Genomic DNA, 89,265 nt, shown 5'->3' on the forward strand with positions numbered 1-89,265 from the left:
GGACTTGCCGCGCACCGTCGAGGCGCTGCACCCCGTGCTGCGCCGCCGCCCGCTGTTCGCGATGCTCAAGGGCCGCTCCAACTACCTGTGCCTGCACCGGGCCAACGAGGGCACCCCGAGCGACGAGGGCGAGGGCCTGTTCGACCCGGTGGACGCGCTCGGCGGGCCCACCGGGAAGCTCGGGCAGGACGTGCTGCGGCTGCGCGACTGGGCCGAGGAGACCGACACCGGGGACCGCGACGACCTCAGCCCCGGCGTCTCCGACAAGGCCTGGGCCCAGCTGTCGGTCACCTCCAAGGAGTGCCTGGGCGCCACCCGCTGCCCGTACGGGCAGGAGTGCTTCGCGGAGAAGGCGCGGGAGCGGGCCAAGCTGGCGGACGTCGTGGTCACCAACCACGCGATGCTCGCGATCGACGCGATCGAGGGCGCGCCGGTGCTGCCCGAGCACGGGCTGCTGATCGTGGACGAGGCGCACGAGCTGGTCAACCGGGTCACCGGCGCGGCCACCGCCGAGCTGACCGTCGGCGCGGTCAACCGGGCGGTGAAGCGGGCCGCGCGGCTGGCCAACGAGAAGGCGGTGGACGCGCTCCAGGCCGCCGCCGAGAACTACCACGGCCTGATGGAGACGGCCCAGCCCGGCCGGGTCGAGGAGCTGCCCGAGTACCTGGCGTACGCGGTCACCGCGATCCGGGACGCCGCCCGCCAGGTAATCACCTCGCTGGGCGAGACCAGGGACAAGGGGCTCAGCGACGAGGACGCCGTCCGCAAGCAGGCGATGGCCTCGGCCGAGGCGCTGCACGAGACCGCCGAGCGGCTGCTGGAGGACTCCGAGTACGACGTGGTCTGGATCGAGCGCAGCGACCGCTACGGGCTGGGCACCGCCTCGCTGCGGGTCGCCCCGCTGAGCGTCTCCGGGCTGTTGCGCGAGGGCCTGTACAAGGAGCGTTCGGTCGTTCTCACCTCGGCCACGCTGAAGCTCGGCGGGGACTTCAACGGCGTCGCCGCCTCCGTCGGCCTGCCCTCCGAGACGCGGCTGCCGGACGTCCGCACCGCCGGGGACACCCCGGAGGCCGGCCCGGCCTTCGGCGAGGACGCGGTGCCGTACTGGCGCGGGATCGACGTCGGCTCGCCGTTCAAGTACCCCAAGCAGGGCATCCTGTACGTCGCCAAACACCTGGCCGACCCCGGGCGCGATCCCGAACGGCCGGACATGCTGGACGAGTTGGCCGAGCTGATCGGCGCGGCCGGCGGGCGGACGCTGGGCCTGTTCTCCTCGATGCGCGGCGCCCAGACGGCCGCCGAGGCGATGCGCGAGCGGCTGGACCAACGCGTCCTGCTCCAGGGAGAGGACACCCTGGGCGAGTTGATCCGGGAGTTCGCCTCGGACGCGACCACCTGCCTGTTCGGCACGCTCTCGCTCTGGCAGGGCGTGGACGTGCCCGGCTCGGCCTGCCAGCTGGTCGTGATGGACCGGATCCCGTTCCCCCGGCCGGACGACCCGCTGATGAGCGCCCGCCAGAAGGACGTCGAACAGCGCGGCGGGAACGGCTTCATGGCCGTCGCGGCGACGCACGCGGCGCTGCTGATGGCGCAGGGCGCGGGCCGGCTGGTGCGCGCGGCCGACGACCGGGGCGTGGTCGCGGTGCTGGACCCGCGGGTGGAGACCAAGCGGTACGGGGGCTTCTTCCGCTCCTCGATGCCGGAGTTCTGGTACACCACGGACCGCAACCAGGTGCGCCGCTCGCTGGCGGCGATCGACGCCTCGGCGGCGCCGGTGCGGCCGGTGGTGAAGCGGGGCTGAGCGCCCCGGCCCCGGGGTGCTCAGCCCCGGGGCCGAAGACGCCGGAGGGGCTCCCCGCATGCGCGGTGGAGCCCCTTCCCGGTGCGCGGGTGTCCGCCGAGTACTCGGAGCGGCCCAGGACCGCGACCGAGTGCCCAGAGGCGGCGCAGAAGTGCTCAGAGCCTGCGCAGGACCGCGACGACCTTGCCCAGGATGGTCGCGTTGTCGCCGTTGATCGGCTCGTACGCCGGGTTGTGCGGCATCAGCCAGATCCGGCCGTCCTCGCGCTTGAGCCGCTTGACGGTGGCCTCGCCGTCGATCATCGCGGCCACGATGTCGCCGTTCTCGGCGACCGGCTGGCGGCGCACGGTGACCCAGTCGCCGTCGCAGATGGCCGCCTCGATCATCGAGTCGCCGCGCACGGTGAGCGCGAACAGCTCGCCCTCGCCGACCAGCTGGCGGGGCAGCGGGAAGACGTCCTCGACCGTCTGCTCGGCCAGGATCGGCCCGCCGGCGGCGATCCGGCCGACCAGCGGGACGTAGGAGGTGGACGGGCGGCCGGCCGTCTCGGCGGTGTTCGGACGGGCCACCTCGACGCCGCGGACCTCGTAGGCGCGCGGGCGGTGCGGATCCCGGCGCAGGAAGCCCTTGCGCTCCAGGGCCATCAGCTGGTGGGCGACCGAGGAGGTGCTGGACAGGCCGACGGCCTGGCCGATCTCGCGCATGGACGGCGGGTAGCCGCGGCGCTGGACGGAATCCCGGATGACCTCGATCACCCGGCGCTGGCGCTCGGTGAGACCGGCCTCGTCGGTGCGGATGCCGGGGGGGCGGCCGGGCATCGCGCGGGCGGGGGAGGGGTGGGCGTCGTCCAGGGCGGCGGAGTGTTCGATCGGCTGGTCGGGAACGCGGGTCGCCCCGGAAAGGGCCGCTCCGGAGAGACGGTGGTCTTCGCTACGGTCCATGCTGATGTCCACACCCTGCTGATTCGTGGTGCGCTGCCCCACCTTGAACTGGGAGTGTTCCTGCACCGGGATGGTGTTGCTTTCGATCGTGTTCACGGCGGCCCCTCTCGACGGCTGTCCTCTCCCTTTTCCAGCCCAACGCGCCTCCTATCGAAAGGTTGCGCCAAACACACGTTCGAGTGAATTATTCGGGAGTTGACTGACTCGATCAAGGCTTTGTTGTACATCGAGTAAATGTTCGAGCGGAACTCGACTCCGGCAGTCTAATCGGCACCGACACGCCAAGCCCCTCACCTCCCCCAGGGGCCTAGATGTAGTGGCTACAGTCCTCTCCGTGCCCAGTACTAGTGGTCGCCCCGCATGATCAGCTTGCCGAGGCCGGGGGCGCATCGCATAGACTCGACTGGTCCGAACGTTCTGCCAGGGAGGGATCCCGAGGTGCACTGCCCCTTCTGCCGGCACTCCGACAGCCGTGTTGTCGACAGCCGGACCACCGAGGACGGCAGCTGCATCCGCCGTCGTCGGCAGTGCCCGGACTGCGGCCGCCGCTTCACCACGGTGGAGACGGCCGCGCTGATGGTCATCAAGCGCAGCGGCGTCACCGAGCCGTTCTCCCGGCAGAAGGTCATCACCGGCGTCCGCAAGGCCTGCCAGGGCCGCCCGGTCACCGAGGACGCGCTGGCCCAGCTCGGCCAGCGGGTCGAGGAGTGCGTGCGCGCCAGCGGCAACGCCGAGCTGACCACCCACGACGTGGGGCTCGCCATACTCGGCCCGCTCAAGGAGCTCGACGTGGTCGCGTACCTGCGCTTCGCCAGCGTGTACCAGGCGTACGACGGACTGGAAGACTTCGAGGCCGCCATCGCGGAACTCCGCGCCGAGCAGCCCCGCACCCCCGAGGCGGACGACACCTGCGTGTCCGTCTCCGCCGCCGCGCCCTAGAAGGGTCCGGCACCGGGCCCCGGGCGGGCCCCGTCGCACCACCATGGCCCCGCGGGGCCCACGCGTGCCCGAAAACGGGGCACAGAACACTACAAACCGTGCGTAAGCAGGCAAGGTCTCCGCCTGCCCGCACACCGGAAGAACGAACCAGCAGTGCCCGGACTTTTCGGGGCACTTCGGGCGTTTGCCCAGGAGGAGGAGCGAGAAGTGACAGACACCACGAGCGGTTCCGCACGCGGGTCGAAGTCCGAGAAGGCCGCGGCCAAGGGCGCCAAGGCCCCGAAGGGCGGTCTTCGGATGGAGCGCATCTACACCACTCCTGGCGTGCACCCGTACGACGCGGTCCGCTGGGAGCGGCGCGACGTCGTGATGACCAACTGGCGCGACGGGTCGATCAACTTCGAGCAGCGCGGTGTCGAGTTCCCCGACTTCTGGTCGGTCAACGCCGTCAACATCGTCACGTCCAAGTACTTCCGCGGCGCCGTCGGCACCCCGCAGCGCGAGTGGAGCCTCAAGCAGATCATCGACCGCGTGGTGCTCACCTACCGCGCCGCCGGCGAGAAGCACGGCTACTTCGCCGGCAAGGACGACGCCGAGATCTTCGAGCACGAGCTGACGCACGCCCTCCTCCACCAGGTGTTCAGCTTCAACTCGCCGGTCTGGTTCAACGTCGGCACCAAGCAGCCCCAGCAGGTCAGCGCCTGCTTCATCCTGTCCGTCGACGACTCCATGGATTCGATCCTCGACTGGTACAAGGAAGAGGGCATGATCTTCAAGGGCGGCTCCGGCGCCGGCCTCAACCTCTCCCGGATCCGCTCCTCCAAGGAGCTGCTCTCCTCCGGCGGCAACGCCTCCGGCCCGGTCTCCTTCATGCGCGGCGCCGACGCCTCGGCCGGCACCATCAAGTCCGGTGGCGCCACCCGCCGCGCGGCCAAGATGGTCGTGCTCGACGTGGACCACCCGGACGTCGAGGCCTTCATCGAGACCAAGGTGAAGGAGGAGGAGAAGATCCGCGCCCTGCGCGACGCGGGCTTCGACATGGACCTCGGCGGGGACGACATCACCTCCGTCCAGTACCAGAACGCCAACAACTCGGTCCGCGTCAACGACGAATTCATGACCGCCGTCGAGAACGGCACCGAATTCGGCCTGCGCGCCCGGATGACCGGCGAGGTCATCGAGACCGTCGACGCGAAGAAGCTGTTCCGCAAGATGGCCGAGGCCGCCTGGGCCTGCGCCGACCCCGGTATCCAGTACGACACCACCATCAACCACTGGCACACCTGCCCGGAGTCCGGCCGCATCAACGCGTCCAACCCCTGCTCCGAGTACATGCACCTGGACAACTCCAGCTGCAACCTCGCCTCGCTGAACCTGATGAAGTTCCTGCGTGACGACGACTCGTTCGACGCGGCGACCTTCGCCAAGGTCGTCGAGCTGGTCATCACCGCGATGGACATCTCCATCTGCTTCGCCGACTTCCCCACCGAGAAGATCGGCGAGACCACCCGCGCCTTCCGCCAGCTCGGCATCGGCTACGCCAACCTCGGCGCCCTGCTGATGGCCACCGGCCACGCCTACGACAGCGAGGGCGGCCGCGCCCTGGCCGGCGCCATCACCTCGCTGATGACCGGCACCGCCTACCGCCGCGGCGCCGAACTCGCCGGCGTGGTCGGCCCGTACGACGGCTACGCCCGCAACGCGGCCCCGCACCAGCAGGTCATGAAGCAGCACGCGGACGCCTCGCTGGACGCCGTCTCCCACGACGACCTGGACGCCCCGGTCTGGCTGGCCGCCAACAAGACCTGGCAGGACGTGCTGCGCATCGGCGCGCAGAACGGTTTCCGCAACGCCCAGGCCTCGGTGCTCGCCCCGACCGGCACCATCGGCCTGATGATGGACTGCGACACCACCGGCGTCGAGCCCGACCTGGCCCTGGTCAAGTTCAAGAAGCTGGTCGGCGGCGGCTCGATGCAGATCGTCAACGGCACCGTCCCGCGCGCCCTCAAGCGCCTCGGCTACCAGGACGAGCAGATCGAGGCGATCGTCGCCCACATCGCCGAGCACGGCAACGTGGTGGACGCCCCGGGTCTGAAGCCCGAGCACTACGAGGTGTTCGACTGCGCGATGGGCGAGCGCGTCATCTCGGCCATGGGCCACGTGCGGATGATGGCCGCGATCCAGCCGTGGATCTCCGGTGCCATCTCCAAGACCGTGAACATGCCCGAGTCCGCCACGGTCGAGGAGATCGAGGAGATCTACTTCGAGGCGTGGAAGATGGGCGTCAAGGCACTCGCCATCTATCGCGACAACTGCAAGGTCGGCCAGCCGCTCTCGGCCAAGAAGAAGGACTCCGAGAAGAAGGCCGAGCAGGCCGAGGCTCCCGCCGCGGTCGAGAAGGTGGTCGAGTACCGCCCGGTGCGCAAGCGCCTCCCCAAGGGCCGTCCGGGCATCACCACCTCCTTCACGGTCGGTGGCGCCGAGGGCTACATGACGGCGAACTCCTACCCGGACGACGGCCTGGGCGAGGTCTTCCTGAAGATGTCCAAGCAGGGCTCGACCCTCGCGGGCATGATGGACGCCTTCTCCATCGCCGTCTCGGTCGGCCTCCAGTACGGCGTGCCGCTGGAGACCTACGTCGCGAAGTTCACCAACATGCGCTTCGAGCCGGCCGGTCTGACCGACGACCCGGACGTGCGGATGGCGCAGTCGATCGTCGACTACATCTTCCGCCGCCTGGCGCTCGACTTCCTGCCGTTCGAGACCCGCTCGGCGCTCGGCATCCACTCCGTCGAGGAGCGCCAGCGCCACCTGGAGACGGGCTCGTACGAGCCGCTGGAGGCCGAGGAGCTCGACACCGAGTCGCTCGCCCAGTCCGCCCCGGTCGCCGCCAAGCCGGCCGCGGCCCCGGCTCCGGCCGTCGAGGCACCCAAGGCGGCCCCGAAGCAGGCTCACAACTCCACGGAGCTGATGGAGATCCAGCTCGGCCTCAACGCCGACGCCCCGCTCTGCTTCTCCTGCGGCACCAAGATGCGCCGCGCCGGCAGCTGCTACCTCTGCGAGGGCTGCGGCTCCACCAGCGGCTGCAGCTGATCGCACCCGACCCCGGTGGTCGCCTCCTGAGGTGAACCCCTGAAGCGGGGCGAGGACCTTCACGGTCCTCGCCCCGCTTTTTCGCGTTCCCGGGGATGCCGATGTCACGTCCGGGGGCGGTGTCCGGTCGGTAGGGGCGACGGGTTCTTCCGAGAAGGGGCGGTGCGGTGATGGGAACGGTGCTGGTGACCGGGGCGACGGGGACGCTGGGGCGGGAGGTGGTGCGGCTGCTGGTGGCGCGAGGGGTGGTGGTGCGGGGGTTGAGCCGGCGGGTGCGGGACGGGGGTGACGGGGTCGAGTGGGTGGTCGGGGACCTGGTGAGCGGGGCCGGGATCGCGGAGGCGATGGCCGGGGCCGAGGTGGTGGTGGACTGCGCGACCACCCAGCGGAAGGCGGACCTCGCCGGGGTCCGGACGCTGGTGGCGCGGGCCCGGGAGGCCGGGGTGCGGCACCTGGTGTACGTGTCGATCGTCGGGATCGACCGGGTGCCGATCGCGTACTACCGGACGAAGCTCGCCTGTGAGCGGGTGGTGCGGGAGTCGGGGCTGGGCTGGACGGTGCTGCGGGCGACGCAGTTCCACGACCTGGTGCTGAAGTTCTTCGACGCCTCCACCCGGCTGCCGCTCTTCCCGGTGCTGAGCGGGTCGGCGTTCCAGTCGGTGGAGGTGCGGGAGGTGGCCGCGGCGGTCGCGGACCTGGCGGGGGAGGAGCCGGCCGGCTTCGCGCCGGAGGTGGGCGGCCCACAGGTGCGCTCGTACCGGGAGCTGGCCGAGGCCTACCTGCGGGCGGCGGGCAAGCGCCGACTGCTGCTGCCGCTGCGCATGCCGGGAGCGGCCGGCCGGGGCCTGCGGGCGGGCGGCAACCTGACACCGGATCGGGCGGTGGGCCGGGGGACCTTCGAGGAGGCGTTGGAGCGGCGGTTCGGCGACCGCTGAGGTCCGCGGGTGTCAACCAGGGTTGACATCTGTCGCAAGTGTCAACCAGAGTTGACGGCATGAGTGAGAGCGGAGAACTCGCGGCTGCGGCGAGCAGCCGTGACCCCGCCGTGGGGCTCCGGGCGGTCCGCGCGCTGCGCGATCTGGCGGACCGCCTGGAGGGCCTGCAGGTGGGCAACGCCCGGTCGCAGGGCTGGTCCTGGCAGGACATCGCGGTCTGCCTCGGGGTGACCAGGCAGGCGGTGCACAAGAAGTACGCCCGACGCGGGGCCGGCAAGGACGAGGACGGAGGCTGAGCGATGTTCGAGCGTTTCACCGGCACGGCGCGGCAGGTTGTGGTCACGGCCCAGCAGGAGGCGAGGGAACTGCAGCACGAGCGCGTCGGGACGGAGCACCTGCTGCTGGCGATCGTCGGCGTGCCCGGCGACCCGGCGGCCGCCGTCCTGGTCGAGGCTGGCCTGGACCGGGAGACGGTGCGGCGGGCGGTCGTCCGGGCGCGCGGGCCGGAGGAGGACGCGGTCGCGCTCGCCTCGATCGGGGTGGACCTGGGTGCGGTGCGCGAGGCCGTCGAGTCGGTGTTCGGCAAGGGGGCGCTGGATGCGCCCACCGAGGAGAAGCCGAGGCAGCGCGGCTGGTTCCGGTCGGAGGCGAAGCCGGGGCGGAGTCCGTTCACGGCCCGGGCGAAGAAGGCGCTGGAGCTGTCGCTGCGCGAGTCGCTGCGGCTGAAGTCGGGCGAGATCGCGGTGGGCCACCTGCTGCTCGGGGTGCTGCGCGAGGGCGAGGGGCTCGGGGCGCGGGTGATCTCCGAGCACGGGCTGGACCCGGATGCCGTGCGACGGGCGGTCGAAGGGAAGCTGGGACGGGTGCCCCGGGCGTGAAGCATGGCACTCGGGTGGGCGTCGTCGGCGTCGCCGAGTGGTGTGGGCGGCGTGAAAGAAGGAGATTTGCCGTCAACTGGCCGCTTGAGGCCTATGTCTGAATCGATATGATCGGCCGAAAGCGTGAACCGATCAACCGCCCGGAGACGTTTCGCTGCGTCGCCGGGCGGTCTGGTATGCGCCCGACCGGCTGTCGGCGGCCGCAACCGTCGCCGACCCGCCGCCCGCGCCGCCGCCCGCCGACGTTGCCGAGGACCGCACCGATGAGAGAAGCCACCAGCCCCGACGGCCGATCGCGCAGACGGCCCGCGCCGCGCACCGTCGCCCTGACCGCGGCCGCCGTCCTGCTGGCGCTGGTCGCCGCGCCGGTCGGCATCACCCGGGCGTTCGGCGCGCACCAGCCGCTCACCGCCCTCGCCGTCGGCGCCGTCACGGTGCTCTGGCTGATCGCCGTCGGCCTCGCGGCGACCGGCGCCGAGCGCACCCGCGGGCTGACCGAGGATGTGGCCGCGCAGCACGAGGAGACCCGGGCCGCACTGGTCGCCGCGGGCACGGCCCGGCAGGCCGAGACGGCCGCCGCCGACCGCGCCGCCGCGGCGCTCTCCGAGCGGGACGCCGCCCGCGCCGAGCGGGCCCGGGCCGAGGCGGACGTCACCGCCGCGCACGCCGAGCTGGCCCGGCTGCGGGCCGAACTCGACGCCGAGCGGGCCGGGGCGGAGACGGAGCGGACCCGGGCCGAGGCCGAACGCGCCGAGCTGGCCCGGATCGCCGAGGGCGTGCTGCCCGAGGTGGTGAAGAAGCTGCGGGCCGGCGCGGCCGTGGACAGCGCGCTGGCCGTCCACCGCAAGCACCCCCAGTACGCGCTGCTGCGCGCCGTCGGGGAGGAGATCGGCCGTGGCGAGCGGCTGCGGGCCGCCGCGCTCGCGGTCTGCGCGACCGCCGCCGGACGGGTGCAGGCGCTGGCCACGAGCATGCACGCCGAGCTGCGGGAGATGCAGCACCGGCACGACGAGGAGGCCCTCGGAGACCTGCTGAGCCTGGACCACTCGACCGCCCAGGCGGGCCGGATGGCCGACAGCATCGCGGTGCTCACCGGTGCCCGCTCGGGCCGCCGCTGGGCCAAGCCGATCGCGGTGGAGTCGGTGCTGCGCGGCGCGCTCGGCCGGATCGGCGCCTACCAGCGGGTGCGGCTGCACAACGCCAGCAACGCCGCGGTCGCCGGGTACGCGGCCGAGGGCGTGATGCACGCGCTGGCCGAACTGCTGGACAACGCCACCAACTTCTCCGCCCCGCCGGCCGAGGTGCACGTCTACGTCGAGGAGGTGCCCGCCGGGCTGGTGGTCACCGTCGAGGACAGCGGGCTGGGCCTGAGCGACAGCTGGCTGCGCCGGGCCGAGCGGGCCGTCTCCGCCGAGCCGTTGGACCTCACCACGCTCTCCGCCGGTACCCGGCTGGGGCTCGCGGTGGTCGGCGTGCTGGCGCGCAAGCACGGGCTGCAGATCTCCTTCCGGCCGTCGGCGCGCGGCGGCACCGGGGTGGTGATGCTGATTCCGCAGCAGCTGGTCACGCACCCGGTACCGACCGCCACCCCGGCGCCGGTCCGGGTGTCCGTCCCGGCGCAGGCGTCTCCCGCGGAGACCGCGCGCCCCGTGCTCACCCCGGCGCGCTCCGCACCCGCCCCCCTGCCTCCGGCACCCTCCGCGCAGCGGACCCCCTCCGGGGCGCAGCCTGCCACCGCGCCCGCCCTGCCGGCCGCGCCGGCCCGGATGACCGACAGCGGCCTGCCGCAGCGCCGCCGAGGACAGACACTGGCCACCACCGTCCCCGCGACGGACCGGACCGCGAAGCCCGTCCGCAGCGACGCGGTGAGCGCGGCCGCCCGGTTCGGCGCGTTCCGCCGGGCCGCCGCCCTTCCCGTGGCGGCCGAGCAGCCCACTGCCGGGGCGCCGACCACGGAACCCGACACCATGACCGACGCTTCCCCCGTCACCGAGAAGGACACCTGATGAGCAGTGCCACCGACCGTGACCTCGACTGGCTGTTGGAGAACCTGCTGGCGGCGACCCCCGGCACCCGGCACGCCCTGGTTCTCTCCGCCGACGGCCTCAAGCTCTGCCACACCGCCGGACTGAGCACCGACCAGGCCGATCAGCTGGCCGCCATCGCCTCCGGCCTCCAGAGCCTGGCGCACGGGGCCTCGATCGAGTTCGGCGACGGCAGCGGCGGCGTGCGTCAGTCGATGACCGAGTTCCACGGCGGCATCCTGTGCATCGTGGCGGCCGGCGAGGGCGCTCACCTGGCGGTGGTCACGGACGACGAAGCGGACGTCGGCGTGGTCGGCCACAACATGCACGGCCTGATCGAGCAGATCGGGGTCCACCTCAGCGCGCCCGCCCGGGGCGGGGAAGGCGAGGCCGCCGCGCAAGAGAGCGCGACGATATGAACGCCGGGCCGGTGCTGCCGGGCCGCGATGACGATCCGGACCGCCTCTACACCATCACCCGGGGCCGCAGCCGGGCTCCGGAGAACGCCTTCGACCTGGTCACCCTGATCGTCGCCGAGCGGGAGCCGGCGCCCGGGATGCAGTCGGAGCACGCCCGGATCCTGCGGATGTGCGAGGCCCCGACCGCGGTCGTGGAGGTGGCGGCGGAGCTGGCGCTGCCCGTCTCGGTGGTGAAGATCCTGCTCGGCGACCTGCTGGAGTCCGGGGCGGTCACCGCCCGTCACCCCCGGTTCGCGCCGAACAAGGCCCGGCTGCCCGACCTCGACACGCTGAAGCAGGTGCTGCATGGCCTCCAACAGCTCTGACGTCCGGCCCGCCGGCGCGCGCACCCCGCTGCGGTCGACCGCCGACAACGCGCTGAAGATCGTCGTGGTCGGCGGCTTCGGCGTCGGCAAGACCACGCTGGTCGGCTCGGTCAGCGAGATCCGCCCGCTGAACACCGAAGAGGTGATGACCAGGGCGGGCGAGGGCATCGACCCGGCCGGCGCCTGGGGCAAGCGCTCCACCACGGTCGCCTTCGACTTCGGCCGGATCACCCTCTCCGAGCGCCAGGTGCTGTACCTGTTCGGCGCGCCCGGGCAGGAGCGCTTCTGGTTCCTCTGGGACCGGCTGTTCAGCGGCGCCCTGGGCGCGGTCGTCCTGGTGGACACCCGGCGGCTGGAGGACTCCTGGTACGCGATCGACCGGCTGGAGCACCACGGCACGCCGTTCATCGTGGCCCGCAACAACTTCGGCGAGCCGAGCCACACCCTGGAGCAGGTCCGCGAGGCGCTGGACCTGCCGGCCGAGGTACCGCTGGTGGACTGCGACGCGCGCGACCGCGAGTCCGGCAAGCGGGTGCTGATCGCCCTGGTCCACCACCTGGCGGCCCTGGCCGGGGTCGACGAGGCCGCCCTGGCCGACGGGGTCGCCCCGGTCGGCGAGGCCGCCTCGGTCACCGTTGCCGGTGAGGCTGTCCCGGCCACCGTTGCCGGGGACGAAGAGGCAGCCCCGGCCGGGGAGCCCGCCCCGGCGGGGCCCCGCACCGCGATCTACGAGGAGAGCACCCCGTGACCGAGCCCGCCGCCACCCCGCCCCCGGGCTGCCCGGCGCACGCCGGCGCCACACCGCTGTACGGGCCGCGCTTCCAGACCGACCCGTCCCAGCTCTACCGTGAGCTGCGCGCCGCGCACGGCCCGGTCGCCCCGGTCGAGCTGGCCGGCGGGGTGCCCGCCTGGCTGGTCATCGGTTACCGCGAACTCCAGCAGGTGACCGGCCAGCCGCAGCTGTTCGGCCGAGACTCCAGCCGCTGGCACGCCTGGGCGACGCTGCCCGCCGACTGGCCGCTGAAGCCGATGATGGCGCCCGTCCCCTCCATCCTCTACGCGGAGGGCGAGGAGCACGTCCGGCGCTCGCGCGCGGTCACCGACGCGCTGGCCGGGATCGACCCGTACGAGCTGCGCAAGCACGCCGAGGAGATCGCCGACGGACTGATCGACGCGTTCGCCGGGCGCGGCGAGGCCGATCTGGTGGCCGAGTACGCGCACCGGATGCCGCTGCTGGTGTTGTGCCGGGTGCTCGGCCTGGACGAGGAGCAGGCGCCGCAGCTGGTCGCGGCACTGCTGGCGATGGTGGACGGCGGCCCGGACGCGCCGACCGGTGCCCAGCGGCTGCTGGAGCTGATGTCCGCGCTGGTCGAGGAGAAGGCCGAGCACCCGGGCGCCGACGTCGCCTCGCGGATGCTGGCGCACCCGGCCGGGCTGACCCACGACGAGGTGATGCGCGACCTGCGGGTGCTGCTGATCGCCGGCCAGCAGCCGACCTCGTACTGGATCTCCAACGCGCTGCGGCTGATGCTCACCGACGAGCGGTTCGCCGCCTCGCTGGCCGGCGGCCGGCGCAGCATCAGCCAGGCGCTGAACGAGGCGCTCTGGGAGGACACCCCGACCCAGATCTTCGCCGGCCGCTGGGCGGTCCGCGACACCCAGCTGGGCGGCCAGCGGATCGGCGAGGGCGACATGGTCCTGCTCGGCTTCGCCGGGGCCAACGCCGACCCGTCGGTGCGGCAGGCGGACGGCCGCCCGGCGGAGGGGAACCGGGCGCACATGAGCTACTCGTACGGCGAGCACGGCTGCCCGTTCCCGGCCCAGGAGGCGGCCGAGGTGATCGCCACCACCGCGATCGAGGTGCTGCTCGACCGGCTGCCGGACCTGCGGCTGGCGGTGGCCGAGCACGCACTGGTGTGGCGGCCGTCGGCCTGGGTGCGCGGGCTGGTGGCACTGCCGGTCTCGTTCACCCCGGGCCATTCGGCCTGATCCACCAACACCCGCCGTTCGAAAGAGAGTTGTCGATGACTGCTGCCCCGGCCCGAATCGTCCTCGACCCGCTGGCCCGCGACAACGCGGCCGAGGGTGCGCTGCTGCGGGCCGCCGGCCCGGTGGTGCCGGTCGAGCTGCCCGGCGGGGTCGCCGCCTGGGCGGTGACGCAGCACGCCGCCGCGCGCGACCTGCTGACGGACGCCCGGCTGGTGAAGGACGCCGCGCACTGGGCGGCCTACCAGCGCGGTGAGGTGCCGAAGACCTGGCCGCTGATCGGCCTGGCGGTGCCCGGCCCGAGCATGGTGACCACCGACGGCGCCGAGCACCGCCGGCTGCGGGCGCTGGTCGCGCAGGCCTTCACCCCACGCCGGGTGGAGCTGATGCGCCCACGGGTCGAGGAGATCACCCACGCGCTGCTGGATTCCCTGGCGGCGGGCGAGCCGGTGGTGGACCTCAAGACGGACTTCGCCTTCCCGCTGCCGATGACGGTGATCTGCTCGCTGCTGGGCGTGCCGGAGTCGGACCACGGCCTGCTGCGCGACCTGTACGAGCGGTTCTTCGGCATCAAGCCGAACCCGGAGGGCATCCAGGCGACCGTCGCCGGGCTGAACGCCTTCGTCAACAGCCTGGTCGCGCAGCGTCGTTCGGCTCCCGGTGAGGACCTGGCGAGCGTGCTGCTGGCGGCCGACACCGAGGGCGGGGCGCTGACCGACGCGGAGGCGGCGGCCACCCTGCGGGTGATCATCGCGGCCGGCCACGAGACCACGGTGAACCTGATCGGCAACGCGGTGCGGGCCCTGCTGACCCACCCGGACCAGCTGGAGCTGGTGCGCTCGGGCCAGGTGTCCTGGGACGCGGTGGTGGAGGAGTCGCTCCGCTGGACGCCGCCGACCAGCAACTTCCTGTTCCGCTTCGCCGCCGAGTCCGTTCCGGTCGGCGACGTGGTGATCCCGGCCGGCGAGCCGGTGCTGGTCTCGTACAACGCGATCGGCCGTGACCCGCTCCAGCACGGGGTGACGGCCGAGGTCTTCGACATCACCCGGGACCCGACCCGCCACCTGTCCTTCGGCCACGGCCCGCACGTCTGCCCGGGCTCCCCGCTGGCCAGGCTGGAGGCGGGGATCGCGCTGCCCGCACTGTTCGAGCGATTCCCGGGGCTGTCGCTCGCGGTGTCGGACGCCGAGCTGCGGCCGAGCCCCTCGCTGGTGGTGAACAGTCTGCTGGAGCTGCCGATCCGGCTGTTCTGATCATCAACCATGTCGTGGGGCCCCGGCCGGGTTTCCGGTCGGGGCCTTCGACTTCTGGTGGCGGAGGTCCGCAGGCCGCCTGGTCGCGGGTCACGGTCGGGACACCGGCTTGTGAAGGTCGAACGTGGACCTTGGCGGGGGGCGGCGGCTGCGTTAACGTCTTCGATCAGTCCGGCCGCCGTCCGCCCGTGATTCCGTCCGCGATCCCTCGTAGGTCCATCTCTGGTACAGCGCAATGTCGTTCAGCCAACCGTCGGCAGCACGCCCTGGCGAGGAGAACCGCATTGACCCTCAACCCGACCGCTCCGCATCCGAGTTCCCGCCGCCGTCTGGCCGCCGTGCCCGCCCTGGTGGCGGCGCTGGCTTTGACCGCGGCCTGCTCCAACAGCTCCGGCGGTTCGGGTGGCGGCGACGGAGGATCGGCCGCTCCGCTGTCCGGTGACTGCGCCAAGTACCAGCCGTACGCCGGACATTCGGGCACCACCGTGACGATGTTCGCCTCGATCCTGAGCCCGGAGTCGGACAACCTGGAGAAGTCCTGGGCCGAGTTCGGCAAGTGCACCGGGATCAAGATCAGTTACGAGGGCTCGAACGACTTCGAGTCCCAGCTGCCGGTCCGGGTCTCCGGCGGCAACGCCCCGGACTTCGCGATCATCCCGCAGCCGGGCCTGCTGGCGCAGATGGTGAAGAGCGGCAAGGTGGTGAAGCCGCCCGCCCAGACCGTTGCCAACCAGGACAAGTGGAGCCCGATCTGGAAGACCTACGGCTCGGTCAACGGCACCTTCTACGCGGCCCCGATGAGCGCCAACATGAAGTCCCTGGTCTGGTACTCGCCGAAGGCCTTCAAGACGGCCGGCTACGAGGTGCCCAAGACCTGGGCCGACCTGATGGCGCTCAGCGACCGGATCGCCAAGGCGGGCGGCGCCAAGCCGTGGTGCGGCGGCATCGCCTCCGGGACGGCCACCGGCTGGCCGGCCACCGACTGGCTGGAGGAGGTGGTGCTGGGCTCGTACGGCGGCGAGGTGTACGACCAGTGGGTCGGCCACCAGGTGAAGTTCTCCGACCAGAAGATCACCACCGCGATGAAGACGGTCGCCGACTGGATGCAGAATCCGGCCTGGGTCAACGCGGGCTTCGGTGACGTGAAGTCGATCGCCACCACCACCTTCCAGGACGCGGGCACGCCGATCCTGAGCGGCAAGTGCCTGATGCTCCAGCAGGCCTCCTTCTACGAGGCGCAGTGGCCCAAGGGCACCAAGGTCGGCCCGGACGGGGACGTCTTCGCCTTCCACCTGCCCGCGGTGAACCCGTCGATCGCCAACCCGGTCGAGGGCGGCGGCGAGTTCCTGGCGGCGTTCTCCGGCCGGCCCGAGGTGCAGGCGGTGCAGAACTACCTGTCCAGCTCGGACTGGGCGAGCAACCGGGTGAAGACCGCGAGCGGCTGGGTCTCGGCCAACCAGGGCGTGGACAGGAGCCTCTACACCGACCCGATCGACAAGCTGTCGGCGGAGGCCCTGACCGACCCGTCGGCGACCTTCCGCTTCGACGGCTCCGACCTGATGCCGGCTGCCGTGGGCGCCGGGCAGGAGTGGAAGTCGCTGACCGCCTGGTTCGCCGAGGGACAGTCGATCCAGAAGACCGCCGCCGACATCGACGCCGCCTGGCCGCAGTAGAGCCGGGCCGTCGCCCGGCCCGGCCTCGCTCCGGTTCTGGCTACGGCTCCGGCCCCGGTTCTGGTTTCGGTTCCGGTGCTGGTTCCGGCTTCGGTTCCGCGGCGGGGCCGGGCGCACCGAGGACCACCTGTCGAGGGGGGGGGGGGGGGCCCCCCCCCCCCCCCCCCCCCCGCCCCCTTCCCACCACGCCCGAAGGGACGCGCAGCCATGTCCGTACCCGGATTCCCGTCACCTGCCGCCGAGTTGGCCGCCGGGAGGCTGGTCACCGAGAGATTGGCGGCCGGCGCCTGGAGCGACGCGGCGGTCAAGTTCGGCAACACCTTCGGCGCCGTCGCGGGCTTCCTGGGCATCCTGCTGGTGGTCTTCCTGGCCGCCGGACGGGCCCGGGGCCGCCTGGCCCGTCCGCTGGCGGTCGCGCTCTTCCTCGGCCCCGCGGTGCTGCTGCTGGCCGTCGGCCTGGTCGTACCGCTGGTCCGCACGGTCTACCTCAGTCTCCAGAACGACGACGGCACCCGGTTCGTCGGTGGCGAGAACTTCGGCTGGGCCCTCACCTCCGACTCGGTGCGGGAGGTGCTGGTCAACACGCTGCTCTGGCTGGTGGTCGTGCCGCTGGTGGCGACCGGGCTGGGGCTGGTGCTGGCACTGCTGGTGGACCGGATGCGCGGCCAGTCGGTGTACAAGTCGCTGATCTTCATGCCGATGGCGATCTCGCTGGTCGGCGCGTCGATCATCTTCAAGTTCGTCTACGAGTCGCGCGGGCCGGGCCAGTCGCAGATCGGCCTGCTCAGCCGACTCGCCGTCGCGGTGGGCTGGGACGATCCGCCGAACTGGCTGCTCTCGCAGCCGCTGAACACCTTCCTGCTGATGGCGGTGATGGTCTGGGTGCAGACCGGTTTCGCGATGGTGGTGCTGTCGGCGGCGATCAAGGCGATCCCGGACGAGGTGGTGGAGGCGGCCCGGCTGGACGGTGCGAGCGGGGTGCGGTTGTTCTGGTACGTCACCGTGCCGATGATCCGCACCACGGTGATGGTCGTGCTGACCACCGTCATGCTCATCACCCTGAAGTGCTTCGACATCGTCCGCACCATGACCGGCGGCAACTTCGGCACCCAGGTGCTGGCCAACGAGATGTACTCGCAGTCCTTCGTCCAGTTCAACGCCGGGCGGGGCAGCGCCCTCGCGGTGCTCCTCTTCCTCGCGGTGCTGCCGCTGGTGGCCTACAACATCGTCCAGTTGCGGAAGGAGCGTGAGGTCCGGTGATCGGGACGGACGGTCGGGAGAGGCCGGTGCGGAAGGCCTTCAGCAGCCCGTTGGCCTCGGTGTTCGTGATCGCGATGACGGTGCTCTGGACGATCCCGACGCTGGGCCTGCTGGTGACGTCGCTGCGGCCCAAGCAGGACGTGACCGCCAGCGGCTGGTGGACCACCTTCCTCCACCCGGACCTCGGCCTCGGGAACTACCACTCGGTGCTGTTCGAGGGCGGCTCCGGCGTCTCCACCGGCCTGATGCCGTTCCTGGTCAACTCGCTGGCGATCGCCGTCCCGGCGACGGTCTTCCCGCTGGTGCTGGCCGCGATGGCGGCGTACGCGCTGGCCTGGGTGAGGTTCCGGGGGAGCGACGCGGTCTTCTTCACGGTGTTCGCGCTCCAGGTGGTGCCGCTCCAGATGGCGCTGATCCCGCTGCTGCGGCTGTTCGCCGGCGGTGCGCACCTGGGCCCGCTGACGCTGATCCCGGCGGTGGACCTGAAGGGCAGCTACGCGCCGGTCTGGCTGGCGCACACCATGTTCGCGCTGCCGTTGGCGGTGTTCCTGCTGCACAACTTCATCGCCCAGCTGCCGCGCGACCTGATGGAGGCCGCGGTGGTGGACGGCGCCTCGCACTTCAAGATCTTCCGTTCGATCGTGCTGCCGCTCAGCACCCCGGCGCTGGCCTCGTTCGCGATCTTCCAGTTCCTGTGGGTCTGGAACGACCTGCTGGTGGCGCTGACCTTCGCGGGCGGCACGCCGGAGGTGGCGCCGATGACGGTGCGCCTGGCACAGCTGTCCGGCTCGCTCGGCGGGCGCTGGGAGCTGCTCACGGCCGGGGCGTTCCTGTCGATCATCGTGCCGCTGATCGTCTTCTTCAGCCTCCAGCGGTACTTCGTCCGGGGGCTGCTGGCCGGGTCGGTGAAGGGGTAGCCGGGGAGTCCTTGGTGGCGAAGGCATTCTGAACGCGTTCAGAACCAGTTTTTGAACCTGTTCAGAATAGTCTACAGTCGGCAGCGGCCGCGGCGCCGAGCGCGCCCGCCGGCGGACCGCCCGATGGGTGGCTTCCGCATGCCCGCCGACCACTGAGGGGGACTCATGTCAGGTCCGTCCACGCCTGCCTCGTCCGATTCGCCGGGTTCGACCGAGTCGCCCGGTCCCATGGAGTCGCCCGGAGCGACCGAGACGCCAGGCCTGACCGGGACGCCAGGCCTGACTGGGGCGCCCGGTCCGACCGCGCCGGAGAACCCGTACGACCCGTACGGTCCGTACCGTGCGGCGGGCCCTGGCCCGCGGGGCGCGCCGGGCACCGGCGCGCCGGTGCCCGGCGCGCCGGTGCCCCCGGTCGGCACGTGGCTGCGCCGCAGCGACCCCGAGCGCCGGGCGGCGGCCACCCCCAGGGTCCTGCTGGCTGCCCTGCTCACCGGCCTGCTGGCGGCCTGGCTGCTCTACGACGGCCTGGGGCCCAACCTGCTGCTGCTCGGCGCCGCCACCGCCGTCGGGGCCGGGATCGCCGCCCGCGCGGCCGGACGCCGGATCCGGCCCTGGGCGGCGGTGTGGAGCCTGCTCGCCCTCGCCCTGCTCGCCGTCCCGGCCTGGTGGGACGCCGACTGGCCCGCGGCGCTGGCCGTCGTCGGCGCGCTCGCGCTGGCCTCGCTGGCCCTGCACGGTGGCCGCCGCTGGCCGGGCGTGCTGTTCCCGCTGCCCGGCATCCTGTGGCAGCTGGTGCCCTCGGCGGTCTGGGTCTGGGAGAGCATGGACCGGCGGCCGATGCCCGGCCGCGGCCGGATCGTCCCGGTGCTCAAGGCGCTCGCGGTCGCCGCCGTCCTGCTGACCGTCTTCGGCCTGCTGTTCGCCGGCGCCGACGCCGCCATGGCGGACCTGCTGGGCAACCTCAGCCCGGACCTCGGCCTCGACCAACTCCCGGGGCGCGGAGCGCTGTTCGTGCTCGGGGCGGTGACCGTGCTGGGCTTCGCGCACATGGCCGCCGGCCCGCGCCGCTGGGACCGTACGGAGATCCGGCCGGGCCGGGAGCGGCGCCGGCTTGAGTGGGCGCTTCCGCTGGTCGCGCTCAACCTGATGTTCGGAGCCTTCACGGTGATCCAGGCCGTGGTGGTGCTCGGCGGCGCGGACGCCGTGCTGAGCAACACCGGGATGAGCCGCTCCGAGTACGCCCGGCAGGGCTTCTGGCAGCTGAGCGTGATCACCGTGCTGACCCTGGTCGTGGTGACCTTCGCCAAGCGCTGGGCCCCGCGCACCACCCCCGCCGACCGCCGGGTGGCGCGGGTCCTGCTCGGCCTGCTCTGCGTGCTGGCGCTGGCCGTGGTCGCCTCGGCGCTCGGCCGGATGTGGTTCTACGTGGACGCCTCCGGGCTCACCCGGCTGCGGCTCTGGGTACTGGTGGTCGAGATCTGGCTGGGCGCCGTCTTCCTGCTGCTGATCGCCGCCGGACTGGCCCGCCGTACCGGTTGGCTGCCGCGCGTCGTCGTGCTCGGCGGAATGCTCGCCGTCGCGGTCTACGGCCTGATGGGCCCGGATGCGATCGTCGCCGAGCAGAACGTCACCCGGTACGAGCGGGCCCTGCGGACCGACCCGCTCACCGCGGTCATCGACCTGCGCAACGTCCGTCGGCTCTCGGCGGACGCGGTGCCCGCCCTGGACCGGCTCCCCGAGCCGCAGCGCAGCTGTGCGCTGCAGCTGATCGGGCAGGACCTGGACGGGGAGTCGGGGCCCTGGTACGCGACCAACCTCGCGGCAGCCCGGGCCCGGGAGATCCTGGCGGAGCGGCCGCCGGTCGACTCGACGGCGCCCGGCCGCACGGCCTGCGACCGGGCGGGGCTGGCGTACGACGCCTGGTAGGCCGACCGGGGTGGGGCCGCGGACAGCGGCAGGGCCGGCCGGGAGCGTGCTGCTCCCGGCCGGCCCTGGGCGTCGTTGCGGCGTCAGTGCCTGGCGGCTGCGCCAGTGCCTGGCGGCGGTAGTGCCGAGCGACCGGGCCAGTGCCGAGCGGTGGCGTCAGTGCATCGCGATGGCGTCAGTGCATCGCGATGGCGGAGGAGTCGCTCGGCAGGTCGCTGGCCTTGGCCTTGATCACGAAGACCGCGACCAGCAGGGCGAGCGCCGCGAGCGCGGCGCCCACGATGAAGCCGTGCGAAATGCCCTGGGTGAGCACCGTGTTGGCGGCGTCCGTGCCCTGCGGGAACTCGTGGTGCTGCTGGAGGTAGGCCAGCTGCTCCGGCGTCGCGCTCTCCATGAACTTCGGCAGCTGCGCGGTGGCCTCGGCCGTGGCGTAGTGCGCGAAGACCGTGGTCAGGATCGACAGGCCGAGCGAACCACCGATCTGCTGCATCGAGTTGAGCAGGCCGGAGGCGGCGCCGGTCTCCTCGCCCGGGACGCCCGCGACGGAGAGCAGCATCACCGGGACGAAGATCAGACCCATGCCGAGGCCGAACACCACCGTGGGGCCGAGCACCCCGTCCAGGTAGCCGCTGTCCTTGTTCATCTGGGTCAGCCAGGTGAGGCCGACGGTGACCAGCAGCGCGCCGCCCGCCATGAAGGGCTTCGGGCCGTACTTGGCCTGGAAGTTGGAGGCGATCTGTGCGGAGATGACGATCGCGACGCTGATCGGGAGGAAGGAGACGCCGGCCTTCAGCGGGCTGTAGCCGAGCGGACCCTGCACGAACAGCACGACGTAGAAGAAGATGCCGAACATGGCCGCGGCCAGGCAGAGCATCATCACCAGGCCGCCGGTGCGGTTGCGGTCGGCGAACAGGTGCATCGGGGTGATCGGCTGGTCGGTGCGGCTCTCGACCACGAGGAAGGCGGCGAGCAGGATCGCGCCGGCCGCGAAGGAGCCGAGTGTGATGCCGTCCGACCAGCCGTCCGAGGCGGCCCGGATGAACCCGTAGACCAGGCCGATCAGGCCGAGCGTCGAGGTGAGCGCACCGGGCAGGTCGAAGCGGCCCGGGTGGCGCTCGGACTCGGCGATGTAGCGCGGCGCGGCGATCGCGATCAGGACCGCGATCGGCACGTTGACGAAGAACACCCAGCGCCAGTTCAGGTACTCGGTGAGCAGACCGCCGGCCAGCAGGCCGATCGCGGCGCCCGAACCGGCCACCGCCGAGAACACGCCGAACGCCCGGTTGCGTTCCGGCCCCTCCTCGAAGTTGGTGGCGATCAGGGCGAAGGCGGTCGGGGAACAGATCGCGCCACCGATGCCCTGGAGGGCGCGGGCGGCCAGCAGCAGGCCGCTGTCCTGTGCGAAGCCACCGAGCAGCGAGGCCAGGCCGAACAGCAGGGTGCCGAAGATGAACACCCGGCGGCGGCCGAGGATGTCACCCGCGCGACCGCCGAGCAGCAGCAGCCCGCCGAAGGTCAGGGTGTAGGCGTTGATGACCCACGACAGGTCGGTGGTCGAGAAGCCCAGGGCGTCCTTGATGTGCGGCAGCGCGATGTTCACGATGGTCGCGTCGAGGACCACCATGAGCTGGGTGGCCGCGATGACGGTCAGGGTGATGCCCTTGCCCCGTCCCTGGCTCGTCTGCGGTGGTGAGTTCTTGCTGAGCGTGTCGGATATAGCCACGAATGTGCCGCCTGCTGGCTATGTGCTCGGTGGTGCGGGTTCGGCGGAGTCGCCGGTCCGGGTTCGGCGCTGCGCCCTTGCGCAGGCCGAGAAGGAACGGGATCGTTCACTAATCGGGACGATATCCTGGCCATGATTGTGAACGCAAGCGTTCCTTAAGGATGGTGGCGATGGAACGGTTGGTGCGGCGCCTGGTGGCTGACCGGTCCGGTCGGTCGCCGGCCGGTTCGGCGGGCCCGGCGTCCGGGGAGGCGGCTGTTCGGCCTGCCGGGACTCGGCCTGAGGCTGTTCGGCCGGTGGAGGTGGGCGCCGGGCCGGTGGTCGCGGAGCCGGGCGCCGGTGCGGGCGTGGAGCCGGGTGCCCGGGTGGGGGCGGAGCCGGCCGTCGAACCGGGCTTCTGTCCGGTGCGGGCCGCCCGTCAGGTGCTGACGCGGCCGGCACGGCGCAGGGGCAAGGAGTTGGAGAACGCGATCTTCGAGGCCGCGCTCGACCAGCTCACCTCCGGCGGATACGCGCGACTGACCATGGAAGGGGTCGCCAGTGCGGCGCGGACCGGGAAGGCCGCGCTCTACCGGCGCTGGGCGTCCAAGGACGAGCTCGTCATCGACGCCCTGGACGCCACTCTCCCACGCCCGTCCGACACTCCCGACCTCGGGTCCGCACGTGACGAACTCCTGCAGCTCGTCGAGGGGTTCACGCAGGCGATGACCTCCCGGGTGGGCTCCGCGCTCAACGCACTGATGGGCGAGATCGACCACGAGCGGGCCGAGGTCTTCAAGGCCTTCATCACCGACCGGGTCATCGAACCGACCGCGCGGACCATCCTGGAGATCCTGCGCCGCGGCGCCGAGCGCGGCGACGTCCGGCCCGGCGCGGCCACCCCGTTGGTGGCGGACGTCATCCCGGCGGTGATGCTCTACCAGGTCAAGATCCGCGGGCTGGAGGGCGTGGGGCCGGGCTTCGCCGGCCGGCTGCTGGACGAGGTGCTGGAGCCGATGATCCGGGCCTGAGGGGTGGTGCCGGTCCCGGGGTGGTGCCGGCCTTCGGGGGGCATGGTGCCGGTCCCGGGGTGGTGCCGGTCCCGGGGTGGTGCCGGGCTCGCGTGGCGGTGACGGGGCCGCGTGCCCGGGCCCCGGCCCGCGTGCTCGGCTGTCGGGGGCCCTTCCCGTCCGGGGAGGCGGATTCGGCGGTCGCGAGGCGGGATTAGGCTAGAGCTGCCCCAGTCGAACGGAATTCGCCATGCCCATCGTCCCCCCGACGCACTCCGTCGAACGCTCGCTCCGCCGGGCCGGCGCCAAGATCGTCGTCGGTCTCGACGAGGTCGGGCGCGGCGCCTGGGCCGGGCCGGTCACCGTGGGCGCGGCCGTCACCGGCCTGCGCAGGGCGCCGGAGGGGCTGACCGACTCCAAGCTGCTCACCGAGCTGCGCCGCCGCGCGCTCGCCCCCGTCCTCGCCGACTGGGTCACCGCGTACGCGCTCGGGCAGGCCTCCCCGCAGGAGTGCGACGAGCTCGGCATGACGGCGGCGCTGCGGCTGGCCGCCGTTCGGGCACTGGAGGCGCTGCCGGTCGAGCCCGACGCGGTGATCCTGGACGGCAAGCACGACTACCTCGGCGGCCCCTGGCGGGTACGCACGGTGATCAAGGGTGACCAGTCCTGCATCTGCGTCTCCGCCGCCTCGGTGCTCGCCAAGGTCCACCGTGACGGCCTGATGGCCGAACTGGGCGAGGGGTGCCCGGAGTACGGCTTCGCCGATAACGCCGGCTACCCGTCGCCGGTGCACCGGGCCGCGCTGGAGGAACTCGGCCCCACCGAGCACCACCGGCTCTCCTGGGCCTACCTGGACGCACTGCCGAAGTGGCGTCATCTCAAGCGCGCTCGGGAGGACGCGGGCGCCGGCCGGGGGTCCGGCGACGAACAGTTGACACTCGGTTTCTGACGGTCCGTCTGGAATTGCCCGGGAGGGGGCGGCAGGAGACCGGTGCCCAATGGGTGGGGTGCCCGTGCGCGTCCGATCGGCATTTGATAGATATCCGGGTATGCCTGTCTTCCCCGAGGAGCCGGAGATTCACGAGAGCCTCCCGGGCCCCGGCGTTCCCTTCCCTCGCGAGTCGGACGCACAAGCCCCCGCCACCGCACCCACCACCGTCGCCGCCCCGGCTCCGGTGCCCGGCCCCCGTCCGGCGCCCCCGCGCCCGGCCCCGCCGCGCGCCGTCCGTCCGGGCCCGCCGCGGCTGACCCCCAAGCCCGGGCCGGCACCGCGCCGCCCGGCCCCCGCCGCGCCGCAGGTGGAGGTCCAGCGGATCGCCGCCACCCCGGCACAGGCGGTGGAGCGCGCCGACGACGCGATCGACCGGCTGCTGGAGTCCGGCCGCAACCCGGGCGATGTCCTGGTGCTGACGGTCGGCGAGGCGCACCCCTGGCAGCAGCACGAGCTCTCCTTCGGCGAGGAGCGCTACTGGGCACAGCTCGCCGACGGTGGGGACGTGTTCTACGCGGACGCCGCGCTGACCCGTCCGGTCCGCCGCGAGGTGGTCGTCCTGGTGGTCAACGGCGGACCGTCCGCCAAGGCCGCCGAGGCGTACGCCAAGGCGCTCGGCCACGCGACCGCGCTGCTGGTGGTCTGCGGCGACGCCGGCCCGGCTGCCGTGGGCGCGGCCGGTGCCGCGCCGGGCCGCCCGGTCAAGGCCTGACCGCAGTCGTCCACTTCGGGCCCGGTGCCGCCGTACGGTGCCGGGCCCGAAGTCCGTCCCTCGGTCCTTCGAGGTCGGTGGGCGGCGGCTGACCGCCCCGGGGGGCCGGTCGCCGCTGACTCAGCGGGTGCCGGTGCGGCGGGTCGGTTCGGCCGCTGCGACCCGCGCCGGGACCCACGGGGCCTCGGACTGCGGGGAGCGGGCCGCGTCCTCTGCGCGCTTGGCCGGGTCGGCCGCCAGTTGGCGGGTGCGCTGGCTGCGCGGGGCGTTCAGCGCCGAGCGCGGAGGCAGTTCCGTCACGGTGTGCACCGGCCCGTCGGCCCACGAGCCCGCGTGCGGGTTGCGTCCACCCCGCCCGTCGCCGAGGACCTGCCAGCCCGCCGGGGTGAGTCCGATGTACGCGCCGCAACGCAGCCCGTGCAGCACGGACGCGTCCCGCAGTGCCCACATCCAGGCGCCGTCCTGCTCCGTCCAGCCGGGTGCGCCGTCGCGGCAGCGCAGCAGCACGGCCGTCCGGGTCGGCTCGGGCAGTCGCAGGTCGTGCGGGATGATCCGGCGCAGGTGCGTCAGCAGGGCGTTGCGGTGCTGCCAGCCGTCCGTGTCGTGCGGCCAGGGGGTGAACGAGGCCGAGGCGACGAGGCGGTGGAGCGCGTCCAGGACGGCGACCGCGACGGTGCCCGGCTGGGGCAGGTGGCGCTGGTGCAGTCCCAGGACGAACTCGCGGGGGTCGCGCAGCAACGGGATCCCCGAGGCGGTCCAGGCCTCCAGATCCAGCACCCGTCTGGGTTCCGGGCTCCCGGAGAAGGGATTCTGACCTCGGCCGATACCGTTGATCACGATCCTCCTTCCTGGCCCGTGGGCAGGCGGGTGCCTGGGTACGCCGAAGGGCGGATCCAGCGGACCGGGTCTCGGGTACCTCCCAATTCTCGGGGCATCGAGGGCAGAGCGGCAACGATGAAATGATGAACGCCATCCGATAGTCCATGGTCTGCCGGATATGTTCCACGGCGGGTCGAACGCTGCGGAGGCGCCTCCAGGCCTTGATCCACAGCGCCCGGAGGGCGGGACGAACCACCACTGGCATGGTGGCCACTCCTTTCCCGGGCCGGTCCACCGGTGTGATCGAAATCGCTTCGCTTGATCCTTTCTATTAGGCCGTTCGGGTGAACGAGAAGGCTCCTTCGGCGGCTTTCCGCCGCCCCCTCACCCCTGCACGGCCAGCACCAGCGGCAGCACCGCGCTCGCCCCCGCCCGGCGCAGCAGCCGGGCGGCCACGGTGACCGTCCACCCCGAGTCGACGAGGTCGTCCACCAGCAGTACCGGCCCCCCGGCGGCGGCCACCGCCTGCTCCACCTCCGGCGGCAGGACCAGAGAGCCGGCCAGCGAGTGCAGCCGCTGGGCGCTGTTGCTGCGGGCACCGTGCGGGGGCAGCCCCCCGGCGTACCCGATCCGGCCGAGCAGCGGCAGCCGCCCGATCTCGGCGATCCGCGTGCCCAGGCTGCCGACCAGTTGGGGCCTGGTCGAGGAGGCCATCGTCACCACGCCGACCGGCCGCTCCAGCCGGGCGCCCTCCGTCGTCGCGGGCCCGGCCCAGCCGCCCGGGCCGCGGGCCCAATCGGCGAGCACCGCCACCAGCGCGTCCACCGCCTCGCCGGGCACCGGCACGTCCGGCGCCTGCTCGGCGAGCAGGGTGCGCAGCCGGTTGCCCCAGCCGATGTCGGACAGCCGCCCCAGCGCCCGGCCGGTCTCCGCCTGCTCGCCCGCCGGGATCCGGCCCTTGAGCGGCACCCCGAGCGCGTCCATCCCGGTCGGCCAGAGCCGACGCGGCTCGAAGCTCACGCCCGGGCGGCCGAGCGCGGCCCGGGCGGCCGCCAGCGTCTCGGCGGAGACGTCCGGAGTGTGCAGCGGACCCGCGCAGTTGTCGCACCGCCCGCACGGCGCGGCCTGCTCGTCGTCCAGCTGCCGGCGCAGGAACTCCATCCGGCACCCCATGCCCGCCGCATACTCGCGCATCGCACGCTGTTCCGCCTCCCGGGAGGCGGCGACCTTGGCGTAACGGGCGGTGTCGTACTCCCAGCTCTGGCCGGTGGCCGTCCAGCCGCCCTTGACCCGGCGGACGGCGCCGTCCACGTCGAGAACCTTGAGCATGGTCTCCAGCCGGGCCCGGCGCAGGTCCACCCGGGGTTCCAGAGCGGCGGTGGAGAGCGGCCGGCCGGCCGCGGCCAGTGCGTCGATGGTGCGGCGCACCTGCTCCTCCGGCGGGAAGGCCAGCGACGCGAAGTAGCGCCAGATCGCCTCGTCCTCGCGCCCGGGCAGCAGCAGCACCTCGGCCCGGTCCACCCCGCGCCCGGCCCGGCCGACCTGCTGGTAGTAGGCGATCGGCGAGCTGGGCGAGCCGAGGTGCACCACGAAGCCGAGGTCGGGCTTGTCGAATCCCATGCCGAGCGCGGAGGTGGCGACCAGTGCCTTGACCCGGTTGGCCAGCAGGTCGGCCTCGGCGGTGCGGCGCTCGGCGTCCTCGGTGCGGCCGGAGTAGGAGGCCACCGGGAAACCGCGCTCGCGCAGGAAGGCCGTCACCTCCTCGGCCGCGGCCACCGTCAGGGCGTAGACGATGCCCGAGCCGGGCAGGCGGTCGAGGTGGTCGGCCAGCCAGGCGAGGCGGTGGGCCGGGTCGGGCAGGGAGAGCACGCCCAGGGTGAGGCTCTCCCGGTCGAGCGGCCCGCGCAGCACCAGGGCGTGCTCGTCGGTGGCGCCGGTGCCGAGCTGCTCGGCGACGTCCGCGGTGACCCGGGCGTTGGCGGTGGCGGTGGTGGCCAGCACCGGGACGCCGGGCGGCAGGTCCGCGAGCATGGTGCGCAGCCGGCGGTAGTCGGGGCGGAAGTCGTGCCCCCAGTCCGAGATGCAGTGGGCCTCGTCGACCACCAGCAGGCCGGTGGAGGCGGCGAGCTCGGGCAGCACCTGGTCGCGGAAGTCCGGGTTGTTCAGCCGCTCGGGGCTGACCAGCAGGATGTCGACCTTCCCGGCGGCGACCTCGTCCTGGATCCCGGCCCACTCGTCGGTGTTGGCCGAGTTGATGGTGCGGGCGTGGATGCCGGCCCGGCCGGCCGACTCGACCTGGTTGCGCATCAGGGCGAGCAGCGGCGAGACGATCACCGTCGGCCCGGCGCCGCGGGCCCGGAGCAGGGCGGTGGCGATGAAGTAGACCGCGGACTTCCCCCAGCCCGTGCGCTGGACGACCAGGGCACGGCGGCGGTCGACCACGAGGGCCTCGATGGCCGTCCACTGGTCCTCGCGCAGGACGGCTCCGGGGCCGGCGAGCTCGCGCAGGACGGCCTCGGCCCGCGCCCGGACCTCGGCGCGGTCGGCGGTGGCGGTGGTGTGGGTGTCGGGCTGCTGCATGGCGTCCATGTAACCCCGTACCGCCGACAAGCGGCGAATGCGGGGGAGGGGAGACGGGGGAAGGCGGGGTGTATTTCATCCGCTGGTCCGCTGAACGGCAGTCAAAATCCACTCGCGGGAGGGAGTGTCGGCTGCTCCGAATGAGCGAAGGGGAATTCGGAGGCGGAGTTATCCACAGGAAAAAAGTCGGTTCCGACCTCGTCCGCGGATTGCGTCCACTCTTGCGGCCATGAACGCGATGAACAACGAACACGTCATTCTGTCCCTCGGCCCGGCCTCCGGCTACGGGCCGGTCGTCATGCGCGGTCCGGCCGACATGGCCGAGCTGCTTCCGTACTTCCTGGGTTTCCACCCGGACGACTCCATCGTCGCGGTCGGGCTCCACGGGCCCGGCCTCCACCAGGGCGGGGTGATCCGGGCGGACCTGCCGCGGTCGCCCGCGCAGTGGCCGGCCGCCGCGGAGGAGACGGCCGCGCTGCTGGTCGCGCTCTCCGAGCGGCACGGCGCCCGGCCGCTCCAGGTGCTCCTCTACCTCTGCCAGGATCCCGGCACGCCCCACGCACCGCCGGTGGTGGACGGGCTGCGGCCGCTGGCCGAGGCCCTCCGGGCGGCCTTCGGGCGCCGGGGCGTGGCGGTCAAGGAGTCGCTGTGCGTCTCGGACGGCCGCTGGTGGTCCTTCCTCTGCCGCGGCGACGGGTGCTGCGAGCCGGCGGGCAATCCGGTGCGGCGCAGCCCCGATCCCGGTCCGGCGGCCGCCGCCGCGACGGTCGCCGGCCTGGTGCCGCGCGGCAGCCGGAAGGCGATCATCGGCGGGCTGGACCCGATCGGCCCGCCGGAGGACGCCGCCCAGCGCGAGGCGCTCGTCCGGGCCGAGGCCGTGGACGCCCTTGCCCGGGAGCAGCGCATCGCCCTGCTCGACCAAGCCGTCGCCGAGTTCCGGGCCGGAGCCACGGAGCTCGACGCGGACCGGACGGCCCAGCTGCTGCTCGCCCTGCGGGACCGGCTGGTGCGGGACCGCGGCGTCGAGTACGCCCGGCCCGCCGAGCTGGCCCCGGCCGAGCGGCTCTGGCGCTTCCTCGCCCGGCGGGCCGTGCCGCCGTACGAGGGCTGTGCGGTGGCCCCGCTCACCCTGCTGGCCTGGACGTCCTGGGTCGCCGGGGACACGGCGACGGCCCGGGTCGTGCTCGGCCACGTCCTGCGGCTCGCCCCGGGCTACCTGCTGGCCGAGCTGCTCTACGAGTCGCTCAACGACGGCATGACGCCCCAGGGCCTGCTGGCCGCGGTCGAGGCCCAGCGGCGGCGGCGCGAGGAGCCCGCGGCCCCGGGGGCCCCGGCTGGCGAACCGCTGCCTCCGGCGGGCGGGGCACCGAACACCGAGGCACCGCCGCCTGCCGAAGAGGCGCCGTCCCGTGGCGAGGAGGCCTCCGGGCCCGCTGCTCCGGGGGCGAGCGGGGCCCCCGGTGAGCGGCCCGCACGGTCCGCCGGTGGTCGGCGGCACCGGCGGGGCGGCCGCCGGAAGGGCTCGTCCACGGTGTCGGTACCGGCCGATCCGGGCCCGGGCGCCACCGACGGCTCCGAAGGCCCGGAGTGGGACGGCGGCGGTGCCGGGGCGGTCGCCCTGCTGTCGGCGCCCGGACGGGCCGCGATGCCCGGGCACGCCCGGGCGGCCGGGGAGCGGTCCGTCCGGGGTCTGCGGCTCGGCCGGGCTGCGGCGTGTGCGCCGGCCGCAGCCCGCACCGGCCTCCACCGCTGCCGGGGCGTCCGGCGGGCGAGGGGAGGAGGGCACCGTGCGCGCTGAGCCGAGCCGCGTCGCGGCGCCGGCCCGCAGGCCGCTACGCCTCGCCGTGCGCCATCTTGATCAGGCGGTCCAGCACCTTGCCGCCGCTCACCCGAAGGCCGTCGTGCTCCCACTCGTTGGTGATCCAGGCCCGCAGGCCGCGCACCGCGCGGGCGGTCTCCAGCGAGTCGGCGGTGTCCACGTACATGTCGTCGTGGTACACCGCCGCCACGACCGGCACGGTGTTGTCGGCCAGCCGCGCCCGGTCGTACAGGTCGGCCCAGTCGGTGCGGGCGGCGAGCAGGTCCGCGGTCTCCTTCAGCGGGCGCAGCGCCGGGTCGGTGTCGAACATCCAGGGGTAGATCATCTCCCCGGTGAACAGCACCGGCGCGTCGGACTCCAGCGCGGCCCGGGCATCGAACTGCGGGAACTCCTTGCGGACCCGCTCGGCCGCCCAGGCGGTGCCACCCTGGTCCACCGACCGCTGGCCGTAGATCGACTCGTGCAGTACCGCGTACAGCGGGCCGCCCGCGAAGGAGAGCTGGGCCTGGGCACCGGCCAGGAAGGTGTCGGAGAGTTCGGGCCCGGCCGCGCCCTCCACCCAGGCCTCCTCCAGCAGGTAGTGCAGCGTGCCGGAGCCGCTGCCGCCGCCGAGCAGCAGGCCGAGCGCCTGGAACGCCTCGACGGTGAGCAGCCCGCCGTCCGGCAGGGTCGCGGGGGCGTCGGCGAGGTGGGCCGCGATCCGGCGCACCGCCTGGACGTCCTGCGGGAACCGGGCGTAGTGGTCCTCGTTCTTGCGGACCACCCGCGGGTAGGCGGCGCGGTAGACGTCGTCGGCCGAGCTGCCGAGGCCGGCCAGGCCACCGGTGATGAAGGCCTCGGTCAGGCCCTCGGGGGCGATGGAGAGGTAGGTGAGGGTGCAGAAGCCGCCGAAGCTCTGGCCGAGCACGCTCCAGCGCCGGTCGGCGCCGAGCAGCCGCTCGCGGATCAGCTCGGCGTCCCGGACGATCGAGTCCGCCCGGAAGTGGGCCAGGTAGTCCGCCTGCTCCTGCGGGCCGCCGCGCCGGGCGAGGGTCTGCCGGGTCGCGGGGGTGGACCGCCCGGTGCCGCGCTGGTCGAGCAGGAGCACCCGGTAGTCGTCCAGGGCGCGCTCCAACCAGGAGTCCCGGCCGAGCGGCCGGGCGGCCTTGCCGCCCGGGCCACCCTGGAGGAAGACCAGCCAGGGCAGGTCGTCCCGCTCGCGGCCTGCGGCCACCACCTCGCGGGCGTACACGTCGATCTGCTCGCCCTGCGGGGCGGCGTGGTCGAGCGGCAGCCGGAAGACGTGGTCGGTCGTGACAATCCCGGGCAGCCGGCTGATGGTGGACATGCAACTCCTCGGTCTCTGCTGGTCACAGCGGTCGCGTCGCGGTTCACGGGGTCACCGGGTGCGGGGGCCGCGACCCCCGCACCGTATCCTGGCGGCGGTCGAGCACCGGTTCGACCGCCCCGTCCGTCCGACCGGACGGCCGAGCCCGGCGGACGTCCGGCCCGAGCCGGTCCGGCGGAGGCCCGAAAGGCGGGTGCCGGCTCCGGACCGTGGACGGTGACGCGCCCCCTGCCAGGCTCCGGTGACGTTGCGACGGACGCGGTACGACCGTCCGGCAGGGCCGCCCGGACCAGCGGCGCAGCGGCGGGGCGTGACCTGGTGGCGGTGCGCGGCGTTCACCCCCGGGGGCCCGCGCCCGGTTCGGGCGGGCCGATCGCCGGGCGGTGCGGACCCGACCGCCCGGGCACGGGCAGCGGTCGGCGGCCGCGCGCGGTACCGCGACCGGTCGCCACCACGGGCCGGACGACCCGGCGGCTGCGGGCCGCGGGGGGATGGGTCACCGGCAGGCCGGGGCGCCGGACCTGACGGCGTGCCGGGCGCGGTGAGGGCCCCGGAACGAAGGCGCGGCGCGCCGGTACCGGCCCGGTACCGAGCACCGCATGGCACGACCCGCCACCGGGTACGGCCAGACACGGCACACCCGCCGACGGGACGGCCCCGCCGGCCCGGCACCATCAGCACGCGATCGAGCACGCTCGCGGCCCACCGGCCTGACCAGGCCACCGGACCGCCGAGGGGAGGAGAGTCCGGTGACCGCCATGAGGCCATCACAGGCCATGCCGGCCGAGAGCGTGGTCGGCGCGCCGCCCAGGGCGGTGGGCCGACCCGACCAGGCCCCGACGGCCGGGCCCGCGGCCCCGCCGCGCCCGCAGCCGCCCGCCGTCCACCACGCGGTGATCTGCGTCAACGCCCCGGCGATGGCCGCCTCCGGCCCCGACGGACAGCTGCGCGGCCACGGCCTGCACGGCTTCTACCGCAACGGTGTCCGGGTGCTCGCCCGGATGGAGCTGCGGCTGGGCGGCATGGAGCCGTTGCCGCTCCAGGGCACCCTGACCAGCACCGCCCAGGCCCGCTTCCTCGGTGCCGTCCGCCTCCCCGGCGACCTCGACCCGGACCCTGCGCTCACCGTCGAGCGGCTGCGCCACGCGGGCGGCGTGGAGACGGTGGTCGTGCGCAACACCGGTCCGCGGCTCGCCCGGCTGCCGTTGGAGATAGCCCTCGGCACCGACCTCGGCCCGGTCGCCGAGATCGCCGTCGGGCACCGCCAGCCCGACCTGCCGGGCCAGGTGCAGTCCGCCGGGCTGCGCTGGACGGGCCCGGTGCACAGCGCCGTGGTCAGCGCCAAGCCCTCCCCGCACGCCGTCCTGGCCGGCGCCGGGGTGCTCCGCTGGGATCTGGAGGTCCAGCCCGGCGCCCGCTGGTCGGTCGAGCTGCACACCGAGCTGGAGAGTGCCGCCGGCGGCCCGCGCCCGCCGGGCGGCCGCGGCACCGGTGTCCCGCTGCCCTGGTCCGAGCCGGAGGTCCGCAGCGACGACGCCCGGGCCGCCCTGCTGGTCTCCCGCTCGCTGGACGCCCTCGGCGGGCTGCTGTTCGCCGACCCGGACCGCCCGACCGACCTCTACCCGGCCTCCGGAGCGCCCTGGCGCTTCGGCCTCGCCCCGGCCGACGCGCTCTGGGCCGCCCGGCTGACCCTGCCGCTCGGCACCCGGCTGGCGGCCGGCACCCTCCGGGCGCTGGCCCGCCGTCAGCTGCCGGCCCCCGCCCCGGGCCGCACCGAGGGGCTGCTGCCCGGCGCCCTGCGCCACGGCGGTCCCGAGCTGCCGCCCACCTGCACCGCCACCGAGGCCACCCTGCTGTTCGTCACCGTGTTGGCCGAGGCCTGGCGCTGGGGCCTGCCCCCGGCGGAGGTCGCCGAACTGCTCCCGGCCGCCGAGCGGGCCCTGGCCGCCCTGCGCGAAGGTCTGGTCGACGGCTTCGTCACTGACCTGAGCCGCCCGTCCGAGGAGCGCTCCGCCCACCCGGTCGCCGTCCGCGCGGAGGTCCAGGCGCAGGCCCACCGCGCCGCCCTGCACGGGGCCGAGCTGTTGGAGGCCTTCGGCCGACCGGGCGCCGAGGACTGGCGCGGCTGGGCGGCCGCGCTGCGCGGGCGCTTCCGCGAGCGGTTTTGGGTCGACGACCTGTCCGGTGGCCGCCCCGCGGCCGGGCTGGCCCCGGGCGGCCAGCCGCTGCCCGCCATCGCCTCCTCCCTGGTGCACCTGCTGGACACCGGGCTCGCCGACGACGGCGGCCGGCACGAGAGCCTGCTGGACCGCGAGCAGACCCGGCTGCTCGCCCAGCGCCTGGTCTCGCCGGAGCTGGACAGCGGCTGGGGCCTGCGCACCCTGAGCGCCAAGTCACCCCGCTTCAACCCGCTGGGCCACCGAGGCGGCGCGGTGCGGGTCCACGAGACGGCGCTGGCGGTCGCCGGACTGGCCGGGGCCGGTCACGAGAACGAGGCCGGCACCCTGCTGGAGGGCCTGCTCGCCGCGAGCGCCCACTTCGAGGGACGGCTGCCGGAGATGTACTCGGGGGAGCAGCGCGCCCCCGGCTGCCCGCCGGTGCCGCACCCGGCAGCCTGCCGCCCGGCGGCGGTCTCCGCGGCCGGCGCCGTGCACGCGGTGTTCGCCCTCGCCGGGGTCCGGCCCGACGTTCCGGGCTGCCGGGTGCTGGTCCGCCCGGCCAGCACCGCACCGCTCGGCGAGTTGGAGCTGACCGGACTGCGGGTGGCGGGCGAGCCCTTCTCCGTCCGGGTGAGCCGGATCGGCGTGGCGATGGTGGAGGAGGCATCCGCGGACCTGCAACTCGTCGCCCGCTGAGCCCGCCGCCACGCGCCCGTGCCTGCGCCCGTGCCCGTGGCGCCGGTGACGCCGGTCACCGACGCCGCGTCCGGCCTGCGTCCGCCCTGCGTCCGGCCTGCGCAGACCGGACGCGAGCCGCGCCGGGCCGGGCGGGGGCACCGGCCCCGCGCGGCCCACGCACGGGCCTGTGCTTATCGTCAGAGAGACGACTATGATCGTCGCCATGTCGCGTTACGATCCGTCGGCCTTCCCGCCGTTCGCTGTCACGGTTGACCTGGTGGTGCTGACGGTGCGCGACCACTCGCTCTGCGCCCTGTTGGTCAGACGAGGCGAGCCGCCGTTCCAGGGGTACTGGGCGCTGCCCGGCGGCTTCGTCCGCCCCGACGAGGGCCTGGCCGAGGCCGCTTCCCGCGAGCTGGCCGAGGAAACCGGTCTGCGTGCCCACACCGCCCCCGGCCACGATGCCGTCGGCCCCGGCGCGGCCGGCGCCCACCTGGAGCAGCTCGCCACCTACGGCCACCCGCAGCGCGACCCCCGGATGCGCGTTGTCAGCGTCGCCTACCTGGTGCTCGCCCCCGACCTGCCGACGCCCCGGGCCGGCGGCGACGCCAGCAGCGCCCGCTGGGCCCCGGTCGGTGAACTCCTCGGAGAGAACCCGGTCGACGGCGTTCCGCTCGCCTTCGACCACGGCCTGATCCTCGCCGACGGCGTGGAGCGCGCCCGCTCCAAGATCGAGTACTCCTCCCTCGCCACCGCCTTCTGTCCGACCGAGTTCACCGTCGGCGAGCTGCGCCGGGTCTACGAGGCGGTCTGGGGCGTGGCACTGGACCCGCGGAACTTCCACCGCAAGGTCACCGGCACCCCCGGCTTCCTGCTGCCCTCGGGCGGCACGACGACCCGTCAGGGCGGACGGCCGGCCCAGCTGTTCACTGCCGGCGGGGCGACCGTTCTCAACCCGCCCATGCTCCGCCCGGAGTCCTGAGCCCCCGGGGTCCGTGCCCGGCCCGCCCGGACCCGGATCCCGGACCCGTCCCACCGCGGCGTGGCCTCGGGCAGCCGAATGGCCTGGCCTGGCTGCGGACCCGGGGACGGCGGCGCAGAGTGTCGGTGGACGCTCCGGCCGCCGGGCCGGAGGTCTTCCGGCCCAGGGAGCCCCGCGATGGCCATCAAGGACTGCGTCAACCAGCGAACCCTCATCGAGGGGCTGGTGGCGGACTACCGGAGCCTCGACGAGACCACCACCGACACGGAGAAGGAACTGGCCGCGCTGCAGGCCGAACAGGCGGCGCCCGAGGCGATCGCCGCGGTGCAGGAACGGCTGGCCGCCGAGCGGGAGAGGCTGGGCGAGATCGCGGTCGAGGGCCAGGCCGCCGTCGACGAGTTCCACGCGGTGTGCGGCGGCGAGCAGCTTCCGCCCCCGCCCTGGCCCCCTCGGTAGGAGCCGCGCCCCTTCGCCGAGCGCTGCGCTCCGCCCGGCCGAAGCCGCCGGAGCCCTCGGAACGGACCGGCCGCCCGTGAATCGCAGGATCGGATTGTCCCCTGATCGGGTGAGGCGGGCAGTCGGCGGGCCCGTGCCGTTCCCGTAATGCCCGGAATAGCCGTTGCCGCCCCCTAATGTGCTGGCGCGGAGCCGCGCGGGTGCATGCCCGCCGTCAGGGGCGCTCCGCGTCGAGCAGGTGGGCCGAGGGCATGGGAGCAGCCAGCGATGATCCAGATCACCGGACTGACCAAGGTCTATCGCAAGGGCGTTCCGCCCGCGGTGCTCGATCTGACCTTCGACGCCAGGCCCGGCACGGTGACCGCGCTGCTCGGCGCCGAGGGGGCGGGCAAGTCCACCGCGCTGCGGCTGATGCTCGAACTCGAACGTGGCCAGGGCGTCACGCTCTTCGACGGCCGCCCCTACCGCCGGCTGCGCCACCCCGAGCGCGAGGTCGGGGTGCTGCTGCCCGGCACCGGGGAAGCCGCGGTGGCAGGACACCCGGGCCGCAAGGCGCGCAGCCACTTGCGGATGCTAGCCGCGGCCGCCGGCGTCCCGGCCCGGCGGGCCGACGAACTGCTGGAGCAGACCCGGCTGGCCGCCGTCGCCGGGCAGCGGCTGCGCACCTTCTCGCCTGGCATGCACCGCCGCCTGGCCCTGGCCGCAGCCCTGCTCGGCGACCCCGGTGCGCTGCTGCTGGACGAGCCCGCCGACGGCCTGTCGCCGCGCAACGTTGAGTGGTTCTACTCCTTCCTGCGCTCCTTCGGCGCCGCCGGCGGAACGGTCCTGGTGACCACTCGCACCCCGCAGGAGGCCTCCCAGCTCGCGGACCGGGTGGTCACCCTGGACCGTGGCCGCCTGGTGGCCGACCAGCCGGTCGCGGAGTTCCGGCAGACCAGGCTCAGCCCCGAAGTGGCCGTCCGGGGGCCGCAGATGGCGCGGCTGGCGGACCTGTTGGTCAATCAGGGCGCGGACGTCCGCCGGGACGGCAGCGTGGGTCTCGCGGTGGCCGGCATCGACCGCACCGAGATCGGCGAACTCGCCTACCGCCACGGGATCCTGCTGCACGAGCTGGCCGACCGGGTGGTCGAACAGCCGGCGCAGCGGGTCGTCCTGTCGGCCGGCTCGGGTCGCTCCCGCCACCTCCGCCTCGACCCGGGACCCGAAGCCGATCCGGGCGTGGACGCGGACCAGGAGCGGACCTCGCAGCCAGCGGTCGGGAGGCTCCCCGGAACGGCCGCCGTGCCGGCCCCGGCCGAAGCCGTGAGGCGCCCGGTCGAGCCTGCGACGACCCCGGCTTTCCCCTCCGTCACCGAAGCTGCCGCCTCCGCTGCCAAAGCCGGCGCCGAGGCCGCCAAAGCCGGCACCGAGGCCATCACCGCCCCGAAGAGCAGCGCCCGCCACCGACCCCGGGAGGACGGCTCCCTGCCCACCCGCGCCCTGCCCGCCGTGGCCGTCGCTGCGGCACTCCCCGCCGCCGCGCTCCCCGTTCTCGGCTCGGCCGGCCACCGCCCCGAGCCCGCCGGCCGCCGCCCCGAGCCCGCCGTGGAGAACGGGTCCGGCGCCATCGCCGAACCCGCCCCCACCGTGGCCGTCGGCCGGCTCTTCCGCGAAGACCCGGACCCGGCCTCGGTTCTGGCCCCGGCTTCGCCGCAGGCGCCCGCCCGGGTCCGGCCCCCCGGCAGCCGGGTGAGCACCGACGACCTGCTCACCGACGACACCGTCCGCCTTCGCCGCCCCGACTCGGACGCGACCGCCGCCCGGACCCCTGCCACTCCCGCAGCCCCCGCCATCCCCGACGACCACCGGAGCGAGTGAACCGTGCGTGCCCTGGCCTACGAACTGCGCCGCCTGCGCGGCCTGCGTTCCACCTGGTTGCTGCTCGCCACCGTGCTGCTCGGCGACGCCGTCGTGGCCGCCGTCCTGGCGAGCCAGGCCCCGGACGGCCCCCTGGCGGCCCCGGCCGGAGTGCGACTGCTGACCGCAGCCCTCCCGCTGACCCCGCTGCCCTTCGCCGCGCTCGGCGCCGGGCTGCTGGGCGCGCTCTCGTACGGCCACGAGGTGCGCCACCCGGGGCTGCCGGCCTCACAGGTGTCGTACCCGCGCCGGGTGCGGCTGCTGCTGGCCAAGCTGCTGGTGATCGGCCCGACGGCGGGGCTGCTGGCGCTGGCCACCCTGCTGCTCGACACGGTGGTCGCGCACCTCGCGCTGCCGGACGGCGTCACGGTGTCGGCCTGGGCGGATCCGGCCGCGCTGTCGGACCGGGTGTCCGAGGCGCTGACCGGCGCCGGGATGTCCGGGCTGTCCGACCTGCCTGATGTGTTCGCCCCGCTGGGGCTGGCGGCCGGCCACGGGGTGCCCGCCGCGCTGCTGGCCTTCGTCCTGCTCACCGTGCTGGCGGGCTGGACCGGGGTGCTGACCGCCTCGCTGACCCGCAGCGCCGGGTCCGGGGTGCTGCTGCTCTGCGCGCTGCCGACGCTGCTGGAGTCCGCCGTTGCCCTGCTGCCGCGCCACACCGGCAGGCCGTGGCCGACCCGGGCGGCCGAGCTGCCGTTCCAGTCCGGGATCGAGTGGGCCTACGGCTGGGTGTACGGCGGCCCCCACGAGGCGGCGGCCGGGAGTGCGGCGCTGACCGATCCGGCGCTGCTCGCCGCGGTCGCGACGCCTGTGACGGTCCTGCTGTTCGCCGCCCTGCTGGCCCAGGCCCGCCGTCGCGCCCTGTAGCACCACATCGCGCGGAGCCGCCCGGGTGGGGCCCACGAGGGCCTCGTGGCTGCTCCGCGAGCACGGTCCTGCCCGGGACTACCAAGATCGACCAGCAGTGACCGTAATGCGCGTTTCTTCCTGATAAGAAGTCAATTATCCAGTCACGGTCGATCACCCTTTCGTGTGCTTTTCACGAGAATTCTCAAGCCGCGCCAGCCGATCGCCGACAAAGGAGGCGTGAGTACCCTTGCGCACCCCACCATGACCCCCGCCCGTTCCGCCGAAGGGCCCATCTCCGCCCCCGGCGACCTGGACCGCTTCTCGTACGCCGACCGGCCGACCCCGCCGGCGCCCCGCTGGGAGGGCGCCGAGTCCGACATCGCCCGGGTCGGCCGCAAGACCACCAGCAGCCGCGGCCGCGGTCTGCACGGCCAGCTGGTCCAGCAGCTCGGCCAGATGATCGTCTCCGGTGACCTCGGTGCCGACCGCCCGCTGGTGCCCGAGGAGATCGGCCAGCGGTTCGAGGTCTCCCGGACCGTCGTCCGCGAGTCTCTGCGGGTGCTGGAGGCCAAGGGCCTGGTCAGTGCCCGGCCGAACGTCGGCACCCGGGTCCGCCCGGTCGGTGACTGGAACCTGCTGGACCCGGACATCATCGAGTGGCGAGCCTTCGGCCCGCAGCGGGACGAGCAGCGCCGGGAGCTGTCCGAGCTCCGCTGGGCGATCGAGCCGCTGGCCGCCCGGCTCGCCGCCGGTCACGGCCGGGAGGACGTCCAGCAGCGTCTGGTCGAGCTGGTCGAGATCATGGGCCACGCAGCCTCCCAGGCCGACCTGTCCACCTACACCCGGGCCGACGCCGAGCTGCACAGCCTGGTCCTCCAGATGGCCGGCAACCGGATGCTGGAGCACCTGTCCGGGATCGTCGCCTGCGCCCTGCAGGTCTCGGGCGGTCCGGCGATCTCCTGCGAGCGGCCCTCCGAGTCCTCGGTCGGCCTGCACGCCCGGCTGGTGGACGCGCTGGGCGCCGGCGACGGCACCGCGGGCGAGGCCGCGATGCGGGCGCTGCTCACGGTCCATCCCGAGATCGAGCCGTCCGTTCCCGCGCCCAGGGAGCACTGAACGGGCTGTTTCCACGAGCGGAGGCGCCGGACGGCGGCGGTCCGCTCCGCCAGGGCCCTCCGGTCGCACCGCGCGGCGCCGCCGGAGGGCCTTCGCATGTCGTCGCCCGCCGGGCCCGGACGAGGCGGCCGGACCCCGAAAAGGAGGCCGGCCCCGGAGTGGGCAGCCGCCCCCGGAATGCGAACCGGTGAAGGCGGGACCGCTTCAGGGCTTGTCCATGACAATGATTCGTTCCGGGAGTGCGCGATGATGGAAGCGGCCCCGGGTTGCGGACGCCGGGTGGTGTGACCCGCGACACGAAGGCCATGCGTAACACTTGACGAGTAGCAGCGATGTGTCCTGAGCGGAAGCAGCTCCGGAATACTCCAACATGTCAGAATGCTGTGTTGGTCCGCGGCGCTGCTGCCGTCCTGCAAACCCAGTCCTCAAGCCCGAGTCGGTCGGAATCGACACCGCGCGCCCGACGCGCGATCTCCTTCCCCGCCCGCTCGGGCGGCCGGTACGGGTTCGAGTCCACTCATCGTCCGAGAGGTTGTTCGTGTCGGCCAGCACATCCCGTTCGCTTCCCCCCGAGATCGCCGAGTCCGCTGCTCTGCTGGCGCTCATCGAGCGGGGCAAGGCCCAGGGGCAGATCGCCGGTGACGACGTGCGCCAGGCGTTCGAGGCGGACCAGATCCCGGTCACCAAGTGGAAGAACGTCATGCGCAGCCTCAATCAGGTGCTGATTGAGGAGGGGGTGGACCTCATGGTCAGCGCGGCCGAACCGGCCGGCGCCAAGCGCAAGAGCGTTGCTGCCAAGAGCCCCACCAAGCGCACCGCCACCAAGGCTGTCACCACCCGGACCCCGGCCGCCCCGTCGGCCCCGACCAAGCCGCCGGTGCGGATCGCCCCCGGCGCCCCCGTCGCGGCCCCGGCCGTCGCGGCCGCTGCGGCCGCGGCCCCCACCGTCTCCGCCGAGATCACCTCCTCGGAGGCGACCACCGTCGTCTCCGAGCTGAAGGCGGCTCCCGCGAAGAAGGCCGCCCCGGCCAAGAAGGCCGCGGCCAAGAAGACCGCAGCGCCGGCCAAGAAGGCCGCCGCCAAGAAGACCGCCGCCGGCAAGACCGCCAAGGGCGACGAGGAGCTGCTCGGCGAGGAGGAGCTGCTCGAGGACGTCGCGCTGCCCGGTGACAAGGCCGAGGCCGAGGGCACCGGCCCGGAGGAGGAGTCGGAGGGCTTCGTCCTCTCCGACGACGACGAGGACGACGCGCCGGCCCAGCAGGTCGCCGTCGCCGGTGCCACCGCCGACCCGGTCAAGGACTACCTGAAGCAGATCGGCAAGGTCCCGCTGCTCAACGCCGAGCAGGAGGTCGAGCTCGCCAAGCGCATCGAGGCCGGCCTGTTCGCCGAGGACAAGCTCTCGGCTGCCGACAAGCTCGCCCCGAAGCTCAAGCGCGAGCTGGAGATCATCGCCGAGGACGGCCGCCGGGCCAAGAACCACCTGCTGGAGGCCAACCTCCGTCTGGTGGTCTCGCTGGCCAAGCGCTACACCGGTCGCGGCATGCTCTTCCTGGACCTGATCCAGGAGGGCAACCTCGGTCTGATCCGTGCGGTCGAGAAGTTCGACTACACCAAGGGCTACAAGTTCTCGACCTACGCCACCTGGTGGATCCGTCAGGCGATCACCCGCGCCATGGCCGACCAGGCCCGCACTATCCGCATCCCGGTGCACATGGTCGAGGTCATCAACAAGCTGGCCCGCGTCCAGCGCCAGATGCTCCAGGACCTGGGCCGCGAGCCCACCCCGGAGGAGCTGGCCAAGGAACTCGACATGACCCCCGAGAAGGTCATCGAGGTCCAGAAGTACGGTCGCGAGCCGATCTCGCTGCACACCCCGCTGGGCGAGGACGGCGACAGCGAGTTCGGTGACCTGATCGAGGACTCCGAGGCGGTCGTCCCGGCCGACGCGGTCTCCTTCACTCTGCTCCAGGAGCAGCTCCACTCGGTTCTGGACACCCTGTCCGAGCGCGAGGCGGGCGTGGTCTCGATGCGTTTCGGCCTGACCGACGGCCAGCCGAAGACGCTGGACGAGATCGGCAAGGTGTACGGGGTCACCCGTGAGCGCATCCGCCAGATCGAGTCGAAGACCATGTCGAAGCTGCGCCACCCGTCGCGCTCCCAGGTGCTGCGCGACTACCTGGACTGATCAGCGGCAGTCGTTCCACGCGAAGGCCCGGAGCCGCACGGCTCCGGGCCTTCGCGGCTGTCCGGGCCCGGGCGCGTCAGCGTCCGGGTGGTGGTTGTCCCTCGTCCGGGTGGCGGCGCGGCGGGAAGCGGTCGCATGGTGTAGCCGGTCGCCTACGCTGTGCCGGTTGCCTGCTTCCGAGCCTCCTGGAGTCACGGTGCCGACCGAGCCGGACCGCACTGACCTGCCGACGACCGCCCCGTTCCCGGGGGACCTCGCCGACCCGGCCGCCGTGCGGGTGGGCCGCCGCCGCAGGGCCGCCGTGCTGGCACTGCTCGCCGCCGTGCCCGTCCCGCTGGTCGCCCTCGGCACCGCTGCGCCGGCCGAGGCGCAGCGCCGGGTGGTCGGCGGCACCGCGGTGAGCACCGCGGACCACCCGTGGATCGTGGCGCTGTCCAGTCGCCAGCAGTTCGGCGGCGCCCGTTCCGGCCAGTTCTGCGGGGGTGCGCTGGTCACCCCGACCAAGGTGGTGACGGCCGCGCACTGCTTCTACGACGAGGCCAAGGGCCGGGTGGACCGGTCGGGTCTCAAGGTGATCGTCGGCCGGGACGACATGCGCGGCACGGCCGGGCGCGAGGTGGCGGTGCGGTCGGTCTGGATCCACCCCGACTACTCCTTCGCCGCCAACATGAACGACGTGGCGGTGCTCACCCTCGCCGAGTCCCAGGGCGCGCGGCCGGTGGTCGAGCTGGTCGGCCAGGGCGAGACCGCGCCGTACGCGGCCGGGACCACGGCGCAGGTGTTCGGCTGGGGCGACACCACCGGGCGGGGCGACTACTCGCCCACGCTGCGCGGGGTGGCCGTGCCGATCGTGCCGGACCGGACCTGTGCGCAGGCCTATCCGGGCGGGCGGGACGGCAGGTTCGACGCCCGGGGCATGGTCTGCGCGGGCGAGGAGAGGGGCGGCAAGGACGCCTGCCAGGGCGACAGCGGCGGCCCGATGACCGTCGGGGGCCGGCTGGTCGGTCTGGTGTCCTGGGGGACGGGCTGTGCCGAGGCGGGCCACCCGGGGGTCTACACCAGGGTGTCCTCGGTCGCGGACGCGGTGCGCTCGGTGCTGTGAACACCGGCGGACGCGGTGTGCCCGGCGCTGCGGACATCGCGGTGGGTGAGTGGCCGGTCACGTGCTGACGCCGGGTTCTGACGTCGCGTCGGACGCGTCGGCCGGGCCCGGGCCGAGAGGGCGACCGGGGGTACAGCAGAGCCGGGCGACCGGCCCCCGAAGGGGTCGGCCACCCGGCTCACCGGTCGCGCACAGTGCGCGACCGGACACAGCTCGACGTCGGCTGCTGGCTTTGGCGCCCGGGATCAGCGCTCGTCGTCGTCGGCGGCCGTGGCCGTAGTCGTGGTGAGACGGCCGCTCTCGTCCTGTATCTCCACGGCGATCTTCTTGAGCTCGGGCTCGAACTTCCGGCCGTGGTGGGCGCAGAAGAGCAGCTCTCCGCCGCTGGCGAGTACGACGCGCAGGTAGGCCTGGGCGCCGCAGCGGTCGCAGCGGTCAGCCGCGGTGAGCGGGCTCGCAGGGGTCAGAACAGTAGTCACGTCGCCTCTTCTCTAGCTCGACGAGCTGTCGTACCAGGGTCAACATCCAACCAGGCCGAAAACGTTCCCGCTCGTGGCTTTTCTTCTCTGAGGATTCTGCTGTGTTGATGAGGACGTGCCCCGGGCGTCGGTGGTTCATGCGTGCCGAATCCCGGGATCCGCCCATCGCTCGAACGCCCGATCGGGATCGGGTGCGAGGTCCGCGTAGCATAATCCTCTGCCGGGTTGGAGCATAAGCCCCGTCCCGGGCCCCGGTAGCCTGCATAACGGCAGTTCCGGAGCCTGTGCCGGGCCCCACGATCCGCCAGGACCGGTGGTACCGGGAGGAGATGGCGCCCCCGGGCCCGTACCCGAGTGCGGTGCTTGTTCGCGCAGCGCGTACAAGCTGCGCGGGGCCGGCCCGTCGTGCTGTGCACCCCGCGCAGGTGCTCGGGCACGCAGGGCGACGGATGTCGGTGCGGCGTGCTGCACTGGCGTTTGGTCCGGATGCGTCCGGATGTGACCGATGAGACAGAACTTCACCGAGGAGAGTGCCGCGTGAGTGCCGAAACGACCGTGCCGTCCGCGCTGCTGGCCGGCGACGACGGTTCCAACTACACCGCGCGGCACCTGCTCGTCCTGGAGGGCCTGGAGGCGGTCCGCAAGCGCCCCGGCATGTACATCGGCTCGACCGACAGCCGCGGTCTGATGCACTGCCTCTGGGAGATCATCGACAACTCCGTCGACGAGGCGCTGGGCGGCTACTGCGACCGCATCGAGGTCCTGCTGCACCCCGACTCCTCGGTCGAGGTCCGGGACAACGGGCGCGGCATCCCGGTCGACGTCGAGCCCAAGACCGGGCTGTCCGGCGTCGAGGTCGTGATGACCAAGCTGCACGCGGGCGGCAAGTTCGGCGGCGGCTCCTACGCGGCCTCCGGCGGTCTGCACGGCGTCGGCGCCTCGGTCGTCAACGCGCTCTCCGCCCGCCTCGACGTCGAGGTCGACCGCGGCGGGCACACCCACGCGATCAGCTTCCGCCGCGGCACCCCCGGCATCTTCACCGAGACCAGCCCGGACGCTCCCTTCGAGCCGGGCAACGGCCTGACCAGGACCCGCAAGGTCCCGAAGGCCCGCACCGGCACCCGGATCCGCTACTGGGCCGACCGGCAGATCTTCCTCAAGGACGCCAAGCTCTCCCTGGAGACGCTGCACAGCCGCGCCCGGCAGACCGCCTTCCTGGTCCCCGGCCTGACCATCGTGGTGCGTGACGAGCGGCTCACCGAGAGCGAGCAGGTCGAGGAGTCGGTCTTCCACTACGACGGCGGCATCGCCGAGTTCTGCGAGTTCCTGGCCCCCGACAAGCCGGTCTGCGACGTGCTGCGGCTGCACGGTGAGGGCACCTTCAAGGAGACCGTGCCGGTCCTGGACGACCTCGGCCACATGACCCCCACCGAGGTCACCCGCCACCTCGGCGTGGACATCGCGCTGCGCTGGGGCACCGGCTACGACACCACCCTGCGCTCCTTCGTCAACATCATCGCCACCCCCAAGGGTGGCACCCACGTCACCGGCTTCGAGCGCTCGCTGGCCAAGACGGTCAACGAGGCGCTGCGCGCGAGCAAGCTGCTGCGCGTCGCCGAGGACGACATCACCAAGGACGACGCCACCGAGGGCCTCACCGCGGTGGTCACCGTCCGGCTCGCCGAGCCGCAGTTCGAGGGCCAGACCAAGGAGGTGCTCGGCACCTCGGCGGCCAACCGGATCGTCGCCGCGGTCGTCGCGAAGGAGCTCAAGGCCTTCCTCACGTCGGCCAAGAAGGACCAGAAGCTCCAGGCCCGGGCCGTGTTGGAGAAGGTCGTCGCGGCCGCCCGCACCCGGGTCGCCGCCCGGCAGCACAAGGAGGCCCAGCGCCGCAAGACCGCGCTGGAGACCAGCTCGCTGCCCGCCAAGCTGGCCGACTGCCGCAGTGACGACGTCGACCGCAGCGAACTGTTCATCGTCGAGGGCGACTCCGCGCTCGGCACCGCCAAGCTCGCCCGCAACTCCGAGTTCCAGGCGCTGCTGCCGATCCGCGGCAAGATCCTGAACGTGCAGAAGGCCTCGGTGAGCGACATGCTCAAGAACGCCGAGTGCGCCGCGATCATCCAGGTGATAGGGGCCGGCTCCGGCCGCACCTTCGACATCGACCAGGCCCGCTACGGCCGGGTCATCTTCATGGCCGACGCCGACGTCGACGGCTCGCACATCCGCACCCTGCTGCTCACCCTCTTCCACCGCTACATGCGGCCGATGGTCGAGCAGGGCCGGGTGTTCACCGCCGTGCCGCCGCTGCACCGGATCGAGCTCACCAACCCCAAGCGCGGCCAGGAGAAGTACCACTACACCTACTCCGACGCCGAACTGCGCTCCACCCTGCTGGAGTTCCAGCGCAAGAACATGCGCTGGAAGGAGCCGGTGCAGCGCTACAAGGGTCTGGGCGAGATGGACGCCGACCAGCTGGCCGAGACCACCATGGACCCGCGCCACCGCACGCTGCGCCGGATCAACCTGGGCGACCTGGAGCAGGCCGAGAAGATCTTCGACCTGCTGATGGGCAACGACGTCGCCCCGCGCAAGGAGTTCATCGTGGACTCGGCGGCCACCCTGGACCGCTCGCGCATCGACGCCTGACGCACTCCCGTTCGCCGCGTCCTCCACCCACGGGTGGAGGACGCGGCGTTTCCGTTCCACCCGAGGTCCACCCCGGCTCCGATCAGCGGGAAGCGGTGCGTCCGTAGCGTCGGAGAGGTCAGCAACAAGCCTCTCGCCGGGACGGAGAAGTCCGATGACCACCCTCGCCAACCTGCTCGTGATCGCCGTTGTGGTGGTCCTGGTGGTCCAGCGCCAGATGCGGGCCCAGCGCCTGGACACCGAGCGCCGCTTCTGGCTGCTGCCGCTGGTCCTGGGCGCGCTCGCGCTGCGCGACCCGCAGATCATTGACCGTCAGCACACCGCGCTGTCGGCAGCCCTGCTGGCCGCCGGGCTGGTCACGGTGGTCGGGATGGGCTCGGTCTGGGGCTGGACGGTACGGCTCTGGCGGTCCCCGGCCGGCTCGGTCATGGCCAAGGGGACCAAGGCCACGGTGGCCGCCTGGATTGGGATGATCGCCGTCCGGCTCGGCCTGTACGGGATCGGCACGGCGCTGCACGTCCACCAGTCCGGCAGCTCCCTGATGCTCGGCATGGCGGTCCTGCTGCTGGTCCGCTCGCTCGTGGTGAACTGGAGGGCCGGGAGGCTGGAGCCCGCGCCGCCCACCGCCGTACTGCACTGACCTGCACGGATCCGCCGCCGTACTGCCCCGACCCACCGTCCCGACCCACCGCCGTGAGCACCGAGGAGGCACCCGTGGCCGGGTGGTACTGGACCCGCTGGCCGTCCCGCGAGGGGATGGAGCGCGAGGCCGAGAGCCGGCCGCGGCGGGTCCTCACCGCGCTCGGCCGGACCGTGCTGCTGGTCACCGTCGTCTGGGGGACCCTCGCCGCCGGCAGGTTCGCCGGCTGGGCGGCGGTGGCCGCCGCGGCCGGACTGGCCGCCGTCGTCGGGCTCTGTGCGGCCTTCCTGCGCGCCACCCGGGAGCAGCGCCCGCTGCCCGCGTACCTGCTGGCCGGCGCAGTGCTCGGCGCCGCCTGGCTGGCCGGCACCGGCCAGGCGACCCTGCTCGCCGACGTGCTCTGGTACGGCCTGGCGGTGATGGCCCTGGTCCGGATGCCGCTCGCGCCCGGGCTGATCACGGCGACGGCCGCGCTGGCCTCGTACGCGGCGGTGACCACGTCGAGCCGGCTCAGCATCGCGGCCACCGTCGGCGGGATCACCCTGCTCGGCTACCTGCTGCGGCTGGACGTCGAGGCACGCGCCACCTCCCGCCGGCTGCTCGCCCAGGAACGGGCGGCCCGGGCCGCCGAGGCGGAGAGCGCCGCGCTCGCCGAACGGGCCAGGATCGCCCGGGAGATCCACGACGTGCTCGCCCACAGCCTCTCCGCCCAGCTCGTCCACCTGGAGGCGGCCCGGCTGATGCTGGACGCGGGGGCGGACCGCGAGCAGATCCGCGAACGGGTCGTCGCCGCTCGGCGGATGGCGCAGGACGGGCTGGTCGAGACCCGGCAGGCGCTGTCCGCGCTGCGCGGGGAGCTCACCCCGGTCGGGGAGTTCCTGGTCGAGCTGACCGGGCGGGAGCGGGCCGCCCTCACCGTCGTCGGAACACCCCGGCCGCTCGCCGCCGAGGCCGCCCTCGCGGTACGGCGCACCGCGCAGGAGGCGGTGACCAACGTCCGCAAGCACGCGGCCGGCGCCCGCTGCTCCGTCGAACTTCGCTACCTGGACGGAGCGGTGGAGCTGGAGGTGCGCAACGCCCGGCCGCCGCGCGGCCAATCCGCAGGTGAGCTGTCGCCGGGGACACTGGCCGCCAGCGGCAGCGGGTACGGTCTGCTGGGAATGCGCGAACGCGCGGAACTGCTCGGCGGCACGCTGGTGGCGGGCCCGGAGGACGGAGGGTGGCGCGTGTTGCTGCGGGTGCCGGCATGAGTGAGCGCGGTGAGTGGGCGAATGAGTGAGCGCAGCGGGGTGGGCGGCATGAGTGAGCGCAGCGGGCTCATCATCGGAGGGCGCGCGTTTCGCGAAGCGGCTGTCGAGCGCAGCGGGGTGGGCGGCATGAGTGAGCGCAGCGAGCTCATCATCGGAGGGCGCGCGTTTCGCGAAGCGGCTGCCGAGCGCAGCGAGGTGGGCGCATGAGCGGTCCGGAGGTGACCAGGGTGCTGGTCGTGGACGACCAGACGGTGGTGCGCGAGGGCATCGTGATGCTGCTGGGGCTGCTGCCCGGCATCGAGGTGGTCGGTGCGGCGGGGGACGGGGAGGAGGCCGTCGCCCTGGTGGAGCGCCATCACCCGGACGTGGTGTTGATGGATCTGCGGATGCCGCGCTGCGACGGCGTCGAGGCGACCAGGCGGATCCGCGCGGCGCACCCGGAGACCGAGGTCGTGGTGCTCACCACCTACGCCGACGACGACTCGCTGTTCCCGGCGCTCCAGGCCGGTGCGCGCGGCTACCTCACCAAGGACGCCGGCGCCGAGGAGATCGCCAGGGCCGTCGCGGACGTCCGATCGGGCGCCGCCGGGCTCTCCCCGCAGGTCCAACTCCGGTTGCTGGAAAGGCTTTCGGAGCAGAGCGGCCGCTCCGGGCCGACCGCCGATCGGCCCGCCGCCCGGTCGGGGGAGCTGCCCGACGGGCTGACCGCCCGGGAGGCCGAGGTGCTGGCGCTGATCGCCGAGGGGCTGTCCAACGCCGAGATCGCCCAGCGGCTGTTCGTCAGCCAGGCCACCGTGAAGACCCACATCAACAATCTGTTCGCCAAGACCGCGGTGCGGGACCGGGCGCAGGCGGTCGCGTACGCCTTCCGATACGGAATCACCGGTACGCAGCAGTAGTCCGATGAGTGTCTGTCGGATGATCGATCACCTCATCGAGTGAACGTATCTGCGATGGTCAGGGGGGCTGTTGTAGGCCCGCCATCATGGTTCGGGTCAGAACATCCGGCCGTCCAGGAGCAGCAGTGCCACAGCAGCAGACGAGCAGTCCCGGTCCGGGACAGCAATTCGACTGGTGGGCCGCTCCGGCCGCCGGCATCCCCGTTGAGTCCGCCGAGCCATCGGTTGCGCACCGCCGAACGGCGGTACCGGCGCAGTCGGGCCCCGCCCGTACGGACCACGCCCGTACGGACCGGTCGACAGAGGCCGTCGTCGGGCCAGTGGCCGTCGGCGAACCGGTCCACGGGGCCGCCGTCGAGCCGTTCGCCCAGACCACCCCAGCCGACCCCGAGGCCCCGGCCGCACCGGACGCGCCACCGGAGGAGGAGCCGGTCGCCGACCGCACCGAGGTCTACCGGGCGGTCCAGGCGAGCGCGACGTTCCGTCAGATCCGGCGCAGCTACCGGACCTTCGTCTTCCCGATCACCGGCGCCTTCCTCGCCTGGTACCTGCTGTTCGTCGCCGCCCAGGCCGGTGCCCCCGACCTGATGCGCAGGACGGTGGCCGGTCCGCTCAACGTGGCCTGGCTGCTTGGGCTGCTGCAGTTCGCCTCGACCTTCCTGCTCACCTGGCTCTACGCCCGCAACTCCCGGACCAAGCGCGACCGCGCCGCCCTGGGTCTGCGCTGGGACACCCAGGACCAACTGCGATGACGACCCTGATGCTCACTCTGCCCACCGACGTGGCGAAGGCCGCGGTGCAGACCGTGGTGACGACCGCCACCCCGCCGCCCGTCGCCCCCGCCGGCGACCACCACTCGCTCGCCATCGCGCTGTTCGCCGTCGTCGTCCTGGTCACCCTCGGGGTCACCCTCTGGGTCGGCCGCCAGGGCAACGCCGCCGAGGACTTCTTCGCCGGCGGCCGCGACTTCACCCCGCTGCAGAACGGCTTCGCGCTCTCCGGCGACTACCTCTCCGCCGCCTCCTTCCTGGGCGTCGCCGGGCTGATCGCGCTGTACGGATACGACGGCGTGCTCTACAGCATCGGCTTCCTGGTCGCCTGGCTGGTGGTGCTGATGCTGGTCGCCGAACTCGTCCGCAACGCCGGCCGGTACACCCTCGCCGACGTGCTCGCGCTGCGGCTGCGCCGCCGCAAGGTGCGCGCCGCGGCCGGCGGCGCCAGCGTCGTGGTCACCCTGCTCTACCTGGTCGCGCAGATGGTCGGCGCCGGTTCGCTGGTCGCCCTGCTGCTCGGCACCGGCAGCCCGCACGCCCGCACCTGGACCATCATCGCGGTCGGCGCCCTGATGATCGTCTACGTCACCGTCGGCGGGATGCGGGCCACCACCTGGATCCAGATCATCAAGGCCTTCCTGCTGACCGGCGGTTCGGTGCTGCTCACCGTGCTGCTGGTGGTCCGCTTCCACGGGGACCTCGGCGAGCTGATGCGCCAGGCCGCCCAGCACAGCGGTGCCGGGCACCGCTACCTGGAGCCCGGGCTCAAGTACGGCGGCAGCATCACCAGCCGGCTGGACTTCGTCAGCCTCGGCCTCGGCCTGGTGCTCGGCACCGCCGGCCTGCCGCACATCCTGTCGCGCTTCTACACCGTGCCCACCGCGCGGGCCGCCCGCCGCTCCACGATGTGGGCGATCGGCCTGGTCGGCAGCTTCTACCTGATGGCCATCGTGCTCGGCCTCGGCGCCACCGCGCTGATCGGCTCGGCCGAGGTGCGGCACGCCAACTCGGCCGGGAACACCGCCGTTCCGCTGCTCGCCCTGATGCTCGGCGGCGGCAACGGCAGCACCGGCGGGGTGGTGCTGTTCGCACTGATCTCGGCGATCGCCTTCGCGACCATCCTCGCCGTGGTCGCCGGGCTGACGCTGGCCTCCTCGGCGGCCTTCGCCCACGACATCTGGGCCGGCGCCTGGCGCGCCCGGCCCGGGCACGAGCAGACGAAGCAGGGCCGCGGTCGGCGCCGTCGGGGCGAGGCCGTCCCGGCCTCCCGGTCGGAGGAGTCGACGTCCGAGGTCAGCGAGCAGCAGGAGGTGGTGGTCGCCCGGATCGCCGCTGCCGGGATCGGGGCGACGGCGATCGTGATCAGCCTCTTCGCCCAGCACCTGAACGTCGCCTTCCTGGTCGGCCTGGCCTTCGCCGTCGCCGCCTCCTCCAACCTGCCGGTGCTGCTGTACAGCCTGTTCTGGTCGCGGTTCACCGTCCGTGGCGCGGTCTGGGCGGTGTACGGCGGGCTGATCCCGGCGATCGTGCTGGTGTTCTTCTCGCCGGTGGTGTCCGGCTCCGCCGAGGCGCTCTTCCCCGGCCTCGACTTCCACTGGTTCCCGCTGGAGAACCCGGGCATCGTCTCCATCCCGCTCGGCTTCCTGGCGGGCTGGGTCGGGACGGTCACCTCGGCCGAGCCCACCGATCCGGACCGGTTCGCCGAGCTGGAGGTGCGTTCCCTCACCGGTGCGGGCGCGGCCTGAGCCGTCGCGCCCGGGGAACCCCGGCGGGCCTGGGGCCGCCGGGGTTCCCCCGTGTCCGGCCACTGGCCGGCGGCGCGCGGCTACGCCCGGGCCGACAGTCCGTAGCGGTGCTCGGGGCGGCCGGTGTCGCCGTACCGCAGGGTCAGCCGCAGCCGGCTGTCCCGCTCCAGCTGCTTGAGGTAGCGCTGCGCGGTGGAGCGGCTCAGTCCGGTGGCGTCGGCGACCTCCTGGGCGGACAGCGGCCGGCCGGCCCGGCGCAACACGCCCATCACCAGGTCGGTGGTGGGCGCGGAGTGGCCCTTGGGGAGCGTCCCGGCCGGGGCGGCGGCGCTGCGAAGGGTCGCGAACAGCCGGTCCACCTCGTCCTGGCCGGCCTCCCGGGCCGGTGCGGCGAGCGCGTGCCGCAGTTGCGCGTACGCCACCAGCTTCTCCCGCAGCCCGGCGAAGGTGAACGGCTTGACCAGGTACTGGAGCGCGCCGTGCTGCATCGCGGCGTGCACCGTCGAGACGTCCCGGGCGGCCGTCACCATCATCACGTCGCAGGCCACCTGGCGTTCCCGCAGCCGGCGGACCAGGGCCAGGCCGGTCTCGTCGGGCAGGTGGTGGTCGAGCAGCAGCAGGTCCACCGGGCGGCGCTCCAGGGCGGCCAGCGCCTCCCCGGCCGAGTGCGCGGTGCCGGTCACCCGGAAGCCCGGGACCTTGGCCACGTACGCGGCGTGCACGTCCGCGACCCGGAAGTCGTCGTCCACCACGAGTACGTCGATCATCACGCCTCCGCGAGCTGAGTGGTGAGCAGGGCCTCGGGCAGCTCGACGGTGAACCGGGCACCGCCGAGCGGCCCCGTGTCGAGCACGATCCGGCCGCCGGTCCGCTCGACCAGCCGCCGCACCATCGCCAGCCCCAGCCCGCGCGGACGGTGCGCGGGCGCGTCCTTGCTGGTCCACCCCTCCTCGAAGACCTGTTCGCGCAGTTCCTCCGGCACGCCCGGGCCGCTGTCCGTGACCTGCAGCAGCAGGGTCGGGCCGGCCGCCGCCAGGCTCACCTCCACTCGGCCCCCGCCGCCCGCGGCCAGCGCGTCCACCGCGTTGTCGATCAGGTTGCCGAGCACCGTCACCAGCGCCCGGGCGTCCACCACCGCGTCCGGCAGGTGCGCCGCCGGGGCCAGCGCCAGCCGGACCCCGCGCTCGCCCGCCACCGAGGCCTTGCCCGCCAGCAGCGCCGCCACGTGCGGGTCCTGCACCTGCTCGGCGATCTGCGCGGCGACCACGGCGTGCGAGCCGGACTGCTCCGAGATGAACGCGACCGCGTGCTCGTGACGGCCCAGCTCCAGCAGGCCCAGCAGGGTGTGCATCCGGTTGGCGTGCTCGTGGTCCTGGGCCCGCAGCGCCTCGGTGAGGCTGCGGGTGGTGTCCAGTTCGCGGACCAGCGACTCCAGCTCGGTGCGGTCCCGCAGGGTCACCACCGCGCCGCCCTCGGGCGTGGCCATCCGGTTCACCACCAGCACCCGGTCGTCCCGTACGGCGGGCAGGTCGGCGCCCGCGATCCGCCCGGCGAGTACGTCCGCCAGCCGGCCCGGCGGCAGCACCGCGCCGATCGGGCGGCCGGTGCAGTCCTCGGGCAGGCCGAGCAGCCGGAGGGCCTCGTCGTTGGCCAGCCGGATCCGGCCGCGCTCGTCCAGCGCCACCATGCCCTCGCGGATGCCGTGCAGCATCGCCTCCCGTTCCTCCAGCAGCGCCGAGATGTCGGCCAGCGCGATGTTGTGGGTGCGGCGCTTGAGGCGGCGGGCCATGAGGAGGGTGGCGAGCGTCCCGGCGGCCAGCCCGGCGCCCGCGCACAGCAGGATGCCGGTGAGCATCTTCAGCAGCCGGCGGCGGATCGAGTCGTCGCTGATGCCGACCGAGACCTCGCCGACGATCCGGCCGTCCGCCGTCCGCAGCGGCACCTTGCCGCGGGCGGTGCGGCCCAGGGTGCCCTCCTGGATGGCGGTGACGCTGCGGCCGCTGAGCGCGGGCTCCGGGTCGGTGCTGACCCGCTGGCCGATCCGGCCCGGGTCGGTGTGCGAGAGCCGGATGCCGTCCAGGTCGGTGACCACGACGAAGCTGGCGCCGGTGGCCAGCCGGATCTGCTCGGCGTTTTGCTGCGCGGCCACCACGTCGCGGTCGGCGGCGGCCCGGGCGATGCTCTCGTCGGTGGCGGTGGCCTGGGCGATCGACAGCGCCCGCTGCATCGCGTCGTGGTCCAGCTCGCTGCTGACCGGGGCCAGGAACAGCCCGGCGGTCACGGCGGTGACACCGACGGTGACGACGGTCTGGCTCAGCAGCAGCTGGGCGAAGACCCGGCGGGGCCGACGGGAGAGCTTCATCCGGGCCTCCTCTCGGCGGCTGCGGGGGATCGGGCGTCCTCGGGGCGGTCGGGGCGCCTGCGGGTGGGGTCGGGACACCCTATGTTTCCGGGGTGCTTCTGTCAGCCGCGTCCCCGCAGTTGTAGCGGAAGCAAAACGAGCAGAACACCCCCTATGCGCAGAAGTCGCACTACGCGAAGAAGGCTCCCGCCGGGGCCGGGCCCACTCCTACCTTTCCGGGGCAGCCACACGGACCCTGGAGGATCGAATGCGTGAGCGAGCAGTGGGGGTACCCCCGGCCGGAGGCTGGGGGAGAGTGAACCGTCGAGAGGTGCCACTCGTGCGAAGCACCGGCCGAGCGAAGCGAGGTGGGGCATGAGCACCCCGGCGATCGAGCTGACCGGCGCGACCAAACGGTTCCGCACCCCCTCCGGGGCGCTGCACACCGCGGTCCGCGATCTCGATCTGATCGTCGCCCAGGGCGAGTTCGTCGCCGTCGTCGGCCCCACCGGCTGCGGCAAGTCCACCACGCTGACCCTGGTCAGCGGTCTGGAGGAGCCCACCGAGGGCGAGGTCCGGGTGTACGGCGAGCCCGTGCGCGGGATCGACCCCAAGGTCGGGTTCGTCTTCCAGCAGGACGCCGTCTTCCCGTGGCGCACCGTCCTGTCCAACGTGATGGCGGGCCCGCGCTTCCGCGGCGTGCCCGCCGCCGAGGCCAGGGAGCGGGCCCGGGACTGGCTCGGCCGGGTCGGCCTGGCCGCCTTCGAGGACCGCTACCCGCACCAGCTGTCCGGCGGCATGCGCAAGCGCGTCGCGCTCGCCCAGACCTTCGTCAACGACCCGGCGATCCTGCTGATGGACGAGCCGTTCTCGGCGCTGGACGTGCAGACCCGGGCCCTGATGTCGGACCAGCTGCTGGAGCTGTGGGCGGGGACCGGCTCGTCGGTGGTGTTCGTCACCCACGACCTGGACGAGGCCATCGCGCTCGCCGACCGGGTCGTCGTCATGACGGCCGGACCGGCCACCGTCAAGGAGGTCTTCACCGTCGACCTGCCGCGCCCGCGCACCGTGGAGGCCGTCCGGCTGGAACCGAGGTTCGTCGAGCTGTACCGCGAGATCTGGGCCTCGCTCGGCGAAGAGGTCCGCATCACCCGGGAGAGAGGAGCGGGTCGTGCCGCTTGAGACCACGTCCGCGTCCGTGCCCGAGTCCGCGCCGGGCGTCGCCGGCAAGCCCCCGGCCGTCACGACGAGAACCGAGGCGCGCGAACGGGCCGCCCGCAACCGGAGGTTGGGCGTCTACGGTGCCCGGGTCGCGGTGCTGCTCGCCTTCCTCGGGCTGTGGGAGGTCTGCGCCCGTACGGACGTCATCGACCCGTTCAACTTCTCCCAGCCGTCGAAGATCTGGGACCAGATCTGGCAGTGGATCACCCACGGCACCGCGCAGGGCTCGCTCGGCGAACAGATCGGCTACACCCTCTACGAGGCCCTCACCGGCTGGGTGATCGGCGTCGTCGGCGGTGTGCTGCTGGGCATCGCGCTCGGCCGGATCCGTTTCCTGGCCGACGTGTTCGGGCCGTACATCAAGGTGCTCAACGCCATCCCGCGGATCGTGCTCGCGCCGATCTTCCTGATCTGGTTCGGTCTGGGACCGGCCTCCAAGGTCGCCTCCGCGGTGGTGCTGGTGTTCTTCCCGGTGTTCTTCAACGCCTTCCAGGGCGCCCGCGAGGTGGACCGCAACCTCGTCGCCAACGCCCGCATCCTGGGCGCCGACAACCGCAAGGTCACCCTCCAGGTGGTCATCCCCGCCGCCACCACCTGGATCTTCACCAGCCTGCACGTCAGCTTCGGCTTCGCGCTGATCGGCGCCATCGTCGGCGAGTACATCGGCGCCACCAAGGGCCTCGGCCTGCTCGTCGCGGCCGCCCAGGGCACCTTCAACGCGGCCGGCGTGTACGCGGCCATGACCATCCTCGCCGTCGTCGCACTGCTCACCGAGGGGCTGCTGACCTTCGCCGAGAAGAAGCTGTTCCGCTGGAAGCCCGCCGACGCGGGCGACGGGCGCTGACCCCCGCGCCGCCGTCAGAGCCGCCGACTCCCCCCTGCCGTAAGAAGAGAGAGGCACCACCCATGCGCAGATCCGCTGCCGCCGCCCTCGCCGCCGTCCTGCTCCTCCCGCTCTCCGCCTGCGCCAACGACGCCGCCACCGCCGGCCACGGCGCGGTCGCCGCCCCCGCCGGGCAGCAGGTCGACGGGCCCAAGGTCAAGATCATGGTCGGTGGCCTGGACAAGGTCATCTACCTGCCCGCGATGCTCACCCAGCGGCTCGGCTACTTCGCCGAGGCCGGCGTCAACGTCGAACTGATGACCGAGCCCGCCGGCGTCAACGCCACCACCGCGCTGCTCGCCGGGGACGTCCAGGGCGCGGTCGGCTTCTACGACCACACCATCGACCTCCAGGCCAAGGGCAAGAAGGTCGAGTCCGTGGTGCAGTTCGCCCAGGCGCCCGGCGAGGTCGAGGTGGTCTCCGTCAAGCAGGCCGACGCCGTCAGGTCCGGTGCCGACTTCAAGGGGAAGAAGCTCGGCGTCACCAGCATCGGCTCCTCGACCGACTTCCTCACCAAGTACCTCGCGGTCAAGAACGGCACCGCCGTCAGCGAGTTCAGCCCGATCGCGGTCGGTGCCGGCCAGACCTTCATCGCCGCGCTCCAGCAGGGCAGCATCGACGCCGGGATGACCACGGACCCGACCGTCGCCGCCATCCTGGACAAGGGCCTCGGCAAGATCCTGTACGACATGCGCACCCCCGAAGGCTCGCGCGAGGCGCTCGGCGGGCTGTACCCGTCCTCGTCGCTGTACATGAACACCGACTGGGTGGAGAAGAACAGGGACACCACCCAGAAGCTCGCCAACGCCTTCGTGAAGACCCTCACGTGGATGTCCACCCACAGCCCCGAGGAGATCGCCGCGAAGATGCCCGCGGACTACGCGCAGGGCGGCGCCGAGCAGTACGCGGCGGCGATCAAGGCGACGCTGCCGATGTTCACCACGGACGGCGTGATGCCGGCCGACGGGCCGAAGACGGTGCTCTCGGTGCTCGCCGCGTTCCACCCGGACGTGAAGGGCAAGGAGGGGTCGATCGACCTGTCGAAGACGTACACCACGGAGTTCGTCGCCAAGGCCGCGGGCTGAGTCCTCGGCGGCCGAGCCCTGGACGGCAGCGGTCCTGCGGGCAGCGGTCCCGCGCCCACCCCCACGGGCGCGGGGCCGCTTCTCACCGGCCCCGGACCGACAGCACGTCCATCCGCGAGGGTGTCCCCGCCGCCTTGCCGCAGCTCTCCGGACGCGCCGGCTCGCTCACCGCCTCGATCACGTCCACCTCCCAGGACCGGCCGTCCCGGTGCAGCACCGTCACCAGCCAGCGGCCCTCGCCGTCCGGCCGCTGGGTGAGCGTCAGCACGTCCACCCCGGTCTCGCCGGTGGCCAGCCGCACCGCGTGCTCGGCCGCCTGGCCCGGACGCTCCCAGCCCGAGCAGCCCCGCGACCACTCCGGCACCATGTGCCCGGCCGCCGTCGCCGCCAGCACCTCCTTGGCGGTCTCCGGCGTCAGCCGCCCGTACGCGTAGCCGTACGGCAGCACCAGCACGGTGGGGGAGAAGCGGTGCCCGCCCAGGTGGGTGACCTCCCACACCTCGCTGTGCCCGGCCGCGGCCAGCTCCGCCGCGAGCGGACGGCCCAGCAGTGCGCAGCAGCGGTCCCGCCGCCCGTTGGTGCACACCAGGGCCACCGGGCCGCCGACGTGCGCCGTGCCGAAGCCCGTGTGGTTGCCTGCCCCCAGCGCCGCGAAGTCCAGCTCCAGCAGCTCCGCCGGATCCGCCACCCCGGCCCGGCGCACCCAGCCGCGGCCCGGCACCGTGTGGGCCACGATCACCTCGTGCCGCGCCGTCGGCAGGCAGTCGGCGTGCCGCCCGGGCCGGCGGATCAGCGCCACTCGCACGCCCGTCCCGGCCGCGGCCGCCTCCAGCGCCCGCCCGACCGCCGCGTCCAGGTGGCTCTCGCCCAGCGCCTTCGCGCCCCACGGCCCGTTCTGCTCCACCAGCAGCCAGGTGGTCGCCACCGCCGCCGTCGCGGCCAGCGGCTCCGAAAGTTCACGCGACACGGTCGCACAGGTGCTCACCCCGGCAAGGCTACCCTCACCTGATCACCCGAACGCGGCCTTCACGCGCTGTGCCACCTCCTCGTCCACCGAGTCGTACAGCGGCTCGGAGGCGGTCGGGAGGTCCGCGAACTCCAGGTGGATGCTGCGGACGACGTCCGCGAACAGCTCCGAGTACAGCACCCAGTCCTCGGGACACGGGGTGCTCAGCTCCAGCGAGAGCAGCTGGGACTCGTTCGGCAGCGGCAGGTGCACCTGGATCACCGAGGTGGTCAGCACGCCGTCGAGGAGCGGGACCGCCGTGCCGTCGAGCGGAGTCGACCCGTCGTCGAGCGAAGTCGACCCGTCGTCGAGCGGAGTCGCCACGGCGTCGATCACCGCCACCGCGCGCCCGGCCGGCAGCTCGATCTCCGTCACCTCCGCCTCCGGACGGGACCGGGCCAGGCGGGTGAGCAGGAAGTCCACCGCGCCCGCGTAGTCGGTCCCGACCAGCGGGCACACCGAAGCCACGATCGATGCCGTGCTCGGTCGGCCGTCCACGTCCACCAGGCACATCCCGGCGTGGATCACCCCGGCCTCGGCCATCGGCGGGATCAGCTCGGCCAGTGCCACGGCCCAGCGCACCCGCACCTCGTCGGGCTGGGAGGCCAGCACCTCGCAGACCAGCTCCCAGAGTTCCTCGGCCACCTGGTCGTCGGTGCCGAGCACCGGGATCTCGTGGAAGGCGGGCGGGACGATGAAGCGGATCTGGAGCCGCGCGTCCTCGGCGGGACGGTGGACTGTCGGTATGCCGGGCATCGGGCCTTCCCCGGAGGTCATGAGGGCTTGCGGATCCGGTTGCGGACGTCCAGCCAGGCCGGCGGGACGGGGACCGGGACGCCGTACGCGCGGGCCTCGACGAGCAGGTCGAGGTAGGCCGCGGCGTGATCGCGCAAGCCGGAGCGGCGCCAGGTCGAGTACGCCCTCAGCGCCGGCAGGGCCGCGCACACGCTGACTGCCGTCAGCCCGATGGCGGCGGACCGGAGCTGCTGGGCGCGCTCGGCGCCGGAGGGATCCTGTCCGAGGGAGAGGAGCACCACGGCCGTGATCAGAGCCAAGGTGCCAAGAGCCTTGAGAACCTCGGAAAGGGCAAACAGCTGGGCACCGAGCGGCTCGACTCGGCGTGCAAGGCGACCGCCCCCATGCGGTTGCCGCACTCGTCGAGTTGTTTGGACACCGTCCTCATCCTGCCCATGTCGATCTTGAACTCCTCGGCCAACTCCCCGTCCCCCCAAGGCGCGTGATGCGATATGGAGCACCTGTTCGGTGAACCTAGCCCATGAATGGGCAAAGTTCCGGCCATGACCGGGAATTGGAGATCACCCTTCCGGGTTCCCGGTCGGACGGGCACGAAAAAGCGGAGGGGCACCGGATGGTTCCGGTGCCCCTCCGCTCGTGCGGGAGCCGTTACGCCGGGCCGGCGACCACCGCGATCGGGGTGGTGACCGGGGTGCCGGAGCCGTCGCGGCGCGGGTCGCGCTCGGGCAGGTCGACCGGGGCGCCCTTGGCGGTGGCGGCGCGGGCCGGGGCGGCGCCGGCCCAGGCGAAGGTCAGGCCGTCCTCGCCGCGCAGGAAGCGCTGGCAGCGCACACCGCCGGTGGCGCGGCCCTTGCGCGGGTACTGCTCGAACGGGGTGACCTTCCAGCTCGTCTGCTCGCCGCCGGACAGCGTGCCCGAAGCGGTGGCCACCGAGACCACCACCGCGTCCGCCGCCGGGTCCACCGCCGTGAAGGACAGCACCCGCGCGCCGTCCGACAGCTTGATGCCCGCCATGCCGCCCGCCGGGCGGCCCTGCGGACGCACCTGGCCCGCCGGGTAGCGCAGCAGCTGGGCGTCCGAGGCGACGAAGACCAGGTCCTCCTCGCCGGTGCGCAGCTCGACCGCGCCCACCAGCTCGTCACCCTCCTTGAGGGCGATCACCTCGAACTCGTCCTTGTTCGCCGGCCACTCCGGCACCACCCGCTTCACTACACCCTGCAGCGTGCCCAGCGCCAGCCCCGGCGAGGACTCGTCCAGCGTGGTCAGCGCCAGCACCCGTTCCCCGGCCTCCAGCCGCAGGAACTCGCCCACCGCGGCCCCGCCCGCCAGCGTCGGCGACGGCGTCGGCGGCAGCGCCGGCAGGTCGATCACCGGCAGCCGCAGCACCCGGCCCGCGGACGTCACCACGCCCACGTCCGCCCGCGCCGTCGCGTGCACCGCCGACACGATCACATCGTGCTTCGCCCGCTTCTCCGACACCTCGAACGGCTCCCCGTCCGCCGTCCGCGCGAGCAGGCCCGTCGAGGACAGCAGCACCCGGCACGGGTCGTCCGCCACCTCCAGCGGCACGGCCAGCGCCGCCGACGGCACCGCCCCCGCCTCCAGCAGCACCGTGCGCCGCTCCGTGCCGAACTGCTTCGACACCGCGCCCAGTTCGGACGACACCACGCTGCGCAGCTTGGTGTCCGACTCCAGGATCTCGGTCAGGTCCGCGATCTCCGCGGTCAGCTTCGCCTTCTCCTGCTCCAGCTCCACCCGGTCGAAGCGGGTCAGCCGCCGCAGCGGGGTGTCCAGGATGTACGCGGTCTGCGTCTCCGACAGCGAGAAGCGCTCCATCAGGCGCTCCTTCGCCTGCTGGGCGTTGTCGCTCGACCGGATGATCGCGATGACCTCGTCGATGTCGAGCAGGGCCACCAGCAGGCCCTCGACCAGGTGCAGCCGCTCCTCACGCTTGCGGCGGCGGAAGTCGCTGCGCCGGCGCACCACGGTGAAGCGGTGGTCGACGTAGACCTCCAGCAGCTCCTTCAGCCCCAGCGTCAGCGGCTGCCCGTCGACCAGCGCGACGTTGTTGATGCCGAAGGTCTCCTCCATCGGCGTCAGCTTGTAGAGCTGCTCCAGCAGCGCCTCCGGCACGAAGCCGTTCTTCACCTCGATGACCAGCCGCAGCCCGTGCTCGCGGTCGGTCAGGTCCTTGACGTCCGCGATGCCCTGGAGCTTCTTCGCGTTGACCAGGTCCTTGATCTTCGAGATGACCTTCTCCGGGCCGACGTTGTACGGCAGCTCGGTGACCACGATGCCCTTGCGGCGGGCCGTCACCGCCTCCACCGTCGTCGTCGCCCGGATCTTGAACGTGCCGCGGCCCGACTCGTACGCGTCCCGGATGCCCGACAGGCCCACGATCCGCCCGCCGGTCGGCAGGTCCGGACCGGGCACGAACCGCATCAGCGTGTCCAGGTCCGCGTTCGGGTGCTTGATCAGGTGCCGGGCCGCGGCCACCACCTCGGACAGGTTGTGCGGCGGCATGTTCGTCGCCATGCCCACCGCGATGCCCGTCGCGCCGTTCACCAGCAGGTTCGGGAACGCGGCCGGCAGCGCCAGCGGCTCCTGCTCGCTGCCGTCGTAGTTCGGGCCGAAGTCGACGGTGTCCTCGTGGATCGACTCCACCATCGCCATCGAGGCGGCCGTCAGCCGCGACTCGGTGTAGCGCATCGCGGCCGGCGGGTCGTCGTTGCCCAGCGAACCGAAGTTGCCGTGCCCGTCGATCAGCGGCAGCCGCATCGAGAACGGCTGCGCCATGCGCACCACGGAGTCGTAGATCGACGCGTCGCTGTGCGGGTGCAGCCGGCCCATCACCTCGCCCACCACACGGGCGCACTTCACGTGCGCGCGGTCCGGGCGCAGGCCCATCTCGTTGGCCTGGTACAGGATCCGGCGGTGCACCGGCTTCAGGCCGTCCCGTGCGTCGGGCAGCGCACGCGAGTAGATCACCGAGTAGGCGTACTCCAGGAAGGAGCCCTGCATCTCGTCCACGACGTCGACGTCGAGGATCCGCTCCTCGAAGTCTCCGGGCGGCGGGGTCTGCGAACTGCGGCGGGCCATCGCGGCGGGGCTCCCTTACGTGTCGCTGGCTGTGTCTCGGTCGGTCGTCGGTCGGTCACCGAACGCCGGGGTCGGTCGTCGGTCGTCTCCGCACCCTCCTGCCACCGGACCCGTCAACCGGGCGCCGTCGACAGGGCGCGGCGCCCCCATTGTGGACCCTCGGGCCGACACTCCCGGTCAGCGGCCCTCTTCCGCCCCTGGCGAACGGCCCCGTCAGCGCGGACACGAACACGGTTCCCGCACGTTGCACCACAATGGGGGACGCCACACGAACCCCGACATCGACGACGGGAAGGACCCGAGCGCATGGCCAACCCGGCCCCCGCCTCCAGCCGAGGCATCGCCATCACCGAGCACCGCCTGGCCAACGGCCTGCGCGTCGTCCTCTCCGAGGACCACCTCACCCCGGTCGCCGCCGTCTGCCTCTGGTACGACGTGGGCTCCCGCCACGAGGTCAAGGGCCGCACCGGCCTCGCCCACCTCTTCGAGCACCTGATGTTCCAGGGCTCCGCCAACGTCTCCAACAACGGGCACTTCGAGCTCGTCCAGGGCGCCGGCGGCTCGCTCAACGGCACCACCAGCTTCGAGCGCACCAACTACTTCGAGACCATGCCCGCCCACCAGCTGGAGCTCGCCCTCTGGCTGGAGGCCGACCGGATGGGCTCGCTGCTCGCCGCGCTCGACGAGACGTCCATGGAGAACCAGCGCGACGTCGTCAAGAACGAGCGCCGCCAGCGCTACGACAACGTCCCGTACGGCACCGCCTTCGAGAAGCTCACCGCACTCTCCTTCCCCGACGGCCACCCGTACCACCACACCCCGATCGGCTCCATGGCCGACCTTGACGCGGCCACCCTGGAGGACGCCCGCACGTTCTTCCGGACGTACTACGCGCCCAACAACGCCGTCCTCTCCGTCGTCGGCGACATCGATCCCGAGCAGACCGTCGCCTGGGTCGAGAAGTACTTCGGCTCCATCCCCGCGCACGACGGCAAGCAGCCCCCGCGCTCGGGCGAACTCCCCGAGACCATCGGCCGCGAGATCCGCGAGGAGATCCACGAGGACGTCCCGTCCCGCGCCCTGATGGCCGCCTACCGCCTCCCGCACGACGGCACCCGCGAGGCCGACGCCGCCGACCTCGCCCTCACCGTCCTCGGCAGCGGCGAGTCCAGCCGCCTCTACAACCGGCTGGTCCGCCGCGACCGCACCGCCGTCGCCGCCGGCTTCGGCCTGCTGCGGCTGGCCGGCGCCCCCAGCCTCGGCTGGCTCGACGTCAAGACCTCCGGCGACGCCACGATCGAGCAGATCGGCACCGCCGTCGACGAGGAGCTCGCCCGCTTCGCCGCCGAGGGCCCCACGGCCGAGGAACTCGAGCGCGCCCAGGCCCAGATCGAGCGCGAGTGGCTCGACCGGCTCACCACCGTCGCCGGCCGCGCCGACGAACTGTGCCGCTACGCCGTCCTGTTCGGCGACCCCAAGCTGCTCAACGACGCCCTCCCCAAGGTCCTCGACGTCACCGCCGAGGAGGTCCAGGCCGTCGCCAAGGCCCGCCTCCACCCCGACAACCGGGCCGTCCTCGTCTACGAGCCGACCGCCGCCGAGACCGACGCCGACTCCGACGCCGCTTCCGAAGAGGAGGGTGCCGCCGTATGAGCACCGACTACGTCCCCGCCATGACCTTCCACCCGCAGCCCCAGCCGGGCACGCCCAGCCCCTGGGACTTCCCCGCCCCCGAGCGGGCCGCCCTCGGCAACGGCATCACCGTCCTGCACTGCCACCGGCCCGGCCAGCAGCTGGTGGCCGTCGAGGTCCTGCTCGACGTCCCGCTCGCCGTCGAGCCCGAGGGCCTCGACGGCATCGCCGGCATCCTCGCCCGCGCCTTCAGCGAGGGCACCGACACCCTCAGCGCCGAGGAGTTCGCCGCCGAACTGGAGCGCGCCGGCGCCACCCTCGACGCCCACGCCGACCACCCGTGCACCCGGATCTCCCTGGAGGTCCCCGCCTCCCGGCTCCAGCGCGGCCTGTCCCTGCTCGCCGACGCCCTGCGCGCCCCGGCCCTGCCCGAGGCGGAGATCGAGCGCCTGGTCGCCAACCGCCTGGACGAGATCGTCCACGAGCAGGCCAACCCCGCCCGGCGCGCCGCCAAGGCCCTGTACGCCGAGCTCTTCGACGCCGCCGACCGGCTCTCCCGGCCCCGCGCCGGCACCGCCGACACCGTGAAGTCGATCGACCGCACGGCCGTCAAGGCCTTCTACGACGCCCACGTGCGCCCCGCGACCAGCACCGTCGTGGTGGTCGGCGACCTCACCGGCGTCGACCTGCCCGCGCTGCTGGAGAGCACCCTCGGCACCTGGACCGGAACGGCCGCCGATCCGTCCGCCCACGGCCCGGTCACCGCCGACGACCGCGGCCGCGTCGTCATCGTGGACCGCCCCGGCTCCGTCCAGACCCAGCTGCTCATCGGCCGGATCGGGCCCGACCGCCACAACCCGGTCTGGGCCGCCCAGACCCTCGGCACCTACTGCCTCGGCGGCACCCTCACCTCCCGCCTCGACCGCGTCCTGCGCGAGGAGAAGGGCTACACCTACGGCGTGCGCGCCTTCGCCCAGCCGCTGCGCTCGGCCGCCGACGGCAGCGGGCGGGCGATGCTCGCCATCAGCGGCTCGGTGGACACCGCCTCCACCGCGCCCGCCCTGGCCGACACCTGGACCATCCTGCGCACCCTCGCCGCCGAGGGCCTCACCGACGCCGAGCGCGACGAGGCCGTGCAGTTCCTGGTCGGCGTCGCCCCGCTGAAGTACGAGACCGCGGGCTCGGTGGCCGGCACCCTGGCCGACCAGGTCGAGCAGTACCTGCCGGACGACTACCAGGCCGAGGTCTACCGGCAGCTCGCCGAACTGCCCACCGCCGCCGCCACCGAGGCGGTCGTCGCGGCCTTCCCGCCGGACCGTCTGGTCACCGTCCTGGTCGGCGACGCCGCCGTGATCGCCGACGACGTGCGGGCGCTCGGAATCGGCGAGGTCACCGTCGTCAGCTGACGCCTGCCGCGGTTTCGTCCGGCCCGGTGGAGCACCCGCTCCGCCGGGCCGGACGCGTTCTTAAATCCGTTGCAGACCGCGCCTGTTCCGTGGATAGATGGTCCCCGGCGCACAGCACGTGCGAACTGCGACGAAGGAAGGGAGGCGGTCACCATGCGGGTCGAGCAAGCCATACGACGCTCCCCACGGCCGTATTCCCCCTGTGCCGTCGCCCTGGGCGTCTGAGCCCCTCCTCCTGAACTTCCCCGAGCCGCGCCGGGATTCCTCGCGCGGCAGCTTCCCGACGTGAACTTCCCGACCTCTGGAGGTCGTTCGATCATGACGTACACCGAGGTGCCCGGCGTCCGGGTGCCGATCCGGATGTGGACCGACCCGGCCACCGTCGAGGGCCAGGCCCTCCAGCAGCTGCGCAACATCAGCTCCCTGCCCTGGCTGCACGGCCTCGCCGTGATGCCCGACGTCCACCTGGGCAAGGGCGCCACCGTCGGCTCCGTCATCGCCATGAAGGACGCGGTCTGCCCGGCGGCCGTCGGTGTCGACATCGGCTGCGGGATGAGCGCGGTCAAGACCTCGCTCACCGCCGAGGACCTCCCGGACGACCTCTCCGCCCTGCGCCGCGAGATCGAGCGGGCCATTCCGGTCGGCCGCGGCCTGCACACCGACCCGGTCGACCCGACCAAGCTGTACGGCTTCCGCACGGCGGGCTGGGACGACTTCTGGCAGCGCTTCGACGGGGTGGCGGAGGAGGTCAGGTGGCGTCGCGAGCGGGCCATGCAGCAGATGGCCACGCTCGGCGGAGGAAATCACTTCATAGAACTGTGCATTGATACGACCGGCGCGGTCTGGTTGATGCTGCACTCCGGTTCCCGCAACATCGGCAAGGAGCTCGCGGAGCACCACATGGGCGTCGCCCGCTCGCTGCCGCACAACCAGGGCCTGATCGACCAGGACCTCGCGGTCTTCCTCGCGAAGACCCCGGAGATGGCGGCCTACCGCCAGGACCTGTTCTGGGCGCAGGAGTACGCCAAGAACAACCGGGCGGTCATGATGGCGCTCTTCCAGGACGTCGTCCGCCGCGAGTTCGCCAAGGCGGAGGTCGCCTTCGACGAGGTGATCAGCTGCCACCACAACTACGTGGCGGAGGAGCGGTACGACGGCGTCGACGTGCTGGTGACGCGCAAGGGCGCGATCCGGGCCGGCTCCGGCGACCTCGGGATCATCCCCGGGTCGATGGGGACGGGCTCCTACATCGTCCGCGGTCTGGGCAACGCGGCCTCGTTCAACTCCGCCTCGCACGGCGCCGGCCGCAAGATGAGCCGCAACGCCGCGAAGAAGCGGTTCACCACGCAGGACCTGGTCGAGCAGACCAAGGGCGTGGAGTGCCGCAAGGACGGCGGCGTGGTGGACGAGATCCCGGGCGCCTACAAGAACATCGAGAAGGTCATCGAGCAGCAGAAGGACCTCGTCGAGGTGGTCGCGCACCTCAAGCAGGTCGTCTGCGTCAAGGGCTGACCGGGCCGGCCGGAGCGCGGAAGCGGCCGGAGAAGCCGATCGGGGTGCCACCGGAATCCGGTGGCACCCCGATCGGGCGGCTGAGAGGCCTCAGGCCGCGGCGGGGAGCTCGTCGAGGCCCTCGGAGACGAGCTTGGCGAGGCGGTCGAGCGCGTCGTCGGCGTTCTCGGCGTCGGAAGCGAGGATGACCTCGTCGCCACCCTGGGCGCCCAGGCCGAGGAGGCCGAGCATGGAGGCGGCGTTCACCGGGTTGCCGCCCGGCTTGGCGATGGTGATCGGCACGCCGGTGGCCGCAACGGCCCGGACGAAGACGGAGGCGGGACGGGCGTGCAGGCCCTCGGCCCAACCGATGGTGACGCGGCGCTCAGCCATGAGACGTGCCTTTCCGGTGAAGCTGGTCACGGCCGTGCTCGGGGGAGCGGGGGAAGCGGCCATGTTGTCTAGACCAGTGTTGCACGCAGTCGGCCCCCGGAAACCGCCGCGTTCAGGACTTGTGATTGTTTCTTTTCGGGGCATAAACCCCGGCCGACGGCCCTGTACACCCTGCCGTGGGCACGCGCCCGACGCCATTCGGCTCGCCGCCGGATAATCTGACGAATGTGGAAGACCCCGCGGTGGTGAACCCCGAGCAACCCGACTATCCGCAGCACTGGGAAGCGGACATCCTGCTGCGTGACGGAGGCACGGCTCGGATCCGGCCGATCACGCCCGCCGACGCCGGACGGCTCGTGGAGTTCTACGAGCAGGTGTCGGACCAGTCCAAGTACTTCCGGTTCTTCGCCCCCTACCCGCGGCTCTCCGACAAGGACGTCCGCCGCTTCACCCACCACGACTTCGTGAACCGGGTGGGCCTCGCGGTGGTGGTCCGGGACCACTTCATCGCCACCGTCCGGTACGACCGGATCGACGCCGAGGGCCGCCCCTCCGAGACCGGCACCGACGCCGAGGTGGCCTTCCTGGTGCAGGACGCCCACCAGGGCCGCGGCGTGGCCTCCGCCCTGCTGGAGCACATCGCGGCGGTCGCGCAGGAGCGCGGCATCCGCCGCTTCCAGGCCGAGGTGCTGCCGGAGAACCGGAAGATGGTGAAGGTCTTCACCGACGCCGGCTACACCCAGCACCGCAGCTTCGCCGACGGCGTGGTGCACCTGGAGTTCGACCTCGAACAGACCGACCGCTCGCTCGCCGTGATGCGTGCCCGCGAGCACCGCGCCGAGGCGCGCTCGGTGCAGCGGCTGCTCACCCCGCGCTCGGTGGCCGTGATCGGGGTCTCGCGCACCCCGCAGACCGTCGGCCGGGCCATCCTGCGCGACCTGCTGGGGGGCGCCCCGGCCGACCGGCCGGTGTACGCGGTGAACCGCAACGCCGAGCCCGGCACCGAGCTGGACGGCGTCCCGGTCCACCGTTCGATTCTGGACATTCCCGGACCGGTGGACCTCGCGGTGATCGCCGTCCCCGAGAGCGCCGTCCCGGCCGCCGTCGCCGAGTGCGGTGCCCACGGGGTGCAGGGCCTGGTGGTGGTCACCGCCGGCTACGCGGAGACCGGTCCGGAAGGCCGGGACCGGCAGCGCGCGCTGGTCCGCCAGGCCCGCGCGGCCGGCATGCGGGTGATCGGCCCGAACGCCTTCGGCCTGATCAACACCGACCCGCAGAGCCCGCTGAACGCGTCGCTCGCCCCACGCCTTCCCGGCCGCGGCGGCTTCGGGATCTTCTGCCAGTCCGGCGCGATCGGCGTGGCCCTGCTGGAGGCCGCCCACAAGCGCGGCCTCGGCGTCTCCTCCTTCGCCTCGGTCGGCAACCGCTCCGACGTCTCCGGCAACGACTTCCTCCAGTACTGGGCCGAGGACGAGGCCACCCAGGTGGTGCTGCTCTACCTGGAGTCCTTCGGCAACCCGCGCAAGTTCACCCGGATCGCCCGCCGGCTGGCCGCCGTCAAGCCGGTCGTGGTGGTCAAGGGGGCCCGGCACACCGGCAGCCTGCCGCCCGGCCACGCCGTCCCGGCCACCGCCACCGGCCTGCACGACGCCACGGTGGACGCGCTGTTCGAACAGGCGGGCGTCACCCGGGTGGCGACCATCACCGAGCTGTACGACACCGGCGAGCTGCTGGCCCAGCAGCCGCTGCCGCCGGGGGACCGGGTCGCCGTGGTCGGCAACTCCGACTCGCTCGGCCTGCTCACCTACGACGCCCTGCTGAGCGCGGGCCTGCGCCCGTGCGTGCCCGTCGACCTCACCACCGCCGCGACCGGCGAGAACTTCCGGATCGCACTGGACGTCGCGCTCGCCGATCCGGCCGTGGACGCGGTGATCGCCGTCGCGATCCCGCCGATCGGTACCTCCGCGCACGCCTTCATGGGCGGCCGGCTGACCGGCGAGGACGACCCAGCGATGGGTACGGACGACCCGGAGATCGCCGCCGCCCTGCTCGACGCCGGCCGCCGGGCCCGGGAGCTGGGCAAGCCGCTGCTGCTCACCCACCTGGCGCTGACCGACCTGCCGGCCAGGCTGCGCCCCGGCGGCATCCCCGCGTACGCGGCGCCCGAGCGGGCCGTGCACGCCCTCACCCACGCCGTGCACTACGCGCAGTGGCGCCGCCGCACGGCCGCGGCGGAGGAGACGGCGCGCGTCCCCGAGCTGGACCGGATCGACGAGCCCGGCGCCCGTCGGCTGGTGGAGGCGGCGCTGAGCACCCGGGCCGCGGTTGCGGCGCGCACCCAACCCGGCGGCGCCCGGCTCGTCCTGCCCGAGGCCGAGGCCATGGAGCTGCTGGCCCGCTACGGGATCGACGTCTCGCCGGTGCGGCCGGCCCCGGACGAGGAGTCCGCCGCACGAGCCGCCGGGACGCTCGGATACCCGGTGGCCCTCAAGGCGACCGCCCCGCACCTGCGCCACCGCCCCGACCTGGGCAGCGTCCGGCTGGACCTGACCGACGAGGCGGGCCTGCGCCGCGCCCACCGCGAGCTGGACGCGCTGCTCGGCGGCGCAGCGCAGGCCGAGCTGGTGGTCCAGCGGATGGCGCCGCGCGGCGTGGACACCGTGATCGCCGCCACAGTGGACCCGGCGGTCGGCGCGATCCTCTCCTTCGGCCTGGCCGGCGCCCCGGCCGAACTGCTGGGCGACACGGCGCACCGGCTGGTGCCGGCCACCGACCAGGACGTCGCCGGGCTGATCCGTGAGGTCCGGGCGGCGCCGCTGCTGTTCGGCTGGCGCGGCGCCGAGGCGGTGGACACCGGAGCCCTGGAGGAGCTGCTGCTGCGGGTGTCGCAGCTGGTGGACGATGTACCGGAGATCGCCTCGGTGGATCTCGAACCGGTGGTCGTGGCCCCGCACGGGCTGGCGATCCTGGGGGCACGGGTACGGGTCGCGCCCCTGCCGGTCCGCAGCGATCTGGGCCCGCGCGCGATGAGCACGCTGTAACCTTCCTTGGTTGCGCCCTGCCCGGGCGCTGTTGTCCGAAGCTCGGCGCCGTGCCGCCCGCTTCGTCGGCGGACCATGCCAGGATGGAGATATGGCGAAGACCGGTACCACCACTCAGGACCTGCGCTCGGCGATCGAGCGCAGCGGCTACTACCCGGCCCTGGTGTCCGAGGCGGTCGAGTCCGCGGTGGGCCCGGAGCCGATCAGCTCCTACCTGGTGCACCAGGAGACGACCTTCGACGCCAACGAGGTGCGCCGGCACGTGACGGTGCTGGTGCTCACCCCGACCCGGTTCGTGGTGAGCCACACGGACGAGCAGTCCGGGGCCGAGGGCAGCCCGGCGGTGCCGTTCGCGACGACGTCGACGGAGAGCGTCCGGCTGGACCGGATCGGTTCGGTCGTGGTGAGCCGGATGGTGGCGAACCCGGAGACGTACACCCCGGGCACCCTGCCGCGCGAGGTGGTGCTGACGATCGGCTGGGGCGCGGTGCAGCGCCTGGACCTGGAGCCGGCCGGCTGCTCGGACCCGAACTGCGAGGCGGACCACGGCTACACCGGCTCGGCCACGGCTGACGACCTCTCACTGCGGGTGAGTGAGGCCGGCGACGGCCCGGAGACGGTGGCCCAGGCGCTGGTGTTCGCCCGGGCGCTGTCCGACGCGACGATCAGCAACGGCCCGCGGGTCTGAGCCCCGCCGCTCCCGACCGACCGCACCGCTACGAATCCGGTTCCATGTCCTTCGTTCCTGCCGACGGCTACGACGCCTTCGAGATCCTTGACCCGACCACGGCCCCCGCGCCCCCGTACGGCAGCGGCTCGCTGTGCGACCTGCTGCCCTCGGTGGCGGCGGGGCTGGGTGTCCCCGGGTTCACCGCGACCCTCCCGATCGCCCCGGCGGACCGGGTGGTGGTGTTCCTGGTGGACGGCCTGGGCTGGGAGCTGCTGCTGCGCCACCCCGAGTACGCGCCGTTCCTGTCCTCGCTCGTCGGGAGCTCGCTGGGCGGCAGCGGACGGCCGCTGACCGCGGGCTTCCCGTCCACCACGGCGACCTCGCTGGCCTCGGTCGGCACCGGCACGCCGCCGGGCCTGCACGGCCTGGCCGGGTACACGGTGGCGGTGCCGGGCACCGGCTACCTGATGAACCAGCTGCGCTGGCAGCCGCCGACCGAGCCGCACGCCTGGCAGCCGTACCCGACGGTCTTCGAGCGCACCCACCAGGCCGGGGTGGCGACCGCCCAGGTCTCCTCCCCGCTGTTCGCCCAGACCCCGCTGACCAGGGTGGCGCTGTCCGGCGGCACCTTCCTCGGCCGCACCACGGGCGAGGAGCGGATGGACCTGGCGGCCTCCTGGCTGGCGGAGCACGACCGGGCGCTGGTGTACACCTACGTCAGCGAGCTGGACGGTGCGGGTCACCGCTTCGGGGTGGACTCGGACGAGTGGCGGATGACGCTGGACGCGGTGGACCGGCTGGCCCGCCGGCTGGCCGGGCAGCTGCCGCCGCGCTCGGCGATGTACGTGACGGCCGACCACGGCATGATCGACATCGCGCCGGAGGACCGGATCGACTTCGACGAGGACTGGGAGCTGGGCGCCGGCGTCGCCCTGCTCGGCGGCGAGGGCCGGGCCCGGCACGTGTACGCGGTGCCGGGGGCCGCGGCCGACGTGCACGCGGTCTGGAGCGAGGTGCTGGGCGACCGGATGTGGGTGGCCACCCGGGACCAGGCGATCGCGGCGGGCTGGTTCGGCCCGGCCGTGGACGAGCGGGTGTACGCCCGGATCGGCGACGTGGTTGCCGCGGCGCGCGACGACATCGCGATCGTCGCTTCCCGCAACGAGCCCGGGGAGTCCGCGATGATCGGTCTGCACGGTTCGATGACCCCGGTCGAGCAGTTCGTGCCGCTGCTCGAAGTCCGCGGCTGAGCCGCGCACTTGACTTATCTGTGCCCGAACTTCCCTGATTTGAAAGGCCCTTGCTCCACCCATGGCTGAACTGGTGTTCTTCTCGGGCACGATGGACTGCGGCAAGTCGACGCTGGCGCTGCAGATGGACCACAACCACACCGCGCGCGGCCGGCAGGGCGTGATCCTCACCCGCAACGACCGGGCGGGCGCGGCGACGATCTCCAGCCGGCTGGGCCTGCGCGCCGACGCGGTCGAGGTGACGGACGACTTCGACTTTCACGCGCACGTGGTGCAGCGGCTCTCGGCCGGCGGCCGGGTGGACTACCTGATCTGCGACGAGGCGCAGTTCTTCGCCGCAGAGCAGGTGGACCAGTTGGCCCGGGTGGTGGACGAACTGGACATCGACGTCTACACCTTCGGCATCACCACCGACTTCCGCACCCGGCTGTTCCCGGGCTCGCAGCGGCTGATCGAGCTGGCCGACCGGGTGGAGGTGCTCCAGGTCGAGGCGCTGTGCTGGTGCGGTGCGCGGGCCACCCACAACGCCCGGACGGTCGGCGGGGTGATGGTGGTCGAGGGCGCCCAGGTGGTGGTCGGCGACATCTCGGTGGACCAGGACGAGGTGGGCTACGAGGTGCTGTGCCGCCGCCACCACCGCCGTCGGCTGACCGCCGCGACGGCGCGCGTCTCGGTGCTCTCCCCGGACGTGCTGCCCTTCGAGGAGCAGCAGGCCTGAGGGCCGGGGCGGTCTAGGGGAGCACCTCCAGTACGGAGAAGTGCCCGCCCTGCGGGTCGGCCAGCCGGGCGGCGCGGCCGCGGATGGTGTCGTGCGGTTCGACCAGGACCCGGCCGCCCAGCTCGACGGCGTGACGGGCGGTCAGTGCGGCGTCGCCGACTGCGAAGTGGGTGCGCCAGCGCGTCGGGTGGCCGCACAGCTCGGCGTGGTGCCGGATGCCGGCGACCGGCCGCCCGTGCACCAGCAGCGCGGTCTCGCCCGGGGCGGAGCGGACCGGGCGGTCGAGCACGGTGGAGTAGAAGGTGGCAGCGCCCTCCGCGTCGGGGGTGAGCAGTTCGGTCCAGGCCGGGGCGCCCGGTTCGCGGCCGGCCTCCCGGCCGAGGTGCTCCTCGCCCTGCCAGAGGCCGAAGACCGCGCCGGAGACGTCGGCGGCGATGGCCATCCGCCCGGCGCGCTCGGCCTGGAGCGGTCCGACGGCGACGGTTCCGCCGCACTCGCGGACGAGTTGGGCGGTGCGGTCTGCGTCGTCCACCGCGAAGTAGGTGGTCCACTGCACCGGGAAGCCGGTGGCGGTGGAGACGCCGAGGCCAGCCACCGGCGCCCCGTCGAGCTCGGCCCGGACGTAGTCGCCGAGCTGGCCGGGCCCGGGCGTGTACGTCCAGCCGAGCAGTGCGCCGTAGAAGGCGCGGGCGCCGGGCAGGTCGTCGGTCAGCAGGCTGACCCAGCAGGGCGTGCCCTGGGCCAGTCGGAGTTCCACCGCGGGCAATGCGGGCCTCCTCGTGGGTGGTTGGCGCACGGAAATCCTCGCGCGCGAGGGTGATGCTTCCACCCTGGCGGGCGCCCAACCCTCGGGCCGCGCGGAAAGTCCCGCAAAGACCCCACCAAAGAGCGGTGGGTCGGGCGTGTCCTGCGGATTCCGGCGGTTCCCCCGGACCGGACCGGGCCGCGGCAGGGGCCCGGACGGCCCGCCGCCGGGGCCGGGCTGCGCGACAATGGCCGCCATGACCACCACCTACAACGACGGTTCCCCGCTGATCTCCGCGGCAGAGCTGCGCGAGGCGCTCGCCTCCGCCCTGCCGCCGGTGCTGTTGGACGTGCGCTACCAGCTGGTCGGTGCCGCGCCGGGCGGCCCGACCGCGGCCGAGGAGTACCGGGCCGGTCACCTGCCCGGCGCCCACTTCGTCGAGCTGGACCGGGACCTGGCCGCCCCGCCCGGCGCCCCCGGCCGGGGCGGGCGCCACCCGCTGCCCGACCCGGATGAGTTCGGCGCGGCGATGCGCCGCTTCGGGGTGAGCGCGCAGCGCCCGGTCGTGGTGTACGACGGAGCGGCCTCGATGGCGGCGGCCCGGGCCTGGTGGCTGCTGCGCTGGGCCGGTCACCGGGACGTCCGGGTGCTGGACGGCGGATTCGCGGCCTGGCAGGCGGCCGGGCTGCCGGTGACGGCCGAGCTGCCGGAGCCTGGGGAGGGCGACTTCAAGCCGGTGCCGGGGCAGCTGCCGACGGTGGACGGGGACGGCGCCGCGGCCTGGGCGCGCAGCGGGCTGCTGCTGGACGCCCGGTCCGGGGAGCGCTACCGGGGCGAGACCGAGCCGGTGGACCCGCGGGCCGGGCACATCCCGGGCGCGGTCTCGGCGCCGACGGCCGGGAACGTGGGCCCGGACGGCCGGTTCCTGCCGGCCGTCGAGCTGGCCGCCCGGTTCCGGGCGCTGGGTGCGGGGGAGCGGGAGACCGCGGTGTACTGCGGTTCGGGCGTGACGGCGGCGCACCAGATCCTGGCGCTGGAGGTGGCGGGCCTGCCGGCCACGCTGTACCCGGGCTCGTGGAGCGAGTGGTCGAGCGACGATTCCCGCCCGGTGGCGGTCACCGAGCAGCCGGGCTGATTCCCCGGGGACGCCGCAGGGGCGGGAGGCCCGGCCTCCCGCCCCTGCGGCGTACCACTGTTCCTACTCCTGCTTCTTGCGCCGGCTGCCGAAGACGATCTCGTCCCAGCTGGGCACGGTGGCCCGGCGGCCGGGCCGGACGCCGTCCGCCTCGGCCTGCCGGTCGGTGGTGCCGACCAGGCGCTCGCGGTGCGGGGCGACGGCGCGCGGCATCAGGATGTCGGCGTAGGCCGAGCCCGCGCCGAGCGCCGGGGCGGCGGCTGCCGCCTCCTCGCTCTCCTCGGCGACCTCGGCGGGCACCGGCTCGATCGCGGTGGGGGCGCCGACGGCGAGGTCGCCGCGGAAGGCGGGGACCACGTCGAGCAGGCTGGTCAGAGAGTCCCGGGACTCGGCGGTGGCCTCCCGCGACTCGCGGACCTCGCGGGCCGACATGATGCGGTCGGCCGAGGGCCGGTCGATCATCGGGCGGGGCGGCCGGTCCTGGGGGAGCCGGGCGATCCGCGGGATGAACGGGAAGACCGACTCCTCCTCGCGCTCGACGTTCTCGCCGATCAGCGCGCGGGCCTCGTCGTCGTTGGGCTGGACCAGGCGCCGCGGCGGGTCGTACGTCCAGGAGGCGCTGCGGCCCTCGTCGTCGGCCCGGTAGGAGAGGATGACCTCCCAGGTGCCGTCGTCGCGCCGCCAGGAGTCCCAGCGCTCGGTGTCCTTCTCGGCGCCGCGCAGCGCGAGCCGCTCGGCCACGGCCTCGCCGAGCTGCGGGCCGGGGGACTCGCCGTTGCGGCGGATGGCGGTCTTGCGGGCGCGTTCGGCCATGAAGGCGCGCTCGGCGAGCACCGGGCCCTCGAAGCGGCGGACGCGGTCGACGGAGATCCCGGCGGCCTGGGCCACCTCCTCGGCGGAGGCACCGGCTCGTATCCGCGCCTGGATGTCCCGGGGGCGCAGATGGCTCTCGACCTCGATCTCGATCTGGCCGAGGCGCGGCCGGTCGCCGCGGATGGCGGCACGCAGCCGCTCGTCGATGGGAAGGGTGTACTCCGTGCTGTCGGCAGCCTTGAGCACCAGCCGTGTGCCGTCGTTGCTGACGGCCACAACCCGCAGTTCGGGCACGGTTACCTCCCGGGTGGTGCCTGCCGACGTCACCTGCGTCGCTGCTCCCGTACTGAGTGTGGCCCGCCCACTCGCGACTGGCCACAACCTTGCTGAGTTCCCCGGCGTGTCGGGCTTACGCCCGCGCACGCCGCTGTGGCACGGTTGCCTTTTTGCCACGCCATCCGTCGACGTCGCGCCTGGGTGTCCCGGCCGTCCTCGCACGCGCAGTGAACGCGACGATCCGGGACGGGCGTCGCCGTGCGTGCCCGCTCCGTGGCTCCTCGTCAAGCTGCCGGTGCAGGGCAGTCGACAAGTCGACCCAAGGCTCGGGCTTTACGAACAGTACTCCATTCGTGGCATCCAAAGGGGCGGCTCGCCGCTCAAGTCTCCCGCGATTCACGGGAATCTCAAGAGCGTGCTCCCCCGATGGCGGACCGGCGTCGGACGAACGGTGATCATCTTCACACAATCCGGGCGCGAAGAACCGCATTTTCGTCCCTTGTGTCCTTCTTTGGGCAAGATGGACAGTCTTGTTCGAAGGACAGTCGTACGGACCGAGGGATGTTGATGCCGGAGCGGAGCCCCGCCGAGGAGGGCGGCAAGGCCAAGGAGGAGCGCAGGCGCATCGATCTGAGTGTGGCTCAGGTCGTGGCGAGTGCGCTGGCAACGGTGGTGGGCGCGCTGCTGGCCTCCGAACTGGGGGTGTACGGCACGATCCTGGGTGCCGCCGTGGTGAGCATCGGGGCCACCACCGGCAGCGCGGTGTTCCAGCACATCTTCAAGCGGACCGGGGAGCAGCTGCGCGAGGTGGTGGACCGGGGGCCGAACCAGGCCGCCAACACCCTGCGCCAGGTGCCGGTCGAGTCCGGGGAGCCGGCGCGGCCGCCGGTGATCACCTCGGAGTGGAACGAGCCGCAGGTGGTGCGGGCGCGTCGGCGGTGGGGCTGGAAGACGTACGCGGCGGTGTCGGGGCTGGTCTTCCTGTTGGCGATGACGCCGATCGTGGCGTTCGAACTGGCCACCGGGCAGCCGGTGTCGGCGACGGTCAAGGGCGAGTCCGGCAACGGCACGTCCTTCGGCGGCTCGGTGGCGCCCAAGTCCTCCCGGCCGCAGGACGCCCCGGTGGACCGGCAGTCCCCGGGCGGGGGCCAGGAGGCCACGCCGTCCGGCGGTGCCTCGGCCCCGGCGACCACCCGGCCGGGCCGGGTGCCGGGCGACACGCCGAGCACCGGCGCGGGGACGGCCTCGCCCTCGGCGGGCCCGAGCGCCACCCCGTCGGCCGGCGCCTCCCCGTCGGCGGGCGGTGGGAGGCCCACCGGCGGGGCGACCCCGCAGCCGCCGGCACCGAGCAGCGCCCCGGCGAACGACCCGGCGAAGGCGCCGGTGGCCCCGCCGCCGGCCGACGGGACTGCCGGGACGCCGTAGGGACGCGTCAGGCGCCCAGTACCCGGCGCAGGTAGTCGTTGCCGAACACCCGTTGCGGGTCGACCTCGTCGCGCAGCGCGGTGAAGTCGCCGAAGTGCGGGTAGACGCCGGCCAGGTACTCGGCGTCGCGGGTGTGCAGTTTGCCCCAGTGCGGCCGGCCCTGATGGGCGGTCATCAGCTGTTCGACGCCGGTGAAGTAGCCCTGGTCGGCGGTGCCCCGGTAGAGGTGGACGGCGATGTAGGCGCTGTCCCGGCCGGAGGCGGTGGAGAGCCAGAGGTCGTCGGCGGGGGCGAAGCGCACCTCGACCGGGAAACTGACCTTCCAGTCGGAGCGCTCGACCAGGGCCTTCAGCTCGCGCAGCACCTCGCCGACGGCCGCGCGCGGCACCGCGTACTCCATCTCCACGAAGCGGACCTTGCGCGGGCTGGTGAACACCTTGTGGGCGGTGTCGGTGAAGCTGCGCTCGGACCAGGCCCGGCTGGCCAGCGAGGCGATCGAGGGGATCGAGCCGGGGAAGCGCCGGCCGACCCGGCAGGCGCCCTCCCAGACGGTGTTGGAGAGGAAGTCGTCCTCCAGCCACTCCTTGAACCGGGGCAGCGGTGCGGCCGGGCCCTGGCTGCGGTTGTTGCGCTTGGTGGAGCAGCGGTCGGTGTGCGGGAACCAGTAGAACTCGAAGTGCTCGTTGACGGCGGTGAGGTCGTCCAAGCGCTCCAGCACCTCGTCGAAGCCCATCGGCTGCTCGTGCGCGGTGAGCAGGAAGGCCGGCTCGACGCCGAAGGTGAGCGCGGTGATCACGCCGAGGGCGCCGAGACCGAGCCGGGCGCCCTGGAAGAGCCGGGGGTTCTCGGTGGGGGAGCAGCGCTGGACGGTGCCGTCGGCGAGGACGATCTCCAGCGCGCGGATCTGCGCGGCCAGCGAGCCGGAGTCGCGGCCGGTGCCGTGGGTGCCGGTGCTGGTGGCGCCGGCCACGGTCTGGACCTCGATGTCGCCCATGTTGGTCAGGGAGAGGCCCTCGGCGGCGAGGACCCGGTTGAGCCGGTGCAGCGGGAGGCCGGACTCGACGGTGATGGTGCCGGCCTCGCGGTCGATCGCGCGGACGGCGGTGAGCGCGTGCGGGCGGATCTGGACGCCGTCGCCGGCGGAGGCGATCGAGGTGAAGGAGTGGCCGGAGCCGACGGCCTTGACGGTGCGGCCCTGTTCGGCGGCCCGCAGGATCTCCTTGGCCAGCTCCTCCACGGTGCCGGGGGCGGCGGCCCGGGCGGGCCGGGCGCTCTGGTTGCCGGCCCAGTTGGTCCACCGGGTGGGCGTCGCGGTACTGGCCTGGGGCATTGCGCTGCCTCCTGCTCCGTGGCCGAACGGGTCGGCGCGGTCCGGGGCGGCGCGGCCGCCCTACCCGCGGGTAGGCCCGCGGGTAGGGCGAGAGATTAGTCAGTTCACCGTTCGGCGTCTACGGTCCGTCCGGCCTCTTCGACGGCGACCTCGGTGCCGGGTTCGGCGGTCAGTCCGGCCCGCAGCCGGCCGAGGCCGGCGAGGGCGGCGAGCACCCCGAGCAGGCCGGCGGCCATCGGCACCCAGTAGCCCGCAGCGGCGCCGGAGGCGTCGATCACCCAGCCGCCGGCCGAGGAGCCGGCCGCGACGCCGAGGGCCAGGCCGGTGGTGGTCCAGGTCATGCCCTCGGTCAGCTGGGCGGCCGGGACGAGGCGCTCGACCAGGGCCATCGCGGTGATCAGGGTGGGGGAGATGGCGATGCCGGCGATCAGCAGCGCGGCGCCGACCACGACCAGCCCGCCGACGCCGTGCACCGCGTGGGCGACCAGCAGCAGGGGCACCATGCTGACCGCCATGAACAGGACGCCGACGAGGAAGCGCACCGCCATCGAGCCGGTGAGCTTGAGGGTTCCGAAGACGACCCCGGCCAGGCAGGAGCCGAGCGCCCACAGGGCGAGGATCACGCTGGAGACCGACTTGTGGCCCTGGGCCTCGGCGTAGGCGACGGTGACCACCTCGACCGAGCCGAAGATCGCGCCGGTGGCGACGAAGGTCAGGATCAGCACCTGGAGGCCGCGGTTGAGGATGACCGAGCCGCCCTCGTGCCGGGCGGCCGGATGGACCGGCGGCTCGGTGGAGCGCTGCCCGGCGAACAGCAGGACGCCGACGGCGAGGAAGATCCCGGCGAGCAGCACGCCGGCCTCGGGGAAGACGGAGGTGGCCAGGCCGATGGAGAGGATCGGGCCGACGATGAAACAGACCTCGTCGACCACGGCCTCGAAGGAGTAGGCGGTGTGCAGCTTGCCGGTGTCCTCGCGGTAGAGGTGGGCCCAGCGGGCGCGGACCATCGCGCCGGTGCTCGGCATCACGCCCATGCCGGCGGCGAAGACGAACAGCGTCCAGTCCGGGGCCTCCATCCGGGCGCAGAGCAGCAGGCCGGTGACGGCGACGATGGTGATCGCCATGGCGGGGACGATGATCCTGCGCTGGCCGTGCCGGTCCACCAGTCGGGAGACCTGCGGTCCGAGGACCGCGGCGGAGATCGCGAGGCAGGCCGAGACCAGGCCGGCCACCCCGTAGGAGCCTCTGAGCTGGGACAGCATGGTCACGATGCCGATCCCGGTCATGGAGATCGGCAGTCGGGAGACGAAGCCGGTGGAGGAGAAGGCCAGAGTGCCGGGGGAGGCGAATATCTGGCGGTAGCTGGACAGCACGGGAGCTCCGGGCGGGGGGAGTAAGGAACAAGGCTGGCGTACACAGCTTACGTATGTTGGCAAACGGTATTTTCCGGACAGCGGTGCGGCCCCGGCGGCGGCGCCCGGCCCCTCAGTGGCAGGATCGGCTCCATGTCCGACGCGCGCAAACCCTCCCCCTCCGGCGCCGCCCCGTACGACGCCCTGCTGCTGCTGTCCTTCGGCGGGCCCGAGGGCCCCGAGGACGTCGTCCCGTTCCTGGAGAACGTCACCCACGGCCGCGGCATCCCCAAGGAGCGGCTGAAGGAGGTGGGCAAGCACTACTTCATGTTCGGCGGGGTCAGTCCGATCAACGGGCAGAACCGCGAGCTGCTCGCCGCGCTGCGCAAGGACTTCGCCGAGCACGGGCTGGACCTTCCGGTCTACTGGGGCAACCGGAACTGGGCGCCCTACCTGGTCGACACCCTGCGGGAGCTGGCCGCCGACGGCCACCGCCGGATCGCCGTGCTCGCCACCAGCGCCTACGCCGGCTACTCGGGCTGCCGCCAGTACCGGGAGAACCTGGCCGACGCGCTGGCCGCGCTCGCCGAGGAGGGCGCACCGGCCCTGCGGGTCGACAAACTGCGGCACTTCTACAACCACCCGGGCTTCGTCGAGCCGATGATCGACGCCACCCTGGCCGCCCTGGACGAACTGCCCGAGGCCGTCCGGGCCGGCGCCCGGCTGGCGTTCACCACCCACTCCGTCCCGGACACCATGGCCGAGACCTCCGGCGCCCCGGACGACCCGGCGCGCGGCGAGCCCGGCGGCGCGTACGTCGCCCAGCACCTGGACGTGGCCCGGCTGATCGCCGCCGCCGTGGCCGAGCGCACCGGCGTGGCCGGCCGGCCGTGGGAGCTGGTGTACCAGAGCCGCAGCGGGGCCCCGCACATCCCGTGGCTGGAACCCGACATCTGCGACCACCTGGAGGCCCAGCACGCCGGGGGCGCACCCGCCGTGGTGATGGTCCCGATCGGCTTCGTCTCCGACCACATGGAGGTCAGGTACGACCTCGACACCGAGGCCGTCGCCAAGGCCGCCGAGCTCGGCCTGCCGGTGGCCCGGGCCGCCACCGTCGGCGCCGACCCCCGGTTCACCGCCGCGGTGCGCGAACTCGTCCTGGAACGGGCCGCCACCGAGCGCGGTGAGCGTGTGACCCGCTGCGCCCTCGGCACCCTCGGCCCCAGCCACGACGTGTGCGCGGTGGCCTGCTGCCCCAACCCGCGCGCCCCGCGCCCGGCCGTCGCCGAGCGCTGACCGCCCGTCCAGCCCGTTCCGTCACCCCGGAGGAGAACCCCGTGCCCACCCCCGCCCTGCCCGACGACGGGCTCCTCGACGACCTGCTGGAGGTCGCCCTGGACGCGGCCCGGCAGGCCGGCGCCCTGCTGCGTGACGGCCGCCCCGCCGACCTCGGCGTGGCCGGCACCAAGAGCAGCCCGGTCGACGTGGTCACCGAGATGGACCTCGCCTCCGAGAAGCTCGTCCTGGAGCTGATCACCGACCGCCGCCCGGAGGACGGCTACCTCGGGGAGGAGGGCGCCGAGCGGCCGGGCACCAGCGGGGTCCGCTGGGTCGTGGACCCGCTCGACGGAACGGTCAACTACCTTTACGGGCTGCCCTCCTGGGCGGTCAGCGTGGCCGCCGAGGTGGACGGCCGTGCGGTCGTCGGTGTGGTGTACATCCCGGCCCGCGGAGAGCTGTTCCACGCCGTCCTGGGCCGCGGGGCCCGCCTCGACGGCCGGCCGGTCTCGGCCCGCCCGGCCCCGCCCTGGGGCCAGGCGCTGATCGCCACCGGCTTCAACTACGTCCAGCCGGTACGGGTCCGGCAGGCCGAGGTGCTGTTGGCGCTGATGCCGGAGGTGCGGGACATCCGCCGGGGCGGGGCGGCCGCGGTGGACCTGTGCGACGTCGCCGCCGGGCGGCTGGACGGCTACTACGAGCGGGGCCTGGCCCCCTGGGACCGGGCGGCCGGTTGCCTGATCGCCACCGAGGCGGGCGCCCTGGCCGGCGGCCGTCCCGGGCACGGGCCGGACCGCGAGCTGACCGTGGCCGCCGCCCCGGGGGTGTACGAGCCGCTCCAGGAGCGGCTGGCCGCGCTGCGCGCCTGGGCGGACTGACCGGTTCCGGCCGTCCCGCCCCCGGAACCCCGGGGGCGGGACGGCCCCGGACATGCGAAGAGCCCTGACATACGGGGGGTGCCAGGGCCTGGTTTCGCACGGCCCCCGCAGGGCCGCTGGTGCCGGAGGTCCGGCGACGGGTCGGTTGTGCCGGACGGATCAGGCAGCGGTGCGGTGGCGCTCCAGCACCGTGTCGATGCCGTGGTCGGCGGCGAGCCGGCGGAGGTCGTCCAGCTCGGACTGCTCCACCTCGGCGAGGAACTCGTCCCCGGCCTCGATCGCTCGGTGCAGATCCTGCTCCGCGTTGGCTATGCGCTGCAGGATTCCGGCCTTGAAGGCGTCCATACGGGCCCCCTTACTGTGTCGGACGTGCACGGTCGTGCGCTCTCCGCCCCGAGGAGGTCCAGCCGGTGAATGCACCCAGGCCGGAAGGTGGTGAATCTCCGGACAGGTGCGGAGACGGCTTTCGGCCGCTCCCGGTGATGTCCCAGCCCCAGGGCCGGCGCGGATGAACGCACGGCGAGTGGGTGCGACCGGCCATCAGCCAGATCGCGGGTGTGCAGCTGTCCTCCCCGCCCCGGGGGCCGGGAAACCTCCCGGCGGAAGAAAGTTGCCCGTGTCACAGTCCAAGCGGACTGGTGCGGGTGCGAACGGCCATTTCCGAGGACCGGGGTGCCGTGCCCGAGAGGCAGCTTATCGCTGCTTTACCGCCGGACCAGGCAGGATGGAGGCACCGTCGGAGCCGTGCGTCCGCTTCCGGGGCCGGCCTGGAGAAGGGACAACGACCGTGCGGGTTCTCGTCGTCGAGGACGAGCAGCTGCTTGCCGAGGCCGTCGCGACCGGCCTGCGCCGCGAGGCGATGGCCGTCGACGTGGTGTACGACGGGGAGGCCGCGCTCCAGCGCATCGCGGTCAACGACTACGACGTCGTCGTCCTGGACCGCGATCTTCCGCTGGTGCACGGGGACGACGTCTGCCGCAAGGTGGTCGAGCAGGGCCTGGCCACCCGGGTGATCATGCTGACCGCCTCCGGCGACATCAGCGACCGGGTCGAGGGCCTGGAGATCGGCGCGGACGACTACCTTCCGAAGCCGTTCGCGTTCAGCGAACTCGTCGCCCGGGTGAGGGCGCTGGGCCGCCGCGCGACCATCCCGCTGCCCCCGGTGCTGGAGCGCGCCGGCATCTCGCTCGACCCCGGCCGGCGCGAGGTGATCCGCGACGGACGCACCGTCCAACTCGCCCCCAAGGAGTTCGCCGTCCTGGAGGTGCTGATGCGGGCCGGCGGCGCCGTCGTCTCCGCCGAGCAGCTCCTGGAGAAGGCCTGGGACGAGCACACCGACCCGTTCACCAACGTCGTGCGCGTCACCGTGATGACGCTGCGCCGCAAGCTCGGCGACCCGCCGGTGATCGTCACCGTGCCGGGTTCCGGCTACCGGATCTGACGACCGGAGTCCGCCCACCCGAGGACTCCCTGCCGTGAGCGCCCGCCCCGGCGGACGCCCCGAGAGGACCATCATGACCACCCCGCCCCCGGCCGGCGGGCCCTCCGGCGCGCCCGCCGGCGGCCCGCGTGCCGTACCGCCCAAGCCCCTGCACCCCCCGGGCTCGGCCCGGTCGAACCAGACCTACGTCCCCGGCGACGGGGTGCTCGCCTGGCTGCCCTTCCGCCCCACCATCCGGATGCGGCTCACCCTGCTCTACGGCGGGATGTTCCTGATGGCCGGCGTGGTGCTGCTGCTGGTGATGTACTTCTTCGTCCAGCAGGCCCTCCAGAACGTCGGCCAGCCGCACCTGCTGCTCAACGGGCCGGGCATCTCCGTGCGGACCCCCGACGGCCTGACCCTCACCAACCAGTCCGCGCTCGACCAGTGGCTGAACGACAACAAGGCCTACCAGGCCAGCCAGGCGCTCAACACCCTGCTGCGCAAGCTGCTCACCGTGCTCGTCTGCCTCGCCGTGATCGCCTTCGCGGCCGGCTACGCGATGGCCGGCCGGGTGCTGCGCCCGCTCGGCCGGATCACCCGCACCGCCCGTGACGTCGCCTCCTCCGACCTGCACCGCCGGATCGAGCTGGACGGGCCGGACGACGAGCTCAAGGAGCTCGCCGACACCTTCGACGACATGTTGGACCGGCTGGACCGCTCCTTCGACTCCCAGCGCCGTTTCGTCGCCAACGCCTCGCACGAGCTGCGCACCCCGCTGGCGATCAACCGCACCCTGCTGGAGGTCCAGCTCTCCGACCCGGCGGCCTCACCCGACCTCCAGCAGCTGGGGAAGACCCTGCTGGCCACCAACGAGCGCAGCGAGCAGCTGGTCGAGGGCCTGCTGCTGCTCGCCCGCAGCGAGAACGAGCTGACCGACCGGCGCCCGGTGGAGCTGTCCGAGGTGGCCACCCGGGCGCTGGAGCAGACCCGGGTCGAGGCCGACAAGCGCGAGGTCGAACTGCGCTCGAAGCTCGATCCGGCCATGGTCGCCGGCAACGGCGTGCTGCTGGAGCGGCTCGCGCTCAACCTGCTGCAGAACGCCGTCCGCTACAACACGCCGGGCGGCTGGGTCGAACTGGCCACCACCGCGGTGCCCGGCGGAGGCGAGCTGGTGGTCTCCAACACCGGCCCGGTGGTGCCCGGGTACGAACTGGAGCACATCTTCGAGCCGTTCCGCCGGGTCAAGGGCGCCGACCGCACCCGCAGCGACAAGGGGGTCGGGCTCGGCCTGTCCATCGTCCGCTCGGTGGTGCGCGCCCACGGCGGCACCATCGAGGCCACGCCGCGCGCCGGCGGCGGTCTCACCATGAGGGTCCGCATCCCCTCGCCGTAAGGGTCCGACGCCCGCCCCTTCCGTAGGCGACCGTTTCCAGCCGCCCCCGCCAGGCCCGTCAAGACGACATAAGGCCTGGCGGGGGCGGCTTGTCATTTCCGGCCCGGGCAACTTACGGTGTCGTAACCTACGCAACCGTAGGTGAATCCGTCGGCGGCCCGCCGACGGGTCCGAACGACCTGTTCCCGTCCAGCGCGCCCGTCCCAGCGCGTGCCGTCCCCTCAGGAGCAAGACCGTGACCATCGCCCCTGTGCAGAGCAGCTCCTCGCTCGTTCCGAGCGGCTGGACCGACGCGCGGCTGATCCTCGCGCTCGAAGAGGTCGTCGAGAAGGAGCTCAACCGCCACCTGGGCGTGGCCCGGGAATGGATGCCGCACGAGTTCATCCCGTGGAGCCAGGGCCGCGACTTCGACGGCGTGCTGGGCGGCGAGGCCTGGTCGGTCGAGCAGTCCCAGGTGACCGCGGTGGGCCGGGTGTCGCTGGTGGTGAACCTGCTGACCGAGGACAACCTGCCCAGCTACCACCACGAGATCGCGACCATGTTCGGCCGCGAGGGCGCCTGGGGCACCTGGGTGCACCGCTGGACGGCCGAGGAGGGGCGCCACGGGATAGCGATCCGCGACTACCTGCTCGCCACCCGTGCGGTCGACCCGGTGGAGCTGGAGCGGGCCAGGATGAGCCACATGTCGGAGGGCTTCGAGTCCGACAACGCGCACAGCATGCTGCACTCCGTCGCGTACGTGGCCTTCCAGGAGCTCGCCACCCGCATCGCGCACCGCAACACCGGCAAGTACGCCGGTGACCCGCTCTGCGAGCAGCTGCTGGCGAAGATCGCCAACGACGAGAACCTGCACATGGTCTTCTACCGGAACCTGCTGAAGGCCGCCCTGGAGATCGCCCCGGACCAGGCCATGCGGGCCATCGCCGACGTGGTCACCAACTTCCGGATGCCCGGCCACGGCATCCCCGGCTTCGAGCGCGCCGCCGCGCAGATCGCCCTCGGCGGGGTGTACAACCTGCGTATCCACCACGACGACGTGCTCCAGCCGGTGCTGCGCCACCTCAAGGTGATGGAGATCGGTGACCTCGGGCCGGAGGGCCTGCTGGCGCAGAACGAGCTGGGCGTGTTCCTGGACGGGTTGGACGGCCAGGCCCGGAAGTTCGAGGAGCGCCAGGCCGCACTGATGGCGCGCCGCCAGGCCCGGAAGAACGCCGGCTGAGGCGCCGCAGCGGGCAGTCGGAGTGGGTGGATTTTCCGTGGTTTGCCCCGGAAGATTCTGAACGTGAGCAAGCTCACACGGTGTCGCTCCGTGATTCCGGGCAACCCCGGAGAGTGATCACCCGATCGGGGGTGCCGATCGCCGTCCGTGACCGGATTTCGACCCGGGACCGGTCCACGGGATCGGTCGGCGCCCCTGGTGGACAAGGGAGGCCGCAGGCACCCACGCCTCTCGCGATCACTGTGCGTGTCCGGTTCGCCGGGTCCGGGGAGGGCTGACGATGGCCCAGCGTGAGGCCTTCCGCAGCCCCGGGGATCACCCCGATGGAGCCCGGGCTGAGTGTCGATTGAGTAACAGGGCTTGAAGTAAGGCAAAATCTCCGCCTCGGGTCGGGCACAAGACCGACCCCCCATGCGTTACGTGCGCTGGAGATACCGCACACACCGCACAACCCGGAGGGGGAGAGCGAAAAATGGCAACCGACTACGACACCCCACGCAAGACCGACGACGAGCTCAACGAGGACAGCATCGAGGAGCTCAAGGCTCGGCGGAACGACAAGGGCGGCAGCTCTGTCGACGTCGACGAGTTCGACGCTGCCGAGGGCATGGAGCTCCCCGGCGCAGACCTCTCGAACGAGGAGCTCGCCGTCCGCGTGCTGCCGAAGCAGGCCGACGAGTTCACCTGCATGAGCTGCTTCCTCGTGCACCACCGCAGCCAGCTCTACAGCGAGAAGAACGGCAACCCGATCTGCCGGGACTGCGGCGCCTGAGCACCGCGGCGGACAGGGCCCGAGGCCCGCGGCTGCGCCCGCGGGACCGGCACACCGCTCCTTCCGGCCCCGGGCAGCGGGGCCGGACGGCAGGTCCGGGAACCGTCCGGTTGGACGGGCCCGGCAGGACGGAGCCGGCCGGCGTACCGGTCAGGACAAAGTCGTAGGGACGGTCCCGCAGCAGCGGAACCGTCCCTCTCCGTTTGTCCGGCCTCTTCCGTCCGGCTCGTGTCCGGGCCCGCCCGGCTCACGGCCGGCCGGGCCCGTCTCAGGTGCGGGCGCCGCGCCGGGCGTCCTCCAGCGCCTCCGCCAGCTTCATCGGCGAGCGGGTCGACAGATAGAGGTACGGCGTCGGGTCGGCCGGGTCGGTCACCTCGATCCGCAGCGCCGTCGGGACGTAGCTGCGCAGCAGCATGAAGGCGCGCGGATCGGCCTTCGGGCCGCGCCAGGCCGCCGCCTCGGCGGGGCTCAGCGCCTGAGCGCTGCCGAGTGCGTCCACCGGGATCCGGGCCGGGCCGGCCACCAGCGAGCCCTGGACCACGCGAATGCGGGCCGAGCCGTAGCTGCTGATCGCGACCGCGCCGGCGGCGATGCCGACCACCAGCCCGATCAGCGCGGCCGGACCGCTGACCCGGATGAGGATCAGCGCGAGTGTGAGACCCATCGCGATCGGGAGCAGCCACCAGGAACGCGGCACCGTGAGGCGTTCGTCGTACATGCCCCCATTGTGGTCGCCCTGACGCCCGGCAGGGGACGCCACCCCCACCGGAGGCCTTCCTACCCCTGGGTAGGGTTGGGCCCCGTGACCGGTACGACTGCCCCCAGCACCCCCACCGCCCGGCCGGCGCCCGCGATGCCGCCGTCCCCGACCACCCCGCCGCCGGACGCCGTCCTGCCGCAGCGCCACCCCCAGGCGCCCGCCCCCGGCACCCGGCTCGGCTCCCACTACGAGCACTGCTTCGGCTGCGGCCCGCAGCACCCCGGCGGCCTGCGGATCGACGCGGTTGCCGGCGAGGGACTCGACGTCACCGCCGAGTTCGCCGTCCGTGACGCCCACCAGGGCGGCCCCGGCCTGGCCCACGGCGGGCTGCTGACCACCGCCATGGACGAGACCCTCGGCACGCTCAACTGGCTGCTGCACGCCCCCGCCGTGACCGGCCGGCTGGAGACCGACTTCCTCAGCCCGGTGCCCGTCGACTCGGTGCTGCACCTGCGCGCCTGGATCACCGGTGTGCACGGCCGCAAGATCTACAGCGCCGCCGAGGCGCGGATCGGCGGTCCGGACGGGCCGGTCGCCGTGCGGGCTCAGGCCCTCTTCATCCAGGTGAAGCTGGAACACTTCACCACGCACGGTCGTCCCGAGGACATCGAGAAGGTCCTCGACGACCCGGATCTGATGAAGCGCGCACGAGCCTTTGAGGTGAACCCTTGAGCGACACCCCCCGCCCGCAGCTGGACGTCCTGATCAAGCGCATCGACCCCGAGCTGCCGCTGCCCGCGTACGCGCAGCCCGGGGACGCCGGTGCCGATCTGCGCACCACCGTCGACGCCGAGCTGGCCCCCGGAGAGCGGGCCGTCCTGCCCACCGGCGTCGCCATCGCCCTGCCGGACGGCTACGCGGCCTTCGTCCACCCCCGGTCGGGGCTGGCAGCTCGTTGCGGCGTTGCCCTCGTGAACGCCCCGGGGACGGTCGATGCCGGGTACCGTGGAGAGATCAAGGTGATCGTCGTCAATCTGGACCCGCACGAGGGGGTCAGCTTCCGTCGAGGGGATCGGATCGCCCAGCTGGTGATCCAGCAGGTCGAGAAGGCCCGGTTCCACGAGGTGGAGGAGCTGCCTGGGTCGGCACGCGCCGAGGGCGGGTTCGGGTCGACCGGCGGCCACGCCGCGGTCTAGCATGCCCGCGGCCTCGCAGGAAGCCGAGCAGGTATTCGCATCGGTCTTGGACCGGGAAGGACAGTGACCGTGTTCCGTCGTCGCCAGAAGAGCGAGGACGCTGTCGAGCAGCTCGCCGACGACGCCATCAGCGCCGACGAGACGGCCGATGACGTCGAAGGTTCCGCCGAGAGCGAGAACGTGACCGAGCTGGACCCGGCCGACAGGGTCGGCCTGCCTCCGGCCCCCCGGCCGGATGGTCCGTGGGACAACTCCGAGCTGGAGAACCCCGAGGAGGGACGAGTCGACCTCGGGGGTCTGCTGGTCCCCGGTGTCGAGGGCATGGAGCTGCGTGTCGAGGTCGCCGGTGACGCGATCGTGGCCGCCACCCTCGTGCTCGGCAACAGCGCCATCCAGCTCCAGGCCTTCGCGGCCCCGAAGTCGGAGGGCATCTGGGGCGAGGTCCGGGAGGAGATCGCCAACGGCATCACCTCGCAGGGCGGCCTCATCGAGGAGGAGGAGGGCCCGCTCGGCTGGCACCTGCGCGCCCAGGTCCCCGTGCAGCTTCCGGACGGCACCCAGGGTGTGCAGCTGGTGCGGTTCGTCGGCTGCGACGGTCCGCGCTGGTTCCTGCGCGGTGTGATCTCGGGCCAGGCCGCGGTGCAGCCGGATATGGCCGGGATCCTGGAGCAGGTCTTCCGGCAGACGGTCGTCGTGCGTGGCGAGTCCCCGATGGCTCCCCGCGACCCGATCGTGCTGAAGCTTCCCGAGGACGCCCAGATGGTCGCCGACGGTGGCGGGGCGGCCGCTGCTGCCGGTGAGGGCGAGAGCCGCTTCGGTGGCGCCTCGCTCGACCCGTTCGCGCGCGGCCCGGAGATCACCGAGGTCCGCTGACCCGGATCCGGCCGGCCCTGATCGGCATGGATCGCCCCTGCCCGGGAGCCCGGGCAGGGGCGATTTGCATGTGGCGGGCAGGTCCCCGTACAGTTCCGGAGTCGCCGCGGGAGACCGGGGCAGCAAAGCGGAAAGCAAATCTGATGAATGAAACTCCGGAAAACGGAGCGGAAAACATCTGATAAGCTGGAAACACGAAAGAACGAAGCCCGGAGGGTCCGCTGGAAGGCGGTCCGA

The 89,265-nt window shown here is 73.2% G+C and carries 75 protein-coding genes (1 of these 75 cut by a window edge); 56 read left to right on the forward strand and 19 right to left on the reverse strand.

Translation table 11 applies throughout. The features are described 5' to 3' along the window. On the forward strand, positions 1 to 1,801 hold the 3' portion of the coding sequence (locus ACIRRH_RS32340) for an ATP-dependent DNA helicase (protein ID WP_403074446.1). 329 nt of this gene lie to the left of the window's left edge; only the last 1,801 of its 2,130 coding nucleotides appear in the window; its start codon lies off the left edge, out of view; the stop codon is at positions 1,799 to 1,801. Between the two features lie 155 nt (positions 1,802 to 1,956). On the opposite strand, the gene lexA is transcribed toward ACIRRH_RS32340, so the two are convergent. After that, positions 1,957 to 2,838, reverse strand: a complete 882-nt coding sequence (gene lexA, locus ACIRRH_RS32345) for a transcriptional repressor LexA (protein ID WP_363393086.1) — start codon at positions 2,836 to 2,838, stop codon at positions 1,957 to 1,959. A 342-nt stretch (positions 2,839 to 3,180) separates the two neighbouring features. Here lexA and nrdR point away from each other — a divergent pair, with 342 nt between their 5' ends. The 15 genes from nrdR (at position 3,181) to ACIRRH_RS32420 (ending at position 20,410) form a co-directional block, all read left to right on the forward strand. Next, positions 3,181 to 3,681 (forward strand): transcriptional regulator NrdR, encoded by a 501-nt coding sequence (nrdR, locus tag ACIRRH_RS32350; protein WP_224281042.1) that lies wholly within the window; start codon positions 3,181 to 3,183, stop codon positions 3,679 to 3,681. Positions 3,682 to 3,888: 207 nt separating this feature from the next. Beyond that, positions 3,889 to 6,774, forward strand: a complete 2,886-nt coding sequence (locus ACIRRH_RS32355; protein ID WP_403074449.1) for a vitamin B12-dependent ribonucleotide reductase — start codon at positions 3,889 to 3,891, stop codon at positions 6,772 to 6,774. Between the two features lie 170 nt (positions 6,775 to 6,944). Beyond that, positions 6,945 to 7,709, forward strand: coding sequence for an SDR family oxidoreductase (locus ACIRRH_RS32360; protein ID WP_403074451.1), 765 nt, complete (start codon positions 6,945 to 6,947; stop codon positions 7,707 to 7,709). A gap of 59 nt (positions 7,710 to 7,768) precedes the next feature. After that, positions 7,769 to 8,005: an RNA polymerase subunit sigma-70 gene (locus tag ACIRRH_RS32365; RefSeq protein ID WP_403074453.1), complete on the forward strand. Its 237-nt coding sequence runs from the start codon at positions 7,769 to 7,771 to the stop codon at positions 8,003 to 8,005. A 3-nt stretch (positions 8,006 to 8,008) separates the two neighbouring features. Next, entirely contained in the window at positions 8,009 to 8,587 is a 579-nt protein-coding gene (locus ACIRRH_RS32370) for a Clp protease N-terminal domain-containing protein (RefSeq protein ID WP_403074455.1), read from the forward strand. A 263-nt stretch (positions 8,588 to 8,850) separates the two neighbouring features. Further along, a complete protein-coding gene (locus ACIRRH_RS32375) occupies positions 8,851 to 10,593 on the forward strand; it encodes a sensor histidine kinase (RefSeq protein WP_403074457.1) in 1,743 nt (580 codons plus the stop codon). After that, the gene (locus ACIRRH_RS32380) at positions 10,593 to 11,030 is read left to right on the forward strand and encodes a roadblock/LC7 domain-containing protein (RefSeq protein ID WP_403074459.1); all 438 of its coding nucleotides are present in this window, start codon (positions 10,593 to 10,595) and stop codon (positions 11,028 to 11,030) included. The genes ACIRRH_RS32375 and ACIRRH_RS32380 overlap by 1 nt, the downstream gene beginning before the upstream one ends. Beyond that, positions 11,027 to 11,395, forward strand: a complete 369-nt coding sequence (locus tag ACIRRH_RS32385) for a DUF742 domain-containing protein (RefSeq protein ID WP_363393058.1) — start codon at positions 11,027 to 11,029, stop codon at positions 11,393 to 11,395. The genes ACIRRH_RS32380 and ACIRRH_RS32385 overlap by 4 nt, the downstream gene beginning before the upstream one ends. Then, on the forward strand, positions 11,376 to 12,143 hold the full coding sequence (locus tag ACIRRH_RS32390) for a GTP-binding protein (RefSeq protein WP_403074461.1): 768 nt from the start codon (positions 11,376 to 11,378) through the stop codon (positions 12,141 to 12,143). The genes ACIRRH_RS32385 and ACIRRH_RS32390 overlap by 20 nt, the downstream gene beginning before the upstream one ends. Then, positions 12,140 to 13,384, forward strand: coding sequence for a cytochrome P450 (locus ACIRRH_RS32395; RefSeq protein ID WP_403074463.1), 1,245 nt, complete (start codon positions 12,140 to 12,142; stop codon positions 13,382 to 13,384). Before ACIRRH_RS32390 ends, ACIRRH_RS32395 begins: the two co-directional genes overlap by 4 nt. 35 nt (positions 13,385 to 13,419) lie before the next feature. Next, positions 13,420 to 14,634 (forward strand): cytochrome P450, encoded by a 1,215-nt coding sequence (locus tag ACIRRH_RS32400; protein ID WP_403074465.1) that lies wholly within the window; start codon positions 13,420 to 13,422, stop codon positions 14,632 to 14,634. 284 nt (positions 14,635 to 14,918) lie between these two features. Then, entirely contained in the window at positions 14,919 to 16,307 is a 1,389-nt protein-coding gene (locus ACIRRH_RS32405) for an ABC transporter substrate-binding protein (RefSeq protein WP_403074467.1), read from the forward strand. Positions 16,308 to 16,514: 207 nt separating this feature from the next. Continuing rightward, the gene (locus ACIRRH_RS32410) at positions 16,515 to 17,567 is read left to right on the forward strand and encodes a carbohydrate ABC transporter permease (protein WP_403074469.1); all 1,053 of its coding nucleotides are present in this window, start codon (positions 16,515 to 16,517) and stop codon (positions 17,565 to 17,567) included. Positions 17,568 to 17,593: 26 nt separating this feature from the next. Further along, positions 17,594 to 18,484 carry a carbohydrate ABC transporter permease gene (locus tag ACIRRH_RS32415; protein ID WP_403074471.1) on the forward strand — a complete coding sequence of 297 codons (891 nt, stop codon included), beginning with the start codon at positions 17,594 to 17,596 and terminating at the stop codon, positions 18,482 to 18,484. A 387-nt stretch (positions 18,485 to 18,871) separates the two neighbouring features. Then, on the forward strand, positions 18,872 to 20,410 hold the full coding sequence (locus tag ACIRRH_RS32420) for a DUF4153 domain-containing protein (RefSeq protein WP_403074473.1): 1,539 nt from the start codon (positions 18,872 to 18,874) through the stop codon (positions 20,408 to 20,410). A 175-nt stretch (positions 20,411 to 20,585) separates the two neighbouring features. Here the strand turns inward: ACIRRH_RS32420 and ACIRRH_RS32425 are convergent, their stop codons facing one another. Next, positions 20,586 to 22,133 (reverse strand): MFS transporter, encoded by a 1,548-nt coding sequence (locus ACIRRH_RS32425; protein ID WP_403074475.1) that lies wholly within the window; start codon positions 22,131 to 22,133, stop codon positions 20,586 to 20,588. A gap of 317 nt (positions 22,134 to 22,450) precedes the next feature. On the opposite strand from ACIRRH_RS32425, the gene ACIRRH_RS32430 reads away from it, so the two are divergent. The 3 genes from ACIRRH_RS32430 to ACIRRH_RS32440 all read left to right on the forward strand — a co-directional run bounded on the left by ACIRRH_RS32430 (position 22,451) and on the right by ACIRRH_RS32440 (position 24,825). Then, entirely contained in the window at positions 22,451 to 23,143 is a 693-nt protein-coding gene (locus tag ACIRRH_RS32430) for a TetR/AcrR family transcriptional regulator (protein WP_403074477.1), read from the forward strand. 229 nt (positions 23,144 to 23,372) lie between these two features. Beyond that, complete coding sequence (locus tag ACIRRH_RS32435; RefSeq protein WP_403074479.1) at positions 23,373 to 24,071, forward strand: ribonuclease HII; 699 nt, start codon at positions 23,373 to 23,375, stop codon at positions 24,069 to 24,071. A 100-nt stretch (positions 24,072 to 24,171) separates the two neighbouring features. Next, the gene (locus ACIRRH_RS32440; protein ID WP_403074481.1) at positions 24,172 to 24,825 is read left to right on the forward strand and encodes a hypothetical protein; all 654 of its coding nucleotides are present in this window, start codon (positions 24,172 to 24,174) and stop codon (positions 24,823 to 24,825) included. A 120-nt stretch (positions 24,826 to 24,945) separates the two neighbouring features. Here ACIRRH_RS32440 and ACIRRH_RS32445 read toward each other — a convergent pair whose 3' ends face one another. Further along, positions 24,946 to 25,602 (reverse strand): hypothetical protein, encoded by a 657-nt coding sequence (locus ACIRRH_RS32445; protein WP_403074483.1) that lies wholly within the window; start codon positions 25,600 to 25,602, stop codon positions 24,946 to 24,948. A gap of 426 nt (positions 25,603 to 26,028) precedes the next feature. Continuing rightward, entirely contained in the window at positions 26,029 to 28,224 is a 2,196-nt protein-coding gene (locus ACIRRH_RS32450; RefSeq protein WP_403074485.1) for a RecQ family ATP-dependent DNA helicase, read from the reverse strand. 229 nt (positions 28,225 to 28,453) lie between these two features. On the opposite strand from ACIRRH_RS32450, the gene ACIRRH_RS32455 reads away from it, so the two are divergent. Beyond that, complete coding sequence (locus ACIRRH_RS32455) at positions 28,454 to 30,022, forward strand: DUF4192 family protein (RefSeq protein ID WP_403074487.1); 1,569 nt, start codon at positions 28,454 to 28,456, stop codon at positions 30,020 to 30,022. 34 nt (positions 30,023 to 30,056) lie between these two features. On the opposite strand, the gene ACIRRH_RS32460 is transcribed toward ACIRRH_RS32455, so the two are convergent. Next, positions 30,057 to 31,370, reverse strand: coding sequence for an alpha/beta fold hydrolase (locus ACIRRH_RS32460; protein ID WP_403074489.1), 1,314 nt, complete (start codon positions 31,368 to 31,370; stop codon positions 30,057 to 30,059). A gap of 758 nt (positions 31,371 to 32,128) precedes the next feature. Between ACIRRH_RS32460 and ACIRRH_RS32465 the strand changes: the two genes are divergently transcribed. From ACIRRH_RS32465 to ACIRRH_RS32500, 8 genes are all read left to right on the forward strand, one after another. Beyond that, a complete protein-coding gene (locus tag ACIRRH_RS32465; RefSeq protein ID WP_403074560.1) occupies positions 32,129 to 34,225 on the forward strand; it encodes a glycogen debranching N-terminal domain-containing protein in 2,097 nt (698 codons plus the stop codon). Between the two features lie 205 nt (positions 34,226 to 34,430). Then, a complete protein-coding gene (locus tag ACIRRH_RS32470) occupies positions 34,431 to 35,189 on the forward strand; it encodes an NUDIX domain-containing protein (RefSeq protein ID WP_403074491.1) in 759 nt (252 codons plus the stop codon). Between the two features lie 177 nt (positions 35,190 to 35,366). Next, positions 35,367 to 35,645: a hypothetical protein gene (locus ACIRRH_RS32475; RefSeq protein WP_403074493.1), complete on the forward strand. Its 279-nt coding sequence runs from the start codon at positions 35,367 to 35,369 to the stop codon at positions 35,643 to 35,645. A gap of 267 nt (positions 35,646 to 35,912) precedes the next feature. Continuing rightward, entirely contained in the window at positions 35,913 to 37,502 is a 1,590-nt protein-coding gene (locus tag ACIRRH_RS32480) for an ATP-binding cassette domain-containing protein (RefSeq protein ID WP_403074495.1), read from the forward strand. A gap of 3 nt (positions 37,503 to 37,505) precedes the next feature. Beyond that, positions 37,506 to 38,408, forward strand: coding sequence for a hypothetical protein (locus tag ACIRRH_RS32485; RefSeq protein ID WP_403074497.1), 903 nt, complete (start codon positions 37,506 to 37,508; stop codon positions 38,406 to 38,408). A 165-nt stretch (positions 38,409 to 38,573) separates the two neighbouring features. Beyond that, positions 38,574 to 39,506, forward strand: coding sequence for a FadR/GntR family transcriptional regulator (locus ACIRRH_RS32490; RefSeq protein ID WP_403074499.1), 933 nt, complete (start codon positions 38,574 to 38,576; stop codon positions 39,504 to 39,506). Positions 39,507 to 40,038: 532 nt separating this feature from the next. After that, positions 40,039 to 41,691 carry an RNA polymerase sigma factor gene (locus tag ACIRRH_RS32495; protein WP_403074501.1) on the forward strand — a complete coding sequence of 551 codons (1,653 nt, stop codon included), beginning with the start codon at positions 40,039 to 40,041 and terminating at the stop codon, positions 41,689 to 41,691. A 271-nt stretch (positions 41,692 to 41,962) separates the two neighbouring features. Next, entirely contained in the window at positions 41,963 to 42,793 is an 831-nt protein-coding gene (locus ACIRRH_RS32500) for a S1 family peptidase (protein ID WP_403074562.1), read from the forward strand. 245 nt (positions 42,794 to 43,038) lie between these two features. On the opposite strand, the gene ACIRRH_RS32505 is transcribed toward ACIRRH_RS32500, so the two are convergent. Beyond that, a complete protein-coding gene (locus ACIRRH_RS32505) occupies positions 43,039 to 43,272 on the reverse strand; it encodes a hypothetical protein (RefSeq protein WP_403074503.1) in 234 nt (77 codons plus the stop codon). 537 nt (positions 43,273 to 43,809) lie between these two features. Between ACIRRH_RS32505 and ACIRRH_RS32510 the strand changes: the two genes are divergently transcribed. The 7 genes from ACIRRH_RS32510 to ACIRRH_RS32540 all read left to right on the forward strand — a co-directional run bounded on the left by ACIRRH_RS32510 (position 43,810) and on the right by ACIRRH_RS32540 (position 51,228). Further along, the gene (locus tag ACIRRH_RS32510) at positions 43,810 to 45,921 is read left to right on the forward strand and encodes a type IIA DNA topoisomerase subunit B (RefSeq protein ID WP_403074505.1); all 2,112 of its coding nucleotides are present in this window, start codon (positions 43,810 to 43,812) and stop codon (positions 45,919 to 45,921) included. Between the two features lie 154 nt (positions 45,922 to 46,075). Further along, a complete protein-coding gene (locus ACIRRH_RS32515) occupies positions 46,076 to 46,561 on the forward strand; it encodes a DUF1453 domain-containing protein (protein WP_403074506.1) in 486 nt (161 codons plus the stop codon). 116 nt (positions 46,562 to 46,677) lie between these two features. Beyond that, positions 46,678 to 47,811 (forward strand): sensor histidine kinase, encoded by a 1,134-nt coding sequence (locus tag ACIRRH_RS32520; protein WP_403074564.1) that lies wholly within the window; start codon positions 46,678 to 46,680, stop codon positions 47,809 to 47,811. Positions 47,812 to 47,859: 48 nt separating this feature from the next. After that, complete coding sequence (locus ACIRRH_RS32525) at positions 47,860 to 48,018, forward strand: hypothetical protein (RefSeq protein ID WP_403074507.1); 159 nt, start codon at positions 47,860 to 47,862, stop codon at positions 48,016 to 48,018. Beyond that, the gene (locus ACIRRH_RS32530; RefSeq protein WP_403074509.1) at positions 48,015 to 48,710 is read left to right on the forward strand and encodes a response regulator; all 696 of its coding nucleotides are present in this window, start codon (positions 48,015 to 48,017) and stop codon (positions 48,708 to 48,710) included. The genes ACIRRH_RS32525 and ACIRRH_RS32530 overlap by 4 nt, the downstream gene beginning before the upstream one ends. Before the next feature lie 320 nt (positions 48,711 to 49,030). Then, positions 49,031 to 49,462 carry a DUF485 domain-containing protein gene (locus ACIRRH_RS32535; RefSeq protein ID WP_403074511.1) on the forward strand — a complete coding sequence of 144 codons (432 nt, stop codon included), beginning with the start codon at positions 49,031 to 49,033 and terminating at the stop codon, positions 49,460 to 49,462. Beyond that, the gene (locus ACIRRH_RS32540) at positions 49,459 to 51,228 is read left to right on the forward strand and encodes a cation acetate symporter (protein WP_403074513.1); all 1,770 of its coding nucleotides are present in this window, start codon (positions 49,459 to 49,461) and stop codon (positions 51,226 to 51,228) included. The genes ACIRRH_RS32535 and ACIRRH_RS32540 overlap by 4 nt, the downstream gene beginning before the upstream one ends. Positions 51,229 to 51,308: 80 nt before the next feature. Here ACIRRH_RS32540 and ACIRRH_RS32545 read toward each other — a convergent pair whose 3' ends face one another. Next, positions 51,309 to 51,995 (reverse strand): response regulator, encoded by a 687-nt coding sequence (locus ACIRRH_RS32545; protein WP_363394017.1) that lies wholly within the window; start codon positions 51,993 to 51,995, stop codon positions 51,309 to 51,311. Next, on the reverse strand, positions 51,995 to 53,590 hold the full coding sequence (locus ACIRRH_RS32550; protein ID WP_403074515.1) for an ATP-binding protein: 1,596 nt from the start codon (positions 53,588 to 53,590) through the stop codon (positions 51,995 to 51,997). The genes ACIRRH_RS32545 and ACIRRH_RS32550 overlap by 1 nt, the downstream gene beginning before the upstream one ends. Positions 53,591 to 53,944: 354 nt before the next feature. Between ACIRRH_RS32550 and ACIRRH_RS32555 the strand changes: the two genes are divergently transcribed. The 3 genes from ACIRRH_RS32555 to ACIRRH_RS32565 all read left to right on the forward strand — a co-directional run bounded on the left by ACIRRH_RS32555 (position 53,945) and on the right by ACIRRH_RS32565 (position 56,758). Beyond that, on the forward strand, positions 53,945 to 54,751 hold the full coding sequence (locus ACIRRH_RS32555; protein ID WP_380770655.1) for an ABC transporter ATP-binding protein: 807 nt from the start codon (positions 53,945 to 53,947) through the stop codon (positions 54,749 to 54,751). Then, positions 54,741 to 55,634, forward strand: a complete 894-nt coding sequence (locus ACIRRH_RS32560; RefSeq protein ID WP_403074518.1) for an ABC transporter permease — start codon at positions 54,741 to 54,743, stop codon at positions 55,632 to 55,634. The genes ACIRRH_RS32555 and ACIRRH_RS32560 overlap by 11 nt, the downstream gene beginning before the upstream one ends. Positions 55,635 to 55,696: 62 nt before the next feature. After that, positions 55,697 to 56,758 carry an ABC transporter substrate-binding protein gene (locus ACIRRH_RS32565; protein WP_224280357.1) on the forward strand — a complete coding sequence of 354 codons (1,062 nt, stop codon included), beginning with the start codon at positions 55,697 to 55,699 and terminating at the stop codon, positions 56,756 to 56,758. An 82-nt stretch (positions 56,759 to 56,840) separates the two neighbouring features. Here the strand turns inward: ACIRRH_RS32565 and ACIRRH_RS32570 are convergent, their stop codons facing one another. The 4 genes from ACIRRH_RS32570 to ACIRRH_RS32585 form a co-directional block, all read right to left on the reverse strand. After that, positions 56,841 to 57,743 carry a sucrase ferredoxin gene (locus ACIRRH_RS32570; RefSeq protein ID WP_403074520.1) on the reverse strand — a complete coding sequence of 301 codons (903 nt, stop codon included), beginning with the start codon at positions 57,741 to 57,743 and terminating at the stop codon, positions 56,841 to 56,843. 24 nt (positions 57,744 to 57,767) lie between these two features. Further along, the gene (locus ACIRRH_RS32575; protein WP_403074522.1) at positions 57,768 to 58,520 is read right to left on the reverse strand and encodes a hypothetical protein; all 753 of its coding nucleotides are present in this window, start codon (positions 58,518 to 58,520) and stop codon (positions 57,768 to 57,770) included. A gap of 17 nt (positions 58,521 to 58,537) precedes the next feature. Further along, entirely contained in the window at positions 58,538 to 58,819 is a 282-nt protein-coding gene (locus ACIRRH_RS32580) for a hypothetical protein (RefSeq protein WP_403074524.1), read from the reverse strand. 349 nt (positions 58,820 to 59,168) lie between these two features. After that, the gene (locus ACIRRH_RS32585; RefSeq protein ID WP_403074526.1) at positions 59,169 to 61,619 is read right to left on the reverse strand and encodes a DNA topoisomerase (ATP-hydrolyzing) subunit A; all 2,451 of its coding nucleotides are present in this window, start codon (positions 61,617 to 61,619) and stop codon (positions 59,169 to 59,171) included. A gap of 306 nt (positions 61,620 to 61,925) precedes the next feature. Between ACIRRH_RS32585 and ACIRRH_RS32590 the strand changes: the two genes are divergently transcribed. From ACIRRH_RS32590 to ACIRRH_RS32600, 3 genes are all read left to right on the forward strand, one after another. Further along, complete coding sequence (locus ACIRRH_RS32590; protein WP_224280232.1) at positions 61,926 to 63,272, forward strand: pitrilysin family protein; 1,347 nt, start codon at positions 61,926 to 61,928, stop codon at positions 63,270 to 63,272. Positions 63,273 to 63,292: 20 nt separating this feature from the next. Then, positions 63,293 to 64,657, forward strand: coding sequence for a M16 family metallopeptidase (locus ACIRRH_RS32595; protein ID WP_403074566.1), 1,365 nt, complete (start codon positions 63,293 to 63,295; stop codon positions 64,655 to 64,657). 318 nt (positions 64,658 to 64,975) lie between these two features. Further along, a complete protein-coding gene (locus ACIRRH_RS32600) occupies positions 64,976 to 66,169 on the forward strand; it encodes an RtcB family protein (RefSeq protein ID WP_403074528.1) in 1,194 nt (397 codons plus the stop codon). Positions 66,170 to 66,259: 90 nt separating this feature from the next. Here ACIRRH_RS32600 and ACIRRH_RS32605 read toward each other — a convergent pair whose 3' ends face one another. Beyond that, entirely contained in the window at positions 66,260 to 66,541 is a 282-nt protein-coding gene (locus ACIRRH_RS32605) for an HPr family phosphocarrier protein (protein WP_403074530.1), read from the reverse strand. A 227-nt stretch (positions 66,542 to 66,768) separates the two neighbouring features. Between ACIRRH_RS32605 and ACIRRH_RS32610 the strand changes: the two genes are divergently transcribed. The 4 genes from ACIRRH_RS32610 (at position 66,769) to ACIRRH_RS32625 (ending at position 72,220) form a co-directional block, all read left to right on the forward strand. Continuing rightward, positions 66,769 to 69,582, forward strand: coding sequence for a GNAT family N-acetyltransferase (locus ACIRRH_RS32610; protein WP_403074532.1), 2,814 nt, complete (start codon positions 66,769 to 66,771; stop codon positions 69,580 to 69,582). 91 nt (positions 69,583 to 69,673) lie between these two features. After that, positions 69,674 to 70,270, forward strand: coding sequence for a DUF5998 family protein (locus tag ACIRRH_RS32615; RefSeq protein ID WP_224280238.1), 597 nt, complete (start codon positions 69,674 to 69,676; stop codon positions 70,268 to 70,270). Positions 70,271 to 70,314: 44 nt separating this feature from the next. Beyond that, the gene (locus tag ACIRRH_RS32620) at positions 70,315 to 71,502 is read left to right on the forward strand and encodes an alkaline phosphatase family protein (RefSeq protein WP_224280242.1); all 1,188 of its coding nucleotides are present in this window, start codon (positions 70,315 to 70,317) and stop codon (positions 71,500 to 71,502) included. A gap of 61 nt (positions 71,503 to 71,563) precedes the next feature. Beyond that, positions 71,564 to 72,220, forward strand: a complete 657-nt coding sequence (locus tag ACIRRH_RS32625) for a thymidine kinase (protein ID WP_403074534.1) — start codon at positions 71,564 to 71,566, stop codon at positions 72,218 to 72,220. Positions 72,221 to 72,233: 13 nt separating this feature from the next. On the opposite strand, the gene ACIRRH_RS32630 is transcribed toward ACIRRH_RS32625, so the two are convergent. Then, positions 72,234 to 72,977 (reverse strand): VOC family protein, encoded by a 744-nt coding sequence (locus tag ACIRRH_RS32630; RefSeq protein WP_403074567.1) that lies wholly within the window; start codon positions 72,975 to 72,977, stop codon positions 72,234 to 72,236. 244 nt (positions 72,978 to 73,221) lie between these two features. Between ACIRRH_RS32630 and ACIRRH_RS32635 the strand changes: the two genes are divergently transcribed. After that, complete coding sequence (locus ACIRRH_RS32635) at positions 73,222 to 74,100, forward strand: sulfurtransferase (RefSeq protein ID WP_403074536.1); 879 nt, start codon at positions 73,222 to 73,224, stop codon at positions 74,098 to 74,100. A 63-nt stretch (positions 74,101 to 74,163) separates the two neighbouring features. Here ACIRRH_RS32635 and sepH read toward each other — a convergent pair whose 3' ends face one another. Then, positions 74,164 to 75,240: a septation protein SepH gene (gene sepH / locus ACIRRH_RS32640; RefSeq protein ID WP_403074538.1), complete on the reverse strand. Its 1,077-nt coding sequence runs from the start codon at positions 75,238 to 75,240 to the stop codon at positions 74,164 to 74,166. Between the two features lie 516 nt (positions 75,241 to 75,756). Here sepH and ACIRRH_RS32645 point away from each other — a divergent pair. After that, positions 75,757 to 76,614: a hypothetical protein gene (locus tag ACIRRH_RS32645; RefSeq protein ID WP_403074540.1), complete on the forward strand. Its 858-nt coding sequence runs from the start codon at positions 75,757 to 75,759 to the stop codon at positions 76,612 to 76,614. A gap of 7 nt (positions 76,615 to 76,621) precedes the next feature. Here ACIRRH_RS32645 and ACIRRH_RS32650 read toward each other — a convergent pair whose 3' ends face one another. Next, positions 76,622 to 77,944: a D-arabinono-1,4-lactone oxidase gene (locus ACIRRH_RS32650; protein ID WP_403074542.1), complete on the reverse strand. Its 1,323-nt coding sequence runs from the start codon at positions 77,942 to 77,944 to the stop codon at positions 76,622 to 76,624. Positions 77,945 to 78,048: 104 nt separating this feature from the next. Further along, a complete protein-coding gene (locus ACIRRH_RS32655) occupies positions 78,049 to 79,317 on the reverse strand; it encodes an MFS transporter (RefSeq protein ID WP_403074544.1) in 1,269 nt (422 codons plus the stop codon). A 132-nt stretch (positions 79,318 to 79,449) separates the two neighbouring features. Here ACIRRH_RS32655 and ACIRRH_RS32660 point away from each other — a divergent pair, with 132 nt between their 5' ends. Next, positions 79,450 to 80,592 (forward strand): ferrochelatase, encoded by a 1,143-nt coding sequence (locus tag ACIRRH_RS32660; RefSeq protein ID WP_403074546.1) that lies wholly within the window; start codon positions 79,450 to 79,452, stop codon positions 80,590 to 80,592. A gap of 41 nt (positions 80,593 to 80,633) precedes the next feature. Then, on the forward strand, positions 80,634 to 81,452 hold the full coding sequence (locus ACIRRH_RS32665; RefSeq protein ID WP_403074548.1) for an inositol monophosphatase family protein: 819 nt from the start codon (positions 80,634 to 80,636) through the stop codon (positions 81,450 to 81,452). A 159-nt stretch (positions 81,453 to 81,611) separates the two neighbouring features. Here the strand turns inward: ACIRRH_RS32665 and ACIRRH_RS32670 are convergent, their stop codons facing one another. Further along, complete coding sequence (locus ACIRRH_RS32670; RefSeq protein WP_224282990.1) at positions 81,612 to 81,797, reverse strand: hypothetical protein; 186 nt, start codon at positions 81,795 to 81,797, stop codon at positions 81,612 to 81,614. A 442-nt stretch (positions 81,798 to 82,239) separates the two neighbouring features. Here ACIRRH_RS32670 and ACIRRH_RS32675 point away from each other — a divergent pair, with 442 nt between their 5' ends. From ACIRRH_RS32675 to ACIRRH_RS32690, 4 genes are all read left to right on the forward strand, one after another. Next, positions 82,240 to 82,893 (forward strand): response regulator transcription factor, encoded by a 654-nt coding sequence (locus tag ACIRRH_RS32675; protein ID WP_030057689.1) that lies wholly within the window; start codon positions 82,240 to 82,242, stop codon positions 82,891 to 82,893. Positions 82,894 to 82,966: 73 nt separating this feature from the next. Continuing rightward, positions 82,967 to 84,268 carry a sensor histidine kinase gene (locus tag ACIRRH_RS32680; protein ID WP_403074550.1) on the forward strand — a complete coding sequence of 434 codons (1,302 nt, stop codon included), beginning with the start codon at positions 82,967 to 82,969 and terminating at the stop codon, positions 84,266 to 84,268. 235 nt (positions 84,269 to 84,503) lie between these two features. After that, a complete protein-coding gene (locus tag ACIRRH_RS32685; protein ID WP_403074552.1) occupies positions 84,504 to 85,487 on the forward strand; it encodes an acyl-ACP desaturase in 984 nt (327 codons plus the stop codon). A gap of 472 nt (positions 85,488 to 85,959) precedes the next feature. After that, entirely contained in the window at positions 85,960 to 86,259 is a 300-nt protein-coding gene (locus ACIRRH_RS32690; protein WP_030285479.1) for a DUF4193 domain-containing protein, read from the forward strand. A gap of 268 nt (positions 86,260 to 86,527) precedes the next feature. Here ACIRRH_RS32690 and ACIRRH_RS32695 read toward each other — a convergent pair whose 3' ends face one another. Continuing rightward, positions 86,528 to 86,977 (reverse strand): DUF3093 domain-containing protein, encoded by a 450-nt coding sequence (locus tag ACIRRH_RS32695; RefSeq protein ID WP_224282987.1) that lies wholly within the window; start codon positions 86,975 to 86,977, stop codon positions 86,528 to 86,530. A gap of 135 nt (positions 86,978 to 87,112) precedes the next feature. On the opposite strand from ACIRRH_RS32695, the gene ACIRRH_RS32700 reads away from it, so the two are divergent. From ACIRRH_RS32700 to ACIRRH_RS32710, 3 genes are all read left to right on the forward strand, one after another. Further along, positions 87,113 to 87,691 carry a PaaI family thioesterase gene (locus tag ACIRRH_RS32700; RefSeq protein WP_224282992.1) on the forward strand — a complete coding sequence of 193 codons (579 nt, stop codon included), beginning with the start codon at positions 87,113 to 87,115 and terminating at the stop codon, positions 87,689 to 87,691. Then, on the forward strand, positions 87,688 to 88,155 hold the full coding sequence (dut, locus tag ACIRRH_RS32705) for a dUTP diphosphatase (RefSeq protein WP_224282986.1): 468 nt from the start codon (positions 87,688 to 87,690) through the stop codon (positions 88,153 to 88,155). The genes ACIRRH_RS32700 and dut overlap by 4 nt, the downstream gene beginning before the upstream one ends. Positions 88,156 to 88,224: 69 nt before the next feature. Next, positions 88,225 to 89,028 (forward strand): DUF3710 domain-containing protein, encoded by an 804-nt coding sequence (locus ACIRRH_RS32710; RefSeq protein WP_403074554.1) that lies wholly within the window; start codon positions 88,225 to 88,227, stop codon positions 89,026 to 89,028. Positions 89,029 to 89,265: the final 237 nt, after the last annotated feature.

The organism is Kitasatospora sp. NPDC101235 (assembly GCF_044767505.1).
Lineage (GTDB): Bacteria > Actinomycetota > Actinomycetes > Streptomycetales > Streptomycetaceae > Kitasatospora.

Bases quoted from the DNA above. Each gene is read 5' to 3' on its own strand.
- ACIRRH_RS32360 (WP_403074451.1), top strand. From the start codon at position 6,945: ATGGGAACGGTGCTGGTGACCGGGGCGACGGGGACGCTGGGGCGGGAG.
- ACIRRH_RS32365 (WP_403074453.1), top strand. From the start codon at position 7,769: ATGAGTGAGAGCGGAGAACTCGCGGCTGCGGCGAGCAGCCGTGACCCC.
- ACIRRH_RS32370 (WP_403074455.1), top strand. From the start codon at position 8,009: ATGTTCGAGCGTTTCACCGGCACGGCGCGGCAGGTTGTGGTCACGGCC.
- ACIRRH_RS32375 (WP_403074457.1), top strand. From the start codon at position 8,851: ATGAGAGAAGCCACCAGCCCCGACGGCCGATCGCGCAGACGGCCCGCG.
- ACIRRH_RS32380 (WP_403074459.1), top strand. From the start codon at position 10,593: ATGAGCAGTGCCACCGACCGTGACCTCGACTGGCTGTTGGAGAACCTG.
- ACIRRH_RS32385 (WP_363393058.1), top strand. From the start codon at position 11,027: ATGAACGCCGGGCCGGTGCTGCCGGGCCGCGATGACGATCCGGACCGC.
- ACIRRH_RS32390 (WP_403074461.1), top strand. From the start codon at position 11,376: ATGGCCTCCAACAGCTCTGACGTCCGGCCCGCCGGCGCGCGCACCCCG.
- ACIRRH_RS32400 (WP_403074465.1), top strand. From the start codon at position 13,420: ATGACTGCTGCCCCGGCCCGAATCGTCCTCGACCCGCTGGCCCGCGAC.
- ACIRRH_RS32410 (WP_403074469.1), top strand. From the start codon at position 16,515: ATGTCCGTACCCGGATTCCCGTCACCTGCCGCCGAGTTGGCCGCCGGG.
- ACIRRH_RS32435 (WP_403074479.1), top strand. From the start codon at position 23,373: ATGCCCATCGTCCCCCCGACGCACTCCGTCGAACGCTCGCTCCGCCGG.
- ACIRRH_RS32440 (WP_403074481.1), top strand. From the start codon at position 24,172: ATGCCTGTCTTCCCCGAGGAGCCGGAGATTCACGAGAGCCTCCCGGGC.
- ACIRRH_RS32450 (WP_403074485.1), bottom strand. From the start codon at position 28,224: ATGCAGCAGCCCGACACCCACACCACCGCCACCGCCGACCGCGCCGAG.
- ACIRRH_RS32455 (WP_403074487.1), top strand. From the start codon at position 28,454: ATGAACGCGATGAACAACGAACACGTCATTCTGTCCCTCGGCCCGGCC.
- ACIRRH_RS32460 (WP_403074489.1), bottom strand. From the start codon at position 31,370: ATGTCCACCATCAGCCGGCTGCCCGGGATTGTCACGACCGACCACGTC.
- ACIRRH_RS32465 (WP_403074560.1), top strand. From the start codon at position 32,129: ATGAGGCCATCACAGGCCATGCCGGCCGAGAGCGTGGTCGGCGCGCCG.
- ACIRRH_RS32470 (WP_403074491.1), top strand. From the start codon at position 34,431: ATGTCGCGTTACGATCCGTCGGCCTTCCCGCCGTTCGCTGTCACGGTT.
- ACIRRH_RS32475 (WP_403074493.1), top strand. From the start codon at position 35,367: ATGGCCATCAAGGACTGCGTCAACCAGCGAACCCTCATCGAGGGGCTG.
- ACIRRH_RS32480 (WP_403074495.1), top strand. From the start codon at position 35,913: ATGATCCAGATCACCGGACTGACCAAGGTCTATCGCAAGGGCGTTCCG.
- ACIRRH_RS32515 (WP_403074506.1), top strand. From the start codon at position 46,076: ATGACCACCCTCGCCAACCTGCTCGTGATCGCCGTTGTGGTGGTCCTG.
- ACIRRH_RS32520 (WP_403074564.1), top strand. From the start codon at position 46,678: ATGGAGCGCGAGGCCGAGAGCCGGCCGCGGCGGGTCCTCACCGCGCTC.
- ACIRRH_RS32525 (WP_403074507.1), top strand. From the start codon at position 47,860: ATGAGTGAGCGCAGCGGGCTCATCATCGGAGGGCGCGCGTTTCGCGAA.
- ACIRRH_RS32530 (WP_403074509.1), top strand. From the start codon at position 48,015: ATGAGCGGTCCGGAGGTGACCAGGGTGCTGGTCGTGGACGACCAGACG.
- ACIRRH_RS32540 (WP_403074513.1), top strand. From the start codon at position 49,459: ATGACGACCCTGATGCTCACTCTGCCCACCGACGTGGCGAAGGCCGCG.
- ACIRRH_RS32545 (WP_363394017.1), bottom strand. From the start codon at position 51,995: ATGATCGACGTACTCGTGGTGGACGACGACTTCCGGGTCGCGGACGTG.
- ACIRRH_RS32550 (WP_403074515.1), bottom strand. From the start codon at position 53,590: ATGAAGCTCTCCCGTCGGCCCCGCCGGGTCTTCGCCCAGCTGCTGCTG.
- ACIRRH_RS32555 (WP_380770655.1), top strand. From the start codon at position 53,945: ATGAGCACCCCGGCGATCGAGCTGACCGGCGCGACCAAACGGTTCCGC.
- ACIRRH_RS32565 (WP_224280357.1), top strand. From the start codon at position 55,697: ATGCGCAGATCCGCTGCCGCCGCCCTCGCCGCCGTCCTGCTCCTCCCG.
- ACIRRH_RS32575 (WP_403074522.1), bottom strand. From the start codon at position 58,520: ATGCCCGGCATACCGACAGTCCACCGTCCCGCCGAGGACGCGCGGCTC.
- ACIRRH_RS32585 (WP_403074526.1), bottom strand. From the start codon at position 61,619: ATGGCCCGCCGCAGTTCGCAGACCCCGCCGCCCGGAGACTTCGAGGAG.
- ACIRRH_RS32590 (WP_224280232.1), top strand. From the start codon at position 61,926: ATGGCCAACCCGGCCCCCGCCTCCAGCCGAGGCATCGCCATCACCGAG.
- ACIRRH_RS32595 (WP_403074566.1), top strand. From the start codon at position 63,293: ATGACCTTCCACCCGCAGCCCCAGCCGGGCACGCCCAGCCCCTGGGAC.
- ACIRRH_RS32600 (WP_403074528.1), top strand. From the start codon at position 64,976: ATGACGTACACCGAGGTGCCCGGCGTCCGGGTGCCGATCCGGATGTGG.
- ACIRRH_RS32605 (WP_403074530.1), bottom strand. From the start codon at position 66,541: ATGGCTGAGCGCCGCGTCACCATCGGTTGGGCCGAGGGCCTGCACGCC.
- ACIRRH_RS32615 (WP_224280238.1), top strand. From the start codon at position 69,674: ATGGCGAAGACCGGTACCACCACTCAGGACCTGCGCTCGGCGATCGAG.
- ACIRRH_RS32620 (WP_224280242.1), top strand. From the start codon at position 70,315: ATGTCCTTCGTTCCTGCCGACGGCTACGACGCCTTCGAGATCCTTGAC.
- ACIRRH_RS32625 (WP_403074534.1), top strand. From the start codon at position 71,564: ATGGCTGAACTGGTGTTCTTCTCGGGCACGATGGACTGCGGCAAGTCG.
- ACIRRH_RS32635 (WP_403074536.1), top strand. From the start codon at position 73,222: ATGACCACCACCTACAACGACGGTTCCCCGCTGATCTCCGCGGCAGAG.
- ACIRRH_RS32645 (WP_403074540.1), top strand. From the start codon at position 75,757: ATGCCGGAGCGGAGCCCCGCCGAGGAGGGCGGCAAGGCCAAGGAGGAG.
- ACIRRH_RS32650 (WP_403074542.1), bottom strand. From the start codon at position 77,944: ATGCCCCAGGCCAGTACCGCGACGCCCACCCGGTGGACCAACTGGGCC.
- ACIRRH_RS32660 (WP_403074546.1), top strand. From the start codon at position 79,450: ATGTCCGACGCGCGCAAACCCTCCCCCTCCGGCGCCGCCCCGTACGAC.
- ACIRRH_RS32670 (WP_224282990.1), bottom strand. From the start codon at position 81,797: ATGGACGCCTTCAAGGCCGGAATCCTGCAGCGCATAGCCAACGCGGAG.
- ACIRRH_RS32680 (WP_403074550.1), top strand. From the start codon at position 82,967: ATGACCACCCCGCCCCCGGCCGGCGGGCCCTCCGGCGCGCCCGCCGGC.
- ACIRRH_RS32690 (WP_030285479.1), top strand. From the start codon at position 85,960: ATGGCAACCGACTACGACACCCCACGCAAGACCGACGACGAGCTCAAC.
- ACIRRH_RS32695 (WP_224282987.1), bottom strand. From the start codon at position 86,977: ATGTACGACGAACGCCTCACGGTGCCGCGTTCCTGGTGGCTGCTCCCG.
- ACIRRH_RS32700 (WP_224282992.1), top strand. From the start codon at position 87,113: ATGCCGCCGTCCCCGACCACCCCGCCGCCGGACGCCGTCCTGCCGCAG.